Raw genomic sequence first — 115,343 nt, forward strand, 5'->3', positions numbered from 1 at the left:
CATGCGGCTATCGCCTGGCGCGCGCTGCGCGACCAGCTGCAGCCGGGCGAATACGGTCTGTTCCTCGGTACCGCGCACCCGGCGAAGTTCAAGGAGAGCGTAGAAGAGATCCTCCAGCAGACGCTGCCGCTGCCGAAAGAGCTGGCCGATCGCGCCGACCTGCCGCTGCTGTCGCATAATCTGCCGGCGGATTTCGCCGCGCTGCGCCAACTGATGATGGGCAAAGCATAACGGCCTTTTATCGCCGCATGATGTTCTCAGGCCGGGCCTTTGCGCCCGGCTTTTTTATTGGTGAAAATGGAGAAACTATGCAGAAAAAAAGCAGGGAAAATGGATGAATGACCAATAAATGCCGGGGGGCAAAGATTAGGATTGCGGAGAATAACTCACGGTGTCGCTCAGGGGTAATCTTTGATTATCGCCCCCATGCGGGGACTGTTAATGAAGGGGAAACCGATGTCAACGCTGAAGTCTGTGATCCTTGCGCTTTCGATGTCGCTGGTGGCTCCCGCTGTGGTTCACGCATCGGAGATCACGCTGGTGCCGGCAGTCAAACTGCAAATTGGCGATCGCGACAATTACGGTAACTACTGGGACGGCGGCCGCTGGCGCGACCACGAATGGTGGGGTCGTCATTACGACTGGCGCGATAACCACTGGCGCGCGCATGACGAGCATCGCCATGATCATCATAATGACCGCGATCGTGGCCCGGATCGTGACTGGCGCCATCACTAAGTCTTCCGTCCCGGTCGCCGTGAGGGCGGCCGGGAAGGGGATTAGCGTTCGTGGCGTTTAAAGACCATCTCATCTTTCTTGTCGGAGGCTTCGGCGTCGAAGAAATAGCCTTCGCTGTTGAAGCGGGTTAGCTGTTCAGGCCGGGTTAAACGGTTCTCAATGATATAACGGCTCATTAACCCGCGCGCCTTTTTGGCATAGAAACTGATCACTTTAAACTGGCCGTTTTTCTCATCGAGGAACACGGGCTTAATGATTTTACCTTGTAACTGTTTTGTCTTCACCGAGCGGAAGTATTCATCAGAAGCCAGGTTAATCACGATATCGTCTCCCTGAGCCTTCAGCGCCTGGTTCAGTTTATCGGTAATCACCTCGCCCCAGAACTGGTAGAGATCTTTGCCTTTGCTATTCTCCAGCTTAATGCCCATTTCCAGACGATAGGGTTGCATCAGATCCAGCGGACGCAGCACGCCGTAGAGGCCGGAAAGCATACGCAAATGCTGCTGGGCAAAATCGAAATCGTCTTCGCTGAGGGTTTCCGCCTGCAGTCCGGTATAAACGTCGCCTTTAAACGCCAGAATGGCCTGGCGCGCATTTTGCGGCGTGAAGTCCGGGTGCCAGTCATGAAAGCGGGTGGCGTTCAGGTCTGCCAGCTTATCGCTGATGCTCATCAATTTGCCGATCTGCGGCGCTGAGAGCCGACGCGCGACGCCGATCAGCTCCTGGGAATATTCCAGCAGTTCAGGCTGGCTGTAGCGTGCTGTGGCCAGCGGACTTTGGTAGTCGAGTGTTTTGGCAGGTGAAATAAGAATCAGCATATCCGGTCCTTGCAGGGGATTTTCCGTGACTTTAACAAAAAAAGAGCGCGCTGGGATCGATAGCTGCGATTGCCGCGTTATTCACGCGGCAGCTCATCCCAGGCTCCAGGTGCCAGCTGCTGGTTAATTTCCGGGTAGCGCGTGGCGTCAAACGTCGGCCGCACGCCCAGCCGCCGCTGGCTAAGATAATCAGTGGCCAGAATCCGCACCGTAGGCGACAGCAGTAAAATGGCGGTCAGGTTAGTGATGGCCATCAGCGCCATGATGGTATCCGCCAGCTGCCAGACAACCGGCAAACCGATCAGCGCGCCGGTGATGACCATCACCAGGGTGAGGATCCGCAGCGCCCAGATATACCGGGGGCCATTAATACGCAGAAATATCAGGTTATTTTCAGCATAGATGTAGTTTGCGACGATAGAGCTGAAGGCGAAGAGCAGCACGATGATCGCCACGAATCCCGCCCCCCAGCTGCCAACCAGAGAGGTCATGGCATGCTGAATACTCTGGATGCCATTCGCGGCATCTTCCGCATCGTCTTGTGGCGCCAGCATGATAATGACCGCGCTGGCGGTACAGATGACGATGGTATCGATGAGGACGCCAATCATTTGCACGATCCCCTGCGCCGCCGGGTGCGGGGGCCAGGAAGCCGCTGCCGCCGCGGCGTTAGGGGTTGACCCCATTCCCGCTTCATTTGAGAACATGCCGCGCTGAAAACCGCTGGTGATTGCCTGGCTGATGGTATAGCCCACTGCGCCGGCGGCGGCTTCCTGCCAGCCGAACGCACTGCGGAAAATGGCCTCGAAAATGGCCGGCAGTGCCGTAATGTGCCAGAGGCCAATCAGCAGGCTGGTGGCTATCCAAAGCAGAGCCATCAGCGGCACAATCCACTGCATTAACTTCGCCACGCTCCGCAACCCCCGGACGATAACCAGCAGGGTCATCAGCGCCAGCGCGCAGCCGGTCACAATGGCGGGAAGGTTAAAGGCATAGGCCATCGCGTGCGCGATGGAGTTGGCCTGCACGGTGTTGAAAATCACTCCATAGGCCAGCAGGAGCAGGATAGAAAACACGATGCCCATCCAGCGCATGCCCAGACCCCGGGACATGTACCAGGCCGGGCCTCCGCGGAATTGCCCGTGGGCATCGCGCTCTTTGTAGAGCTGGGCAAGAGAACATTCGGCAAAGCTGCTGGCCATGCCGAGCAGCGCGGAAACCCACATCCAGAAGACGGCACCGGGCCCGCCGGCAGAGATAGCCAGCGCGACGCCAACCAGGTTGCCGCTGCCCACGCGCGCCGCGAGGCTGGTGCACAGGGCCTGGAAAGAGGTTAAGCCGCCGGGCTGGGGCTGGAGGCTTTTTTTTAGACTTTTCCCAAACTGGCGAACATAACGAAACTGAATGAATTTTGTTCGCCAGGTAAACCAGATGCCGGCGCCCAGTAACAGATAAATCATGACTGAGCCCCAGAGTATTTCATTGATAAAAGAGAAAAAATCAGGCATTAACCGTCCTCTTGTCCATGCCGGAACGCTAGTGTAAGCGCTACCAATTCAGTGACAATCCCTTAGCATTCAGCGAACTAATTCATCGAGTTTATCACACTCTGCGGTCTTGCATGGTCCACAGTTGCGCTGAACATGCAGCGTGTTATCATCTTGGAAGACCGGTTACATCCCCTTAACTGCTGTTTAAGAGAAACACTATCATGACGGATAAATTGACTTCTCTGCGTCAGTACACCACTGTCGTAGCTGATACCGGAGATATTGCGGCAATGAAGCTGTATCAGCCTCAGGATGCCACGACTAACCCTTCTTTGATTCTCGGCGCGGCTCAGATTCCTGAGTACCGCAAGCTGATTGATGACGCTGTCGAGTGGGCCCGCGGCCAGAGCAGCGATCGCGCTCAGCAGATTATCGATGCTTCCGATAAGCTGGCGGTGAACATTGGTCTCGAAATTCTTAAGCTGATTCCTGGCCGTATTTCGACCGAAGTTGATGCGCGCCTCTCCTACGACACCCAGGCATCTATCGCCAAAGCGAAACGCATCATCAAACTGTATAACGATGCGGGCATCGGCAACGATCGCATTCTGATTAAACTGGCTTCAACCTGGCAGGGTATTTGCGCCGCCGAGCAGCTGGAAAAAGAAGGCATCAACTGTAACCTGACTCTGCTGTTCTCCTTCGCCCAGGCTCGCGCTTGTGCTGAAGCGGGCGTCTTCCTGATCTCTCCGTTCGTTGGCCGCATCCTCGACTGGTACAAAGCGAACACCGACAAGAAAGAGTACGCGCCGGCTGAAGATCCGGGCGTCGTTTCCGTCAGTGAAATCTATGAGTACTACAAGCAGCACGGTTACGAAACTGTCGTGATGGGCGCAAGCTTCCGTAACGTCGGTGAAATCCTTGAACTGGCTGGCTGTGACCGCCTGACTATCGCTCCGACCCTGCTGAAAGAGCTGGCGGAAAGCGAAGGGGCTATCGAACGTAAACTGGTGTTCAGCGGCGAAGTGAAAGCGCGTCCGGAACGCATCACCGAAGCTCAGTTCCTGTGGCAGCACAACCAGGATCCGATGGCGGTAGACAAACTGGCGGAAGGTATCCGTAAGTTTGCGATCGACCAGGAAAAACTGGAAAAAATGATCGGAGACCTGCTGTAATCATTTGGGCGTGGCCGGGTTCCCGGTCACGCTACTTCTCCTGAACCCTGTCTGTATTGCCTTCCAGCGTGTATCATTCCGTCTAATTGTACTGTCTGAACGGAATAACGATGAATACCTTACGAATCGGCTTAGTTTCCATCTCCGATCGCGCCTCCAGCGGCGTTTATCAGGATAAAGGCATCCCGGCACTTGAAGAGTGGCTGGCGCGTGCGCTGACGACTCCCTTTGAGCTCGAGACCCGCCTGATCCCTGACGAACAGGGGATTATCGAACAAACGCTGTGTGAACTGGTTGACGAGATGGCCTGCCATCTGGTGTTAACTACCGGCGGCACCGGTCCTGCCCGACGCGACGTGACGCCGGATGCAACCCTGGCCATCGCCGACCGTGTGATGCCGGGTTTTGGCGAGCAAATGCGTCAGGTCAGCTTACACTTCGTTCCGACGGCTATCCTTTCTCGTCAGGTTGGCGTTATCCGCAAGCAGGCGCTGATTTTGAATCTGCCGGGCCAGCCGAAAGCCATTCAGGAAACCCTTGAAGGCGTTAAAGATGCTGACGGCAAGGTCCTGGTGCACGGGATCTTCGCGAGTGTACCTTATTGTGTACAGTTGCTTGAAGGGCCTTATGTCGAGACTGCGCCGGAAGTGGTAGCGGCTTTTCGTCCAAAAAGCGCGAGACGCGAAACTTTATCCTGAATTTGATACTTTCCTGACATAACCTGCATTGTCGGTGGTGTGCTGTTTTATTTACGATATAGTGTTTTTTACTTTACACATTGCGTGATAGCACTTACACCTCTGGATGAATAGCTCGTTATGTCACAACATACCCGACCTCTGAATCGACAAGATTATAAAACGCTGACGCTGGCCGCCCTTGGCGGCGCGCTGGAGTTTTATGATTTCATTATCTTTGTCTTCTTCGCCGCCGTCGTTGGCGACCTGTTCTTCCCGGCGGACATCCCGGAATGGCTGCGTCAGGTGCAGACCTTCGGCATCTTTGCTGCGGGCTATCTGGCGCGTCCATTGGGCGGCATCATCATGGCCCACTTCGGCGATCTGGTCGGGCGCAAGAAGATGTTCACCCTGAGCATTCTGCTGATGGCCCTGCCGACGCTGGCGATTGGCCTGCTGCCGACCTACGCATCAATAGGTCTTGTCGCGCCGCTGCTGCTGTTGCTGATGCGCATTCTGCAGGGGGCGGCTATCGGAGGAGAAGTTCCCGGCGCCTGGGTTTTTGTCGCCGAACACGTGCCGGAAAAACGCATTGGTATCGCCTGCGGCACTCTCACTGCCGGCCTGACGGTTGGCATTCTGCTGGGCTCGGTGGTCGCGACGCTGATCAATACCAGCCTGACGCCGCAGGGGATCCTCGACGGCGGCTGGCGTATTCCCTTCCTGTTAGGCGGCGTATTTGGCCTGGTAGCCATGTATTTGCGTCGTTGGCTGCAGGAGACGCCGATATTTCTCGAAATGCAGCAGCGTAAGGCGCTAGCGCAGGAGCTGCCGGTCAAATCGGTGGTGCTGAAGCACCAGAAAGCAGTGGTAGTTTCCATGTTGCTGACCTGGCTGTTATCCGCCGGCATAGTGGTGGTTATCCTGATGTCGCCGGTCTGGCTACAAAAACACTACGGTTTTGCCCCGGCAACGACCCTGCAGGCCAACAGCATTGCCACCATTATGCTGTGCATCGGCTGTCTGCTGGCAGGGCTGGCGGCGGATCGTTTTGGCGCCAGCCGCACATTCATCGTCGGCAGCGTGCTGCTGGCGGTCTCCAGCTGGGCGTTCTATCACCTTTCCGGCAGCAGTCCCGGGCAGCTGTTCCTGCTGTATGGTGCGGTGGGGTTGTGCGTCGGGGTCGTGGGCGCCGTGCCTTACGTCATGGTGCGCGCTTTCCCGGCAGAAGTTCGCTTTACCGGTATTTCCTTCTCGTACAACGTCTCTTACGCCATTTTTGGCGGCCTGACGCCGATTGCCGTGACTATGCTCATGGGGGTTTCGCCGATGGCTCCGGCGTGGTACGTGCTGGCGCTTTCATTGCTGGGGCTGGGATTAGGGATCTGGCTGCGCCAGGGGATGAACCGCGAGGTGGCCGCCGCAGAGGGGGAATTGCAGCGCTTGCCGTAACGTTCCGTAAGCAATCCCCTCGTCCGTCAGAACGAGGGGATTGTTGATCAATGCGGTGCGCCGATCGGCAGTACGGTGCGACCAAACTGTTCGTTCAGTACTTCACCCATCGCCAGATAAATAGCGCTACCGCCGCAGACTAAACCAATCCAGCCCGCGATTTTCACCAGACCTTCGTTATCGGCGAGGTGGCCGATTGCCAGCAGCGCAAACAGGACGGTCAAACTGAGGAGCACGAATTGCAACATTCGTGCGGCTTTCAGGGTGCCGAAGAACATAAACAACGTGAAGACTCCCCACAGACCGAGGTACATGCCGAGGAAGTGCGCATCAGGCTTTTCCGCCAGGCCCATTTTCGGCATGAGAAGAATAGCGACCAACGTCAGCCAGAAGGCGCCGTAGGACGTAAAAGCGGTTAAACCAAAGGTATTACCTTTTTTAAATTCCAGCAGGCCTGCGAAAATCTGCGCAATGCCGCCGTAAAAAATGCCCATCGCCAGGATAGCTACATCAAACGCGAACAGGCCGCTATTTGCCAGGTTAAGCAGAATAGTGGTCATGCCGAAGCCCATAAGGCCCAGCGGTGCCGGATTAGCCAACTTAGTGTTGCCCATAATTCCTCAGAATAATGATTAGAAAGGGAAGCATTACCCCACCACTCGTGGACGGGGCGCGGCATCATAATGAGGCGCAGGGTAACTGTCTATGATCTGGCGAGGTATTTTTCGCCAATTTACGCAGGCGAGGAGAGATGGTGTGCGTTCGCTACCGGTAAACGGGGACGCAAGCGCCCGGCGGGACAGGTGTTATCGATAAAAGCCGCTTTATTACCGGTTTATTCAGTCGGCCTTCCTTATTTCTCCCTTTATCCGGCAAGAAAGTGAAAAATTTTTTTGCTTGCCCCCTTGAGGAAGCGATGGGCGACCCCATCTTGTAGTCAACCGCAGTGAATGAACCTGAAAAAAATGATGTCTGGGCAGTTGAAACCATCGGTTTCGCCCTTATTACAGGTTCACAACCACATGTTGATCGAATTTTTAGTGGAGACGTTTAGATGGGTAAAATTATTGGTATCGACCTGGGTACTACCAACTCTTGTGTAGCGATTATGGATGGCACTACTGCACGTGTGCTGGAGAACGCCGAAGGCGATCGCACCACGCCTTCTATCATTGCTTATACCCAGGATGGTGAAACTCTGGTTGGTCAGCCGGCTAAACGTCAGGCAGTGACAAACCCGCAAAACACCCTGTTTGCGATTAAACGCCTGATTGGTCGCCGCTTCCAGGACGAAGAAGTTCAGCGTGACGTATCCATCATGCCGTACAAAATCATCGGCGCCGACAACGGCGACGCATGGCTTGATGTGAAAGGTCAGAAAATGGCACCGCCGCAGATTTCTGCTGAAGTGCTGAAAAAAATGAAGAAAACGGCGGAAGATTACCTGGGTGAGCCGGTAACTGAAGCGGTTATCACCGTACCTGCATACTTCAACGATGCTCAGCGTCAGGCAACGAAAGATGCCGGCCGTATCGCAGGTCTGGAAGTCAAACGTATCATCAACGAACCGACCGCCGCTGCGCTGGCTTACGGTCTGGATAAAGAAGTCGGCAACCGTACTATCGCGGTTTACGACCTCGGTGGTGGTACCTTCGATATCTCGATTATCGAAATCGACGAAGTTGACGGCGAAAAAACCTTCGAAGTTCTGGCAACCAACGGTGATACCCACCTGGGTGGTGAAGACTTCGACAGCCGTATGATCAACTACCTCGTTGATGAGTTTAAGAAAGATCAGGGCATTGACCTGCGTAACGATCCGCTGGCCATGCAGCGCCTGAAAGAAGCGGCTGAAAAAGCGAAAATCGAGCTTTCTTCCGCTCAGCAGACCGACGTGAACCTGCCGTACATCACCGCAGATGCCACCGGTCCGAAACACATGAACATCAAAGTGACGCGTGCGAAACTGGAAAGCCTGGTTGAAGATCTGGTTAACCGTTCTATCGAGCCGCTGAAAGTTGCGCTGCAGGACGCTGGCCTGTCGGTATCTGACATCCAGGACGTTATCCTGGTCGGCGGTCAGACCCGTATGCCAATGGTGCAGAAGAAAGTGGCTGAGTTCTTTGGTAAAGAGCCGCGTAAAGACGTTAACCCGGATGAAGCTGTGGCGATCGGTGCTGCGGTTCAGGGCGGTGTACTGACTGGTGAAGTTAAAGACGTTCTGCTGCTGGACGTTACCCCGCTGTCGCTGGGTATCGAAACCATGGGCGGCGTGATGACGGCGCTGATCAACAAAAACACCACAATCCCGACCAAACACAGCCAGGTGTTCTCTACTGCAGAAGACAACCAGTCTGCGGTGACCATCCACGTGATTCAGGGCGAGCGTAAACGCGCCTCCGATAACAAATCACTGGGTCAGTTCAACCTGGATGGGATTAACCCGGCGCCGCGCGGTATGCCGCAGATCGAAGTCACCTTCGACATCGATGCTGATGGTATCCTGCACGTGTCCGCGAAAGACAAAAACAGCGGTAAAGAGCAGAAAATCACCATTAAAGCGTCTTCCGGTCTGAACGAAGAAGAAATCGCCAAAATGGTCCGCGATGCGGAAGCGAACGCTGAATCTGACCGTAAGTTCGAAGAACTGGTTCAGACCCGCAACCAGGGCGACCATCTGCTGCACAGCACGCGTAAGCAGGTTGAAGAAGCAGGCGACAAACTGCCGGCTGACGACAAGACTGCCATCGAGTCTGCGTTGACCGCACTGGAAACGTCGCTGAAAGGTGAAGACAAAGCGGACATCGAAGCGAAAATGCAGGCGCTGGCCCAGGCTTCCCAGAAGCTGATGGAAATCGCTCAGCAGCAGCATGCTCAGCAACAGGCTGGCGGCGCTGAAGCTTCCGAAAGCAACGCGAAAGACGACGATGTCGTTGACGCCGAGTTTGAAGAAGTGAAAGACAAAAAATAATCGCCCTTTGAACGGGTAAAACACTGGCACGGGCGAAGAGGTTTCCTCTCCGCCCGTGCACGCATGTTAAGGGGCTGAAAAACACCAATGGCAAAGCAAGATTATTACGAGATTTTGGGCGTTTCCAAAACAGCGGAAGAGCGTGAAATCAAAAAGGCTTACAAGCGCCTGGCGATGAAATACCACCCGGACCGTAACCAGGGTGATAAAGAAGCCGAAGCGAAGTTTAAAGAAATTAAAGAAGCGTATGAAATCCTGACTGATGACCAGAAGCGTGCGGCCTACGATCAGTACGGCCACGCTGCCTTTGAACAAGGTGGCATGGGCGGCGGCGGCGGTTTTGGCGGCGGCGCTGATTTCAGCGATATCTTTGGCGACGTGTTTGGCGATATCTTCGGCGGCGGTCGTGGCCGTCAGCGCGCGGCGCGCGGCGCTGACCTGCGCTACAACATGGACCTGACGCTGGAAGAAGCCGTTCGCGGCGTGACCAAAGAGATTCGCATTCCGACGCTGGAAGAGTGTGACGTCTGCCACGGTAGCGGTGCGAAAGCCGGTAGCAAACCGCAAACCTGTCCAACCTGTCACGGTGCCGGTCAGGTGCAGATGCGCCAGGGCTTCTTCGCCGTTCAGCAAACCTGTCCGCATTGCCAGGGACGCGGTACGCTGATTAAAGATCCGTGCAACAAATGCCACGGTCACGGTCGCGTCGAGAAGACCAAAACTCTGTCGGTCAAAATTCCGGCGGGCGTGGATACTGGCGATCGTATTCGTCTGTCAGGCGAAGGCGAAGCGGGCGAGCACGGCGCTCCGGCGGGCGATCTGTACGTTCAGGTCCAGGTTAAGCAGCACGCTATCTTTGAGCGTGAAGGCAACAACCTGTACTGCGAAGTGCCGATCAACTTCACTATGGCTGCCCTCGGCGGCGAGATTGAAGTCCCGACGCTGGATGGCCGCGTCAATCTGAAAGTGCCTGGCGAAACGCAGACCGGTAAGCTGTTCCGCATGCGTGGCAAAGGCGTGAAATCCGTACGCGGCGGCGCGCAGGGCGATCTGCTGTGCCGGGTGGTGGTTGAAACGCCGGTAGGACTTAATGAAAAACAGAAACAGCTGCTGAAGGAGCTTCAGGAAAGTTTTGGCGGCCCGACGGGTGAGAAAAACAGCCCGCGCTCTAAAAGTTTCTTTGATGGCGTGAAGAAATTCTTCGACGACCTGACGCGCTAATCTCCTGCGATTCTGAAAAGCCACTTTATTGTTAAAGTGGCTTTTTTGTTTCCAGCCGCTATCTGTTAATGATGGCTGAATCCCTCCGGTCAGCGTCGCGCTTTACTGTCAGCCTTATATCGTAAAAACCGAGTAATAATGCAATAATAATCTTATTTTTTCGAAGTGTTATGGCGGCTAGAATAGTTTCATCGATGAATTAGCCTTACAGAGAGAGTAACAGTGAAACATCTGCAGCGTTTTTTTAGTAGCGATGCTTCAGGAGGCATTATCCTCATTTTCGCGGCCGCGTTGGCTATGGTATTGGCTAATACTGGCGTGACCAGCGGTCTTTACCATTCCTTTCTGGACACCCCCGTTCAGTTGCGTGTTGGCGCGTTAGAAATCAATAAGAACATGCTGCTGTGGATTAACGATGCGCTGATGGCGGTCTTCTTCTTGCTGATTGGCCTCGAAGTAAAGCGCGAGATGATTCAGGGGGCGCTGGCCAGCCGTCGTCAGGCCGTTTTCCCGGTGCTGGCCGCCTTAGGTGGGATGATTGTCCCGGCGCTGATCTATCTGGCGTTCAATGCTCAGGATCCGATCACCCGCGAGGGGTGGGCGATTCCGGCGGCGACCGATATCGCCTTTGCCCTGGGAGTGCTGGCGCTGCTGGGCAGCCGCGTGCCGCCAGCTCTGAAAATCTTTCTGATGGCGCTGGCGATTATCGACGACCTGGGCGCCATTATCATCATTGCCCTGTTTTATACCAGCGACCTTTCCATATTGTCGCTGGGCGTGGCGGCAGGGGCGATGGCCGTGCTGGTCGCGCTCAATCTTTGCGGCGTCCGACGCACCGGTATCTATATCCTGGTCGGCGCGGTGCTATGGATTGCGGTGTTGAAATCCGGGGTGCATGCGACCTTAGCCGGGGTGATTGTTGGCTTTATTATCCCGCTGAAGGAGCAGGGCGGTAAATCCCCGGCTAAGCAGCTTGAGCATGTCCTGCATCCGTGGGTGGCTTACCTGATTCTGCCGCTTTTCGCCTTCGCTAACGCCGGCGTGTCGCTGCAAGGGGTGACGATTGAAGGGCTGACGTCACTGCTGCCGCTGGGGATTATCGCCGGGCTGTTTGTCGGCAAGCCGCTGGGTATCAGCCTGTTCTGCTGGCTGGCGTTAAAACTGAAATGGGCATCGCTGCCGGAGGGGACGACCAGCAAGCAGATTATGGCGGTCGGCATTCTGTGTGGGATTGGCTTCACGATGTCGATTTTCATCGCCAGTCTGGCCTTCAGCAGCGTTAATCCTGGCTTAATCAACTGGGCTAAGCTTGGCATTCTGACCGGCTCGGTACTGTCAGCCGTCAGCGGATATCTGCTGCTGCGCAAGCGCATAACGGTTCCCGCCCACCTGGCGTAATACTTTCGGAGAGCCGGCAGAGGTTCTCCAGGACATTATCAGGGAGAGAAGCATGTCGCATATTAATTACAACCATCTGTATTACTTCTGGCACGTTTATAAAGAAGGTTCTGTTGTCGGCGCGGCGGAGGCCTTGTTCCTGACGCCGCAGACCATTACCGGGCAGATCAAAGCGCTTGAAGAGCGTTTGCAGGGGAAATTGTTTAAACGCAAGGGGCGGGGGCTGGAGCCGAGCGAACTGGGCGAGCTGGTATTCCGCTACGCGGACCGCATGTTCACGTTGAGCCAGGAGATGCTCGATATTGTGAACTACCGCAAAGAGTCTAACCTGCTGTTCGATGTCGGCGTTGCCGACGCATTGTCGAAAAGACTGGTGAGCGGGGTGCTGGATGCGGCGGTCGTGGATAATGAACAGATTCACCTGCGCTGCTTTGAGTCGACCCACGAAATGCTGCTGGAGCAGCTCAGCCAGCACAAGCTTGATATGATCATCTCTGACTGCCCCATCGATTCCACTCAACAGGAAGGGCTGTTCTCCGTGCGTATCGGCGAGTGCAGCGTGAGTTTCTGGTGCATGAACCCGCCGCCGGAAAAGCCGTTTCCCGCCTGTCTGGAGGAACGTCGTCTGCTGATCCCCGGTCGTCGTTCGATGCTGGGACGCAAACTTCTGAACTGGTTCAATTCGCAGGGGCTGAAGGTGGAGATTCTCGGCGAGTTTGACGATGCGGCGCTGATGAAGGCGTTCGGTGCGGCGCACAATGCGATTTTTGTCGCGCCGACGCTTTACGCGCATGATTTCTATCAGGATGAGACGATTATTGAGATCGGTCGGATGGAGAATGTGATGGAGGAGTATCACGCCATTTTTGCTGAAAGAATGATTCAGCATCCGGCGGTGCAACGGATTTGCAATCGCGACTATTCGTCACTCTTCGCGACGCCGCAGGCGTAACTCGCAGACATAAAAAAACCCGCTTTCGCGGGTTTTTTTACAAAGCGATAACAAGCAGGCGATTAAGCCAGTTTGTTGATCTGAGCGGTCAGGTTTGCTTTATGACGCGCAGCTTTGTTTTTGTGGATCAGACCTTTAGCAGCCTGACGGTCCACGATCGGTTGCATTTCGTTAAATGCTTTCAGTGCAGTAGCTTTGTCGCCAGCTTCGATAGCTGCGTATACTTTCTTGATGAAAGTACGCATCATAGAGCGACGGCTAGCGTTGTGCTTGCGGGCCTTTTCAGACTGAACGGCGCGCTTCTTAGCTGATTTGATATTAGCCAAGGTCCAACTCCCAAATGTGTTCTATATGGACAATTCAAAGGCCGAGGAATATGCCCGTTTAGCCTTCTTTTGTCAATGGATTTGTGCAAATAAGCGCCGCTTAAAACAACGACGCTTTATTACGTAGTGATGGCGCAAGATTCTACCAGCTTGTTGCTGGCGAATACAGCCTTTCCACCATAAAAATCGCTGGGCGAGGGGAGTTTTTGCCGCATTCCCGCGCTGAGTTGATGAATTACCGGGATCTTTCGGTTAAGAGGTGCAATCGCTGGTTAACGTCGTCAGTTGTACAAGGTATACTCGGACGATTTTCACTGTTTTGAGCCAGACATGAAGCTGATACGCGGCATACATAATCTCAGTCAGGCGCCGCACGGGTGCGTGCTGACCATTGGTAATTTTGACGGTGTGCATCGCGGGCATCAGGCGCTGTTGCAGCGTTTGCGCGCCGAGGGCCGCCAGCGTGGTTTACCGGTGGTGGTGATGATTTTCGAACCACAGCCGCTGGAGCTGTTTGCCGCCGATAAGGCGCCAGCCCGTTTGACGCGTCTGCGCGAAAAGCTGAGCTATCTGGCTGAAAGCGGCGTCGACTATGTGCTGTGCGTGCGCTTTGACCGCCGCTTCGCCGCCCTGACCGCCCAGGATTTTATCAGCGAACTGCTGGTGCGCCGTTTAGGCGTGCAGTTTCTCGCGGTGGGGGACGATTTCCGCTTTGGCGCTGGCCGCCAGGGGGATTTCTTGTTATTACAGAAAGCCGGTGCGGAATATGGTTTTGACGTGACCAGCACCCAAACTTTCTGCGAAGGCGGCGTGCGCATCAGCAGTACAGCGGTGCGCCAGGCGCTGGCGGACGACGACCTTGTGCAGGCGGAAAACCTGCTGGGCCATCCCTTTACGATCTCCGGACGCGTGGTCCACGGCGATGAGCTGGGGCGCACGATTGGTTTTCCGACGGCGAATTTACCGCTACGTCGTCAGGTTTCCCCGGTAAAAGGGGTCTATGCGGTGGAAGTGACAGGACTGGGCGACAAACCGTTGGTGGGTGTCGCCAACATTGGCACCCGTCCAACGGTTGCTGGCGTTCGCCAACAGCTGGAAGTGCATCTGCTGGACGTTGTAATGGACCTTTATGGTCGCCATATAGATGTAATACTGCGTAAAAAAATACGTAATGAGCAGCGATTTGCGTCGCTCGATGAGCTAAAAGCGCAAATTGCACGTGATGAGTTAACGGCCCGCGAGTTCTTTGGGCAGGCCAGGCAGGCATAAGTCTGTTGGTGTTTATCAAACCGAAATACGGAACCGAGAATCTGATGAGTGACTATAAATCGACCCTGAATTTGCCGGAAACAGGGTTCCCGATGCGTGGCGATCTCGCCAAGCGCGAACCGGGAATGCTGGCGCGTTGGACCGATGATGACCTGTACGGCATCATCCGGGCAGCGAAAAAAGGCAAAAAAACCTTCATTCTGCATGATGGCCCTCCTTATGCGAATGGCAGCATTCATATTGGTCACTCGGTTAACAAGATTCTGAAAGACATTATTGTGAAGTCCAAAGGACTGACGGGCTATGACTCGCCTTACGTTCCGGGTTGGGACTGCCACGGTCTGCCGATCGAACTGAAAGTGGAGCAGGAATATGGCAAGCCGGGTGAGAAATTCACCGCTGCTGAATTCCGCGCCAAGTGCCGCGAATATGCTGCGACCCAGGTTGACGGTCAGCGTAAAGACTTTATCCGCCTGGGCGTGCTGGGCGACTGGTCGCGTCCGTACCTGACCATGGACTTCAAAACAGAAGCCAACATCATCCGTGCGCTGGGTAAAATCATCGGCAACGGCCACCTGCACAAAGGCGCGAAGCCGGTGCACTGGTGCGTCGACTGCCGTTCTGCGCTGGCTGAAGCGGAAGTCGAGTATTACGACAAAACGTCTCCTTCTATCGACGTGGCTTTCCACGCGGTAGACAAAGCCGCCGTGCTGGCGAAATTCGGCGTTGCCGACGTCGCCGGTCCGCTATCCCTGGTCATCTGGACCACTACCCCGTGGACCCTGCCAGCTAACCGCGCCATCTCCCTGTCGCCGGAATTCGACTATGCGCTGGTGCAGGTTGACGGTCAGGCGCTGATCCTGGCGAAAGATCTGGTTGAAAGCGTAATGAAACGCGCGGGTATTGCTGACTACACTATCCTGGCGGTGGTGAACGGCGCGGAACTGGAGCTGATGCGCTTTAAGCATCCGTTCCTCGACTTCGATGTGCCGGCAATCCTCGGCGATCACGTTACCCTCGATGCGGGTACCGGCGCGGTCCATACCGCCGGCGGTCACGGTCCGGATGACTATACTATCAGCCAGAAATACGGCCTGGAAATTGCCAACCCGGTTGGCCCGGACGGTTCCTACCTGCCAGGCACCTACCCGGCGCTGGACGGCATCAACGTCTTTAAAGCCAACGATATTATCGTTGAGATGCTGCGTGACAGCGGCGCGCTGCTGCACGTTGAAAAGATGCAGCACAGCTATCCGTGCTGCTGGCGCCACAAGTCGCCTATTATCTTCCGTGCCACCCCGCAGTGGTTCGTCAGCATGGATCAGAAAGGCCTGCGCGCGCAGTCGCTGAAAGAGATCAAAGGCGTGCAGTGGATCCCGGACTGGGGCCAGGCGCGTATCGAATCGATGGTTGCCAACCGTCCTGACTGGTGTATCTCCCGCCAGCGTACCTGGGGCGTACCGATGTCTCTGTTTGTGCACAAAGAGACGCAGGAACTGCACCCGAACACCCTGGAGCTGATGGAAGAAGTGGCGAAGCGCGTCGAAGTGGACGGCATTCAGGCGTGGTGGGATCTCGACTCCCGCGACATCCTGGGCGCTGACGCTGACAGCTACGAGAAAGTGCCGGATACCCTGGACGTGTGGTTCGACTCCGGGTCTACCCACTCCTCCGTGGTTGACGTACGCCCGGAATTTTCCGGTCACGCCGCCGATATGTATCTGGAAGGTTCTGATCAGCACCGCGGCTGGTTTATGTCCTCGCTGATGATCTCCACGGCGATGAAGGGCAAAGCGCCGTATCGCCAGGTTCTGACCCACGGTTTCACCGTCGACGGTCAGGGCCGCAAAATGTCCAAGTCTATCGGTAATACCGTTAGCCCGCAGGACGTGATGAACAAGCTGGGCGCCGATATTCTGCGTCTGTGGGTGGCATCTACCGATTACACCGGCGAAATGGCGGTCTCCGACGAGATCCTCAAACGCGCTGCCGACAGCTATCGTCGTATCCGTAACACCGCGCGCTTCCTGCTGGCGAACCTGAATGGTTTCGATCCGGCGAAAGACATGGTCAAACCGGAAGAGATGGTGGTGCTCGATCGCTGGGCGGTGGGCTGCGCGCAGGCGGCGCAGGAAGATATCCTGAAAGCCTACGAATCCTACGACTTCCACGAAGTGGTGCAGCGCCTGATGCGCTTCTGCTCCATCGAAATGGGCTCGTTCTATCTCGATATCATCAAAGACCGCCAGTACACCGCGAAAGCGGAAAGCCGGGCGCGTCGCAGTTGCCAGACCGCGCTGTTCCACATCGTGGAAGCGCTGGTGCGCTGGATGGCGCCGATCATGTCCTTCACCGCAGACGAAATCTGGGGCTACCTGCCGGGTTCCCGCGAGAAATACGTCTTCACCGGGGAGTGGTATGAAGGTCTGTTCGGCCTGGCCGACGACGAAGCGATGAACGACGACTTCTGGGACAAGCTGCTGCAGGTGCGCGGCGAAGTCAACAAGGTCATCGAGCAGGCGCGCGCCGACAAACTGGTAGGCGGCTCTCTGGAAGCGGCGGTCACGCTGTATGCCGATGACGCTCTGGCCGCGAAGCTCAACGCGCTGGGCAGTGAATTACGCTTTGTCCTGTTGACCTCCGGGGCAACGGTTGCCGATCATGCGCAGGCGCCGGCCGATGCCTGGCAGAGTGAACTGCTGAAGGGGCTGAAAGTCGCGTTGAGTAAAGCCGAGGGCGAGAAATGCCCGCGTTGCTGGCACTACACCAGCGATGTCGGCAAGGTGGCGGAACACGCGGAAATCTGCGGTCGCTGTGTCAGCAACGTCGCCGGTGACGGCGAAAAACGTAAGTTTGCCTGATGAGTAAATCTGTCTGTTCAACGGGGCTACGCTGGCTTTGGGTCGTCGTCGCCGTGCTGATTATTGACCTGGGCAGTAAATTCCTGATCCTCCAGAACTTTGCTCTGGGGGAGACGGTAGCGCTGTTCCCGTCGCTTAATCTGCATTATGCGCGTAACTATGGCGCGGCTTTTAGTTTCCTTGCCGATAGCGGCGGCTGGCAGCGCTGGTTCTTTGCCGGCATTGCCATCGGGATCTGCGTGATTCTGGCGGTCTTGATGTATCGCTCAAAAGCCACGCAAAAGCTGAACAACATTGCCTACGCGCTGATTATCGGCGGCGCGCTGGGGAACTTGTTTGATCGGTTATGGCATGGTTTTGTCGTCGATATGATTGATTTCTACGTCGGGGACTGGCATTTCGCCACCTTCAACCTGGCCGATAGCGCAATTTGCATCGGCGCGGCGCTGATTGTGCTGGAAGGCTTCCTGCCAAAACCTGCGGCGAAAGAGCCGGTGTAAATGTCAATGCCGGGTGGCGCTGCGCTTACCCGGCCTACAGAATTTGTGCCCTTCCGTAGGCCCGGTAAGCGTAGCGTCACCGGGCAAACAGGCGGGCCAAAACAAGCGAGCAATTTGCATGTCTAAATCCGTACAGAGCAACAGCGCGATCCTCGTTGACTTCACGCTGAAACTGGATGATGGCTCAACGGCTGAATCCACCCGCAATAACGGCAAGCCTGCCCTGTTTCGCCTTGGCGACACCTCCCTGTCTGAAGGTCTTGAACAACAGCTTCTGGGTCTGAAAGAGGGGGAGAAAAAGGTCTTTTCGCTGGAGCCCGATGCTGCGTTTGGCATCCCAAGCCCGGATCTTATCCAGTACTTTTCACGTCGTGAATTTATCGACGCGGGCGAGCCGGAAATCGGCGCGATTATGCTCTTTACCGCAATGGATGGCAGCGAAATGCCCGGCGTGATTCGTGAAGTGAACGGCGATTCGATCACCGTTGATTTCAACCATCCGCTGGCCGGGCGCACCGTCCATTTTGATATTGAAGTGCTGGAAATCGATCCGGCGCTGGAGGAGTGAAATGCAGATCCTGTTGGCTAACCCGCGCGGCTTTTGCGCTGGCGTTGACCGCGCTATCAGCATTGTTGAAAACGCGCTGACGCTCTACGGCGCGCCGATCTATGTGCGTCATGAAGTGGTGCATAACCGCTATGTGGTCGATAGCCTGCGTAAGCGCGGCGCCATTTTTATCGAACAGATTAGCGAAGTGCCTGACGGCGCGATCCTGATTTTCTCCGCGCACGGCGTGTCCCAGGCGGTGCGTAATGAAGCGAAAAACCGCGATCTGACGGTCTTCGACGCGACCTGTCCGCTGGTGACCAAAGTGCATATGGAAGTCGCCCGCGCCAGCCGTCGTGGCGAAGAGTCGATCTTGATTGGCCATGCCGGTCACCCGGAAGTGGAAGGGACGATGGGCCAGTACAGCAACCCGGAAGGGGGAATGTATCTGGTGGAGTCGCCCGACGATGTCTGGAAGCTGGAGGTGAAAAACGACGCCCGGCTGTCATTTATGACGCAGACAACCCTCTCGGTAGATGACACTTCGGATGTGATCGACGCGCTACGTGAGCGCTTCCCGAAAATCGTCGGGCCGCGTAAAGACGATATCTGTTATGCCACCACTAACCGTCAGGAAGCGGTTCGCGCGCTGGCGGAGCAGGCCGATGTTGTGCTGGTGGTGGGGTCGAAAAACTCCTCTAACTCCAACCGTCTGGCGGAACTCGCTCAGCGGATGGGGAAAGCGGCCTATCTGATTGACGATGCGACGGATATTCAGGAAGCATGGGTCAAAGAGGCCGCGTGCGTTGGCGTGACCGCAGGCGCATCGGCCCCGGATATCCTGGTGCAGAACGTGATCGCGCGTCTGCAGGCGCTGGGCGGCGGAGAAGCCGTTCCGCTGGAGGGGCGTGAAGAAAATATTGTTTTCGAAGTACCGAAAGAGCTGCGGGTTGATGTCCGTGAAGTAGACTAAGTTCTTTCGCCAGCGGATGTGAGAAGATGCCAGACTTAACGTCTGGCATTTTTTTTGGGAGAGACGATGCGCTTACCGATCATTCTTGATACCGATCCCGGCATTGACGACGCAGCGGCGATCGCCGCCGCGCTGTTTGCCCCCGAGCTCGATCTGCAGCTGATGACGACGGTGGCGGGGAACGTGTCGGTGGAAAAAACCACCCGCAACGCCCTGCAACTGCTGCATTTCTGGCAGGCGAAGGTGCCGCTGGCTCAAGGGGCGTCAATGCCACTATTGCGTCCGCTGCGCGATGCGGCCTCCGTGCACGGTGAATCCGGCATGGAAGGGTATGATTTTGTCGAGCATGACTGCCAGCCGTTGCCGAAACCGGCCTTTCAGGCCATTCGCGACGCGCTGATGCATGCTCAGGAGCCGATTACGCTGGTGGCGATTGGTCCGTTGACCAATATTGCGCTGCTCCTGACGCAGTATCCGGAATGCCGCTTTAATATTCGCCGGCTGGTGATCATGGGCGGTTCCGCCGGGCGCGGTAACTTCACGCCCAATGCGGAGTTCAATATTGCTATCGATCCGGAAGCCGCGGCCAGCGTGTTTCGCAGCGGTCTGGAGATCGTGATGTGCGGTCTCGACGTGACCAACCGGGCAATGCTGACGCCGGAGTACCTCGCCACGCTGCCCGCGCTGAACAAAACCGGAAAGATGCTCCACGCGCTGTTCAGCCATTATCGCAGCGGCAGTATGAGCAGCGGGCTGCGTATGCATGACCTGTGCGCCATCGCGTGGCTGGTGCGCCCTGAGCTGTTTACCCTGCAACCGTGCTTTGTAGCGGTGGAAACGCAGGGGACCTGGACCGCCGGCACCACCGTCGTCGATATCGAAGGGCGGCTCGGGCAGCCGGCGAACGCGAGCGTTGCGCTGGAACTGGATGTGGACGGTTTTCAGCGCTGGGTGACGGAAGTATTGTCTCTGGCGCCGTAAGCGGCCTGGCGGCCGTCAATTTTCTCGCTCAGATAATCAATCATGGCCCGCATTCTGGCGGGCATATGTTTATTGCCCGACCACAGCAGCCACAGCTGCCCGCTATAGCTACTGATAAACTCCCATTGCGCCAGGACCTGCACGATATCGCCCTGGGCCAGCGCGTCGCGAGCGGTAAACAGCGGCAGGCTGCCGATACCTAAATGTTGCTGCACCGCATCAAGGCGCACGGCAGTATGGTTGGCGGCGTAGCGTCCGTGAGTCTGGATAGTTTCCGTTTTACCCGCCCGGCGGAATTTCCAGCGTGAGTCGGCCGGTGTTTCGCCCAGGCTGATACAGCTGTGGCCCCGCAGCTCCGCCGGCGTTTGCGGCGTGCCGTGCCGCTGTAAATAGTCCGGTGTGGCGCAGATCACGTGCGTTACCGGCATCAGCGGTTTGCCGTGCAGTCCGGGAGAGGGGCTGTGGGTAATACGCAGCGCCAGATCAATACCATCATCAATCAGATCCAGATAGCGGTCCTCGAGCCGCAGACAGACGTCCACGCCGGGATGACGGGTGAGAAATTCCGCCATTAACGGATGAATCACAAAACGCCCGACGGCTTTTGGCACGCTGAGGGTCAGCTTCCCCTGCGCCACCTCCTGGCTACTGCTGGCGGAATCCATCGCCTGACGAGCCGATTCCAGCATCTCCTGTGCGTGCACATACACCGTTTTTCCGGCATCGCTCAGGCGCAATTTGCGCGTGCTGCGGTGCAGCAGCTTACAGCCCATTTCGTGTTCCAGCCGCGAGACGCTGCGGCTGATCGCCGAAGGCGTTGCCCCGGAAAGGCGGGCGACGGCAGAAAAACTGCCCTGGTCGACAATTTGCACAAACAGGGCAAGGTCGGGGAGTAAATTGAGATTCATTTGTGCCCTTGAGGCAAAAGTGCATTGATGAATGGCGGGATTATCGCCACGGATAATATCAATATACTGTCCTGACTAAGCGGAGGACAACCATGACTGAACGTCTTTATTACACTTGCGATGAGACCGAGGCGCGAGCCCAGGTCGTGCATTGCCTGACTGAGGCCGATGGCCGTTACGCCATTGAGTTGAACCAGACCCTGTTTCATCCACAGGGCGGCGGACAGCCAGCCGATCGCGGCTGGATTGGCGGTATTGCTGTTGAAGGTGTCGTGACGCGAGGTGACCGCGTTATGCACATTATCGCTCAACCGCTGCCGCCTGGAGAGGTGGCAATTCGGGTGGATGAAGCCGCCCGGCGCCTGCATTCGCGGCTGCACTCCGCGGGGCATCTGATAGGCCTGGCGGGCGAACGCGCTGGCTGGCGGCCTGTCAAGGCGCACCACTGGCCTGGAGAAGGGCGGATAACGTTCACCGCTATCGGCTCCGCCATCATGCCGGAGGCCAGCGCGCTTCTGGCGACGATTGCGGGCTGGCAAGCGGAAGATCTGCCGCGGCATCTGACTTTTGAGGATGGGCTGCGTCAGGTCGGATTTGGCTCATTACCGGCCTATCCCTGCGGCGGCACGCATGTTGCCAGCCTGTCTGAAGTGGGGAGCGTGACAATCGCCGAGGTGAAAATCAAAAAAGGACAGCTGATCGTGAATTATACCCTCGCGTGAACCGGGGCGCGATTTGACGTACCTGGTTTCGATGAGAGGCGCGAAGCGGCGCAGGATCCGAGTATCCTGCTCTTTTCGTCGTGGAATGTGTGGGATGGAACCCATGAGAAAGGCCTGATATTGATGCCAGCGTATAGTTTTTACTGATATCGAACGCCGTTTGTCATAAATTTCTAATTATCGGTGTTTTAGAGTAGCGGCTCAGCGATGGGCTGGTTAATCTGGAAACAATTTACGTTAAGTTAACAAAAGAGAATAGCTATGCATGATGCACAAATCCGCGTGGCCATCGCAGGCGCGGGCGGCCGGATGGGACGCCAGTTAATTCAGGCCGTACAGCAGATGGATGGCGTGGCGCTGGGCGCTGCGCTGGAGCGCGAAGGTTCTTCCCTCCTGGGTAGCGATGCCGGTGAGCTCGCCGGTGCCGGTAAAGCCGGTGTCGCGGTGCAAAGCAGTCTTGCGGCAGTCAAAGATGATTTTGATGTGCTGATCGATTTTACCCGCCCGGAAGGTACGTTAAACCACCTTGCTTTCTGCCGCGAACACGGTAAAGGGATGGTGATTGGCACCACCGGTTTTGATGAGGCGGGGAAACAGGCCATTCGCGATGCGGCGCAGGACATTGCCATTGTTTTCGCGGCCAACTTCAGCGTCGGCGTCAACGTGCTGTTAAAGCTGCTGGAAAAAGCGGCGAAGGTGATGGGTGACTACACCGATATTGAGATTATTGAGGCGCACCACCGCCATAAAGTGGACGCGCCGTCGGGCACCGCTCTGGCGATGGGCGAGGCGATTGCCGGTGCGCTGAACAAAGATCTGAAGGATTGTGCGGTCTACAGCCGTGAAGGTCATACCGGCGAACGCGTCCCGGGGACCATTGGCTTTGCTACCGTGCGCGCCGGGGATATCGTTGGCGAACATACCGCAATGTTTGCCGACATCGGCGAGCGTATTGAAATCAGCCACAAGGCTTCCAGCCGGATGACTTTTGCCAATGGCGCCGTTCGTTCTGCATTGTGGTTAAAAGATAAGAAATCAGGCCTTTTCGACATGCGTGACGTGCTTGATCTCAATGCTTTATAAGTTTTATTACCCATCGTGATGTGGTTATTGCATTCAATATGTAATTGATTGCAAAGGGCAATGTTTTATTGCCCTTTTTATTTTTTAGCATTTCATCGGTTTTAATTGATGAAGTGAGCGTAATATTATCTTATCCTTTCTTTTTTTGTTGTGTCTTTGTGAATTTTGACCATATGGTCTACTTTTTTGTTGTTGCACGCGTTGTTTTGCAATCTTCCTGCTCCGCAAGCGTTTTCCCTGCATAGTTTGTTGATCTTTTTGCCTGCTAACGCAGGGCTGAGAGGTCAGTGACGTGAAAAGAGATAAAAAATATCGGCTTTAAGTTGACTTTTACCCGACATCTCTCCAGAATGCCGCCGTTTGCCAGAAATCCATAGGTAAGCAAATTTGCATTGATTCATGTCACGCACATGCATTAATATGCAAATAAAGTGAGTGAATATTCTCTGGAGGGTGTTTTGATTAAGTCAGCGCTATTGGTTCTGGAAGACGGAACCCAGTTTCACGGTCGGGCCATCGGGGCAACGGGCACGGCGGTTGGGGAAGTCGTTTTCAATACTTCAATGACCGGTTATCAAGAAATCCTCACTGATCCTTCCTATTCCCGCCAAATTGTCACTCTTACTTATCCCCATATTGGTAATGTCGGCACCAACGACAGCGATGAAGAATCTTCTCAGGTACATGCGCAGGGCCTGGTCATTCGCGACCTGCCGCTGATTGCCAGCAATTTCCGCAATACCGAAGACCTCTCTTCTTACCTGAAGCGCCATAACATCGTGGCGATTGCCGATATCGATACCCGTAAGCTGACGCGTTTGCTGCGTGAAAAAGGCGCACAGAACGGCTGCATTATCGTAGGTGATAACCTGGATGCGCAGCTGGCGCTGGAAAAAGCCAAAGCATTCCCTGGCCTGAACGGGATGGACCTGGCGAAAGAAGTCACCACTTCAGAAACCTACAGCTGGACGCAAGGGAGCTGGACGCTGGCAGGCGACCTGCCGGAAGCGAAGGCGGAGAGCGAGCTGCCGTTCCACGTTGTGGCCTACGATTTTGGCGCCAAACGCAACATTCTGCGCATGCTGGTTGACCGCGGCTGCCGCCTGACGGTCGTACCGGCGCAAACCTCTGCTGAAGAGGTGCTGAAGATGAATCCGGACGGTATCTTCCTGTCCAACGGCCCTGGCGACCCGGCGCCGTGTGATTACGCCATTACCGCGATTGAGAAATTCCTTGAGACCGATATTCCGGTATTCGGCATCTGCCTCGGCCATCAGCTGCTGGCGCTGGCGAGCGGTGCGAAGACCGTTAAGATGAAGTTCGGCCACCACGGCGGCAACCACCCGGTTAAAGATATCGATAATAATGTGGTGATGATTACCGCCCAGAACCACGGTTTTGCGGTCGACGAAGTCTCCATGCCGGCAAACCTGCGCGTGACCCACAAGTCGCTGTTCGATGGGACGCTGCAGGGTATCCACCGTACTGACAAACCGGCGTTTAGTTTCCAGGGCCACCCGGAAGCGAGCCCAGGCCCGCACGATGCCGCGCCGTTGTTCGACCATTTCATTGAGTTAATTGAGCAGTACCGCCAGTCCGCGAAATAATCAGGAGAAAAAAGCCATGCCAAAACGTACAGATATAAAAAGCATCCTGATTCTTGGCGCTGGCCCGATCGTTATCGGCCAGGCTTGTGAATTTGACTACTCTGGCGCTCAGGCCTGTAAGGCCCTGCGTGAAGAAGGTTACCGCGTCATTCTGGTGAACTCGAACCCGGCCACCATCATGACCGACCCGGAAATGGCCGATGCGACCTATATTGAGCCGATCCACTGGGAAGTGGTACGCAAAATCATCGAAAAAGAGCGTCCGGATGCGGTGCTGCCGACCATGGGCGGCCAGACCGCGCTGAACTGCGCGCTGGAGCTGGAGCGTCAGGGCGTGCTGGCTGAATTCGGCGTCACCATGATCGGCGCTACCGCCGATGCAATTGATAAAGCGGAAGACCGCCGTCGTTTCGATGTGGCGATGAAGAAAATTGGTCTGGATACCGCGCGTTCCGGGATTGCGCACACCATGGAAGAAGCGCTGGCGGTGGCCGCTGACGTGGGCTATCCGTGTATCATTCGTCCCTCCTTCACCATGGGCGGCACCGGCGGCGGTATCGCTTATAACCGCGAAGAGTTCGAAGAAATTTGTACCCGCGGTCTGGATCTCTCGCCGACCAACGAGCTGCTGATTGATGAATCGCTGATCGGCTGGAAAGAGTACGAAATGGAAGTGGTGCGCGATAAGAACGATAACTGCATCATCGTCTGCTCGATTGAAAACTTCGATGCCATGGGCATCCACACCGGTGACTCCATCACCGTGGCGCCGGCGCAAACCCTGACCGATAAAGAATACCAGGTGATGCGTAACGCTTCGATGGCGGTGCTGCGCGAAATTGGCGTGGAAACCGGGGGATCTAACGTTCAGTTCTCGGTTAACCCGAAAGACGGCCGCCTGATTGTTATCGAAATGAACCCGCGCGTATCACGCTCCTCTGCGCTGGCATCGAAAGCGACCGGCTTCCCGATTGCCAAAGTGGCGGCCAAGCTGGCGGTGGGCTATACCCTGGATGAGCTGATGAACGACATCACCGGCGGTCGTACGCCGGCCTCGTTCGAACCGTCTATCGACTACGTCGTCACCAAGATTCCCCGCTTCAACTTTGAAAAATTCGCCGGCAGCAACGACCGCCTGACTACTCAGATGAAATCCGTTGGCGAAGTGATGGCGATTGGCCGCACCCAGCAGGAATCTCTGCAAAAAGCGCTGCGCGGCCTGGAAGTGGGCGCCACCGGCTTCGACCCGAAAGTGAGCCTCGATGACCCGGAAGCGCTGACCAAAATTCGCCGTGAGCTGAAAGATGCTGGTGCCGAGCGTATCTGGTATATCGCCGATGCGTTCCGCGCGGGCCTCTCCGTCGATGGCGTCTTCAACCTGACCAACATCGACCGCTGGTTCCTGGTGCAAATTGAAGAGCTGGTTCGCCTGGAAGAGAAAGTGGCTGACCTCGGCATTACCGGCCTTACTCCGGAGTTCCTGCGTCAGCTGAAGCGTAAAGGCTTTGCCGACGCGCGTCTGGCTAAGCTGGCGGGCGTTCGTGAAGGCGAAATCCGCAAGCTGCGCGACCAGTACAACCTGCACCCGGTCTACAAGCGCGTGGATACCTGCGCGGCGGAGTTCGCGACCGACACCGCCTATATGTACTCCACCTATGACGACGAGTGCGAAGCGAACCCGTCCGTCGACCGCGATAAGATTATGGTTCTCGGCGGCGGTCCAAACCGTATCGGCCAGGGCATCGAATTTGACTACTGCTGCGTACACGCTTCGCTGGCGCTGCGTGAAGACGGTTACGAGACCATTATGGTTAACTGTAACCCGGAAACCGTCTCTACCGATTATGACACCTCCGATCGTCTGTACTTTGAGCCGGTGACCCTCGAAGACGTGCTGGAAATCGTCCGTATCGAGAAGCCGAAAGGCGTTATCGTCCAGTACGGCGGCCAGACGCCGCTGAAACTGGCGCGCGCGCTGGAAGCGGCTGGCGTACCGGTTATCGGCACCAGCCCGGATGCGATTGACCGCGCGGAAGACCGCGAGCGTTTCCAGCAGGCGGTTGACCGTCTGAAGCTGAAACAGCCGGCCAACGCCACCGTTACGGCTATCGAGCAGGCGGTAGAGAAAGCGAAAGAGATTGGCTACCCGCTGGTGGTTCGCCCGTCGTACGTCCTCGGCGGCCGGGCGATGGAAATCGTCTACGACGAAGCCGACCTGCGTCGCTACTTCCAGACCGCGGTCAGTGTCTCTAACGATGCGCCGGTTCTGCTGGACCGTTTCCTTGACGATGCGGTCGAAGTCGACGTTGACGCCATCTGCGACGGCGAAATGGTGCTGATTGGCGGTATCATGGAGCACATCGAGCAGGCGGGCGTGCACTCGGGCGACTCCGCATGTTCTCTGCCGGCTTACACCCTGAGCAAGGAAATTCAGGATGTGATGCGCGAGCAGGTACAGAAGCTGGCCTTCGAACTGCAGGTCCGTGGCCTGATGAACGTCCAGTTCGCGGTGAAGAACAACGAAGTGTATCTGATTGAAGTGAACCCGCGTGCGGCGCGTACCGTTCCGTTCGTCTCGAAAGCCACCGGTATCCCGCTGGCCAAAGTCGCGGCGCGCGTGATGGCTGGTCAGACTCTGGCACAGCAGGGCGTGACCAAAGAGATTATCCCGCCGTACTACTCGGTGAAAGAAGTGGTGCTGCCGTTCAACAAATTCCCGGGCGTTGACCCGCTGTTAGGGCCAGAAATGCGCTCTACCGGGGAAGTGATGGGCGTGGGCCGTACTTTCGCGGAAGCGTTCGCTAAAGCGCAGCTGGGTAGCAGCTCAACGATGAAAAAACAGGGGCGCGCGCTGCTCTCCGTTCGCGAAGGCGACAAAGAGCGTGTCGTCGACCTGGCGGCGAAACTGCTGAAGTTCGGTTTCGAGCTGGATGCGACTCACGGCACCGCGATTGTACTGGGTGAAGCGGGTATCAACCCACGTCTGGTGAACAAGGTGCATGAAGGTCGTCCGCACATTCAGGACCGTATCAAGAATGGCGAATACACCTACATCATCAACACCACCGAAGGTCGTCAGGCGATTGAAGACTCCAAGCTGATTCGCCGCAGCGCCCTGCAGTACAAAGTGCATTACGACACCACCCTGAACGGCGGTTTCGCGACGGCGATGGCACTCAACGCCAACGCCATCGAGAAAGTGACCTCGGTTCAGGAAATGCACGCGCAAATTAAAAAGTAAGCCGCCTCGTTAACATCGGGTCGCGGAACAACAAGGGCTGACGAGAAATCGTCGGCCCTTTTTTTATCCGCGCCATCTTCGGAGAGTTCTGCTTTTCGCTGCCCGTTCAGTGAGGCTAACTATAGTTAGCATCATAACGATATCAATTGACGGCAAGACAGGAGGATACAATGCGGAACAAAATTCTGATGGCATCCGCGCTGGCGGCGACGGCAATGTTGTTTGTGGCGGGCTGTTCATCGAACCAGGCGCTGAAAACGACCGACGGTAGAACGATCGTGACTGATGGCAAGCCCCATGTGGATGATGACACCGGCATGGTGTCGTACAAAAATGCGCAAACCGGTCGGACCGAACAGATCAATCGCGATCAGGTGAAGTCGATGGACGAGCTGGATAACTAAGGTTGTCCGGGGCCCCGCGAAGGATCTCGTGGGCCTCCTTGAACGGCCCTTCTGGCGCGATCGGCAGACCTTTGTTGCCGGCGCCGCTTAAGGTATCGCTAATCATGCCGCGAAATGCCTGAAGCGGGTTGAGATAAAAGCAGGTTGTGATTGTAAGCGCTTCGATTAACTGACTACACTCTTGCTGATTACAACGAGAGTGAACGCAGGCTAATCAATGATTCTGATAATTTATGCCCATCCCTATCCGCAGCACTCGCATGCGAATAAGCGGATGCTTGAGCAGGCAAGGACGCTGGATGGCGTAGAAATACGCTCCCTCTATCAACTTTACCCCGACTTTAATATCGACGTCGCCGCCGAACAGGCGGCGCTGGCGCGAGCCGAGCTGATTATCTGGCAGCATCCGATGCAGTGGTACAGCGTGCCGCCGCTAATGAAACTGTGGATGGATAAGGTGCTGTCGCACGGCTGGGCCTACGGACATAACGGCATCGCCCTGCGCGGCAAATCGCTGATGTGGGCGGTGACCACCGGCGGCGGCGAGAGTCACTTTGATATCGGCGCGTTTCCCGGATTTGATGTGCTTTCCCAGCCGCTACAGGCGACCGGCCTGTACTGTGGTATGAGGTGGCTGCCGCCTTTCGCCATGCACTGCACCTTTATCTGCGACGATGAAACCCTTCAGGCGCAGGCGCGCCGCTACCGACAACGCCTTATCGAATGGCAGGAGACGCATTATGGATAGCCATACGCTTATACAGGCGCTGATTTATCTGGGGTCCGCCGCGCTGATTGTGCCGATCGCCGTGCGTCTCGGTTTGGGCTCGGTGCTTGGCTATCTGATTGCCGGCTGTATCATCGGGCCGTGGGGGCTGAGGCTGGTGACCGACGCCGAGGCGATTTTGCACTTTGCCGAAATCGGCGTGGTGCTGATGCTGTTTGTTATTGGTCTGGAGCTCGACCCGCAGCGCCTGTGGAAGCTGCGCGCGTCGGTGTTTGGCGGCGGCGCTTTACAGATGGTGGTGTGCGGTGTACTGATTGGCCTGTTCTGCATGCTGCTGGGGATGCGCTGGCAGGTAGCGGAGCTGATCGGCATGACGCTGGCGCTGTCGTCGACGGCGATCGCCATGCAGGCGATGAACGAACGTAATCTGACGGTCTCGCAGATGGGGCGGAGCGCATTTGCCGTCCTGCTGTTTCAGGATATCGCGGCGATCCCGCTGGTGGCGATGATCCCGCTGCTGGCCGCCAGCGGTGGTTCCACGACGCTGGCGGCGTTTGCCTTGTCGGCGCTCAAGGTGGCAGGCGCGCTGGCCCTGGTGGTGGCGTTGGGGCGCTATGTGACCCGTCCGGTGCTGCGCTTCGTGGCCCGTTCCGGTCTGCGCGAAGTGTTCAGCGCCGTGGCCCTGTTCCTGGTCTTTGGCTTTGGCCTGTTGCTGGAGGAGGTCGGGCTGTCGATGGCGATGGGGGCCTTCCTCGCCGGCGTGCTGCTGGCGAGCTCGGAATATCGCCACGCGCTGGAAAGCGACATTGAACCGTTTAAGGGGCTGCTGCTGGGGCTGTTCTTCATCGGCGTCGGGATGTCGATTGATTTCGGTACCCTGATGAGCCATCCGCTGCGTATTCTGGTTTTACTGGTCGGTTTCCTGATTATCAAAGGCGCCATGCTGTGGTTGATTGCGAAGCCGCTCGGAGTGCCGCGCGCTCAGCGCCGCTGGTTTGCGGTTCTGCTGGGGCAGGGGAGCGAATTTGCCTTCGTGGTATTTGGCGCGGCGCAGATGGCCGACGTACTGGATAGCGACTGGGCGAAAGCGTTGACCCTGGCGGTGGCGCTGTCAATGGCGGCAACGCCGATCCTGCTGGTGCTGTTGACCCGTCTGGAGAAGTCGTCCAGCGGCGAAGAACGCGAAGCGGATGAGATTGATGAAGAGCAGCCGCGGGTGATTATTGCCGGCTTTGGCCGCTACGGGCAGATCGCCGGTCGTGTGCTGCTCTCCGGCGGGGTGAAGATGGTGATCCTCGATCACGATCCTGACCATGTCGATACGCTGCGTAAATTTGATATGAAAGTGTTTTATGGCGATGCCACGCGTGCGGATCTGCTGGAATCGGCGGGGGCAGCAAAAGCCGAGGTACTGATCAATGCGATTGACGATCCGCAGGTCAGCCTGCAGCTGGTCGAGCTGGCGAAAGAGCATTTCCCGCACCTGCAGATTATCTCCCGCGCCCGCGATGTGGATCACTATATCCAGCTGCGTCAGGCCGGCGTGGAGGCCCCGGAGCGTGAAACCTTCGAGGCGGCGCTGAAATCCGGGCGAATGGCGCTGGAGGCGCTGGGGCTGGGCGCATATGAAGCGCGTGAGCGCGCCGACCTGTTCCGTCGCTTCAACCACAAGATGGTGGAGGAGATGGTGGCGATGGCGGAAAACGACGCGGCTTCCCGCGTGGCGGTGTTCAAACGAACCAGTGACATGTTGACCGGAATTATCAACGAGGATCGTAACCATTTGTCGTTGGTTCAGCGCCACGGCTGGCAGGGAACCGAAGAGGGCAGACATACCGGGAATATCGCCGATGAACCGGAGAATAAGCCTTCTGTCTGAGGCAAAAACTCACTGTTACGTTTTGTTTACAGTTAACATTTTGTTTTCAATTTAGTTCCGCAGCAGGCGGCTCGCGTAGCTTACGTGGGCTCGCCTGCAAATCCGAAAATTTTCTTATTCTTTACTCTCCGCGCAGTCGACGAACTATTACGCTTTACGTATAGTGGCGGCAATTTTTTGCATTCGGGAAATTTTCAATGATCAGTCTGATTGCGGCGTTAGCGGTAGATCGCGTCATTGGTATGGAAAACGCCATGCCATGGGACCTGCCTGCCGATCTCGCCTGGTTTAAACGTAATACCTTAAACAAGCCGGTGGTCATGGGGCGTCTGACCTGGGAGTCTATTGGCCGCCCGTTGCCGGGGCGTAAGAATATCGTTATCAGCAGCCAGCCCGGCACCGACGATCGCGTGCTGTGGGTGAAATCGGTTGATGAAGCGATTGCCGCCTGCGGCGACGTTGAAGAGATGATGGTGATCGGCGGCGGTCGTGTCTATGAGCAGTTCCTGCCGAAGGCCCAGAAGCTTTATCTGACGCATATTGATGCCGAAGTGGAAGGGGATACCCATTTCCCGGACTACGATCCGGACCAGTGGGAGTCGGTATTCAGCGAATTTCACGATGCCGATGCGCAGAACTCGCATAGCTACTGCTTCGAGATCCTCGAACGTCGCTAATGGCATTCCGGGCAGCGCGTAGCGCTGGCCGGGGCAAGATGATGATATCCCGGATACCGCGTACCGCTATCCGGGATTTTTTCAGGAGGCAACCGCCTCGCCTTCGTCCAGTTCTTTCTGGCGGTTCGATGGTTGGGTGAAATACTGCTTATCTTCCCAGCGTAGACAGGTCAGTTCTCCGCCCCAGCAGCATCCTGTATCCAGCGCGTAAATCCCTTCCGGCGTCCCTTTTCCTTCCAGCGAAGCCCAATGACCAAACGCAATGCTGTACTCGTTGCTCACCGGGCCCGGAATGGCGAACCACGGTTTTAACGGCGCAGGGGCATTTTCCGGCGCTTCTTTGGCATACATATCCAACTGCCCGTTCGGGAAGCAGTAGCGCATACGGGTGAAGGCATTGGAGATAAAGCGCAGGCGGGCGAGACCGCTCAGTTCAGTGCTCCAGTTATTCGGCATATCGCCATACATCGCATCGAGGAAGAACGGATAGGAGTCGCTGGCGAGCACGGCTTCAACATCGTGCGCGCACTGTTTTGCCGTTTCCAGATCCCACTGTGGCGTGATGCCCGCATGGGCCATCACCAGCTTTTTCTCTTCATCAATCTGCATCATCGGCTGACGGCGCAGCCAGTTGAGCAGCTCGTCGGCATCCGGGGCTTCGAGCAGCGATTTCAGGCGATCTTTGGGCTTGTTGCGGCTGATACCGGCGAAGACGGCCAGCAGATGCAGATCGTGATTGCCGAGGACCAGGCGCACACTATCGCCAAGGGATTTAACGTAGCGCAAAACCTCCAGCGAACCCGGGCCGCGCGCGACTAAATCGCCCGTCAGCCACAGCGTATCGATCCCTGGGGTAAACTCCACCTGCTTTAATAGGGCGAGCAGTTCATCGTAGCAACCATGAACGTCGCCAATAAGGTATGTAGACATTGTTTTAATGAATGAGCGTTGGTACTGCGAGACGGAAAACAGGGATATCGATCGAGAACGGCGCGCCGTTCACGTCGATCATGTCATAATGTCCCTGCATGGTGCCCAGCGGCGTTTCAATGACCGCCCCGCTGGTATACTGGAATTCACCGCCAGCGGGAATATGCGGCTGTTCGCCGATAACGCCTTCACCCTGCACTTCAGTCTCACGACCGTGGCCGTTGGTGATAAGCCAGTAGCGGCCAAGAAGCTGAACCTGAGTCCGCCCCAGATTGCGAATCGTGACGGTATAAGCGAAAACGTAGCGCTCTTCTTCCGGAGAAGACTGCGATTCGATATAGACGCTTTGCACCTGCACGCAAACTCGAGGCGAATCAATCATGGTTAGCTCTCCTTGGTGGGCGAGTTGTCAGACAGCCAGTTAGCCAGCTGACAGTATTGTGCCACGGAAATATTCTCTGCACGTTTTGCCGGGTCAATGCCCAGCTCGTTCAGTACCTCAACGCTGAACAGGTTGCCGAGGCTGTTACGAATCGTTTTACGACGCTGGTTAAAGGCCTCGGTAGTGATTCGGCTCAGCACGCGAACCTCCTTCACCGGGTGCGGCAGCGTGCGATAAGGCACCAGGCGCACGACGGCGGAATCCACTTTAGGCGGCGGCGTGAAGGCGCCCGGCGGCACTTCGAGTACCGGGATGATCTGGCAGTAATACTGCGCCATGACGCTCAGTCGACCATAAGCCTTACTGTTCGGTCCGGCAACCAGGCGATTGACGACCTCTTTTTGCAGCATAAAGTGCATGTCGGCGATGGCATCAGTATAGCTGAACAGATGGAACATCAGCGGCGTCGAGATGTTGTACGGCAGGTTGCCGAACACGCGCAGCGGCTGACCCATGGTCTGCGACAGCTCGCCGAAGTTCATGGTCATGGCATCCTGCTGATAAATGGTCAGCTTCGGCCCGAGGAACGGATGCGTCTGCAGGCGAGCGGCCAGATCGCGATCCAGCTCGATAACGGTAAGTGCGTCCAGGCGTTCACCGACCGGTTCGGTCAGCGCCGCCAGGCCCGGACCGATCTCGACAATTGCCTGCCCTTTCTGGGGGTTAATGGCCGAGACAATGCTGTCGATCACGAACTGATCGTTGAGGAAGTTTTGCCCGAAGCGTTTACGGGCTAAGTGGCCCTGATGGACTCGATTATTCATTGCGTATTAACAATCATTTTGATGGCGAGATTAAGCGCCGTGATAAAACTGCCGACATCCGCTTTTCCCTGGCCCGCCAGTTCAAGCGCGGTACCGTGGTCAACAGAGGTGCGAATAAAGGGTAAACCGAGCGTAATGTTCACGCCACGGCCAAAGCCCTGGTATTTTAGCACGGGAAGGCCCTGATCGTGGTACATCGCGAGTACCGCATCGGCATTGTCGAGATATTTCGGCTGGAAAAGGGTATCCGCCGGCAGCGGACCGCTCAGATTCATCCCCCGGGCGCGCATCTCTTCCAGCACCGGAATAATGGTATCGATCTCTTCCGTCCCCATATGCCCACCTTCGCCGGCGTGTGGGTTCAGGCCGCAGACCAGCACGTGCGGCTGGGCGATACCGAATTTATGGCGCAGATCGTGGTCCAGAATCGTTATCACTTCACGGAGCAAATCAGGCGTGATCGCGTCGCTGATCGCTTTTAGCGGCAGGTGCGTGGTTGCCAGAGCGACGCGCAGCTCTTCGGTCGCCAGCATCATGACCACTTTACTGGCATGAGCCCGCTCTTCAAAGAATTCGGTATGCCCGGTAAAGGCGATACCCGCGTCGTTGATATTGCCCTTATGTACCGGCCCGGTAATCAATGCCGCAAATTCGCCGCTCAGGCAGCCGTCACATGCGCGAGCCAGCGTCTCAACCACATAGCTGCCGTTGCGCACATTCAGCACGCCGGGTGTCACAGGGGCGTTCAGCGCGACGGGGAGGAGCGTCAGGGTGCCGGCGCGTTGTGCCGCTGCGGGAAGAGAGGGGGTGTAGGGCAGGAGAGATAAAGGAAGACCGAGCTGTTGAGCCCGGTCAGATAACAGAGCGCCGTCGGCGCAAACCACCAGCTCTACCGGCCAGTCGCGTTGCGCAAGCTGTACAACAAGGTCCGGGCCGATTCCGGCGGGCTCACCGGGAGTGATAACAACTCGATTCATACACTTCATCCTTCAGGACGTCTTTCTGTTGGCAACGCCGTCGGCCCGCTCACATCGTGAGTTGTCCGGGCCGACGGCTTGCCGCCTCAATACACCCCGCGTGCTGTTGTGTATGAGGCCGTGATATTAGTTGCTCAGAATTTTGACGTAAGCGCTGGCGCGTTGTTCCTGCATCCAGGTTGCCGCTTCTTCAGAGAACTTACGGTTCATCAGCATCCGGTACGCGCGGTCTTTCTGCGCGGCGTCGGTTCTGTCGACCTGACGGCTGTCCAGCAGTTCAATCAGGTGCCAGCCGAAGGAGGAGTGAACCGGCGCGCTGGTCTGGCCTTTGTTCAGACGCATCAGCGCATCGCGGAACGCCGGATCGAAGATATCTGGCGTTGCCCAGCCTAAATCGCCGCCCTGGTTCGCGGAGCCCGGATCTTCGGAGAACTCTTTCGCCGCTTTAGCGAAGGTGGTTTTCCCGCTCTTAATATCGGCGGCAATCTGCTCCAGTTTAACCCGCGCCTGTTCGTCATTCATGATAGGCGACGGCTTCAGCAAAATGTGACGGGCGTGAACTTCGGTGACGGAGATGTTCTTGCTGCCGCCGCGCATATCGTTCACTTTCAGAATATGGAAGCCGACGCCAGAGCGAATCGGGCCGATAATATCGCCTTTCTTCGCGGTGCTCAGCGCCTGGGCGAAGATCCCCGGCAGTTCCTGAATACGGCCCCAGCCCATCTGGCCGCCTTTCAGCGCCTGCTGGTCGGCAGAGTAGGTGATAGCCAGCTTACCGAAGTCAGCGCCGCTGCGCGCCTGCTCAGCGATAGAGTTAGCCTGTTCCTGCGCTTTCGCTACGTCGTCGGAGGTCGGGTTTTCTGACAGCGGAATCAGGATGTGGCTGAGGTTCAGCTCGGTGCTGGCATCGTTCTGATCGCCAATCTGTTTTGCCAGCGATTCGACTTCCTGCGGCAGCACGGTGATGCGACGACGGACTTCGTTGTTACGCACTTCCGCAATCAGCATCTCTTTACGAATCTGATTACGGTAGGTGCTGTAGTTAAGACCGTCATAGGCCAGACGGCTGCGCATCTGATCCAGGGTCATGTTGTTCTGTTTCGCGATGTTGGCAATCGCCTGATCGACCTGATCGTCAGTGATTTTCATGCCCATCTTCTGGCCCATCTGCAGAACTATCTGGTCCATGATCAGTCTTTCGAGGATCTGATGACGTAAGGTCGCGTCATCGGGCAGCTGTTGACCGGCCTGGCCAGCATTAAGCTTAACCGATTGCAATAAGCCATCGACGTCGCTTTCAAGAACAACGCCATTATTGACGACAGCCGCTACTTTATCGACAACCTGTGGGGCAGCGAAACTGGTATTCGCGATCATGGCGATACCGAGAAGCAGCGTTTTCCAGTTCTTCATACTTTTTCCATTTCAATTAACCGCAAATGCGGATTACGTTTTAAACCAGCCACATCACAGGGAGTTCTGGTACGGTAAAATGTTCGAACGCAGCATCTGCTGGGTGCCGAGACCGTAGTTGGAGCTCAGGCCACGCAACTCGATGTTAAAGCCAAAGGTGTTGTCATATTTGCTCTCGCCGCTGCCATTGCCGTTGTTGGTCCAGCCGTTGATCTTACGTTCGTAGCCAAGGCGAATAGCGTAACAGCACGAGTTATATTGCACCCCTAACATCTGGTTAGCGCTCTTTTTGGTATTGGTGTCAAAGTAGTACGCGCCCACCACCGACCAGCGATCGACGATCGGCCAGCTGGCGGCCATGCCCACCTGAGAAATACCATTTTTGTACTGCTCAGCGGTGGAGTACGACGGCAGCGTGGCCTGAATGTATTCCGGGCTGGCATAACGATAGTTAAGCTGTATTAAGCGGTTTTCATCGCGACGGTATTCCACGGTGCCGTTACCGGTAGCGACGTTAGCCAGACGAGTATCGTACTGAATTCCCCCGCGTAAACCCCAGTTATCGGCGATGCGCCAGTAAGTATCGCCGGCCCATACCAGTGAACCCGTTGTGTTGTTGTTCTCCCAGTTGATGTTGTCATCACCGGTCCGGGACTCGGTGAAATAATAGATTTGACCAACGGAAATATTAAAACGTTCAACGGCGGCGGAATCATATACGCGCGAAGTTACGCCGGTAGTGACCTGGTTCGCGGAAGCAATACGGTCCAGGCCGCTGTAGCTGCGGTCGCGGAACAGGCCGCTGTAGTCTGACTGCAGCAGCGTGGAGTCGTAGGAGCCGATTTGGCTCTGATCGCGATACGGGATATACAGATACTGCATACGCGGTTCCAGCGTCTGGGTGAACCCCTCCTGCATATCGCGCTCGAAGACCATTTTCCCGTCGACTTTAAACTGCGGCATCACGCGGTTAACCGACTCTTTATAGTTGGTGTTATTGGCGGCGTTGTAGTCATCGAGGTTGCTCTGCTGATAGTGCGTTGCCAGCAGCCTGGCTTCGGTATTAATACTGCCCCAGCCGTTAGACAGCGGCAGGTTGATCGTCGGTTCGAAGTGAACACGCGTGGCTTCCGGCATGTTGCCGTTGGTGTTGACGAAATGCACCGCCTGCCCATAGAGATGAGTATCGAACGGACCGACATCATTCTGGTAATAGTTGACATCCAACTGCGGCTGAGCGGCGTAGGAATTACTCGACTCACGGTTGAAGACCTGGAACTGTTTGGTCGACACGGTCGCGTCGAAGTTCTGGTTGACGTAGCCCGCGCTGAATTTCTGCGTGGCGTAGCCGTCGGTACTGGAGCCGTATTTCGAGCTGAAATCGTTAAAGTAGTTCGGATCGCTGACCTTGGTGTAGTCGGCGTTAAGGCGCCATACCTGGTCAATCACGCCAGAGTGGTTCCAGTAGAACAACCAGCGGCGGCTGTTGCTGTCGCTGGAGTGGTCGTCCTGGTAGACTTTATCCGACGGCAGGTAGTCAAACTCGAACAGGCCCATACCGGCTTTGGTCAGATAACGGAATTCGTTTTCCCACATTACGCCGCCGCGCTCGCTCATATAGTGCGGCGTCAGGGTGGCGTCAAAGTTCGGCGCGATATTCCAGTAGTACGGCAGTGAAAACTCGACGCCGTTCTTGGTGCTGTATTTGGCGTTCGGAATCAGGAAGCCAGAACGGCGTTTGTCGCCCACCGGCAGCTGCAGGTAGGGACTATAAAAAACAGGGACCGAACCGAGTTTGAAACGGGCGTTCCAGATTTCCGCCACCTGCTCTTCGCGGTCGTGGATAACTTCGCTACCGACGACGCTCCAGGTGTCAGAACCCGGCAGACAGGAGGTAAAGCTGCCGTTTTCCAGAATGGTGTAGCGGTTTTCGCCGCGCTGTTTCATCAGGTCGGCGGTACCGCGGCCCTGACGACCGACCATCTGGTAATCACCCTGCCAGACGTTGGTGTCTTTAGTGTTGAGGTTTGCCCAGCCTTTCGGACCTTTCAGGATAACCTGATTATCGTCATAGTGAACGTTGCCGAGCGCGTCAACCGTGCGCACGGGCTGAGGCTGGCCAGCAGCCTGCTGCTGATGAAGCTGGACCTCATCCGCCTGGAGACGACTATTACCCTGGTTAATATCAACATTACCGGTAAAGACGGCGTTATCAGGATAATTGCCCTTCGCATGATCGGCATTGATCGTCACCGGCAGCTCGTTAGTCTGGCCTTCAACGAGGGGACGATTATAGCTTGGTACGCCAAGCATACATTGCGTGGCGAGATCGGCGGCGAGGCCTTGTTGGCTATACAAGGCGCTGGCGATCATGGTGGCCAGGAGGCTGGGAATACGTTTTTTCATACGTTGTATTTGTTGTTCCGTCATCTTGTGGCAGCGGCTTGCAAACGGTCAGAGCCTAACGTACTCATCTTCATCGCGCTAGTGTTAATCCTGCCGGTTTGAATCCCGAGCGTTAGGCACCGTGTAGAATGACGAGTATGATAAAGCAAAATATAGGCTATGTCCCACAATTGACCGAAGCGTCAGCGCTTTGTAACGTGCGGTCATATATAGCTTAACTGGCGGCGGAAAGATTGGGGAGTCTATGCAGTATTTGGGAAAAATAATTGGGGTTGCGGTCGCGCTGATGATGGGCGCAGGCTTTTGGGGACTGGTGCTGGGCCTGCTGGTCGGCCATATATTTGACCGGGCGCGAAGCCGCCGTATCAATGTGTTTGCCAACCAGCAGGAGCGGCAGTCGCTGTTTTTCTCCACCACCTTTGAGGTGATGGGTCATTTAACCAAATCCAAAGGTCGCGTCACCGAAGCCGACATTCATGTCGCCAACATCCTGATGGATCGCATGAATTTGCATGGCGAGTCGCGCACGGCGGCACAGCAGGCCTTTCGCGTAGGGAAATCAGATGATTATCCGCTGCGCGAGAAAATGCGCCAGCTGCGCAGCGTCTGTTTCGGACGCTTCGATTTGATTCGGATGTTTCTGGAAATTCAGCTGCAGACGGCCTTCGCCGATGGCGAATTACATCCTAATGAACGTGAAGTTCTGTTTGTGATTGCCGATGAGCTGGGGATTTCCCGCGCGCAGTTCGAGCAGTTCCTGCGCATGATGCAGGGCGGCGCTCAGTTCGGCGACGGTTCTCAACAGGGCTCGTATGGCCAGAGCGGCAGAAATGCCGGCTGGCAGCAGGCGCAGCGCGGGCCAACGCTGGAGGATGCATGCAACGTGCTGGGCGTGAAGCCTACCGATGATGCCGCGACCGTGAAGCGCGCCTATCGCAAGCTGATGAGCGAACACCATCCGGATAAGCTGGTGGCAAAAGGGTTGCCGCCTGAAATGATGGAGATGGCGAAGCAGAAAGCCCAGGATATTCAGAAAGCCTGGGAGCTTATCAAAGAGCAGCGCGGGTTCTGAGCCGCAGGTCTCTCCCCGGCGGGAGAGACCTCATGATGTGCTTTGAGCGCGTCGGTACATCCGGCGCGGGTGACCAATCTTTCCGTACAACATCTCCACTTCGAGATAACCGATTTCCACACAGTGCTCCAGGTAACGGCGGGCGGTGGTTTTACTTAACCCGGCGTCGTTTACCACCTCATCCACGGAAAAACTGTGATTTTCCCGGCCGCTGAACAGATTTTGCACCAGCGCCAGCGTTTTCTCCTCGATCCCCTTACTGCCGCCGCTATCGGCGCGATAGTTCTTCGCCTGCAACTGGTACAGCGAATCAACGTTTTGCTGATCGACGATTTTCCATTCTCGCTGCTGATCGTAAAACTGCACGAAACGCTCCAGCGACTGGCTCAGACGTTTCCAGGAGACGGGTTTAAGAATGTAGTCGAAGGCGCCGTTGCGGATCGCCTGACTACAGGTTTCCATATCGCTGGCGGCGGTAATAAAAATCACCGAGCAGTTGGCCTCTGCCAGAATCGGGTCGGTCATCAATATGACCCCTTTGCCGTCGGGTAAATAGTTATCGAGCAGTATCAGCTGCGGCGGTTGGCTATTGAGCATCTGCCGCGCCTGGGAGAGGGAGGCGGCCATGCCCGTCAGCCGCATACGCGGATGCTTCTGAATCAGCTCGGCATGCAGCCTCGCCAGCTCGCTTTCATCTTCGATGATCAACACATCGACCAGATCATGATGCATAGTTCGCCTCGTGTCGGGGATGAACAGGGCCGTCGGCGGGGATAAACAGCGTAAAGATCGCGCCGCGCGGTGAGTTATCGGCGACTTCAATGGTGCCGCCAGCCTGTGTCACATAATGTTCAATAAGATACAGGCCGATACCGTGATCGCCACGGGTTTTGGTGGTAATACCGCGTTCAAAGATATGATCGCGGATAGCCGGGTCAATACCGATGCCACGGTCGGCAACTTCAATCATCAGCTCGCGGGCATTCAGTTGAATCAGCACTTCCACCGGCTCGTGCGGCAGTTCGGCACGCTGCGTGGCTTCAATGGCGTTATCCAGCAGGTTGCCGATAATCGAAATCAGCTCCGGTTCAATTAAGGCAGACAGCGGCCGGTCGAGCTGACAGGCGGGGTCAAAGCTGAGCGCCACCCCTTTTTCGCGGGCGCGGGCAGCCTTACCCAGCAGCAGGCCGCAGAGCGTCGGCGAGCTGAACCGGGAAGAGATAAAGTCCAGCAGCTCCTGCGCATGTTCCGACTGCGCCTGAATATAGCGAATCGCTTCGTCATAGTGCCCCATATGCAGCAGACCGGAGAGCGTGGTCATTCGGTTCAGCTGTTCATGGCGCATGATGCGCAGGTTATCAACATAGCGTTTAACCTGGCTTAGCTGGGCACTGAGGGAGTTGATTTCATCACGATCGCGGAAAGTAATCACCCAGCCCTGCAGCGACTCCTCCAGCATGATGCGCACCCGGCTGGCGAGGACGGTCAGTTGGTTGAAGCGGCACAGCTCATCGTGAGTGTCGTTTTCCAGCATTTCATCGCTGGCGAAAAAGGGTTGCGGGGCGATGACGCTGTCGATCGACTGGCCGCGTAGCAGCCGCGCGGGCTTGCTCAGTCCCAGCAGGCTGCGCGCGGCGTGATTGATCACCTCGATACGCCGCTGGCGATCGATAACGATAACGCCCTCATAGATCGATTCCATCATCGCCTTTTGTTGGCGTACCAGCAGGCCGATTTCTCGCGGTTCCAGCGAAAAAATTTGTTTTTTTATGCTGCGGGTAAAATACCAGGAGAAAATAAACAGCGCGATCAGCAGTAGCACGGCGGCGGCGAAGATATTGATGACCTTTGTCAGCGTGATGCTATCGAGATAACTGGTCAGGTAACCCACGGAGACGATGCCCACAACCCGGCCGGTGGCGTCGACGATGGGCGCCTTGCTGCGCAGCGACACCCCAAGCCCGCCTTTACGGATGGTGGTGACGCTTTTCCCTTCCAGCACCGCCTGATTATCACCGCCCACCAGCCGGGTACCGACCCACTCCGGGTGGACGGAATGAAACAGATGCACCCCCTGCGCGTCGCCAATAACAATAAAGCTCGCGTCGCTGCGGGCGGCGATTTTTTGCATCAATGACGTTAGCGGCTGCCGGTCTTTCGCAATAACCTGCTGGCGTAAATCCGGCATCAGCGCGATCTCTTCAGCCTGTATTTTGGCGCGGGTACTCATTTCCTGATAAAGCTGATGACTGGCATCGATGTAGTAATAGACGCCCAGCAGCGCGAATAATACGGAGAAAAAGGCGACCAGCGAAATAAACAGCTTAAATTGAAAGGAAACCTTCATAAGTCGTGTGCAACGTCTCTGCGCTACCGGCACGGTAACATTTTCCCGGCGCCGATATGGGTTAGGCGGCAACGGGGTGAACGTTGCCGCAGGCGATGAGAAACCAGAATCATCTACTGGCGATGATTTATCAAGACACCACGGCAGGCCGCTTATTGCGCCTGAGCGTATCGCGGACGGTCGGTCAATCCGCCGGAGCCCGCGGTGGTCAGCGGTGACGAGACCTCGCGAAGAGGCTCGTCGCAGTATTCCCCTCTGGCGTGCAATAAAAACCATAAAAACCACGCTAATAAATCAGAGAGATATCACGTCGTGGAATAGAAACCATAAAAACCATAATGACCATTAAAACTTCATTTCTAATTCGTCACGCTTCACATTAAGTCTGCTTCAGGCTCCCTAATCTCAAAAATGAATAATAACGAAAGGGCCAAACCTATGAGCACCACTGACAATGCATTCTCTGCGACCCTCGATCCCATCAACACCCCGAAAGCCACCCTCAAACAACGCTGGTGGCACGTGATGGATAATATGAAAGTCGGGATTATCCCGCTGCCTTTGTTCCTGCTGGCCGGCGGATTAATCGCCCTCGACTGTCTGGGCGGAAAGTTGCCGAGCGATATCGTGGTCATGGTCGCGACGCTGGCCTTTTTCGGTTTTGCCTGCGGTGAGTTTGGCAAGCGCCTGCCGATCCTCGGTAAGCTGGGCGCGGCGGCTATCTGCGCCACCTTTATCCCTTCCGCGCTGGTGCATTACGGCCTGCTGCCGGAAGTGGTGGTGGAATCCACGACCAAATTCTACAAATCGACCAATATTCTTTATCTCTATATCTGCTGCATTATCGTCGGCAGCATTATGAGCATGAACCGCACGACTCTGATTCAGGGCTTTCTGCGTATCTTCTTCCCGATGCTGTGCGGTGAAATCGTCGGCATGCTGGTGGGCATCGGCGTCGGTACGGCCCTGGGGATGGCGCCGTTTCAGGTGTTCTTCTTTATCGTGCTGCCGATTATGGCCGGTGGCGTAGGAGAGGGGGCGATTCCACTGTCAATCGGCTATGCCGCCCTGATGCATATGGATCAGGGCGTGGCATTAGGCCGCGTGTTGCCGATGGTGATGCTGGGCAGCCTGACGGCAATAGTGATTGCCGGTTGCCTGAACCAACTGGGCAAGCGCTTCCCGCATCTGACCGGTGAAGGTCAACTGATGCCGAACCGCCGCAATGAAACGCATCGGGCGGACGATGCTGAGACCTCCGCTGGCAAGGCCGACGTGACGACGCTGGCATCCGGCGCTCTGCTGGCCGTGCTGCTGTATATGCTGGGGATGCTGGGGCAGAAAATGACCGGTTTACCGGCGCCGGTGGGCATGCTGTTTCTGGCGGTACTGCTCAAACTGGTTAACGGCGTCTCGCCGCGCCTGCAGGAAGGATCGCAGATGGTCTATAAATTCTTCCGCACCGCGGTGACCTACCCGATTCTGTTTGCCGTGGGCGTGGCCATTACCCCGTGGCAGGAGCTGGTGAACGCCTTTACGATAACGAATCTGCTGGTGATCGTCAGCACCGTCTCGGCGTTGGTGGCGACCGGGTTCCTGGTCGGTAAAAAGACAGGCATGCACCCGATTGATGTGGCGATTGTCTCCTGCTGCCAGAGTGGTCAGGGAGGCACCGGCGATGTGGCGATTCTGACCTCCGGCAACCGTATGAGCCTGATGCCGTTCGCCCAAATCGCCACCCGTATTGGCGGCGCGATTAATGTTTCATTGGGTTTGCTGTTCCTCAGTCATTTCCTGGCATGATTTAGCTCTGCGCTAACAGGAAAACCTGCAATTTTCCTCCACGGGACGAAGAAAATTTCTTTGTCCCGTGCCCTAAATTCTGTTCGTTTAGCGATACAATCAGCAGCGTAATCCGCTATCGCGGCGGCGGCTTTGTCGTCGTCATTTTATCAAGTGAAGGAGAGGAATTAATGTCTGTGGATACTCCCGCCCGTGCGGGCGCCAGCGTAGAAACCGAGCTGGCGACGAAAGTGCAGCGTGCAGCGCGCCAGGCCGAGTGGCTTGGCCATTATCAACAACCGGTCATTGCGCTGACGCTGGTGACGCCGGGCGCGGTAAAAGACAGCATCCGCTATCGCAATATGATGGGCGTGGCGCTGCAGGCCTGCGACCAGCTGTTGTGGAAGCGCCGCTGGAAAACGCTGGACCGTCAGGTGCTGTGGTTGCCAACCGGGCCGGAGGCGCTGTGGTGCGTTGAGCATTCTGCCAGCGAGGTCAAGGCGCTATGCACGGAGCTGCTACAGACTCATCCGCTTGGCCGCTTATGGAATATCGAAGTGATTTGTCCGCAACAAGGCCGGCAGGTGCAGGATGAAAGTACGCGCCGTTGCCTGCTGTGCGATGATGCCGCTCAGACCTGCGAGAGCCTGCATCGCCATGATGCCGAAGAGGTTGTCACCCGCGTTGAGCAGATGATCGATGCGTGGTTTGCCCGCGATTAACCGCCGGTAGTCAGAACGTGTAGCCCGGGTAAGGCGTATGCGCCGCCACCCGGGGTAAACGCCCGATCAGAAATCGACGGGCGCGCGAAAGGTCATCGCGTTGCCGTAGGCCGGATGGGTAATGGTCAGCGTTTCGGCGTGCAGCAGCAGCCGTGGGGCCATCGCCAGCGCCTCTGGCGTCGCATAAAAGCGATCGCCAAGAATCGGATGGCCCAGCGCCAGCATATGTACGCGCAGCTGATGTGAACGCCCGGTAATCGGCTTCAGGCGCACGCGGGCGCTGTTATCGTCGGCATACTCCAGCACTTCATACTCAGTTTGCGCCGCTTTACCGGTTTCGTAACACACCTTCTGCTTTGGCCGGTTCGGCCAGTCGCAGATCAGCGGTAAATCCACCAGCCCTTCCGCTTTTTCCGGATGCCCCCACACGCGGGCGACGTACTGCTTCTTCGGCTCACGCTCGCGAAACTGACGCTTCAGCTCGCGCTCCGCCGCTTTGGTCAGCGCCACCACAATCACGCCGCTGGTAGCCATGTCGAGGCGGTGCACCGACTCGGCCTGCGGGAAGTCGCGCTGCACGCGCGTCATCACGCTGTCTTTATGCTCCTCCAGTCTCCCCGGGACGGACAACAAGCCGCTCGGCTTGTTGACCACCATGATGTGCTCATCCTGATAGAGGATAACCAGCCAGGGATCCTGTGGCGGATTGTAGTTTTCCATCGCCATATTCGCGTTCCGTTACTGGTGGGTGACCACGATTAAGCGCAGCGCATCGAGACGCCAGCCAGCCTGCGCCAGCGCGTCCATCACCTGCTGACGGTTGCTCTCGATGGCCGAAAGCTCGTCGTCACGGATGTTCGGGTTAACCGCTTTCAACGCTTCCAGACGAGAGAGTTCCGCCGACAGCTTGTCATTGGCTTCATCGCGGGCCGCGTCGATCAGCGCCTGCGCGGCTTTGGCAACCTGCGCCTCACCGAGCTGGAGGATCGCATGCACGTCCTGCTGTACCGCGTTGACCAGTTTGCTGCCGGTATGACGGTTGACGGCGCTCAGCTGGCGGTTGAAGCTTTCAAACTCCACCTGACCGGCGAGGTTATTGCCGTTTTTATCGAGCAGCATGCGCACCGGCGTCGCCGGCAGGAAGCGCTTAAGCTGCAGTTGTTTCGGCGCTTGCGCTTCGACAACGTAAATCAGCTCCAGCAGCAATGTACCGACCGGCAGCGCCTTGTTCTTCAGCAGGGAGATAGTGCTGCTGCCGGTATCGCCGGAAAGGATCAGATCCAGGCCGTTGATAATCAGCGGGTGCTCCCAGGTGACGAACTGCGCATCTTCGCGAGACAGGGCAATATCTCGTTCGAAGGTGATAGTGCAGCCGTCTTCCGGCAGACCCGGGAAGTCCGGAACCAGCATATGATCGGAAGGGGTGAGCACGATCAGGTTCTCGCCGCGATCGTCCTGGTTGATGCCGACAATATCGAACAGGTTCATGGCAAAGGCGATCAGGCTGGTATCGTCATCCTGCTCTTCAATGCTTTCAGCTAATGCCTGGGCCTGCTCTCCGCCGTTGGAGTGAATCTCCAGCAGGCGGTCGCGACCCTGTTCCAGCTGCGCTTTCAGCGCATCGTGCTGCTGGCGGCAGGTTTTGATCAGCTCATCGAAGCCTTCGCTGGTTTCCGGCGCGGCAAGATAATTAATCAGCTCGTTATGCACGCTGTCGTACACGGTGCGGCCGGTCGGGCAGGTATGTTCAAATGCATCCAGACCTTCGTGGTACCAGCGAACCAGCACGGACTGCGCGGTTCTTTCCAGATACGGAACGTGGATCTGAATATCGTGCGCCTGACCGATACGGTCGAGACGGCCAATACGCTGCTCCAGCAGGTCCGGGTTGAACGGCAGATCGAACATCACCAGGTTGCTGGCAAACTGGAAGTTACGGCCTTCGGAGCCAATTTCAGAACACAGCAGCACCTGGGCGCCGGTATCTTCTTCGGCGAACCATGCGGCGGCGCGGTCGCGCTCAATGATCGACATGCCTTCGTGGAAGACCGCGGCGCGGATCCCTTCGCGTTCGCGCAGCACCTGCTCCAGCTGGAGCGCGGTAGTCGCTTTCGCGCAGATCACCAGCACTTTCTGCGAGCGGTGGCTGGTCAGGTAGCCCATCAGCCACTCAACACGCGGATCGAAGTTCCACCAGGTACCGGTATCGCCTTCAAATTCCTGATAAATCTGCTCCGGGTAGAGCATATCGCGCGCGCGTTCTTCTGCGGTTTTACGCGCCCCCATAATGCCGGAGACTTTAATCGCCGTCTGATATTGGGTGGGCAGCGGCAGACGAATGGTGTGCAGCTCGCGTTTCGGGAAGCCTTTGACGCCGTTACGGGTGTTACGGAACAGCACGCGGCTGGTGCCGTGGCGATCCATCAGCATCGAGACCAGCTCCTGGCGTGCGGCCTGGGCGTCATCGCGATCGCTGTTAGCGGCCTGCAGCAGCGGTTCGATATCCTGCTCGCCGATCAGATCGCCGAGGGTGTTCAGTTCGCTATCGCTCAGCTTGTTACCCGCCAGCAGCAGCGCGACGGCATCGGCCACCGGGCGATAATTCTGTTGTTCTTCAACAAACTGCTCGAAGTCGTGGAAGCGGTTGGGGTCCAGCAGGCGCAGACGGGCGAAGTGGCTTTCCATACCCAGCTGTTCCGGGGTGGCGGTCAGCAGCAGCACGCCCGGCACGCGTTCGGCCAACTGCTCGATTGCCTGATATTCGCGGCTCGGCGCTTCTTCGCTCCACACCAGGTGGTGCGCTTCATCGACGATCATCAGATCCCATTCGGCGTCGCACAGGTGCTCAAGGCGCTGTTTGCTGCGGCGCACGAAATCCAGCGAGCAGATAACCAGCTGTTCGGTCTCGAACGGGTTGTAGGCATCGTGCTGGGCTTCGGCATAACGCTCATCGTCAAACAGCGAGAAACGCAGGTTGAAGCGGCGCAGCATCTCAACCAGCCACTGATGCTGCAGGGTTTCCGGGACGATGATCAGCACGCGTTCCGCCGCGCCGGCAAGCAGCTGCTGATGCAGAATCATCCCGGCTTCGATGGTTTTACCCAGACCGACTTCATCGGCCAGCAGAACGCGCGGCGCGTGGCGGCGGCCGACGTCATGGGCGATATGCAGCTGGTGGGGAATCAGGCTGGTGCGCTGTCCGCGCAGGCCGCTCCACGGCATCCGGTACTGCTCGCTCTGGTATTTGCGGGCACGGTAGCGCAGCGCAAAACGGTCCATCCTGTCTATCTGGCCGGCGAACAGTCGGTCCTGCGGCTTGCTGAACACCAGTTTGCTGTCGAGCAGCACTTCGCGCAGCGTGACGTTGGCCTCTTCGGTATCGAGACGGGTACCGGTGTAGGCCAGCAGGCCATTCTCTTCATTAACTTCGTCAACCTGGAGCTGCCAGCCTTCATGGCTGGTAATGGTATCTCCGGGATTAAACATCACGCGGGTGATCGGGGAATCATTGCGCGCGTACAGACGGTTTTCGCCGATGGCGGGGAAAAGCAGGGTCACCATACGCGCATCCAGCGCAACTACCGTCCCTAATCCCAGTTCGCTCTCTGTGTCGCTAATCCAGCGTTGACCAAGTGTAAAAGGCATATATGTTCAGCTCTTGTGTTCTTAAATTGCAGGCAATAGTTAATCTTCTCCAGGCAAGCCAGAGGGAGATCAAAATTGGGTCCAGGAATGGAAAGGGCGCTATATTACTGGATGGCAGCTCGTTCGTCACGTCCTCGTCGTCCTTCAATTTGCAGATATGTTGGCTGGAAATTGAAAGAGCGAGGAAATTAAAATAGCCCCAGTTGCCCTGTCACTATTGTAGCAAAATCATCGTCGACAAAGGGAAGTATTCCTTCCGCGACCGGCTGGAGTTGCCTGGACAAATAGTGCTCATAATCAAGCGGCGACAGCTGATAATCCACCGGCTCCGGGCCGCTGGTGGTCCAGACATACTGGATGCTACCGCGCTGCTGGTACTGTTGCGGCCTGCCGAGCCTGACGTTTTGCTCATCGGCCAGCCGGGCGGCGCGGACGTGCGGCGGCACGTTGCGCTGGTATTCGGCCAGCGGGCGGCGCAGGCGCTTACGGTAGATCAGGCGATCGTCGAGCTCGCCGCTCATCAGCTTAGCAATGGTTTGCAGAATATAGTCGCGATAGGGCTGGTGGCGGAAAATGCGCAGATACAGCTCCTGCTGAAACTGCTGGGCCAGCGGCGTCCAGTCGGTACGCACCGTCTCCAGTCCTTTGAAGACCATCCGCTGCGCTTCTCCCTCCTGAATCATCCCGGCGTAGCGTTTTTTGCTGCCGGTATCGGCTCCGCGAATGGTCGGCATTAAAAAGCGGCTGAAGTGGGTCTCAAACTCCAGCTCAAGGGTGCTGGTGAGCTGGTCTTTACTCAGCTCTGCGGCCCACCAGTCGTTGACGAAAGCGACCAGCGAGCGCCCGATTTGCGTCGCCTCTTCTTCGCGATGAGGACGTTTAAGCCAGACGAAGGTGGAGTCGGTATCGCCGTAGATAACGTCATAGCCCTGCGACTCAATCAGCGCTTTGGTCTGGCGCATAATCGCATGCCCGCGCATGGTGATAGAAGAGGCCAGACGGGGATCGAAAAAGCGGCAGGCGCTGGTGCCGAGCACGCCGTAGAAGGCGTTCATAATGATCTTCAGCGCCTGAGAAAGAGGGTTGTTCTTGTGCCGTTTGGCATCATCGCGGCCGTGCCAGATTTGCCCGACAATCCCCGGTAGACAATGGTTCTGACGCGAGAAACGGGCGCCGAGAAACCCCTCGGTGCTGTGCGCATTGTCCGGCTGCGCCATCCCTTCGATAAGCCCGACCGGGTCTATCAAAAAGGTGCGGATAATCGAAGGGTAGAGGCTTTTATAATCCAGTACCAGCACCGAATCGTAGAGACCGGGGCGCGAGTCCATGACGTAACCGCCGGGGCTGGCCTGCGGCGGCACTTCGCCCAGGTTAGGCGCGACGTAACCCAACCGGTGCATGCGTGGAAAATAGAGATGGCTGAAGGCGGCGACGGAACCCCCGTGGCGGTCGGCGGGCAAACCGTTGACCGTGGCTCGTTCGAGCAGAAACGGCATGATCTCCGTTTTATGGAAGATACGCGTGACCAGCTCGCAGTCCTGCAGATTATAGGTCGCCAGCGCCGGTTTATCTTCGTGGAAGCGGCGGTCGATTTCGTCCATCCGATCCCAGGGATTATCAATCGCTTTCCCCTCGCCGAGCAGCTCACGCGCCACCGCTTCAAGGGAAAAAGAGGAGAAGTTCCAGAAGGCGGATTTCAGCGCCTCAATACCGTCGATAATCAGGCGGCCGTTGGCCTGGGCAAAGAAGACGCCCTGCTTAAACCCATGTTCGCGCCACTCCAGTTCCGTATTCCCACGGCCGAGCATCAGCGGAATGCGATAGCGTTCGGCATGCTTTTGCAGGATCCTAAGGTCGAACTGGATAACGTTCCAGCCGATCAGCACATCCGGGTCGTGTTCGGCAAACCAGGCATTGAGTTTTTCCAGCAGCTGCGGGCGGCTGGCGACGTACTCCAGCTGGAAATCGACGGCGGGGGCGTCGGGCGCGGCGGGGCCGAGCATGTAGACCACCCGTTGCCCGCAGCCTTCCAGCCCGATGCAGTACAGCTCGCCGTGGCGGCTGGTTTCAATATCCAGCGACACCCACTTCAGCGGCGGCCGGTAGTGCGGGTTGGGTTTCATGCGGGCGTTGATCAGCCGCGCGCCGCGCGCGTCGCCTTCGACCCAAACCGGCGCGGTGATGAAGCGCTCCATCAGATAGCGCTCCGGTGGGCGGATATCGGCTTCGTAAACGGTGATGCCGTTTTCACGCAGCTTTTTTTCCAGGCGCATCAGCTGGCGATGAGCGCGACAATAGAGGCCGAAAACCGGCTGACGATGAAAGTCTTTTAAGGCGAGCGGGGCGAGACGCAGGCCGTTTTCGCCCTGCAACAGACGTTCGACCTGGGCGCGTTGCGCTTCGGGAATGAAGGCGACCGACTCCTGCGGCGGCAGGGTGACCTCAAGCGGGCCGCCGTCGGTGGCAAGCCAGAAGGACAGCTCGGTGCCTTGCGGGGTATCCCGCCAGTGACGGGTCAGTAAGAAACCTTCTCGTGGCTGGGTCACGCCGTGCTCTCATCAATTAAAACCAGGCCTGATTATAGCCTGGTTCAATCGATGATGCTGGGGTTTTATACAGGTATGGCGCGTGCTATTTCCCGGAGGCGGCGCTTGCGCGCCTGTCCGGGCTACCCGCCCGCAGCTCGCTGTGCGTCAGTAGCCCGGCTAAGCGGAGCGCGAGCCGGGGACACCGTGGGTTTATTGCCCGTAATAGCGCCAGTAGCCCGGCTAAGCGGAGCGCGAGCCGGGGATACCGCGGGTTTATTGCCCGTAATAGGCTTTCGCGCCGTGCTTGCGCAGATAGTGTTTATCCAGCAGCGTTTGCTGCATCGCGGGGAGCTGCGGCGCCAGCTGGCGGCAAAAGATGCCCATATAGGCGATCTCTTCCAGCACGATAGCGTTGTGTACCGCGTCTTCGGCGTTTTTCCCCCAGGCGAACGGGCCGTGCGAATGCACCAGCACGCCGGGCATCTGTGCTGGATCGATACCCTGGTCGCGGAACGTTTCAACGATAACGCGTCCGGTTTCCCACTCATATTCGCCGTTGATCTCCTCATCTGTCATCAGACGGGTACAAGGGACCGGGCCGTAGAAGTAATCAGCATGAGTGGTGCCGGTCGCCGGAATGGCTTGTCCGGCCTGCGCCCAGATGGTGGCATGGCGCGAATGGGTATGGACAATTCCGCCCAATGACGGGAAAGCCTGGTAGAGCAGGCGGTGGGTCGGCGTATCTGAAGAGGGTTTCTTGTTCCCTTCGACCACTTCGCCGCTTTCAAGACTCACCACCACCATATCGTCGGTACCCATCGCGCTGTAGTCGACGCCCGATGGTTTGATGACCAGCACGCCGCGTTCGCGATCGACGGCGCTGACGTTGCCCCAGGTGAGAGTAACGAGATTGTGTTTCGGCAGGGCCAGGTTGGCTTCAAGCACCTGCTGCTTTAAGGCTTCGAGCATTGCGTTCTCCTTGCCGGGTGGCGTTTCGCTGACCCGGCCTACAAAACCGCAGTTTGTAGGCCCGGCAAACGAGGTGCCGCCGGGCAATTGGCTGCCGTGGTTAACGTTTTGAAGCGTAATAAACTTCGTTCCAGCGCAGCGCGTCTTTAAAGGACGGCAGACGGGTTTCGTTATCGATAACCGCCAGTTCGATATCCTGCAGCTCGGCAAACTGACGCATATCGTCGAGCGTCAGCGCGTGGCTGAAGACGGTGTGGTGCGCGCCGCCGGCGATGATCCAGGCTTCAGACGCGGTGCGCAGATCCGGCTGGGCTTTCCACAGCGCGTTGGCAACCGGCAGCTTCGGCAGATCGTGCGGCGTCGATACCGTTTCAATGGTGTTAACCAGCAGGCGGAAACGATCGCCAAGATCGATCAGGCTGGCGACGAGCGCCGGGCCGGTTTGCGTGTTGAAGATCAGGCGCGCCGGATCGGCTTTACCGCCGATGCCCAGCGGCTGAACGTCGAGGATCGGTTTGTCTGCCGTGGCGATAGTTGGGCAGACTTCCAGCATATGTGAACCCAGAACCAGATCGTTGCCGTTATCGAAGTGGTAGGTGTAGTCCTCCATAAAGGAGGTGCCGCCCTGCAGACCGGTTGACATCACCTTCATGATGCGAAGCAGGGCGGCGGTTTTCCAGTCGCCTTCGCCGGCAAAGCCATAGCCCTGCTGCATCAGACGTTGTACGGCAAGGCCCGGGAGCTGCTTCAGGCCGTGTAAATCTTCAAAGGTGGTGGTGAAGGCATGGAAACCGCCCTGTTCAAGGAAGCGTTTCATCCCCAGCTCAATGCGCGCGGCGTCGAGAAGATTCTGGCGCTTATCGCCGTGGATCTGCGCCGCCGGGGTCAGGCGATAGCTGCTTTCATACTCATCCACCAGCGCGTTGATATCCCCCTCGCTGATGCTGTTGACCACCTGAACCAGATCGCCCACCGCCCAGGTATTGACCGAGAAGCCGAATTTGATCTGGGCGGCAACTTTATCGCCATCGGTAACCGCGACTTCCCGCATGTTGTCGCCGAAGCGGCAGACTTTCAGATGACGGGTATCCTGCTTAGAAACCGCCTGACGCATCCAGGCGCCAATACGCTGATGGGCGACCTGATCCTGCCAGTGGCCGGTGACCACGCTGTGCTGTTGGCGCATGCGCGCGCCGATGAAGCCGAACTCGCGGCCGCCGTGCGCGGTCTGGTTCAGGTTCATAAAGTCCATATCGATGCTGTCCCACGGCAGCGCCGCGTTGTATTGCGTGTGGAACTGCAGCAGCGGCTTATTGAGGATAGTCAGGCCGTTAATCCACATTTTGGCCGGAGAAAAGGTGTGCAGCCATACCACCAGACCCGCGCATTTATCATCATAGTTAGCGTCGCGGCAGATATGGGTGATTTCATCCGGCGTGGTGCCCAGCGGCTTTAACACCAGCTTACATGGCAGCTTTGCTTGCGCATTCAGGCTGTTCACCACATGTTCGGCATGCTTCGTGACCTGACGCAGCGCTTCCGGGCCATACAGATGCTGGCTGCCAATCACGAACCATACTTCGTAGTTATCAAAAATCGTCATTTTCGTGTCCTTAATGGGTGAGAGCTGCCTGAGAATGCGGGGCTTTTTCCGCCTTCGCAGCCGAAGGGAGATACTGTTGTTCTGCGCTGACCGACCACTGCTGGTAGCGCTGGTAAAGTTGTTCAAAGCGTTGAGCCTGAGCAGGACGCGGCTGCAGGGTGCTTTCGACCTCACTTGCCATGCTGTGCTGAGCCGTTGGGATATCCTGATGCACGCCTGCGGCGACGGCGGCGAAGATAGCCGCGCCGAGCGCGCAGCACTGATCGGAGGCGACGATTTGCAGCGGACGGTTCAGCACGTCACAGCAGGCCTGCATGATGATCGGGTTTTTGCGGGCAATGCCGCCCAGCGCCATCACGTTGTTGACCGGGATACCCTGTTCGGTGAAGCACTCCATAATGGCGCGCGCGCCGAAGGCGGTGGCCGCGACCAGGCCGCCAAAGAGCGCTGGCGCATCGGTGGCGAGATTGAGATCGGTAATCACCCCCTTCAGGCGCTGGTTGGCATTAGGGGTACGACGACCGTTAAACCAGTCCAGAACCACCGGCAAATGTTCCAGCGACGGGTTTTTGGCCCAGGCCGCGGTAAGCGATGGCAGCAGCTGTTTTTGCTGGGCAGCGATCTGTGTTTTCAGTTCCGGATGCTGTTGCGCCAGCTGTTCCAGCGGCCAGCCGAGAATACGGCCAAACCAGGCGTAAATATCGCCGAAGGCGGATTGTCCGGCTTCCATACCAATAAAGTCAGGAACCACGCTGCCATCGACCTGGCCGCAGATCCCCTTGACCGTGCGATTGCCCACGCTCTGTTTGTCGGCGATCAGAATGTCGCAGGTGGAGGTGCCGATGACTTTGACCAGGGCATTGGGCTGCGCGCCGGCGCCGACGGCGCCCATATGGCAGTCGAAGGCGCCGCCGGACAGGATGACGGTTTCCGGCAGGCCCAGGCGCTGCGCCCATTCGGCGCAGAGGGTGCCGACCGGGACATCGGCGGTCCAGGTGTCGCTAAACAGCGGCCAGCTCAGGTGCTGGTTGATAAGCGGATCGAGTTCATCGAAGAAGCTGGCCGGCGGCAGCCCGCCCCAGCTTTCATGCCACAGTGATTTATGCCCGGCGCTACAGCGGCCGCGACGAATATCCTGCGGGCGGGTGGTGCCGGAAAGCAGGGCGGGAACCCAGTCACACAGCTCAATCCACGAAACGGCTGCCTCGGCGACGGCGCTGTCCTGACGGGTGACGTGGAGTATTTTGGCCCAGAACCATTCGCTGGAGTAGATACCGCCGATGTAGCGGGAGTAGTCCTCTTTGCCCGGCTGATGGCACAGGCGAGTAATGGCTTCCGCCTCTTCGACCGCGGTGTGGTCTTTCCACAGCACGAACATGGCGTTGGGGTTATCGGCAAACTCTTCGCGCAGCGCCAGTACGTTGCCGTCCGCATCGATAGGCGCCGGCGTTGAGCCGGTACTATCGACGCCGATACCCACCACCTCATCACGCTGTCCGGCGCTTAACAATGCCAACACACTTTTCAGCGCGGCTTCCATCGATTCAATATAGTCGCGCGGATGGTGGCGAAACCGGTTGTTCGGGCCATCGCAAAACAGCCCCTCCTGCCAGCGCGGATACCACTCTACGCTGGTGGCCAGCTCCTCACCGGTGGCGCATTCCACTGCCAGCGCGCGTACGGAATCACTACCAAAATCGAGGCCAATCGCAATTGCCATGCTGTTACTCCATGCAGAAAACCATTCATGGTGAAACAGTAGATATTCACGACAAAAACCGTCAGGCTGTATTCGCTAATCTTATGGATTATTTTGCTATAACATCGCAAAGTGTGACGCTGTGCAAATATTCAATGTGGACTTTCCTGCCGTATTTATAGACACTTCTGTTATGCGACAAAAGTGCTTTAATTGTGCGTCACCATCGATTTTTGCTGTGACGAGGCGGGTTTTAATCGAAATTTTAACCGACGTCCCAGTACGGCGAGCTGCGTTGGCAGTACAATGTTGAATATGGACAATTGGTTTCCATAATATCTCCAGGAGAGCTGAGCCTATGGCTGAAACACAAAACGATCCGCTGCTGCCGGGCTACTCGTTTAATGCCCATCTGGTGACGGGGCTGACGCCGATTGATGCCGATGGCTATCTGGATTTCTTTATTGACCGTCCGCTTGGAATGAAGGGGTATATTCTGAACCTGACGGTGCGTGGTGAAGGGGTGATTAACAATCACGATGAGCAGTTTATTTGCCGACCGGGTGATATTCTGCTCTTTCCGCCGGGAGAAATTCATCACTATGGCCGCCATCCCGACGCCCGCGAATGGTATCACCAGTGGGTCTACTTCCGGCCGCGCGCGTACTGGCATGAATGGCTGAACTGGCCGACTATCTTCGCTCAGACCGGTTTTTTCCGTCCTGATGAGCCGTGGCAGGCGCGTTTTTGTGAGCTGTTTGGGCAGATCGTTGAAGCCGGCCAGGGAGCCGGACGTTATTCGGAGCTGCTGGCGATCAATTTGCTGGAACAACTGCTGCTGCGGCGCATGGAGGCGATCAATGAGTCGCTGCATCCGCCGCTGGATAATCGCGTGCGCGATGCCTGCCAGTACATCAGCGATCACCTGGCGGACAGCCATTTCGATATCGCCAGCGTCGCCCAGCATGTCTGCCTGTCGCCTTCGCGCCTGTCCCATCTGTTCCGTCAGCAGCTGGGCATCAGCGTGCTGGGGTGGCGGGAGGACCAGCGCATCAGCCAGGCGAAGCTGCTGCTCAGCACCACGCGTATGCCTATCGCCACGGTAGGGCGCAACGTCGGGTTCGAAGACCAGCTCTACTTTTCGCGGGTATTTAAGAAATGCACCGGGGCCAGTCCCAGTGAATTTCGTGCAGGGTGTGAATAAAACGTAAAGAAAACGAAATGTTGCGCCGGGAAATTGTCACAACCAGTAAACTAAACCCTAACTAATTCGAGTTGCAGGACAAGAGGCAAAGCCGAATTGAACAGCGCTTGCGCTGGCCCCGAAGGGGTGAGGCCATAGGCCGAATCACGCGGCAACGCAGAGAATCCCAGGCGCTTACTCAAGTCAGTGACTGGGGTGAGCGAGTGCAGCCAATGCTCATGCAACTTGAAGTATGACGGGTCTATTCGGACAATTGATGGCTTGACGAAAGCGCGACGGCTCCGGAGAATCCGTGCTTCGTTTTGAAACCGGGCACATTATGCAAGCATTGCTGGAACATTTTATCACCCAGTCCACGGCCTATTCCCTGATAGCCGTGATGCTGGTCGCCTTCCTTGAATCGCTGGCGCTGGTGGGGCTGATATTGCCGGGAACGGTGATGATGGCCGGGCTGGGGGCGTTGATTGGCAGCGGAGACGTCAATTTCTGGCAGGCGTGGCTGGCGGGGATTATCGGCTGTTTACTCGGCGACTGGATCTCTTTCTGGCTCGGCTGGCGGTTTAAAAAACCGCTGCATCGCTGGTCTTTTTTGAAGAAAAACAAAGCCCTGCTGGATAAAACCGAGCATGCGCTGCATCAGCACAGCATGATCACGATTCTTATTGGCCGCTTTGTCGGTCCGACGCGGCCGCTGGTGCCGATGGTCGCCGGCATGCTCGACCTTCCGCTGGCGAAGTTTATTCTGCCCAATATTATCGGTTGCCTGCTGTGGCCGCCGCTGTACTTCTTACCCGGTATTCTGGCTGGCGCGGCGATTGATATCCCCACGGATGAGAATAGCGCCAGCTTTAAGTGGCTGCTGCTGGCCGCCGCGCTGCTGGTTTGGCTGGCCGGCTGGCTGTGCTGGCGCTTGTGGCGCAGCGCGAAAATGCGCGATCGCCTGACGCGACTCTTACCCCGCTCGCGTCTGCTGTGGCTGACGCCGGTGATGGTAGTGCTGGCTGGTGCAGCGCTAACGCTGGTGATTCGCCATCCGCTGATGCCCGTCTATCTCGATATTTTGCACAAGGTTATCGCGCGCTAATGCCTAACAGGTGAGAGGCGCTGCTGTTGCCGCTGAGCAACGTTTCGGTCGCGCCGTCCCAGGCTATCCGCCCGTCGGCCACCACCAGCGAGCGTGGGGCGATGCGGGCGGCATCTTCCACGCTATGTGACACCATCAGCAGCGTTAGATTTTGACGCTGACAGACATCGCTCACCAGCGTCAGCATCTCCTGGCGCAGCGCGGGGTCGAGTGCGGAAAACGGCTCGTCCAGCAGCAGGACCGGCTGTTCCCGGACCAGGCAGCGCGCCAGCGCCGCGCGTTGACGCTGGCCGCCGGAAAGCTCGCCCGGCAATCTGTCCAGCAGTGAATTGATCCCCATTTGCCCGGCAATCTCCTGCAGGCTGGCGACCTGCGCCGGGTTAAGCTTCAGCCCCGGATGCATCCCGAGACCGATGTTCTGGCGCACGGTAAGATGATGAAAGAGATTGTTTTCCTGAAACAGCATCGACACCGGTCGGCGGGCCGGCGGCGTCGTGGTATGCGGCTGGCCGTTAATCAGAATTGTGCCGCTTACCGGCGGTAGAAAGCCGGCGATCAGATTGAGCAGCGTGCTTTTGCCCGCGCCGCTTGGGCCGAGCACGGCGAGGCGTTCACCCTGCTGGACGGAGAGCGTGAAGCGCATCGGCAGATGCTGGTAAAGCCAGGTCACATCATTCAGTTTTAACATCACGTCCCGGAAGTTTCTCAATCACCGTAAAGAGTAAAAAGCACAGCAGCAGCAGCAGCAGGGCGGTGACGGCACCGTCCTGGCTACGATAAGAGCCAATTTGCTGGTACAGATAGAACGGCAGCGTGCGGAATTGTTCGTTACCGAACAGCGCCACGGCGCCAAAATCGCCGATGGACAGGACGCAGGCAAACGCCAGCGCCTGGGCCAGCGGACGCTTTAATGCGCGCAGCTCCACCACCCGCAGGCGGGTAAAACCGCTCATGCCCAAAGAGTGACAGAGCATAGCGTAGCGTACGGCAATATCGCGCATCGGGTTTTCCAGCACCTTCAGCGCATAGGGAATGGCCATCAGCGCATTGGTGAAGATCACGATACCGTCGGCGGAAGCCGGAAGTCCAATGCTGTTATTGAGCAGTAAAAAGAAGCCGGTCGCCAGCACGATTCCCGGCATCGCCAGGATCAGCATGCCGCTGAGCTCCAGCGTCTGACCCGCCAGCGGGCGGTTGCGAAGACGCAGTTCGCGGCTGCTCCACAGCAGCATCATGGTTAACATGACGCTGAGCAGACCGGCGGAAATCGCGATGCGTAACGAGGTGCCGAATGCCTGCCACAGCGCGGGCTGCGCCAGCACGCTGAGCAGGTTGTGATTCAGACCATCGGCGACGACCGCCAGCAGCGGGGGCAGCAGCAACAGCAGCATGAGAGCAATCAGCACGGTATCGGCCAGACGACTGTGCAGGCGATCGTCCGGATCGCGCCAGCCGTGAACCTGGGTGGTACCGATAGCGACGGCCTTGCTCAGGCGCTGGGCGAGAAGCACCAGCCCGAGACAGCAGACCATCTGGATCAGCGCCAGCATCGCCGCACGCGCCGGGTCATAATCAAAGTTCAGCGCCTGGTAGATAGCCAGCTCAATCGTGGTGGCCCGCGGGCCGCCGCCGAGCGACAGCACGGTCGCGAAGCTGGCGAAGCAGAGCATAAAGATCAGTGCCGCGACGGGGGGAATTTGCCGCCGTAGCCAGGGCCACTCCACCAGACGGAAAAAGGGGTAGCCGCGCATGCCCAACTGGGCGGCTATCTGGCGCTGCTCTCCGGGGATATTCTCCAGCGCCTGCAGCAGCATCCGGGTGGCCATCGGCATATTGAAAAAAACGTGCGCCAGCAGGATGCCTTGCAGGCCATACGGCGAGAAATCCCACTGCCAGCCGACGGCGTTAAACAGTGTCGCCAGCCAGCCCTGACGGCCATAGACGCTGAGAATGCCAAAGACCGCCACCAGTACCGGCAGAATCAGCGTCATGGCGCACAGGCGCAGCAGAAGCGTGCGCCCCGGGAAGCGGCGACGATACAGGGCGCGGGCGAGAAAAATCGCCGGTACGACGGAGAAGAGCGCGGAGAGAAACGCCTGCCAGAAAGAGAAACGGATAACGTGCCACAGATAGCTGTCGCTGAAAATCGAGCGCCACGCCGCCTCCGGCGCACTACCCCAGAGCGCCAGAAACGCGGCCAGTGCGACGGCGACCAGCAGCGCGGCGGCCGTCAGACCCGGCGCCAGCCAGCCGATATTTAGCGGCTGACGGCGCGTTGCCATGCATTAATCCAGTTCTGACGTTCTGCGGCGACCTGCTGCGGAGTATATTCCAGCGTGGTCTGCGGTTTCGGCAATGCGGCAAAACCCGCGGGTAGCGCAACCTGGGTGACCGGATACATCCAGTTGCCGGTCGGGATGGCATTCTGGAAGGCCGGAGACAGCATAAACGTGAGGAATTTCTCCGCCAGCTCCGGTTGTTTGCTGGCGGCGGTACGCGCGGCGACTTCTACCTGCAGATAGTGGCCTTCGGCGAAATTAGCGGCCGCGTACTGGTCTTTTTTCTCTTCAATGATGTGGTAGGCCGGCGAGGTGGTGTAGCTAAGAACCAGATCGCTTTCCCCTTTCAGGAACAGACCGTAGGCCTCGCTCCAGCCTTTGGTGACGGTGACGGTTTTCGCCGCCAGTTTTTGCCACGCTTCCGGCGACTTCTCGCCATACACTTTTTGCATCCACAGCAGCAGCCCCAGGCCCGGGGTACTGGTGCGGGGATCTTCGTAGATCACGCGCCATTTTTGAGTGCTTTCCACTAGTTCTTTCAGGCTTTTCGGCGGGTTTTTCAGCTTGTTTTTGTCGTAGACAAAGGCGAAATAGCCGTAATCAAACGGCACAAACGTGTCGTTATCCCAGCCGCCCGGTACCGTGACAGCGCTGGCCGGTACCTGGCTTTTAGCGAACAGTTTGCTCTGCGTAGCCGCTTCCAGCAGGTTGTTGTCCAGCCCGAGCACCACATCGGCTTTGCTATTCTTGCCTTCCATCCGCAGACGATTAAGCAACGAAACGCCATCTTCCAGCGCCACGAACTTCAGTTCACAGTTGCAGTCGGCTTCAAAGGCTTTTTTCACGACCGGTCCAGGGCCCCAGTCTGCCGCAAAGGAGTCATAGGTGTAGACGGTGAGTACAGGTTTAGCAAACGCGGGAACGGCGACCAGCGCCAACAGCGGGAGTAATTTTTTCAACACTTTGCACCTCATAACCAAGGGGGGGCAAAGGATTTTGAGTGGGCCTCAAATCCCTTCGCCGGCGTTATCCGGATCAGGTTCGACGGGTATTTTCTCAGCTTATACACTTCATCCTTCGCGCTGCCTCTGCGTTAGCATCGCGTGTCCACCCGCTTGCTGCTTTGATGCAACCCGAATGAGATGGTGTACGTATATCAGCACCCCGTTGAGAACGGCGTTAGTGTAATGATTTTGTGAACTGACGGAAAGCGCTTCAGCGCCTGCCGGACTGCTATCAGGGATCCGGCGGCGCAAACCACGCCGATTTGAAATCAAACCAGCCCAACGTATTCATTCTCACGCCACGCATACTGCGCTGCCCCTGGATAATCAGCCAGTGGTGGATCAGCGGCACGATAGTTTGATTGGCCAACAGCTGCTGGCTCCAGGTGGCCGGGTTTAGCTCGCCTGCGTGCCAGCGACGGGCATCCTGTTCCCAGTCGACGGGAATACAATGTCGTATCAGCGGGACTTCATACAACCAGGCAAACAGAGAAAAATCAATCGGTAGGGTAAAGTTAGCGCTGTTCAACCAGATATCGCTGACCACCTCGCCACGGTGCCACTCTTCGTACTCCAGCTCCTGAATCTGCAGTTTGACCTGATGCTCCGCCAGCAGCGTCGCCATGATCCCGCCCATCACGCGGTGTTCGACGTGATCCCGATAATAGGTGAGGGTGACGGACTCCAGCCCCGGGGGTTTTTCACAGGCATGACTGCGGGCGTGGTGCCAGCGGGGCAACAGACCATAGGCCGGGAACCAGTTGCCCTGGTACTGTTCACCGGCGTGATAAAGCAGATTGGCGGGCTGTAACAGATAGCTGAGCCACTGGCGAACCGCGAGGTTGCTGCCCAGAGGACTGCGGGCATCAAACAGCAGATAGTAGCACCCTTCCTCCAGCCGACTCTCAATCGCTTTCTCACTTTGCGTGGTTCCCTGTAGCGTCAGGCCGCCGTTGGGCTCTTCGCTAATCTCAGGCAGGACCCAGACGTTAACTTCATCAATTAACGCCCGGTAGCCGAAATAATCGTCAAAAGCGTGGATCTTCAGCTGATTTTGATTGTTGCGAACCACCGCGTAAGGCCCGGTACCTACCGGCATCGCGGAGAAATTCTCCATCGACTGCCATTCGCGCGGCAAGATGACAGCCGACACCTGACCGAGCAGCCACGGTAGCCAGCGATCGGGCTGCGTCAGATGAATATCCAGCGTCCAGGCGGTGGGGGAGACAATACGTTCAATGTGTGAGTACAGCGGCAGGGCGTTGCTGCGCTGCAACGAGGCAATCACATCCTCCATATCCAGCTCTCTGCCGTGGTGAAAATGAATACCGGGGCGGAGGAAAAAGCGCCAGTGGGTGGGGGAGAGCTGCTGCCAGTGGTGCGCAATATCGGCTTCCAGTTCCCCGTTTTCCTCATTTACCCGCGTTAAGGCGCTGAAAATTTGCCTGGCGATATGATTTTCCGAGCGGCGCAGCGCGCTGCCGGGGAGCAGGTTTTTCATCGGCCGGTAGTAGAGTACGCGCAGAATATGCCGCCCCTGGCGAAAGCTACGGCCCAGATGCGAGACCAGCATCTGACGAACGGCGGCTTTGTCGCCCACCAGCTGGACCAGTTGATCGATTCGATCCTGTTCCAGCAGATCCTCGGCCCGCTGCTGCTGCAGCGCCAGGCCGGTATACAGGAAAGCCAGCGTTGAGCGCTTGCCGCGCCCGGCTTCCGCTTCCCAGGTTAACCAGCCGCGCTCTTCCATCATATTCAGCAGCGTGCGCATGTGGCGGCGGGAACAGCAGAGCATCTCCGCCAGCTCGTTGAGGGTTGTCTCCTGCGATTTACCTTCGCAGCACTGCCATAAACGGATGAACTGTTGTTGCAGACGAGCAGAAGACATAAAAGGGGAACTCCTGATGAAAACTCAGCAATTTATTAATCCCTATATTAGGCCAATAATGCATTCCGATGAAGCAAGGAGGTGAATATGCTGAGGTCTACAGCGAAACAGTTCGACCAACGTGACTTTTCTGCGACGCAGGACGCGTCATGGCTGGCCCGCCTGATGACAGGGAGACAGCAGAAGATTCCTGGCGAACTGATGCACTGGGGAGTGACATCAGACCTCTGATCATTGACTTGCCCACATCATGTGTGACTGAGTATTGGTGTGTACCGATCGTCTTTCAGACCCCAGGCCAGTTGGCTGAGCTATAACGTTGCGGTCGCCAGCCTGTCGCCTGAAATCGATAGAGTATAAAATCACCCGCCAGCAGATGACTTCTGCTGGCTTTTTTCGTTTTCTTAGCGTGCTTTTAAGGACATGACATGCTCTGGTTGATGACGATGGGACGGCGGCTTAACGGGGTTTACGCGGCGTTTATGCTGGTCGCTTTTATGATGGGGATTGCGGGCACGCTGCAGGCGCCAACCCTCAGCCTGTTCCTCAGCCGCGAGGTGGGCGCACAGCCCTTCTGGGTTGGCCTGTTTTATACCGTTAACGCGATCGCCGGTATTCTGGTTAGCCTGGCGCTGGCGAAACGATCCGATAGCCAGGGGGATCGCCGCCGGCTGATCATGTTCTGCTGCCTGATGGCGGTGGGCAATGCGCTGCTGTTTGCTTTTAACCGTCACTACTTAACGTTGATCACCTGCGGCGTGATGCTGGCGTCGATTGCCAATGCCGCGATGCCGCAGCTGTTCGCCCTCGCGCGGGAATATGCCGATAGCTCGGCGCGAGAAGTGGTGATGTTCAGCTCGGTGATGCGTGCGCAGCTGTCGCTGGCGTGGGTGATCGGCCCGCCGCTGGCCTTTATGCTGGCGCTGAACTATGGCTTCACCACCATGTTCTCGATTGCGGCCGGTATTTTCGTCATTAGCCTGGCGTTAATTGCCGTTAAGCTGCCGTCGGTTGCCCGGGTAGAGCAGCCTGTGGAAGCGGAGGGCGTGGTGCAGACCGGCGGCTGGCAAGATAAAAACGTGCGTATGCTGTTTATCGCGTCGACGCTGATGTGGACCTGTAACACCATGTATATCATCGATATGCCGCTGTGGATCAGTAGCGATCTGGGTTTGCCGGATAGTCTGGCCGGGATCCTGATGGGGACGGCGGCCGGGCTGGAAATCCCGGCGATGATCCTGGCGGGGTATTACGTCAGGCGCTGGGGCAAACGCAAAATGATGGTCGCCGCGGTGGCTGCCGGCGTGCTGTTCTATCTGGGGCTGATCGTATTTCACGATCGCAGCGCGCTGCTGGCGCTGCAGCTGTTTAACGCCATTTTTATCGGTATTGTCGCCGGGATTGGCATGCTGTGGTTCCAGGATTTGATGCCTGGACGAGCCGGGGCGGCCACCACGCTGTTTACCAACAGTATTTCCACCGGGGTGATTCTCGCCGGCGTGCTGCAGGGGGCGCTGTCGCAAAACTACGGCCACGCCAGCGTGTATTGGGTCATTGCTGCCATCTCGCTGCTGACGCTGTTTTTGACCAGCAAAGTCAAAGATATTTAGCCAGGCGCCGCACCGCAGATTACTGCGATGCGGCGGGCTTTCAGGACAGAATATTCATCATTTCCCGCAGCTGACGCACGGCAATTTGTCCGGGTGCCGATGCCTGACCCACGCTGCCAAACGTCATCGCTGAGCCGAACAGGCGTCCGGTGACCCGGCTGATGCCGCCCGGTTTGCCCATCGACATCGTGATTAACGGGCGGGTGGCGTACTGTTCTTTCATCACCAGAGTGGCAGACAGTAACGTCAGCACGTCGTGCGGCGACTGAGGCATGACCGCGATTTTCGGCAGATCGGCACCCAGATCCTGCATCCGACGTAGCCGGGCGATGATCTCTTCCTGCGCCGGCGTTTTGTGGAAATCATGATTGCTCATAATCACCTTCACCCCGGCGGCATGAGCTTCATCGATCAACGCCCGGATCGACGCTTCGTCATTGAAGAGCTCAATATCAATGATGTCCACCAGCCCGCTGGTGACGGCCAGGCGGTTGAGGGCGAAGTACGCGTCATCGGCAAGTTCCGTTTCACCCCCCTCTTTGTAGCTGCGAAAGGTGAACAGCAGCGGCATATCGGCGAGCAGCCGGCGAATCTCCGTCAGCGCCAGCAGGACCTGTTGTTGTTCATGGACGCGGATAAAGTGGTCGACGCGCCATTCGATAAGATCGGCTCCGGCCTCCGCCAGGGTATGGGCATGGGTTTGCAGCTCATCGAGCGTCTGGCCGATCAGCGGCACGCAAATTAACGTGGCGCCTTCCTGAAAGGTGATGTTTTTAATGGTGACAGCTGTCGTCATGTGAGGGTCCATCGGTCAGGGCCGGGTGGGGGTATTTGTGGTCATCACCCGCGCGAAAAAGCTAAAAAAATGCCCGGTCACAGGACCGGGCTCGGGTATCAACGGCGTGCTTAGTTCATAAAGGCCGGCAGTTGGTTTTCGTAGGCTGAAATCGCCTCTTCGTGCTGCAACGTCAGGCCGATGCTATCAAGTCCGTTGAGCATACAGTGGCGGCGGAAGGCATCGATTTTAAAGCTGTAGGTTTTGTCGCCCGCTTTCACCACTTCGGATTCCAGATCCACTTCGAACGTTATGCCCGGATTCGCCTGAACCAGACTGAACATCTCGTCGACCTGTTCATCGCTCAGCGTCACCGGCAGCAGCTGGTTGTTAAAGCTGTTGCCGTAAAAGATATCGGCGAAGCTGGGGGCGATGACCACTTTAAAACCGTAATCGGTCAATGCCCACGGCGCATGCTCACGGGAGGAGCCGCAGCCGAAGTTTTCCCGCGCCAGCAGGATCGATGCGCCTTTATACTCCGGGAAGTTCAGCACGAATTCCGGATTCGGCTGCTGTCCCTGATCATCAAGAAAACGCCAGTCGTTGAACAGATGCGCGCCAAAACCGGTGCGCGTGACTTTCTGCAGGAACTGCTTAGGAATGATCGCATCGGTATCGACGTTTGCGGCATCCAGCGGAACCACCAGGCCCGTATGTTGGGTAAATTTCTCTGCCATGATGGTCTCCTTATTTGATGTCGCGGATATCGGCGAAATGGCCGGTCACGGCTGCCGCAGCGGCCATAGCCGGGCTGACTAAGTGAGTACGTCCGCCGCGGCCCTGACGGCCTTCAAAGTTACGGTTGCTGGTTGATGCGCAGCGTTCGCCAGGATTCAGGCGATCGTTGTTCATGGCCAGGCACATAGAGCAGCCCGGCAGTCGCCATTCAAAACCAGCTTCGATAAAGATCTTATCCAGCCCTTCAGCTTCCGCCTGAGCTTTCACCGGGCCAGAACCCGGGACCACTAATGCCTGCACGCCCGGTGCGACTTTGCGGCCTTTCGCGACTTTGGCCGCGGCGCGCAAATCTTCAATACGCGAGTTGGTACAGGAGCCGATGAACACCTTATCGATAGCTACGTCGGTTAACGGGATACCTGGCTTCAGGCCCATATAGGCCAGCGCTTTTTCTGCGCTCGCTCGCTCGACCGGATCGGCGAAAGAGGCCGGGTCGGGGATCCTCTCGTTAACGGAGATGACCTGGCCCGGGTTTGTGCCCCAGGTCACCTGCGGGGCAATCTCTTCAGCCTGCAGGGTTACGACGGTATCGAAGGCCGCGTCAGCGTCGGTTTTCAGGGTTTTCCAGTAGGCAACGGCAGCGTCGAAGTCCTGGCCTTTTGGCGCATGCAAACGGCCCTGCACATAGTTAAACGTGGTTTCATCCGGCGCAACCAGGCCTGCTTTCGCGCCCATTTCGATGGCCATATTGCACAGCGTCATACGACCTTCCATGCTCAGATCGCGAATGGCTTCACCGCAGAACTCCACTACGTGGCCGGTGCCGCCGGCGCTACCGGTTTTGCCAATGATGGCCAGCACGATATCTTTGGCGGTGATGCCCGGCGCCGCTTTGCCCTTCACTTCAATCTTCATGGTTTTGGCACGGCCCTGCTTCAGGGTCTGAGTCGCCAGGACGTGCTCAACTTCGGAGGTGCCGATGCCAAAAGCCAGTGCGCCAAAGGCGCCGTGAGTCGCGGTGTGAGAATCGCCGCAGACGATGGTCATTCCCGGCAGAGTGACGCCCTGTTCCGGCCCCATCACGTGGACGATCCCCTGATACGGGTGATTCAGATCGTACAGCTCAACGCCGAACTCTTTGCAGTTTTTGATCAGTTCCTGCATCTGAATGCGCGCCATTTCGCCGGACGCGTTGATATCTTTCGTCTGGGTGGAAACGTTATGGTCCATGGTGGCGAAGGTTTTACCCGGCTGACGAACCTGACGGTTGTGCGCGCGCAGGCCGTCAAAGGCCTGCGGGGAGGTCACTTCATGCACCAGATGACGGTCGATGTACAGCAGCGGGGTTTCATTTTGCGCTTCATAAACAACATGCGCATCAAACAACTTCTCGTATAAGGTCTTCGCCATGATTACACCCCTTCAGCGACATAGCGGGCAATGATATCGCCCATTTCATCGGTACTGACCGCCGCCGTACCACGCGCTAAATCGCCGGTACGTACGCCTTCTTCTAATGCACGGTTGATAGCATTCTCAATCGCTGTTGCCGCGTCATCGGCATTCAGGCTGTAGCGCAGCAGCAGCGCCAGAGAGAGGATCTGCGCGATAGGGTTGGCGATATTCTTGCCCGCGATATCCGGGGCTGAGCCGCCTGCCGGTTCATACAGACCAAAACCTTGTTCATTGAGGCTGGCCGACGGCAGCATGCCCATTGAACCGGTGATCATGGCGCATTCGTCAGACAGGATGTCGCCGAACAGGTTGGAGCACAGCAGAACGTCGAACTGGGACGGGTCTTTAATCAACTGCATCGTGGCGTTGTCGATGTACATGTGCGCCAGCTCAACGTCCGGGTATTCTTTGGCAATCTCGTTGACCACTTCGCGCCACAGAATAGACGACTGCAGAACGTTCGCTTTATCAATAGAAGTCACTTTATTACGTCGTTTGCGTGCGGACTGGAACGCAATATGCGCGATGCGCTCGATTTCAAAGCGATGATAGACCTCGGTATCAAACGCTTTCTCGTGTTGACCGCTGCCTTCGCGGCCTTTCGGCTGGCCGAAGTAGATGCCGCCGGTTAATTCGCGGACGCACAGAATGTCGAAGCCGTTGGCGGCGATATCCGCGCGCAGCGGGCAAAACTCTTCCAGCCCCTGGTACAGCTTCGCCGGACGCAGGTTGCTGAACAGTTTGAAATGTTTACGCAGCGGCAGCAGCGCGCCGCGCTCCGGCTGACCAGCCGGCGGCAGATGTTCCCATTTCGGGCCGCCTACGGAGCCGAACAGGATCGCATCGGCCTGCTCGCAACCTTCTACGGTCGCCTGCGGCAGCGGGGTGCCCTGACGGTCGATAGCGATGCCGCCGACGTCATACTGACTGGTGGTAATGCGCATATCAAAACGGTGACGAACGGCTTCCAGTACTTTCATCGCCTGGTTCATGACTTCCGGGCCTATGCCATCACCTGGCAAAACAGCAATATGGTAATTCTTCGACATTACACGGTTTCCTTCTTGTTCTCGTTATTTTGAGCTTTGCGTTGCAATTCTTTTTCGACTTCTGCTGCGCGCCAGATATTGTTCAGCACGTGAACCATGGCTTTCGCGGAGGATTCAACGATATCCGTCGCCAGACCGACGCCGTGGAAGCGACGACCATTGTAGGTCACGACGATATCTACCTGACCCAGCGCGTCTTTGCCCTGACCTTTGGCGTTCAGGTCATATTTGACCAGCTCAACGTCATAGCCGGTGATGCGGTTGATTGCCTGGTAAATAGCGTCGACCGGGCCGTTGCCGTTTGCGGCTTCCGCTTTGGTCTCTTCACCGCAGACCAGTTTTACGGAGGCGGTGGCGATATCGCTGGAGCCTGACTGGACGCTGAAGTAATCCAGACGGAAATGTTCCGGCTCTTCCTGCTGCTTGTTGATGAACGCCAGCGCTTCCAGATCGTAATCAAAGACCTGGCCTTTTTTGTCTGCCAGCTTCAGGAATGCGTCGTAGAGGTGATCCATGTTGTAGTCGGTATCTTTGTAGCCCATCTCTTCCATGCGGTGTTTCACTGCCGCACGGCCGGAGCGGGAGGTCAGGTTCAACTGCACCTGATTCAGACCGATGGATTCCGGCGTCATAATTTCGTAGTTTTCGCGATTCTTCAGCACGCCGTCCTGATGGATACCGGAAGAGTGGGCGAAGGCGCCGGTGCCGACGATGGCTTTGTTAGCCGGAATAGGCATATTGCAAATCTGGCTGACGGTCTGGCTGGTACGCCAGATTTCATTGTGATTAATGCCGGTACGGACATTCATAATGTCTTTGCGCACCTTGATGGCCATAATCACCTCTTCCAGCGAACAGTTGCCCGCACGCTCGCCAATACCGTTCATGGCGCCTTCAACCTGGCGCGCGCCGGCGTGGACCGCGGCGATCGCATTACCCACGGCCAGACCTAAATCGTCATGGGTGTGCACAGAGATGATAGCTTTGTCGATATTCGGGACACGATCGTACAGGCCGGTAATGATACTGGAGAACTCGAACGGCATGGTGTAGCCGACGGTGTCCGGGATATTAATCGTCGTGGCGCCGGCGCTGATAGCGGCTTCGACGACGCGCGCCAGATCGGCGATCGGCGTACGGCCCGCATCTTCACAGGAGAATTCGACGTCGTCGGTATAGTTGCGTGCGCGTTTGATCATATAGATGGCGCGCTCAATGACCTCATCCAGGGTGCTACGCAGCTTGGTGGCGATGTGCATCGGCGAGGTGGCGATAAAGGTGTGAATACGGAATGCTTCGGCGACTTTTAAGGATTCTGCCGCCACATCAATGTCTTTTTCGACGCAACGAGCCAGGGCGCAGACGCGGCTGTTTTTGATGGTACGCGCGATGGTTTGTACGGACTCAAAGTCGCCAGGAGATGAGACCGGGAAACCGACTTCCATCACATCAACGCCCATCCGTTCGAGGGCCATCGCAATCTGCAGCTTCTCTTTCACGCTCAGGCTGGCCTGTAACGCTTGCTCTCCGTCACGTAAGGTCGTATCGAAAATAATGACTTGCTGGCTCATGGTATAGATCCTTAATCGGTGTCCTGGGCGCCTTGCTGACGAGCATAAAAAAACCCGCGCAATGGCGCGGGTTTACTAGTCTTGCTGGAAGATGACTTAACGCTGAACGTCGCCCAACAGCCTACCGCGCATAGTGGATGCGTTTAGTAGTAGTAGGCCGGTGAAACGAGTGGTGCGAATCATTAGGTCATGCTCCAGATGAAATCGATATGCTTTTAGAGTTACTGGATACGCGTTTTGATGTCAACCCCTGGCAAGGAAAAACCCTCTGTTTGCTACCGGAAGGCATTAGCTAATTATGCTGGTTAACGCGCATTTTTGCCGACGATAGTATCAGGGGGTAGGTTGTCAGGAAAAAATTTTAAACGGATCGCAGCGAGGTTGTTTCAGGCCGGAGTGAAGAAACGTGGATAGAGGGAAGCGCGTATTGTAATGAAACCGGTAAATTTATGGGTTCTGTGAATGTTTTGGTGTGGAAGCCAGGGAGTCATCAATGATAGCCCGATGTCAGTCTAAGGCAGAGAGTAAATTCATATTTTAATCCTGCTTAAATTAACATTCATCATGAGGATGTTGTTTGTTTTTTCTAATTATGAGTACACTTAACATTATCAAGTAATCGATATGATTTAAGTGAATTAGGAATTTTCCCGATAATTTGACCGGGTTGGCGTTACTTATAATTTTGATAAATTCCTAAAATGCGTCCCTGCCCTTTTGTAAATGACATATGTATGGTAAATGATATTTCCTGTATTGATTACCGCATTTTTAAAAGGGAATTAAACGCGATGGTGGAGCCGGGTATGATAATTGAAAATGCTGAGATGACACTCCCCTCCGGCGAGGATGTCAGCAAACCTCAGCTCAGAACGGTCGATCTTAATCTGCTTACCGTTTTTGATGCGGTAATGCAGGAGCAAAATATAACGCGGGCGGCGCATTCTCTGGGGATGTCTCAGCCTGCGGTGAGTAATGCCGTAGCGCGGCTGAAAGTGATGTTTAATGATGAGCTGTTTGTCCGTTATGGCCGGGGTATTCAGCCGACGGCTCGCGCATTTCAGCTATTTGGCTCAGTACGCCAGGCATTGCAACTGGTGCAAAATGAGCTACCGGGAGCCGGTTTTGAACCGATACACAGCGAGCGCATATTTAATCTCTGCATCTGTAGCCCGTTAGATAACTATCTTACTTCGATTATATTTAACAAAGTTAACGAAGTGGCGCCGAATATTCATTTAATTTTTAAAGCATCGCTTAATCAAAACACCGAACATCAATTACGTTATCAGGAAATAGAGTTTGTGGTTGGTTATGAGGAGTTTCGCCGCCCCGAGTTTGCCTGTGTGCCCTTGTTTAAAGATGAAATGATATTAGTGGCCAGCAGTAGACACCCGCGTATTTCCGGGCCAGTGATGGAAGCGGATATTTATCGTGAAGAACATGCGGTTGTGGCTTTGGATCGCTATGCTTCGTTCAGCCTGCCCTGGTATAGCTCTGTCAATAAGCAGACGCAAATTGCGTATCAAGGGAATGCCATGGTCAGCGTACTCAATGTGGTATCGCAAACTCACATGGTCGCCATTGCCCCGCGCTGGCTGGCGAGCGAGTATGCAGAAAGGCTGAACCTGCAATTATTGCCGTTACCGCTCAAAGTAAATAGCCGTACCTGCTATCTTTCCTGGCATGAGGCTGCCGGAAAAGACCGCGGTCATCAGTGGATGGAAGAGCTGCTGGTACGTATTTGCCAGCGCTAAATATAGCGCTATCCGGGCGGGAGCGGTCGCTCTCGCTTTATGTGATCAAAACCACAAAATATAGGATTTTATCCTGTTTGCCGCCCCCGGCCAGCGCGTGCGGCAAGTGAAAAATGGATGAATTCCTGTCATCAGACAGTTTATCCGAGTAATTTCAGCACTCGCTTCTTATTTATGAAGCTTTCAACCACGTTTCATAGAAAATTCTTATCTTTTATTCTTTTAGCGGCTCGCATACGCCTGAGGTCGCTAATTGCCTGCCCGTTGGCGAGCAGTTATGGTAAGAGCACGCAGTCCATTCACCTCAATGCCAGGCGTCGATTTCTGGCATTGTGCGAACGCGCGGAAATTGAATTCTGCTGCCGTTAGAAACAGTAAGCCTGGAGGCAAACCATGGAGATGTTGTCAGGAGCCGAGATGGTCGTCCAATCGCTTGTCGATCAGGGCGTCAAGCAAGTATTCGGCTATCCCGGAGGCGCGGTCCTCGATATCTATGATGCGTTGCATACCCTGGGGGGTATCGACCATATTCTGGTGCGCCATGAGCAGGCGGCGGTGCATATGGCGGACGGCCTTGCCCGCGCGACCGGCGAAGTGGGGGTTGTGCTGGTGACTTCGGGGCCGGGCGCGACGAATGCCATTACCGGTATCGCAACGGCATACATGGATTCTGTTCCGCTGGTGATTCTCTCCGGGCAGGTCGCGACTTCCCTGATCGGTTATGACGCCTTCCAGGAGTGCGATATGGTCGGTATCTCCCGGCCGGTGGTGAAACACAGTTTCCTGGTCAAGCAGACGGAAGATATTCCCGGCGTGCTGAAAAAAGCGTTCTGGCTGGCCGCCAGCGGGCGTCCAGGTCCGGTGGTCGTTGATTTACCAAAGGATATCCTCAATCCGGCGAACAAACTGCCGTACGCGTGGCCGGATACCGTCAGTATGCGTTCTTACAACCCGACAACCAGTGGTCATAAAGGACAAATTAAACGCGCTCTGCAGACGCTGGTGGCGGCAAAACATCCGGTTGTCTACGTCGGCGGCGGGGCGATTAATGCCGGATGTGAACAACAGCTGCGTACCCTGGTGGAAAAACTGAATCTGCCGGTGGCTTCGTCGCTGATGGGGCTCGGCGCGTTTCCGGCCACCCATTCCCAGGCTTTAGGGATGCTGGGGATGCATGGAACGTATGAAGCCAACATGACGATGCATCACTCCGATGTCATCTTTGCCGTCGGCGTGCGTTTTGACGATCGCACAACCAATAATCTGGCGAAGTACTGCCCGAATGCGACGGTGCTGCATATCGATATCGATCCGACCTCCATTTCGAAGACGGTCCCGGCTGATGTGCCGATCGTCGGCGACGCCCGTCTGGTGCTGGATCAGATGCTCGATCTCCTGGAGCAGGAAGAGGTGCAGCAGCCGCACGATGAGATCCGCGACTGGTGGCAGCAGATCGAGCAATGGCGCGCGCGCCACTGCCTGCAATACGATACGCAAAGCGGCAAGATCAAACCCCAGGCCGTCATCGAGACCATCTGGCGGCTGACCAACGGCGACGCTTACGTGACCTCCGATGTCGGTCAGCACCAGATGTTTGCCGCCCTTTACTATCCTTTCGACAAGCCAAGGCGGTGGATTAACTCAGGCGGCCTCGGCACGATGGGCTTCGGTTTGCCCGCCGCTCTCGGCGTGAAGATGGCGCTGCCGGAAGAGATGGTCGTTTGTGTGACCGGCGATGGCAGTATCCAGATGAATATTCAGGAGCTTTCCACTGCTTTACAGTATGAGCTGCCGGTGCTGGTGTTGAACCTGAACAACCGCTACCTCGGGATGGTGAAGCAGTGGCAGGATATGATCTATTCTGGTCGCCATTCACAATCTTATATGGAGTCCTTACCGGATTTCGTCCGGCTTGCGGAAGCTTACGGGCACGTAGGGATTCGCATCAGCGAACCGCAGGAGCTGGAGTCTAAGCTGGCCGAAGCGCTGGAGCAGGTGCGTAATCATCGTCTGGTCTTCGTTGATGTGACGGTGGACGGCAGCGAGCATGTGTATCCCATGCAGATCCGCGGCGGCGGCATGGATGAGATGTGGTTGAGCAAAACGGAGAGAACCTGATTATGCGCCGGATATTATCTGTCTTACTGGAAAACGAATCAGGCGCCTTATCACGCGTCATCGGTCTTTTCGCGCAGCGCGGCTATAACATTGAAAGCCTGACGGTCGCCCCCACCGACGATCCGACGCTTTCAAGAATGACTATCCAGACCGTGGGCGATGAAAAAGCCATCGAGCAAATTGAAAAACAGCTGCATAAGCTGGTGGATGTTCTGCGCGTCAGCGAACTGGGGCAGAATTCACACGTTGAGCGTGAAATTATGCTGGTGAAAGTCCAGGCGAGCGGTTTTGGCCGTGAAGAGGTGAAGCGCAACACGGAGATTTTCCGCGGGCAAATCATCGATGTCACGCCGTCGCTGTATACCGTCCAGCTGGTAGGGACCAGCGATAAACTGGACGCTTTTCTGGCTTCCTTGCGCGATGTTGCGCGCATTGTCGAAGTGGCGCGCTCCGGTGTGGTCGGACTGTCGCGCGGCGACAAAATCATGCGCTGAGTTGCTGAAACTGACGTAAAAATAGCCCGACACAATCTGTCGGGTTATTTTTTTGCGAAATCGGTGGGAACTGGAGACAAAACCGGTTGCTGCGCTAACTATTCTGCGTTTAGATGTTATGAAAATGAATCCATAGCTGAAGAAAGGTTATGTTCTGTACTCATTACCCAAGGGGCAATTGTGAAACTGGATGAAATCGCCCGGCTGGCCGGTGTCTCGCGTACCACCGCTAGCTATGTGATTAACGGTAAAGCGAAACAGTACCGCGTCAGCGACAAAACGGTCGAAAAGGTGATGGCCGTCGTTCGTGAGCACAACTACCATCCGAATGCGGTCGCTGCCGGCTTGCGTGCAGGACGCACGCGTTCTATTGGTCTGGTGATTCCCGATCTGGAAAATACCAGCTATACCCGTATTGCTAACTATCTTGAGCGTCAGGCGCGCCAGCGCGGCTATCAGCTGCTGATTGCCTGTTCGGAAGATCAGCCTGATAACGAAATGCGCTGTATTGAGCATCTGTTACAGCGCCAGGTGGATGCGATTATCGTCTCGACGTCACTTCCGCCAGAGCATCCGTTCTATCAGCGCTGGGCCAACGATCCTTTCCCGATTGTCGCCCTTGACCGTGCGCTCGATCGCGAGCACTTCACCAGCGTTGTTGGCGCCGATCAGGATGATGCCGAAATGCTGGCCGCTGAACTGCGCAAATTCCCGGGGGAAAACGTTCTGTATCTTGGCGCGTTACCGGAGCTGTCGGTCAGTTTCCTGCGTGAACAGGGCTTCCGTACCGCGTGGAATGACGATCCGCGGGAAGTGCAGTATCTGTACGCCAACAGCTTTGAACGCGAAGCGGCAGGACAGCTGTTTGAGAAATGGCTGGAAACACATCCCATGCCGCAGGCGCTGTTCACAACGTCATTTCCGCTGTTGCAGGGGGTGATGGACGTGACGCTGCGCCGGGAAGGGAAGCTGCCGTCCGAGCTGGCTATTGCGACCTTCGGCGACAATGAACTGCTCGATTTCCTGCAGTGCCCGGTACTGGCCGTGGCCCAGCGTCACCGCGATGTGGCTGAACGCGTGCTGGAAATTGTGCTCGCCAGCCTCGACGAACCGCGTAAGCCAAAACCGGGCTTAAGCCGTATCCGTCGTAATTTGTATCGCCGGGGAAGTTTGAATCGTCGCTGAGACGCCAGGCTATCGAGCGCCTGCATCGGTGTGTGCTAAAAACCTGGAAATGGATGGCGTTACTCGCCAGACGAAAGTTGTCTGGCGATAATCCGTACTAATTACCATAAAAAAGTAAATTTGGATCGCTTTCAGACAAATCCCTAAACTTCTTTACGCATTATTTTGTTTTATTCTGGCGTTGCCGCTTTTCGGCACCCGTTAGCGATAAAAAAAGTGAAATCAGTCTTTATTTGTATTATTTTGTTACATTCGTTAAGTTAATCGCTGAATTAACACTCATTTTACAGCCCATCACACGGTCATCTCCCCGCACCCCGCGGCAAGAGTGCTTCTCTGACGATAACAGGCACTGTTAACGGGCACCATAATCGCCTAAAATGCCGCTCGCGTCGCAAACTGACACTTTATATTTTCCCGCCGAAGATATTTTGTTGCTTTTAACTGTTACGAATTTGTTGGTTGTTTTCTTACACGTATTCATAGCGTTAATTTGCCTCGTTTGTTGATGATTATTTCATCAGGCCGGATATCGGCTGCAAATAATGGGTTTTTGAGCTTCGTTGGTATTCGTGCTGGCTTGACAAGCTTTTCCTCCGCTCCGTAAACTCCTTCTGGTGGGAATTTGTGGGTTAAAGTGGCGAAAAGGGGTGAGGCTGGCATGTTCCGTGGGGCAACGTTAGTCAATCTCGACAGCAAAGGCCGTCTGGCCGTACCGACGCGTTACCGCGACGGGCTGATCGAGGACGCTTCCGGTCAACTGGTTTGTACCATTGACATTCATCACCCGTGCCTGCTGCTTTACCCCTTGCCTGAATGGGAAATCATCGAGCAAAAATTGTCGCGTTTATCGAGCATGAATCCCGTTGAGCGGCGCGTGCAGCGTCTGCTTTTGGGTCATGCCAGCGAATGTCAGATGGATAATGCCGGGCGTCTGCTGATCGCGCCGGTGTTACGGCAGCATGCCGGGCTGACAAAAGAAGTGATGCTGGTCGGACAGTTCAATAAGTTTGAACTGTGGGATGAAACGACCTGGTATCAACGGGTCAAGGAAGATATCGACGCTGAACAGTCGTCTACCGACGCGTTGTCGGAGCGTCTGCAGGATTTGTCTCTATAACAACATGATGGAAAATTTTAAACATACTACGGTACTTCTGGATGAAGCGGTTAACGGCCTGAATATTCGTCCGGATGGTATCTACATTGATGGGACCTTTGGTCGCGGCGGTCACTCGCGCCTGATCCTTTCCCAACTGGGAGCGGAAGGACGCCTGCTGGCTATCGATCGCGATCCGCAGGCTATCGCCGTGGCGAAAACCATTGATGACCCTCGCTTTTCCATCGTACATGGACCTTTCTCAGCGCTGGCTGATTATGTCAGTGAGCGCGGACTAACTGGCCAGATCGACGGTATTCTTCTCGATCTTGGCGTCTCTTCACCTCAGCTTGACGACGCAGAGCGTGGCTTCTCATTTATGCGCGATGGCCCGCTGGATATGCGTATGGACCCCACGCGCGGCCAGTCTGCCGCCGAGTGGCTGCAGACGGCGGACGAAGCGGATATCGCCTGGGTGATTAAAACCTTCGGCGAAGAGCGCTTTGGCAAGCGCATCGCGCGCGCCATCGTCGAGCGTAACCGTATCGAGCCGATGACCCGCACGAAAGAGCTGGCGGAGGTGGTGACGGCGGCGACGCCGGTGAAGGATAAATTCAAACATCCCGCGACCCGTACCTTCCAGGCGGTGCGCATCTGGGTGAACAGTGAACTGGAGGAGATAGAGCAGGCGCTAAAAAGCTCGCTCAGCGTGCTGGCCCCGGGCGGGCGGCTTTCTGTTATCAGTTTCCACTCGCTGGAAGACCGTATTGTGAAGCGCTTTATGCGTGAGCAAAGCCGCGGTCCGCAGGTTCCGGCCGGGTTACCGATGACCGAGGCGCAGCTCAAAAAACTGGGCGGCCGCGAGTTGCGGGCACTAGGCAAGTTGATGCCGGGCGAAGAAGAGGTGGCAGAGAATCCACGGGCCCGTAGTTCAGTTCTGCGCATTGCAGAGAGGACGAACGCATGATCGGCAGAGTGACAGAAGCCTTAAGCAAAGTTAAAGGATCGTTAGGAAGCAACGAGCGCCATGCCTTGCCTGGCGTCATCGGGGACGATCTTCTGCGGTTTGGGAAACTGCCACTCTGTCTGTTCATTTGCATCATCATTACGGCGATTACCGTGGTGACGACGGCACACCATACCCGTCTGTTAACCGCGCAGCGTGAGCAACTGGTTCTGGAACGTGACGCGCTGGATATTGAATGGCGAAACCTGATCCTCGAAGAGAACGCGCTCGGCGATCATAGTCGGGTTGAGCGGATCGCGACCGAGAAGTTGCAGATGCAACACGTCGATCCATCACAAGAAAATATCGTTGTACAAAAATAAGGATTATTGCGACGCATGAAAGCAGCGCCGAAAACGCTAAAACCAAAACGTCAGGAAGAACAGGCCAGCTTTATTAGCTGGCGTTTTGCGTTGCTGTGCGGGTGCATTTTAATCGCGCTGGGTTTCCTGCTGGGCCGCGTGGCCTGGCTACAGGTGATCAGCCCGGACATGCTGGTCCGTCAGGGTGATATGCGTTCTTTACGCGTGCAGGAGGTCTCTACCGCCCGCGGAATGATTACTGACCGCTCCGGCCGCCCGCTGGCGGTGAGTGTGCCGGTGAAGGCTATCTGGGCAGACCCGAAAGAGCTGCACGATGCTGGCGGAGTCACCCTTGATAAGCGCTGGAAGGCGTTGGCCGATGCGTTAAACATGCCGCTGGATCAGCTGGCATCGCGCATCAACACCAACCCGAGAATGCGTTTTATCTATCTGGCGCGTCAGGTTAATCCTGATATGGCGGATTACATCAAGAAGCTGAAGCTGCCAGGGATTCACATGCGCGAAGAGTCGCGCCGTTACTACCCGTCAGGTGAAGTTACCGCTCACCTTATTGGTTTCACCAACGTCGATAGCCAGGGTATTGAAGGCGTCGAGAAGAGCTTTGATAAATGGCTGACCGGTCAACCCGGCGAACGTATTGTGCGTAAAGACCGCTACGGCCGCGTTATTGAAGATATCTCCTCCACCGACAGCCAGGCCGCGCACAATCTGGCGTTGAGTATCGATGAACGTCTGCAGGCGTTGGTTTATCGCGAACTGAATAATGCCGTGGCGTTTAACAAAGCGGAGTCGGGAAGTGCGGTTCTGGTCGATGTCAGCACTGGCGAAGTGCTGGCGATGGCGAACAGTCCCTCTTATAACCCGAATAATTTCTCCGGTACGGCGAAAGATATCATGCGTAACCGTGCCATCACCGACGTGTTTGAACCGGGTTCGACGGTCAAGCCGATGGTGGTGATGACGGCGCTGCAGCGCGGCATTGTGAACGAAAATACCGTACTGAATACCATTCCTTACCGAATTAACGGCCACGAGATCAAAGACGTGGCGCGCTATAGCGAATTGACCCTGACCGGGGTGCTACAGAAGTCGAGTAACGTCGGTGTTTCCAAACTGGCGTTAGCGATGCCGTCCTCAGCGTTAGTAGATACTTACTCACGTTTTGGACTCGGAAAAGCGACCAATTTGGGGTTGGTCGGAGAACGCAGTGGCTTATATCCTCAAAAACAACGGTGGTCTGACATAGAGAGGGCCACCTTTTCTTTCGGCTACGGGCTAATGGTAACGCCGTTACAGTTAGCGCGAGTCTATGCAACGATCGGCAGCTATGGCATCTATCGCCCGCTGTCGATTACCAAAGTTGATCCACCGGTTCCCGGCGAGCGTGTATTCCCGGAACCTCTCGTTCGTACCGTGGTGCATATGATGGAAAGCGTGGCGCTGCCCGGCGGCGGCGGCGTGAAGGCGGCGATTAAAGGCTACCGCATTGCGATTAAAACCGGTACGGCGAAGAAAGTGGGGCCAGATGGCCGCTACATCAACAAATATATTGCTTACACCGCAGGCGTTGCGCCCGCCAGCCACCCGCGTTTTGCGCTGGTGGTGGTGATCAACGACCCGCAGGCGGGTAAATACTACGGCGGCGCCGTTTCCGCGCCGGTCTTCGGTGCCATCATGGGCGGCGTACTGCGTACCATGAACATCGAGCCGGATGCGTTGGCAACGGGCGAAAAAAGTGAATTTGTGATTAATCAAGGCGAGGGAACAGGTGGCAGATCGTAATTTGCGCGACCTTCTCGCTCCGTGGGTGCCAAATGCGCCGGAGCGAATTCTGCGAGAGATGACGCTGGACAGCCGGGTGGCTGCTTCCGGCGATCTCTTTGTCGCGGTATTAGGTCATCAGGCGGACGGGCGTCGTTATATCCCGCAGGCGATAGCGCAAGGTGTTGCTGCCATTATAGCTGAGGCCAAAGATGAGGCTGCTGACGGCGAAATCCGTGAAATGCACGGCGTTCCGGTCATCTATCTCAGCCAGCTCAACGAGCGCTTATCCGCGCTGGCCGGGCGTTTTTACCATCAGCCTTCAGAACAACTGCGCCTGATTGGCGTCACCGGCACCAACGGTAAAACCACCACCACCCAGCTACTGGCGCAGTGGGCCAACCTGCTCGGCGAAACCAGTGCGGTGATGGGCACGGTCGGCAACGGTCTGCTGGACAAAGTTATTCCGACGGAAAACACCACCGGTTCTGCGGTCGATGTTCAGCACGTGCTTTCAGGCCTCGCAGGGCAGGGCGCTACCTTCGCGGCCATGGAAGTCTCTTCCCACGGTCTGGTTCAGCACCGCGTGGCGGCGCTGCAGTTTGCCGCCTCGGTCTTTACTAACCTGAGCCGCGATCACCTGGATTATCACGGTGATATGGAACATTACGAAGCGGCAAAATGGCTGCTTTATTCCACTCATCATTGCGGACAGGCTATCGTCAACGCCGATGATGAAGTGGGTCGCCGCTGGCTGGCGAAGCTGCCGGACGCGGTTGCCGTATCGATGGAAGACCGCATCAACCCGAACTGTCACGGCCGCTGGCTGAAGGCTACGGCGGTGAACTACCACGATAGCGGCGCCACCATCCAGTTTGATTCCAGCTGGGGCAAGGGCGAAGTTGAAAGCCGCCTGATGGGCGCCTTTAACGTCAGCAACCTGCTGCTGGCGCTGGCCACGCTGCTGGCGCTGGGCTATCCGCTGGCTGAGCTGCTGAAAACCGCGGCTCGTCTGCAGCCGGTCTGCGGCCGAATGGAAGTGTTCAGCGCGCCGGGCAAACCGACCGTGGTGGTGGATTATGCCCATACTCCGGATGCGCTGGAAAAAGCGCTGCAGGCGGCGCGTCTGCACTGTAACGGCAAGCTGTGGTGCGTCTTCGGCTGCGGCGGCGATCGCGATAAAGGCAAACGTCCGCTGATGGGCGCTATCGCCGAAGAGTTCGCCGATATTGTGGTGGTGACCGATGACAACCCGCGTACCGAAGAGCCGCGCGCCATTATCAACGACATCCTCGCGGGCATGCTTGACGCCGGACACGCGAAGGTGAAAGAAGGCCGGGCTGAAGCGGTGACCAACGCCGTGATGCAGGCCGCGGAAGGCGATGTCGTGCTGGTCGCTGGCAAAGGTCATGAGGATTACCAGATTGTTGGCAATCGTCGTCTTGACTACTCCGATCGCGTGACCGTAGCCCGTCTGCTGGGAGCGGTAGCATGATTCGCTTGATGCTAAGCCAGCTCGCCGACGTGACGCGCGGCGAACTGCACGGTCGCGATCTGGCCATTGATGAGGTCACGTCGGACACCCGTAAGATCACGGCAGGCTGCCTGTTCGTTGCTTTAAAGGGCGAACGTTTTGATGCGCACGATTTCGCGCAGCAGGCGAAACAAGCCGGCGCCGGTGCGCTGCTGGTCAGCCGTCAGCTGGCGTGTGATTTACCGCAGGTGGTGGTGAAAGATACCCGCCTGGCCTTTGGCGAACTGGCGGCGTGGGTTCGCCAGCAGGTGCCAGCCCGCGTGGTGGCGCTGACTGGATCTTCCGGAAAAACGTCGGTGAAAGAGATGACGGCGGCGATCCTGAGCCAGTGCGGAAATACGCTGTATACCGCCGGTAACCTGAATAACGATATTGGCGTACCGATGACGCTGCTGCGTCTGACCAAAGAGCATCGCTATGCCGTCATTGAGTTAGGGGCCAATCATCAGGGCGAAATCGCCTGGACCGTCAGCCTGACGCGCCCGGAAGCCGCCCTGGTCAACAATCTGGCCGCCGCTCACCTTGAAGGTTTTGGTTCGCTGGCGGGCGTGGCGAAAGCAAAGGGCGAAATCTTTACCGGTCTGCCGGAAAACGGCATTGCCATCCTGAATGCTGACAATAACGACTGGCTGAACTGGCAAAGCGTCATCGGCGCGCGCAAGGTATGGCGTTTCTCGCCGAATGCGGCCAACAGCGATTTTACGGCTACCCAGATTCATATCACCAGCCACGGGACAGAATTTACGCTGCAAACCCCGCAGGGGAGCGTGGATGTGCTGCTGCCGCTGCCGGGGCGCCACAATATCGCCAATGCGCTGGCAGCCGCCTCGTTAGCGATGGCGGTGGGCGCCGACTTAAATGCGGTGAAGGCCGGTCTGGCGCAGTTGCAAGCGGTACCGGGACGTCTGTTCCCTATCACGCTCGCGGAAAATCAGCTGCTGCTTGATGATTCATACAATGCCAACGTCGGTTCAATGACCGCCGCGGTGCAGGTGCTGTCCGAGATGCCGGGCTACCGGGTGCTGGTCGTCGGCGATATGGCCGAGCTGGGTACCGAAAGCGAAGCGTGCCATCGCCAGGTGGGCGAGGCGGCAAAAGCGGCAGGGCTTGACCGCGTACTCAGCACCGGCGTGCTGAGCGCAGAGATTAGCCGCGCCAGCGGCGTGGGCGAGCATCTCAGCGATAAAGCGTCGCTGGTGGCTCGGCTGCGTGAGCTGACGGCGGAACATAAGATCATCACCATTTTAGTGAAGGGTTCACGTAGTGCCGCCATGGAAGAGGTAGTACGCGCATTACAGGAGAATGGAACATGTTAGTATGGCTGGCCGAACATCTGGTCAAATATTATTCCGGCTTTAACGTCTTTTCTTATCTGACGTTTCGCGCCATCGTCAGCCTGCTGACCGCGCTGTTCATCTCTTTGTGGATGGGCCCGCGCATGATCGCCCGTCTGCAAAAACTCTCTTTCGGCCAGGTCGTACGTAACGATGGTCCGGAATCACACTTCAGCAAACGCGGTACGCCGACCATGGGCGGGATCATGATCCTGACCGCTATTGTGGTCTCAGTCCTGCTGTGGGCTTACCCGTCCAACCCGTACGTATGGTGTGTTCTGACCGTACTGATCGGCTACGGCATCATCGGTTTCGTCGATGACTACCGCAAGGTGGTGCGTAAAGACACCAAAGGGTTGATCGCCCGCTGGAAGTACTTCTGGATGTCGGTGATTGCGCTGGGCGTGGCGTTCGCGCTGTATATGGCCGGTAAAGATACGCCAGCAACCGAGCTGGTTGTGCCGTTCTTTAAAGACATCATGCCGCAACTGGGGCTGTTGTACATTTTGCTGGCTTACTTCGTGATTGTCGGGACCGGCAATGCGGTCAACCTGACCGATGGCCTTGATGGCCTGGCGATTATGCCGACCGTGTTTGTGGCGGCGGGCTTCGCGCTGGTGGCATGGGCAACGGGCAACATGAACTTTGCCAACTATCTGCATATCCCTTATCTGCGCCACGCCGGGGAACTGGTTATCGTCTGTACGGCGATCGTCGGCGCGGGTCTTGGCTTTTTGTGGTTCAACACCTATCCGGCGCAGGTCTTTATGGGCGATGTCGGCTCCCTGGCCCTCGGCGGCGCGCTGGGCATCATTGCCGTGCTGCTGCGTCAGGAGTTCCTGCTGGTGATTATGGGTGGCGTATTCGTGGTGGAGACTCTGTCGGTTATTTTGCAGGTCGGTTCCTTCAAGCTGCGCGGTCAGCGCATCTTCCGTATGGCGCCGATTCACCACCACTATGAACTGAAGGGCTGGCCGGAGCCGCGCGTTATCGTGCGCTTCTGGATTATTTCGCTGATGCTGGTGCTGATTGGCCTGGCGACGCTGAAGGTACGTTAATCATGGCAGATTATCAGGGTAAAAAAGTCGTCATTATTGGCCTGGGGATGACCGGGCTGTCTTGCGTGGACTTTTTCATGGCGCGCGGCGTGACGCCGCGGGTGATGGATACCCGCGTCGCGCCTTCCGGGCTGGATAAGCTGCCGGAAGAGGTAGAACGCTACGTGGGGGGCCTGAATGAAGACTGGCTGCTGGCAGCGGATCTGATTGTGGCAAGCCCTGGTATCGCGCTGGCGCATCCTGCGCTGAGCGCGGCAGCGGATGCGGGCGTCGAAATCGTCGGTGACATTGAGCTGTTCTGTCGCGAAGTGCAGGCGCCGATTATCGCGATTACCGGCTCAAACGGGAAAAGCACCGTGACGACGCTGGTGGGCGAGATGGCGAAAGCGGCCGGCATGAATGTTGGCGTCGGCGGCAATATCGGCCTGCCGGCCCTGATGCTGCTCGATGCCGACCGCGAACTGTACGTTCTGGAACTCTCCAGCTTCCAGCTGGAAACCACCTCCAGTCTGCGGGCGGTGGCCGCGACTATCCTCAACGTCACCGAGGATCATATGGACCGCTACCCGCTGGGCCTGCAACAGTATCGTGCGGCCAAACTGCGGGTGTATGAAAATGCGAAAACCTGCATCGTGAATGCCGATGATGGGCTGACGATGCCGGTACGCGGCGCCGATGAGCGCTGCATCAGCTTCGGCGTTGATGTCGGCGACTATCATCTTAACCGCCAGCAGGGAGAAACCTGGCTGCGGGTGAAAGGTGAGAAGATCCTGAACGTCAAAGAGATGCACATCACCGGGCAACACAACTACAGCAATGCGCTGGCTGCATTGGCGCTGGCTGATGCTGCCGGCCTGCCGCGGGCCAGCAGTCTCAAGGCGCTGACCACCTTTACCGGTCTGACGCATCGCTTCCAGCTGGTGCTGGATCATAACGGCGTGCGCTGGATCAACGATTCCAAAGCCACCAACGTCGGCAGTACTGAGGCGGCGCTGAACGGACTGCATCTGGACGGCACTCTGTACCTGCTGCTGGGCGGCGATGGCAAATCCGCTGATTTCACGCCGCTGAAACGTTATCTGGCGGGCGACAATATTCGCCTGTACTGCTTCGGTCGCGATGGCGATCAGCTGGCGGCACTGCGCCCGGAAGTGGCGACGCAAACCGGGACGATGGAAGAGGCGATGCGTCAGATTGCCCCGCTGCTGAAGTCGGGCGATATGGTGCTGTTATCGCCAGCTTGCGCCAGTCTCGATCAGTTTAAGAGTTTCGAACAACGGGGCGATGTCTTTGCCCGCCTGGCGAAGGAGTTAGGTTGATGCGTTTATCCCTCCCGCGCCTGAAAATGCCTCAGTGGAGACTGCCGCGCCTGCCGGGGATGTTTATCTTCGCCTGGCTGTTTGCGGCGCTGAAAGGCTGGGTGATGGGCTCGCGGCAGAAAGATAACGATAGCCTGGTCATGTATGACCGGATGCTGCTGTGGCTGACGTTTGGTCTGGCCGCCGTGGGTTTCATTATGGTGACCTCGGCTTCCATGCCGGTAGGGCAGCGGCTGGCCAACGATCCTTTTCTGTTCGCTAAGCGCGACGGGTTATACATTCTTCTGGCGCTGGGTCTGGCTCTGGTGACGCTGCGCCTGCCGATGGAGTTCTGGCAGCGGCACAGTACGGCGATGTTGATTGCTTCGATAGTCATGTTGCTGATCGTTCTGGTCGTCGGTAGCTCGGTAAACGGGGCATCGCGCTGGATTGCATTGGGTCCGCTGCGTATTCAGCCTGCGGAATTTACCAAGCTGTCGCTGTTCTGCTACATCGCCAACTATCTGGTGCGTAAAGGCGATGAGGTGCGCAATAACCTGCGCGGCTTCTTAAAGCCGATGGGCGTGATTTTCGTGCTGGCGATTCTGCTGCTGGCGCAGCCGGACCTCGGTACGGTCGTGGTGCTGTTCGTTACCACTCTGGCGATGCTGTTTCTCGGCGGCGCTAAGCTGTGGCAGTTCATCGCCATTATCGGCATGGGGATCTCGGCGGTGGTGCTGCTGATCCTTGCCGAACCGTATCGTATTCGCCGCGTCACTTCTTTCTGGAACCCGTGGGAAGACCCGTTTGGCAGCGGTTACCAGCTGACTCAGTCGCTGATGGCTTTCGGCCGTGGCGAAATGTGGGGGCAGGGCTTAGGCAACTCGGTACAGAAGCTGGAGTATTTACCGGAAGCGCATACCGATTTCATCTTCGCCATTATCGGCGAAGAACTCGGTTATATCGGTGTGGTACTGGCCCTATTAATGGTATTCTTCGTCGCCTTTCGCGCCATGTCGATTGGGCGTAAGGCGCTGGAGATTGATCATCGCTTTTCCGGCTTCCTGGCCTGCGCCATTGGAATCTGGTTTAGCTTCCAGGCGCTGGTTAACGTCGGGGCCGCGGCAGGCATGCTGCCGACGAAAGGCCTGACGCTGCCGCTTATCAGTTACGGCGGTTCCAGTTTGCTGATTATGTCGACGGCCATCATGTTGCTGTTGCGAATTGATTATGAAACGCGTCTGGAAAAAGCCCAGGCGTTTACACGGGGTGTTCGATGAGCGGTCAGGAAAAGCGGTTAATGGTGATGGCGGGCGGTACCGGTGGGCATGTGTTCCCTGGGCTGGCGGTCGCGCACCATTTAATGGACCAGGGCTGGCAGGTTCGCTGGCTCGGCACCGCCGATCGTATGGAAGCGGATTTAGTGCCGAAACACGGCATTGAGATTGATTTTATCCGTATATCCGGCCTGCGCGGCAAAGGGCTGAAAGCGCTGCTGTTCGCGCCGGTACGTATCTTCAACGCCTGGCGTCAGGCGCGGGAGGTCATGAAGCGTTTCCAGCCGGACGTGGTGCTGGGGATGGGCGGTTACGTTTCCGGCCCTGGCGGCCTGGCGGCCTGGTCGCTGGGTATCCCGGTGGTGCTGCATGAGCAAAACGGCATTGCTGGCCTGACAAACAAATGGCTGGCAAAGATCGCGAAGAGGGTGTTGCAGGCGTTCCCAGGTGCGTTTCCGCATGCTGATGTGGTGGGCAACCCGGTGCGTACCGATGTGCTGGCGCTGCCGTTACCGGAACAGCGCCTGGTCGGGCGCCAGGGGGCGATCCGCGTGCTGGTAGTGGGCGGCTCGCAGGGGGCCCGCGTCCTGAACCAGACGATGCCGCAGGTGGCGGGGAAACTGGGTTCGGCGGTCACTATCTGGCATCAAAGCGGGAAAGGCGGCCAGCAGACGGTGCAGCAGGCCTATGCGGATGCCGGGCAGCCGCAGCATAAAGTGACTGAGTTTATTGATGACATGGCGGCGGCGTATGCCTGGGCCGATGTTGTTGTGTGTCGTTCCGGCGCGCTGACGGTGAGTGAAATTGCCGCAGCAGGTTTACCGGCGTTATTTGTGCCGTTTCAGCACAAGGATCGTCAGCAGTACTGGAATGCCCTGCCGCTGGAGAAAGCGGGCGCGGCGAAAATTCTCGAACAGCCTCAGTTCACCGTCGATGCCGTTGTGCAGACGCTGGCTGGCTGGGATCGGGAAACGCTGCTGGATATGGCGGAACGAGCGCGTAGAGCCTCGATTCCGGATGCTACCGAACGGGTAGCGGAAGAAGTGAGCGCTGTAGCACTGGCGCGCTAATCGCGGTGAATCCCACCGCCCGTATAAAGAAGTTGATGGCGTAAAGAATGAATACACAAGATCTGGCGAAACTGCGTTCCATAGTGCCCGAGATGCGTCGCGTCCGGCATATTCACTTTGTTGGCATCGGTGGTGCCGGTATGGGCGGTATTGCCGAAGTTCTGGCTAATGAAGGCTACCAGATTAGCGGTTCCGACCTGGCGCCGAATCCGGTTACGCAACAACTGTCGCAACTTGGCGCCACGATCTATTTCAATCATCGCCCGGAAAACGTTCGCGATGCGAGCGTGGTTGTCGTTTCCAGCGCAATCTCTGCGGAAAACCCGGAGATTGTTGCCGCGCATGAAGCGCGTATTCCGGTCATTCGCCGCGCGGAAATGCTGGCGGAGCTGATGCGTTTTCGTCATGGCATTGCGATTGCCGGTACCCACGGCAAAACCACGACCACGGCGATGGTCTCCAGTATTTATGCGGAAGCCGGTCTTGATCCCACTTTCGTCAACGGTGGGCTGGTTAAAGCGGCAGGCGTTCACGCCCGCCTCGGCCATAGCCGCTATCTGATTGCGGAAGCCGATGAGAGCGATGCGTCGTTCCTGCATCTGCAGCCGATGGTCGCGATTGTGACCAATATTGAAGCCGATCACATGGATACCTATCATGGCGACTTCGAAAACCTGAAGCAGACGTTTATTAACTTCCTGCACAACCTGCCGTTCTACGGACGCGCGGTGATGTGCGTGGATGACCCGGTGATTCGTGAACTGCTGCCGCGCGTGGGCCGTCAGATAACCACCTACGGTTTTAGCGAAGATGCCGACGTGCGCGTTGAGGATTATCGTCAGGTCGGCGCCCAGGGCCACTTCCGTCTGATTCGTCAGGATAAAGAGGTGCTGCAGGTGACCCTGAATGCGCCCGGTCGTCATAATGCGCTGAACGCGGCGGCGGCGGTTGCGGTGGCGACGGAAGAGGGAATTGAGGACAGCGCGATCCTGCGGGCGCTGGAAAGTTTTCAGGGAACCGGCCGTCGCTTTGATTTTCTCGGTGAATATCCGCTGGCTGAGGTCAATGGCAAAAGCGGCAGCGCGATGCTGATCGATGACTATGGCCATCATCCGACAGAAGTCGATGCCACGATCAAAGCGGCACGCGCCGGCTGGCCGGATAAAAATCTGGTGATGTTGTTCCAGCCGCACCGTTTTACGCGTACGCGTGATCTGTATGACGATTTCGCTAACGTACTGACTCAGGTTGATGCGCTGCTGATGCTGGACGTCTATTCCGCTGGTGAAGCGCCGATTCCTGGCGCCGACAGCCGTTCGCTGTGCCGTACGATTCGTGGTCGTGGCAAGGTGGATCCGATTCTGCTTTCCGATCCGGCGCAGGCCGCTCAGATGCTGGCATCGGTGCTGACCGGCAATGACCTGATTCTGGTGCAGGGCGCGGGAAACATCGGAAAAATCGCCCGTCACCTGGCTGAAATCAAGCTCGTGCCGCAAAAAGCGGAGGGGGAGCGCCATGGCTGATAAAATCGCGGTTCTTTTCGGTGGTACCTCTGCTGAGCGCGAAGTGTCGCTCAATTCAGGGGCTGCGGTACTGGCAGGCCTGCGTGAAGCTGGTGTGGATGCGCACCCTGTCGATCCGCGCGACGTGGATGTTACCCGGCTGAAAGCGCTGGGCTTTAAGAAAGCGTTTATTGCGTTGCATGGTCGCGGTGGGGAAGATGGAACGTTGCAGGGGCTGCTGGAGCTGATTCAGTTGCCCTACACCGGCAGCGGCGTGATGGCGTCGGCGATTTCCATGGACAAAGTTCGCAGCAAATTGTTGTGGCAGGGCGCGGGTTTACCGGTCGCGCCATGGGTGGCGCTGACGCGGGCGCAGTTCAATGCTGGCCTGTCTGTTGAGGTTGAACAGCAGATTGCCGCACTGGGTCTGCCATTAATTGTTAAACCGGCTTGCGAAGGTTCGAGCGTCGGGATGTCGAAAGTCAGCGAAAGTTGTGCATTACATGATGCATTGACGCTGGCTTTTCAGCATGATGAAGATGTTCTGATTGAGAAATGGCTTAGTGGGCCTGAATTCACCGTCGCTATCGTCGGTGAAGAAATTTTACCGTCAATTCGTATCCAGGTGGCTGGAACCTTCTATGATTATGAGGCGAAGTATCTCTCTGATGAGACGCAATATTTCTGCCCTGGTTGTGAAGATCCCGCCCGTGAGTCAGAAATTCAGGCCCTGGTAGTTAAAGCCTGGAATGTTCTCGGCTGTAAAGGCTGGGGACGTATTGACGTGATGCTGGACAGCGATGGCCAGTTTTATTTGCTGGAAGCCAATACTTCCCCTGGCATGACCAGCCACAGCCTGGTGCCGATGGCGGCGCGTCAGGCGGGGATGAGCTTCTCGCAGCTTGTTGTTCGAATTCTGGACCTGGCGGGGTGATATGTCGCAGGCTGCGCTGAATACGCGGAACCACGAAGAAGAGGAAGCCTCTTCTTCGCGTCGCAGTAATGGAACTCGTCTGGCCGGGATTGTCTTCCTGCTGACGGTGCTATGTACCGTGTTGGTCAGCGGGTGGATGGTTCTGGGCTGGATGGAGGATGCACAGCGCTTACCTCTGTCCAGGATGGTGGTAACCGGCGAGCGTCACTACACGCGCAACGATGATATCCGCCAGGCGATTCTGGCGCTGGGTTCGCCGGGGACCTTTATGACTCAGGATGTCAACATCATCCAGAGTCAGATTGAGCGTCTGCCGTGGATTAAGCAGGCGAGCGTCAGAAAGCAGTGGCCGGACGAATTGAAGATTCATCTGGTTGAATATGTGCCGATTGCGCGTTGGAATGATCAACATATGGTCGATGTAGAAGGTAATTCCTTCAGCGTCCCGGCGGATCGCACCAATAAGCAGAATTTACCGATGTTGTATGGCCCGGAAGGCAGTGAGAACGAAGTGTTGCAGGGGTATCGTGACATGGGGCAGGTGCTGGCAAAGGATAAGTTCACGTTGAAAGTGGCGGCGATGACCGCACGTCGCTCCTGGCAGTTGACGCTGAATAACGATATTAAGCTCAACCTTGGCCGAGGCGATACCATGAAACGGCTTCAGCGCTTTATGGAACTCTACCCGGTTCTACAGCAGCAAGCGCAGACCGACGGCAAACGGATAAGCTACGTTGATTTGCGTTATGACTCGGGCGCGGCGGTAGGCTGGGTACCAGCTCCCGCAGAGGAAACTAATCAACAACAGAATCAGGCACAGGCAGAACAACAATGATCAAGGCGACGGACAGAAAACTGGTAGTTGGACTGGAGATTGGCACCGCGAAGGTTGCCGCTTTAGTAGGGGAAGTTCTGCCCGACGGCGTGGTCAATATCATTGGCGTGGGCAGTTGCCCATCGCGTGGTATGGATAAAGGCGGGGTTAACGACCTGGAATCCGTGGTGAAATGCGTTCAGCGCGCCATTGATCAGGCCGAACTGATGGCGGATTGCCAGATTTCGTCAGTGTATCTGGCGCTTTCAGGTAAACATATTAGCTGTCAAAATGAAATTGGTATGGTGCCGATTTCAGAAGAAGAAGTCACGCTGGACGACGTTGAGAACGTGGTGCATACCGCGAAATCGGTCCGCGTGCGCGATGAGCATCGTGTCCTGCACGTTATCCCGCAGGAATATGCGATCGACTACCAGGAAGGGATCAAAAACCCGGTGGGCCTGTCCGGCGTACGTATGCAGGCAAAAGTCCATCTGATTACCTGCCATAACGATATGGCGAAAAATATTGTTAAAGCGGTGGAACGTTGCGGTCTGAAAGTGGACCAACTCATTTTTGCCGGTTTAGCGGCCAGTTATTCCGTGTTGACGGAAGATGAACGTGAGCTGGGTGTCTGCGTTGTGGACATCGGCGGTGGTACAATGGATATCGCCGTCTATACCGGCGGTGCGCTGCGTCATACCAAAGTGATCCCCTATGCGGGCAACGTGGTCACCAGCGACATCGCCTACGCTTTCGGAACGCCGCCGAGCGATGCCGAAGCGATTAAAGTTCGCCATGGTTGCGCGCTGGGTTCCATTGTCGGTAAAGACGAGAATGTCGAAGTACCGAGCGTCGGCGGGCGTCCGCCGCGTAGTCTGCAGCGCCAGACGCTGGCAGAGGTGATTGAGCCGCGTTATACCGAGCTGCTCAACCTGGTGAATGAAGAGATCCTGCAACTGCAAGAGCAGCTGCGCCAGCAAGGGGTGAAGCACCATCTGGCTGCAGGGATTGTTTTAACGGGCGGCGCCGCGCAAATTGAAGGTCTTGCCGCCTGTGCTCAGCGCGTGTTCCATACGCAGGTTCGTATTGGCGCGCCGCTGAATATTACCGGTTTAACGGATTATGCCCAGGAGCCGTATTATTCGACGGCGGTTGGGTTGCTGCACTACGGGAAGGAATCTCATCTCAGTGGTGAAGCAGAAGTGGAAAAACGCGTAACTGCATCAGTTGGCTCGTGGATTAAGCGACTTAATAGCTGGCTGCGAAAAGAGTTTTAATTTTTTAAGTGAACGCAGAAAATTAGCGTTCTCAGGCGACAGGCACAAAACGGAGAGAAACTATGTTTGAACCTATGGAACTGACCAACGACGCGGTGATTAAAGTCATCGGCGTCGGTGGCGGCGGTGGCAATGCCGTCGAACACATGGTACGCGAGCGTATCGAAGGTGTGGAATTCTTTGCGGTGAACACCGACGCGCAGGCGCTGCGTAAAACGGCTGTTGGCCAGACAATTCAGATCGGTAGCGGGATTACCAAAGGTCTGGGTGCCGGTGCAAACCCGGAAGTCGGTCGCAATGCGGCTGATGAAGACCGTGAAGCGCTGCGTGCTGCTCTTGATGGCGCAGACATGGTGTTTATTGCCGCAGGTATGGGTGGCGGTACCGGCACCGGCGCCGCGCCAGTCGTCGCTGAAGTAGCGAAAGATCTGGGCATCCTGACCGTGGCGGTGGTCACTAAGCCGTTTAATTTTGAAGGCAAGAAGCGCATGGCGTTCGCCGAGCAGGGGATCACTGAGCTGTCCAAGCACGTGGACTCGCTGATCACTATTCCGAACGATAAGCTGCTGAAAGTTCTCGGCCGCGGCATCTCTCTGCTGGATGCTTTCGGAGCAGCAAACGATGTGCTGAAAGGCGCAGTACAGGGTATCGCCGAACTGATTACCCGTCCGGGTCTGATGAACGTCGACTTTGCGGATGTGCGTACCGTGATGTCCGAAATGGGCTATGCGATGATGGGCTCCGGCGTAGCGAGCGGTGAAGACCGTGCGGAAGAAGCGGCTGAAATGGCCATCTCTTCTCCGCTGCTGGAAGATATCGATCTGTCCGGCGCGCGCGGCGTTCTGGTCAACATTACGGCTGGCTTCGATCTGCGTCTGGATGAGTTCGAAACCGTCGGTAACACTATCCGTGCTTTCGCTTCGGATAATGCGACCGTGGTTATCGGTACGTCCCTTGACCCGGATATGAACGACGAACTGCGTGTGACCGTTGTGGCCACCGGTATCGGTATGGACAAGCGTCCGGAAATTACCCTGGTGACCAACAAACAGGTTCAGCAGCCGGTTATGGATCGCTACCAGCAGCACGGTATGGCTCCGTTAACGCAAGAGCAGAAACCGGTTGCGAAAGTGGTGAACGACAACACGCCGCAAACTGCGAAAGAGCCGGATTATCTGGATATCCCAGCGTTCCTGCGTAAGCAAGCCGATTAAGAATTGGCTGGAAGTTGGGCATCAGCGCTCTTTGTGCTAAACTGCCCTCCCGAATGTATTGTACACTTCGGTTGGATAGGTAACTTGGCGAGATTATACGATGATCAAACAAAGGACTCTTAAACGTATCGTTCAGGCGACTGGCGTCGGTTTGCATACCGGCAAGAAAGTCACCCTGACGTTACGCCCTGCGCCGGCAAATACCGGGGTCATCTATCGTCGCACCGACTTGAATCCACCGGTTGATTTTCCGGCTGATGCCAAATCTGTGCGTGATACCATGCTCTGTACTTGCCTGGTGAACGAGCATGACGTGCGGATTTCAACGGTCGAGCACCTGAATGCCGCACTGGCGGGCCTTGGCATTGACAACATCGTTGTTGAAGTCGATGCGCCGGAAATTCCAATTATGGATGGTAGCGCTGCGCCGTTCGTTTATCTGCTGCTGGACGCCGGCATCGATGAGCTGAACTGTGCCAAGAAATTTGTCCGTATCAAAGAGACCGTTCGGGTCGAAGATGGCGACAAATGGGCTGAATTCAAGCCGTTCAATGGTTTTTCGTTGGATTTTACCATCGATTTTAACCACCCGGCGATTGATGCAAGCAGCCAGCGCTATGCGATGAACTTCTCTGCCGATGCATTCATGCGCCAGATTAGTCGCGCTCGTACTTTTGGTTTTATGCGTGATATCGAATATCTGCAGTCCCGCGGCCTGTGCCTGGGCGGCAGCTTCGATTGTGCCATCGTTGTTGACGATTATCGCGTATTGAACGAAGACGGTCTGCGCTTTGAAGATGAGTTTGTCCGTCACAAAATGCTGGATGCGATTGGTGACCTGTTTATGTGTGGTCACAATATCATCGGTGCATTCACGGCGTTCAAGTCAGGTCACGCGTTGAATAACAAACTGCTGCAGGCTGTTCTGGCAAAACAGGAAGCCTGGGAGTATGTGACTTTCGAAGACGAAGCAGAAATGCCGCTGGCATTCCGCGCACCGTCAATGGTTATGGCATAAGCCTGACCATTCAGTAAAACAGACTGGTAACCTGGTACTCTCTCCGACCAGGGGGCCAGTCTTTTTTCTTTTTTTGCCTCCCTCTGCCGTTTCTGCCCTGATTCTGCGGCGCTGTTCATTGTTCGTTCGCTGATTTATTGAACGTTTTTGCCTTGCCGCAACCGTCATTCCTGCTGCTGTCGTGCAGTATTAATGGTAGTATTTGGGCGCAAAAAATATTTCCTCGGGTTGCTTCAACTAAAGGTAACGTACGTGAGTGGATTGCTGACGCGCTGGCGACAGTTTGGCAGACGGTATTTCTGGCCGCATCTCCTGTTGGGGATGGTCGCGGCTGGCTTTGGCCTGCCCGCGCTAAGCAACAGCCACGAAACGGCTTCGCCGACCAAAACCACGGCCAGCAACCACAGCCCGAATAAAGTCAATTTCTCCCAGCTGGCGCTGCTGGACGCCAGCCGTCGACCTAACTTTACCGTCGATTACTGGCATCAGCATGCTATCCGCACGGTCATCCGCCATCTCTCATTTGCGATGGCACCGCAAGCGTTGCCGGTTGCCGAAGCGTCTTCGCCATTCCAGGCGCAGCATCTGGCTTTACTTGACACGCTCAGCGCCCTGCTGACGCAGGAGAGCAAACCGCCGGTGATTGTTCGCCAGGCGGCTTACACCCCGTCCCATTCTGCATTTTCTGTCTCGGCCTGGATTAGCCAGGTGGCAGGGATTCGCGCAGGACCTCAACGCCTCAGCTGAACTAAAAACGGATGATTCTTTTTTGTGACTCCGCATCGCGGGGCGTTTGAGATTTTATTATGCTAATCAAATTATTAACTAAAGTTTTCGGTAGTCGTAACGATCGTACTCTGCGCCGCATGCGCAAAACCGTTGGCCTCATCAATGCCATGGAACCGGAGATGGAAAAGCTCTCGGATGACGAGCTGAAAGGCAAGACCGCCGAGTTTCGCGCTCGTCTGGAAAAGGGCGAAAGCCTGGAGAGCCTGATCCCGGAAGCCTTTGCCGTGGTACGTGAAGCCAGTAAACGCGTATTCGGTATGCGTCACTTCGACGTCCAGCTGCTGGGCGGCATGGTGCTTAACCAGCGTTGCATCGCGGAAATGCGTACCGGTGAAGGTAAAACGTTGACCGCAACGCTGCCTGCGTACCTGAATGCGTTGTCCGGTAAAGGCGTTCACGTGGTCACCGTCAACGACTATCTGGCGCAGCGTGATGCTGAAAACAACCGTCCGCTGTTTGAGTTCCTCGGTATGACCGTCGGGATCAACATGTCCGGTTTACCGGCGCCTGCCAAACGTGAAGCGTATGGCGCGGATATTACCTACGGTACCAATAACGAATACGGCTTTGACTACCTGCGCGACAATATGGCGTTCAGCCCGGAAGAGCGCGTTCAGCGTAAACTGCACTATGCGCTGGTCGATGAGGTGGACTCCATCCTGATCGATGAAGCGCGTACTCCGCTGATCATTTCCGGTCCGGCGGAAGACAGCTCGGAAATGTACAAGCGCGTTAACAAGATAATCCCGCACCTGGTTCGTCAGGATAAAGAAGATTCCGACACCTTTACCGGTGAAGGCCACTTCTCCGTTGATGAAAAGGCGCGCCAGGTTAACCTGACCGAACGTGGTCTGGTGCTGATCGAAGAGCTGCTGGTGCAGGAAGGGATCATGGACGAAGGCGAATCGCTGTATTCGCCGTCGAATATTATGCTGATGCACCACGTGACGGCGGCGCTGCGCGCGCACGTGCTGTTCACCCGCGACGTTGACTATATCGTCAAAGATGGCGAAGTGATTATCGTTGATGAGCATACCGGTCGTACGATGCAAGGGCGTCGCTGGTCTGATGGTCTCCACCAGGCGGTTGAAGCGAAAGAGGGCGTGGATATCCAGAATGAAAACCAGACGCTGGCTTCCATCACCTTCCAGAACTATTTCCGTCTGTATGAGAAACTGGCGGGGATGACCGGTACGGCGGATACCGAAGCCTTTGAATTTAGCTCTATCTACAAGCTGGATACCGTCGTGGTACCAACTAACCGCCCGATGATCCGTAAAGATATGGCGGATCTGGTCTATATGACCGAAGCGGAGAAAATTCAGGCGATCATTGAAGATATCAAAGAGCGCACCGCCGCAGGCCAGCCGGTTCTGGTTGGTACCATTTCGATTGAAAAATCAGAAGTGGTTTCCCATGAGCTGGCCAAAGCCGGTATCAAGCACAACGTGCTGAACGCGAAGTTCCACGCCAGCGAAGCGGATATCGTTGCCCAGGCGGGTTACCCGTCAGCGGTAACCATCGCCACCAACATGGCCGGTCGTGGTACGGATATTATGCTCGGCGGGAGCTGGCAGGCCGAAGTCACCGCGCTGGAAGATCCGACGCCAGAGCAAATCGCACAAATTAAAGCCGACTGGCAGGTGCGTCACGATGCCGTTCTGGCGGCAGGCGGCCTGCATATTATCGGTACCGAGCGTCATGAATCCCGTCGTATCGACAACCAGCTGCGCGGCCGTTCCGGTCGTCAGGGGGATGCCGGTTCTTCCCGCTTCTACCTGTCGATGGAAGATGCTCTGATGCGTATCTTTGCCTCCGACCGTGTCTCCGGCATGATGCGCAAGCTGGGGATGAAACCAGGCGAAGCGATTGAGCACCCGTGGGTCACCAAGGCCATCGCTAACGCACAGCGTAAAGTCGAAAGCCGCAACTTTGATATTCGTAAGCAGCTGCTGGAATATGATGATGTTGCTAACGATCAGCGCCGGGCAATCTACAGTCAGCGTAACGAATTGCTGGACGTTTCTGATGTTAGCGAAACCATTAACAGCATCCGCGAAGATGTGTTCAAAGCGACCATCGATGCCCATATCCCGCCGCAGTCTCTGGAAGAGATGTGGGATGTTGAAGGTCTGCAGGAACGTCTGAAAAATGACTTCGACCTTGAGCTGCCGCTGAAAGAGTGGCTGGATAAAGAGCCGGAGCTGCATGAAGAGACGCTGCGTGAGCGTATTCTGCAGAGCGCTATTGAGACCTATCAGCGTAAAGAAGAAGTTGTGGGCGCCGAAATGATGCGTCATTTCGAGAAAGGCGTCATGCTGCAGACTCTGGACTCGCTGTGGAAAGAGCACCTCGCGGCGATGGACTACCTGCGTCAGGGCATTCACCTGCGCGGCTATGCGCAGAAAGATCCGAAGCAGGAGTACAAGCGTGAGTCCTTCTCCATGTTTGCCGCGATGCTGGAATCACTGAAGTATGAAGTGATCAGCACCCTGAGCAAGGTTCAGGTCCGCATGCCGGAAGAAGTTGAGGCAATGGAGCAGCAGCGCCGTGAGGAAGCTGAACGTCTGGCGCAGATGCAACAGCTTAGCCATCAGGATGACGACACTGCCGCCGCGGCTGCGCTGGCTGAGGAGACCGGCGAGCGTAAAGTGGGTCGTAACGATCCTTGCCCGTGTGGTTCCGGTAAAAAATATAAGCAGTGCCACGGCCGTCTGAGCTAAGCTCAGAGTATGAAAAATGAAGGCGCAGATATCTGCGCCTTTTTTATGGAATAATCACGATGAAACAACTGCAAATCTCCGTGGGTATTATCCGCAATCCGCAAGGGGAGATCTTTATCACCCAGCGGGCCGCCGATGCCCATATGGCCAATAAACTTGAGTTTCCCGGCGGTAAAATTGAAGCCGGAGAATCTGCGGAGCAGGCGCTGGTGCGTGAACTGCAGGAAGAGGTGGGGATTACGGTACGCTCATCCCGTCTGTTTGATACGCTGGAGTATCAGTTCCCGGACCGCCACATTACCCTGTGGTTCTGGCTGGTGGAAGAGTGGTCCGGCGAGCCGTGGGGGAAAGAAGGGCAGCCGGGTCAGTGGATTGCGCAACGAGCGTTAGATTCTGAGGCGTTTCCGCCGGCCAATGAACCCATTATTACGAAACTCGTACAGGCGGCTTCCTGAATCAGCGTTCCCCGGACAATGCGCGAAATTGCTTTGCCCGGGAACCGGTCACGGTTGTTGTTCCTCGCTCCAGCCATCGCTATCGGACAGATCGCTTGCGCTGGGAATACGTTTTTCTTCTGCAGCCCATTCACCCAGATCTATCAGCTGACAGCGTTTAGAGCAAAAGGGGCGAAACAGGCTCTGTGCATTCCAGACCACGGATTTACCGCAGGTGGGGCAATTGACGATCGTCTCTTCTGACATTTTTTCTCCTTAACAACAAGCCAGTTCGAAATCAAAACGCTCAGGTACCACCCCGAACTCGCTGTCCAGCGGCATGAAGCGGATAGCAAAACGACTCTTATGGCCGGAGATTTGTGGGTAGAGCTGGCTGGCAATGTCCAGTCGCAGACGAAGCAGGTCAGCATCTTCGCCATTGTCCTGATAAAAGCCGTTGAGGCTGGTCTGCTTACGGAAAGGGGCGGCATTACGAATCAGATCGAGGATAAGCACCAGAGATTGAGTCAGCGGCTCAAGGCTGGCTATCCAGACTCCGACCTGTTCATCGCGGTATGCCTGCGGCATGTGCAGCCAGATATGCAGCGTCGGCAAATCAAAACTGCAGCAGCCGCCGGGAATGCTCAGACGCTGGCGTACCAGCGCAATCAAACGGTCTTCGCGCAAGAACTGGCCGATGCGCGGCGCGGACATCAGCGTGCTGCCGCATTGCTTGAGCTGCTGGCGTAATACGTCAATACGCTCCCGATCGACGCCGGGAATATCTGCCCATGACTGCAGTTTACGCTGCTGGCGTTCCAGCTCTTTCAGCAGGTCCGTCCTGACCTCTCCACGTTCCAGTACATCTAAAAGATCGCCCGCGTTGCGGAAAAAATGGAGTGCATCGGCGTAGCTGGCGATTGTCGGATGAACGGACAATTGTTGAGTCAAAAATTCAATACGCAGCCAGGTGCGCATTTTCTCGTTGAGTGGATGTTCAAACAGAACGGGGGTGTGCATTACGATTTTTCCTGTGAGGCTGCCTGCGATGCCAGCATTAGATACTTTTCGTGCAGGCGGGCAACATCCGATGCGATAGCATCCGGAGGGCCCATGTTTTCAATGATATCATCCGCAACGGCAAGGCGCTGTTCGCGCGTCGCCTGGGCGGCAAGAATATGTTCTGCATGTTCGCGGCTGACCCGATCGCGAAGCACCGTACGCGCGATCTGCGTCTCTTTTGGAACATCAACGACCAGTACGCGATCGGCATTCGCGGCCAGACGGTTTTCGACCAGTAAGGGAACGACCCAGAGAAGATAAGGGGAGCTCGCGGCCAGCATCTGCCGGCGTGTTTCCTGCTGAATGAGCGGATGCAGTAGCGCGTTAAGCCAGGCTTTATCCTCGGGGTGAGCAAAGATTTTTTCACGCAGAGCGCGGCGGTTCAGCGTGCCGTCATCGTTGAGCATCTGCGAGCCAAAGTGAGTGGCGATGGCCTGAAGCGCGGTGGTGCCGGGTTCTACAACCTGGCGGGCGATAATGTCAGCGTCAATAACGTTAATCCCGAGCCGGGAAAATGCATCGGCCACGGTACTTTTGCCACTGCCAATGCCGCCTGTTAACGCTACCGTATACCTCATACGCTCCGATCCTGAACTGACCATATACACATTACTCTTCACAGGCGCCCGTTTTGCTGAGCACCACGACCGGGTGAACGCTATCCCATCAAGGTGACTGCCGGCCAGTAAACGGCCATCACAATATATACTGGATTGTTTTGTATATAAATCAAATGGTTAAAAATGATGCGCTGGACGTCGATTATCGTCAGCGCGCCATCTACTGTTCACCAGGTAAATTTATACGATTGTAGCGTAAAAAAAGTGAAAATCGCAGTCTTGCGCGGCCATGATTCGTGCGTATGATAACGTCACTGGAGTTGTGCTCTCACAATAATGCCATTAACCCCAGGAATTCGTTCATGCGTATCGAAGAAGATCTGAAGCTTGGTTTTAAAGACGTTCTTATCCGCCCAAAACGCTCTACTCTCAAAAGCCGTTCTGATGTTCAGCTGGAACGTGAATTCACTTTTAAACATTCTGGCCTGTCCTGGTCTGGCGTGCCGATCATTGCCGCTAACATGGATACTGTCGGGACGTTTGACATGGCGAAAGCGCTGGCCTCTTTCGGTATTCTGACCGCGGTTCACAAGCACTATACCGTTGAACAATGGCAGGGGTTTGTCCAGTCGGTGTCTGCAGATGTGCTGAAATACGTCATGGTGTCCACCGGGACCTCGGATGTTGATTTTGAAAAAACCCAGCAGATCCTTTCTCACAATCCGCAGCTTAGCTTCGTCTGCATCGATGTGGCGAATGGTTATTCTGAACACTTTGTTCAGTTCGTCGCTAAAGCGCGCGCAGCCTGGCCGCAGAAAACCATTATTGCCGGTAACGTCGTGACGGGTGAAATGTGCGAAGAGCTGATTCTGTCCGGCGCTGATATTGTGAAAGTGGGGATCGGTCCGGGCTCCGTATGTACTACTCGCGTGAAGACCGGCGTCGGTTATCCGCAGCTGTCTGCCGTTATCGAGTGTGCCGATGCGGCGCATGGCCTGGGTGGTCAGATCGTCAGCGACGGCGGTTGCACGATGCCTGGTGATGTGGCGAAAGCCTTCGGCGGCGGCGCAGATTTTGTCATGCTGGGGGGAATGCTGGCCGGCCATGAAGAGAGCGGCGGTACCGTCGTTGAAGAAAACGGCGAGAAATTCATGCTGTTCTACGGCATGAGCTCCGAATCCGCCATGACGCGCCACGTTGGCGGCGTTGCGCAGTATCGCGCCGCGGAAGGCAAAACCGTGAAGTTGCCTCTGCGCGGACCGGTGGAGAATACGGCTCGCGATATCCTCGGCGGCCTGCGTTCTGCCTGTACCTATGTGGGCGCTTCTCGCCTGAAAGAGCTGACCAAGCGTACGACCTTCATTCGCGTGCAGGAACAAGAGAACCGCGTGTTCAACAGCCTGTAATGCCAGATGCTGGCGCGTTGCGCGCCAGCGCTTATCCTCCCATTCCGCTAATGGCGTCACCCAGATGAAAGATGGGTAAATACATCGCCACCACCAGCACGCCGACAATCGTTCCTGTGACCAACAGCAGGGCTGGCTCCAGTAACGTTGCCAGGTTTTCTGCCTGATTATGCGTCTGCTCGCTATGATGACGGGCGAGATTTTCCAGCATCGTATCCAGCGATCCGGATGCTTCACCGGTACGGATGAGCTGCAGGCATAGCGTGGTAAAACCACCGCTTCGCTCAAGCGCCTGCCAGATGGGCGCTCCGTGGCTAATGTGCCGATGTACCTGCTGGATCCGCTGGCGCCATAGTGGGCAGTTCAGTGTTTCCTCGACGCTTTCCAGACCTTGCAGAAAGCTAATACCTGCACTTTGGGTGAGTGCGAGTACGGTAAAGATCTGGCTAAGCCGCTGTCCGCGTATCAGTTTTCCCACGACCGGAAGCGCGTGCAGCATTTTTTGCCGCCGTAGCAGCCACGGCGGACGGCGGGCGGCTATCAGGTTAAGGAGCGCGGGCAGCATAATCGGCAGAATCAGCATTGGCCAGCCATGGCTAAGGCTTTCGCTGGCGTGAATAATCAGGCGCGTCAGCAGCGGTAGCGGTGTGTTGAAGGTTTGGTAAATCGCCGCAAATTCCGGCAGGACGAAGCACAGCATCGCTACCACCACCGCCAGAGCGAGGCTCAGAATCACGACCGGGTAGCGCACCGCTTTCTTCACTTTATCCGCCAGCTGCTGCTGTTCCTGCTGCTGACGCGCCAGCTGAAGACAACAAAAATCCAGTTTACCGGTGAGTTCACCGGTACGGATCATTGCCAGACAGAGCGGGGCAAAGGCCTGAGGCCACTTTTCCAGCGCGGCAGAAAGCGAGACGCCTTGCGCCAGATCCTGAGCCAATGCGCGCAATAACGCCTGCCATTGCGCGCTTGGCTGCTGCTGCGCCAGTAGTTCGAGCCCTTCAGCTAAAGAAAGCCCGGCCTGAAGGAGCACGGCCAACTGGCGAACAACCTGACTGCCATAGCGCGGATGCCAGAGCGTGTTTTTGACCGCACAGCGGCGAATGGCCAGTGGCATAATGCGTTCATGCTGAAGCGCCTGGAATACTTCCAGTCGACCAGGGTTCCACTGTGTCCCCTGACAAATCTGGCCCTGCATATCCACGCCTTGCCAGCGCCAGAGACGGTTAGCGGTCATGAGGGATCCCCAGTACGCGGATGATTTCTTCAAGGTTAGTCAGCCCCTGCTCGACCGCCAGACAGCCGCTTTCAAACAGCGTCATCATGCCCGCTTCGCGTGCCAGAGATTCGATTTCCAGCGCGCTCAGGCCGCGGGCAATCGCTTGACGTAGCGGGGCATTCACCGGCAATAGCTCAAATAATGCCTGGCGACCATAGTAGCCGTGATAGCAGTGCTGGCAACCTACGGCCTGCCAGCGTGGGAGGGGCCGGGGCCACAAACGGTGCGGTATATCCGTCGCCTTTCCGGTTTCACGACGGCAGTGTACGCACAGTTTACGCACCAGGCGTTGAGCGATGACCAGCGACAGCGCAGAAGAGAGCATCCAACCGGCAACCCCCATTTGCTGTAGGCGAGTGAGAGTTTCACTGGTGGAGTTGGTGTGCAGTGTCGAGAGGACCAGATGTCCGGTTTGCGCCGCTTTAATCGCAATCTCTGCGGTTTCCGCATCGCGAATTTCCCCGACCATGACGATGTCAGGATCCTGGCGTAACAGCGCGCGCAGAACGTTTTGAAAAGTCAGCCCGGCACGGGGGTTGATTTGTGTCTGGTTCAGGCCGGCTATCGGCATCTCCAGCGGATCTTCCACGCTACAGATATTGACCGCATCGTGGTTCCTGGTTTGCAGCGCGCTATATAGCGTAACGGTTTTACCGCTACCGGTTGGGCCGGTAACCAGCAGCAGTCCCTGCGGCTGATCGAGGGCCGAGCGCAGCGCGATAAGCTGGTCTGACGACAGTCCCAGCGCCCCCAGATCCAGCGCCTGATCGACCTGATGCAGTAAACGCAGCACGATTTTCTCCCCGTGGCGACAGGGAAGGGTGGCAATACGGAAAGAGACCGGGCGACCGGCAAGGGGCAGGGTGAACTGACCATCCTGCGGCAGCCGATGCTCAGCGATGTCCAGGTTGCCGAGCACTTTAAGTCGTGCGGCAATCGGGGCTGCGCGTTCAGCGGGAAGGGGCGACAGCGCATGGAGTACGCCATCGACCCGCAGGCGAATGCGCAGGTGATTTTCTGCGGGTTCAAAATGAATATCGGAGGCCCGCTGGCGTAGCGCTTGCTCAAGGATCTGCTGAACCTGCCCGATAACATCGGCCGCGGTATCGCTGTGAGCAGGGAGCGGGGCGTGGGCCGCTCCCTGCTGCCGCTGATGCATCTGCTCCTGGCTCCAGCATTCGATATCGATCCGTTTCTGAGTGGCGAAACGCAGCGCCTCCATCAGTTCAGGCGCCGGAGCGTCGACAACTGCGATGGCGATGGTTTGCTCATCGCTGTTCAACAGCAGCGCCTGATAGCGCTGGCAAAGGGAGATTAACCGATCGGTTTTCATCGCGGCGGCCTCAGTTTATGCGGAACACATCTTCACAGGCCTGCTGGAGTGCGCTGTTGCTGGCTATGCTGCAGACGCGCTGCCAGCCGGTGATACCGTTGGCGTTGTCCCAGGACGGCGTCATGGCGACGCTCAGCCCGTTCAGGCTTTCTTGTCCGTTAAGCGTGACAACACCTTGCGCGACGGTCATTGTGGCGACATAGCGCGTGGTCGCTGAGGAAGGGATCCCGTTGGCGCCGGCGTCGCAGCTTGCCAGCCCTCCGTGTTCGAGTGCGCACAGTTCAATGGCCGTACGGTACGGGACAAAGGTTTGCAGCATGTCGGTCAGGGCCGCTTTGCGCAGGTAGTTCTGATAAGCCGGAATGCCGATAGCGCTCAGAATGGCGATAATGCCAATGACCACCATCAGCTCGATCAGGGTAAATCCGCGTTGTCTGTCCATATATGCTCCTTGTGATTAAGGACGCACTGTGACGCGCTTGAGGCGCAGCGGCGAATGGCAAATGATGAGGCGGGAAACGATCTTCCAGATTTTCTGCTGTTCTTGCAGGTGTGAGCGTCAGCGATGCTCGCTGTCTCGCAAAAGAGCGCCCCGGCGCGTTGTCGATCCGGGGCGGGGCGATTAACGAAAACGCATGGAGAGATCCAGGGCGTGTACGTGCTTGGTCAGAGCGCCGACGGAGATGTAGTCAACGCCGGTTTCGGCAAATTCGCGGATGGTTTTAAAGGTGACGTTGCCGGACACTTCCAGCGCGGCCTTGCCGTCGGTCCGCTTCACCGCCTCGCGCATCAGCTCGGTGGTGAAATTATCGAGCATAATGATATCCGCGCCGGCTTTAAGCGCTTCATCCAGTTCATCAAGCGATTCCACTTCCACTTCCACCGGAACGTCCGGGTGCAGCCAGAAAGCTTTTTCTACCGCCTGGCGCACTGAGCCGGAGGCAATAATGTGGTTTTCTTTAATCAGGAAGGCGTCGAATAAACCCAGGCGGTGGTTGGCGCCGCCGCCGCACAGTACGGCATATTTCAGGGCGGTGCGCAGGCCAGGCAGCGTTTTACGCGTATCGAGCAGCTGGGTTTTGGTTCCTGCCAGGAGCGCCACGTAGCGATGTACTTCGCTGGCGACCCCGGACAGGGTCTGCACGAAATTCAGCGCGGTGCGCTCACCGGTCAGCAGCAGCCGGGAAGGCCCCTCCAGCTCAAACAGCGTCTGGTCCGCTTTGATGAGATCGCCATCTTTGACGTGCCAGGTGATGCTGACATCGTCGCCAGCCAGTTGAATGAAGACCTCTTCCACCCAGCGTTTACCGCAAAATACGCCCTCTTCGCGCGTAATAATGACCGCATGCGAGCGCGCGTCTTCCGGCAATAATTGGGCGCTAATATCGTTGTTGGCATTGACCTCTCCACCCAGATCTTCCCGCAGGGATTGGGCGACGGCATCGGTGATATCCAGGTTAATGCGTTCCAGCAGCGCGTCACGGCGGCGGTCGGGATTGTAGCGACGAAGCGACATGATAAAGCTCCAGATAGATAAGATTCAGCAGTGGGAAACATGCTAACCTGAACAGCGTTTCTACACCATACAGACTTCGCCCTTCGGGGCGCCTGTGTATCGGCTATGTCTCTGCTTTTTAGCGATGATTTATGGGGCGCCGGGCCGCAGGCCGAACGATTTTGTGTATGATAATCAGCATCCTTTGGGCCACGGGCGGCCCGGGAGCATGAGTTAGCGAAAGGAGATTCCGCATGCAGTTGAATGGGGGATGGTTGGTGGATGCGCGTCGGGTTCCTTCGCCGCACCATGATTGCCGCCCGGATGATGAAGCCCCTTCCTTACTGGTGGTGCATAATATTAGTCTGCCGCCGGGGGAATTTGGCGGCCCGTGGATCGATGCTTTATTCACCGGAACGCTTGATCCCAACGCTCATCCTTTCTTTGCGGAAATCGCGCATCTGCGCGTTTCAGCGCATTGTCTGATTCGTCGCGATGGCGAAATTGTGCAGTATGTTCCCTTTGATAAGCGAGCGTGGCACGCGGGCGTCTCCAGCTATCATGGACGTGAACGTTGCAATGACTTCTCTATCGGCATTGAGCTGGAAGGAACCGACACGCTGGCCTATACCGATGCCCAGTACCAGCAGCTGGTGGCCGTAACGCGGCAGCTGATCGCGTTGTACCCTGCCATCGCCAACCATATGACTGGCCACAGCGATATTGCGCCAGTGCGAAAAACGGATCCCGGTCCGGCTTTTGACTGGGCAAAATTCCGCGGCCTGCTGGCCGCTTCGTCAGAAAAGGAGATGCCATGACGTTGTTTACTACGCTGCTGGTTCTCATCGCCGAGCGGCTGTTTAAGTTGGGTGAGCACTGGCAGCTCGATCACCGTCTGGAAGTGCTGTTTCGCCGGGTAAAACACTTTTCACTCCCTGCGACGCTGCTGATGACGGCGCTGGCAATGGCGGTGGTCTATCTTATTCAGCGCGTGCTGCACGGGGTGCTGTTTAACGTCCCGCTGCTGGTGTTCTGGATCTTGCTCGGTCTGCTGTGTATTGGCGCGGGCAGGGTACGACTGCACTATCATGCGTACCTGAAAGCGGCATCGCGCAACGATCGTCATGCCTGCGATGCGATGGCCAGCGAGCTGACGCTGATTCACGGCGTGCCACCCGGCTGTGACGATCGCGAGTTTCTGAGCGAATTGCAAAATGCGCTGCTGTGGATTAACTACCGCTACTATCTGGCTCCGCTGTTCTGGTTTGTGGTTGGCGGGTCATGGGGACCCATTACGTTGATCGGTTACTGTGTGCTGCGCGCCTGGCAGACGTGGCTGGCGCGTTATCAAACGCCGCGCCATCGCTTACAGTCGGGGATTGATGCCATTCTGCACGTGGTGGACTGGCTGCCGGTGCGTCTGGTCGGCGTGGTGTATGCGCTGGTCGGGCACGGTGAAAAAGCGCTGCCGGCCTGGTTTGCTTCGTTGGGCGATCGCCACTCGTCGCAGTATCAGGTTCTGACCCGACTGGCGCAGTTTTCGCTGGCGCGCGAACCGCATGTGGATAAGGTCGAGACGCCTAAAGCGGCGGTCTCAATGGCCAAAAAAACATCGCTGGTGGTGGTCGTTATCATGGCGCTACTCACCATTTACGGTACCCTGGTTTAAGCTCCACCCGCTGTCGGGCAGGGGGAATCAAGAGGTATCGGCGGGCGGGATGCCGGAGTCAGGCATCCCGTTTTCTTGCCTGCGAACCCGTTTGAACCGCATGTGGCGATGAGATAGTACCGCAGACCCCCCCCCTCAATCCCGGTATCGTTCCGGGCACGATAGACCCATACCTCTTCCCCTACCGGCGTTTGCGTAACCCGCTGTGGCCGGGACCCTACTGACGGTTCTCATCGCCGGTGTGAAATACGGGCTCTGCTGATTTAGACCCGTTCCGGGGTGAACGGAATCAGCAATAAAGGCGTCGCCGTATCAGAATGACAAAATGGCTAAAACTACCGGGAAGGGAAGGCGTGAACCCGATAACAATGCGCTGTGCCCGCCATCACGGGACGGGCACAGCGTGTAGAGAGGGATTATTGCGCTTTTAGTGCGCCAGCGCTTTTCTGTTTAAACAGATAGCCAATGCCGAGAACCGCAATCCAGACCGGGATCAGGTACACGGAAATCGCCATGCCCGGCGTCATCAGCATAATCACCAGTACCGCCACCATGAACAGCAGGCAGACCCAGTTGCCGACCGGGTAGAACAGCGCCGGGAAACGCGAAACCACGCCCTGCTGCTGTTTTGCGCGACGGAACTTCATATGCGCGAGGCTAATCATCGCCCAGTTAATCACCAGCGCGGAGACCACCAGCGCCATCAGCAGGCCAAACGCCGACTCCGGTGCAAAGTAGTTAATCAGGACGCACAGCGCGGTGACCACGGCGGAGACCATAATGGTGTTGACCGGCACGCCGCGCTTATCGACGCTCATCAGCGCTTTCGGGGCGTTCCCCTGCTGGGCCAGACCGAACAACATGCGGCTGTTGCAGTAGACGCAGCTGTTATACACGGACAGTGCAGCGGTCAGCACCACCACGTTCAGGGCGTTGGCCACAAAGGTATCACCCAGCTCGTGGAAGATCAGCACGAACGGGCTGGTATCCGCGGTAACGCGCGTCCACGGCAGCAGTGAAAGCAGGACGGCGAGCGAGCCTACATAGAAAATCAGGATACGGTAGATAACCTGGTTGGTGGCTTTCGGGATGCTCTGTTCCGGGTTATCCGCTTCAGCGGCAGTGATCCCGACCAGCTCCAGACCGCCAAACGAGAACATGATAATCGCCATCATCATCACCAGTCCGGTGAAGCCATGCGGCAGGAATCCCCCCTGGTCCCACAGGTTGCGAACGGTTGCCTGTGGGCCGCCGTTGCCGCTGAACAGCAGCCAGCCGCCAAAGAGAATCATCGCCACAACGGCCACCACTTTGATAATGGCGAACCAGAACTCCATTTCACCAAACACTTTCACGTTGCTCAGGTTGATGGCATTGATGGCAATAAAGAACACCGCAGCGGACACCCAGGTTGGGATCTCGGGCCACCAGAACTGAATATATTTCCCGACGGCGGTCAGCTCGGCCATGGCCACCAGAACGTACAGTACCCAGTAGTTCCAACCGGAAGCAAAGCCGGCAAAACCGCCCCAGTATTTATACGCAAAATGACTGAATGAACCAGCCACCGGCTCTTCTACGACCATCTCACCCAGCTGACGCATGATCAGGAAGGCGATAAAACCGGCGATCGCATAGCCCAGAATAATCCCGGGGCCGGCGGACTGGATAACGGATGCACTGCCCAGGAACAGGCCGGTGCCGATAGCGCCGCCCAGAGCAATAAGCTGAATATGGCGGTTTTTCAGGCCGCGCTTGAGCCGATCGCCATGCTGTTGACCTTCCATCATGAAACCTCGTGTGTGGTTATTATGTTTATACGCGTCGTCCTTCAGGCTACTGCTTCGTTGTCTGTCCCTGCCAGATAGCATAGCTATCTAAATTCAGGGGCGTTCTGGTCAGCTCTGCCCTGATTGATTCAGCTTACATATTGTTGTGTGGTGTCATTGCGAAATTCCGTTTTCGTATTGATTTCTTTACGCAAGGCGAAACATAAAAATACCAAAAGGCCTTTCGTCTCATCGAGAATAGTGATAAGCGCGATTGAATGCACCTGCTTTATGAAGGGGTGATGACGAAGCGAGCAAAAAGAAACCATTTGTAAATAATGCTCTGAAGAGGGAGGTAGTAATTCCTTTTGATTAACTAATCATATTTTGTGAATTAAAAATCGAATTTGTCGCAGTTGAATCGGTTCAGATGGTTTAGTTTTTCGTTTCATAAACGTTAACGCTACCTCTTATGGGGTAAACACATCATTTGTGGGAAGTTACAATTCTGAAATGTTATTTCTGTAAGGTTGTTAAAATGTGCGTGGTTTCCTGATTTCAATCAAAACCTGTATGGACAGAAGGTGAATACTTTGTTACTTTAGCGCTACGAACTGCGAATTGGTAAGACCAATTGACTACGGGCTAATGGCAGAGACAGGGAATATGGCCTACAGCAAAATCCGCCAACCAAAACTATCTGATGTGATAGAGCAGCAGCTTGAGTTTTTAATCCTTGAGGGGACCTTACGCCCCGGTGAAAAACTCCCGCCTGAACGCGAACTGGCCAAACAGTTCGACGTTTCCCGTCCCTCGCTGCGTGAGGCGATTCAACGCCTCGAAGCCAAGGGCCTGTTGCTCCGTCGCCAGGGCGGTGGAACTTTTGTGCAAAGCAGCCTGTGGCAGAGCTTCAGCGATCCGCTGGTCGAGCTACTGTCCGATCACCCTGAATCCCAATTTGATCTGCTGGAAACCCGTCACGCGCTGGAAGGCATCGCGGCTTATTACGCGGCGCTGCGCAGCAATGATGCTGACCGCGAACGTATTCGCGAGCTGCATCAGGCTATCGAACGGGCCCAGCAGTCCGGCGACCTTGACGCCGAATCTGACGCCGTCGTCCAGTATCAAATTGCCGTCACCGAAGCGGCGCACAATGTCGTGCTGCTCCATCTGCTACGCTGCATGGAGCCGATGCTCGCGCAAAACGTTCGTCAGAACTTCGAATTGTTGTACGCCCGTCGGGAGATGCTCCCGCAGGTCAGCAATCATCGTACTCGTATTTTCGAGGCGATAATCGCCGGAGAGCCGGAGCAGGCGCGCGAAGCGTCGCATCGACACCTGGCGTTCATTGAGGAAATTTTGCTGGATCGTAGCCGTGAGGAGAGTCGTCGAGAACGCTCACTGCGTCGTTTACAGCAACGGAAAGATGAGAACTCCGGTTCTTAAGCGCCATTTTTAGAGCGCGGCAACTAAACGCAGAACCTGTCTTATTGTGCTTTTGGTTGTTCAAATAGTTCGGGTTATATCGCGGCGGCAAGCGCGTGAATCCCCGGGAGCATAGCTAACTATGTGACCGGGGGGAGGAAGCGCAGCCAACAAAGAGATAACCTGAAATATGAAGAACAAAGAGTGCAATGGGACAGGTTCCAGATTAATCAACGATTAGATAGATAAGGAATACCCCCCATGTCAGAACGTTTACCAAATGACGTGGATCCGATCGAAACTCGCGACTGGCTACAGGCGATCGAATCGGTCATCCGTGAAGAAGGTGTTGAGCGTGCTCAGTATCTGATTGACCAACTCCTTTCTGAAGCCCGCAAAGGCGGGGTGAAGGTTGCTGCTGGCACATCTACAGGCAGTTACGTCAACACTATTGCCGTTGAAGACGAACCGGAATATCCGGGGAATCTGGATCTGGAACGTCGAATTCGTTCTGCGATTCGTTGGAACGCCATCATGACCGTTCTGCGCGCATCGAAAAAAGATCTGGAGCTGGGCGGCCACATGGCTTCTTTCCAGTCCTCCGCAACGTTCTATGAAGTGTGCTTTAACCACTTCTTCCGTGCGCGCAACGAGCAGGATGGCGGCGACCTGGTTTACTTCCAGGGCCACATCTCTCCGGGCGTATACGCACGTGCGTTCCTGGAAGGTCGTCTGACTGAAGAGCAGATGAACAACTTCCGTCAGGAAGTTCACGGTAACGGTCTGTCCTCTTACCCGCACCCGAAACTGATGCCGGAATTCTGGCAGTTCCCGACCGTTTCCATGGGTCTGGGCCCAATCGGTGCTATCTACCAGGCTAAGTTCCTCAAGTATCTGGAACACCGTGGTCTGAAAGACACCTCTAAACAAACCGTTTACGCCTTCCTGGGCGACGGCGAGATGGACGAGCCGGAATCTAAAGGCGCTATCACCATCGCGACCCGTGAAAAACTGGATAACCTGGTCTTCGTCATCAACTGCAACCTGCAGCGTCTGGACGGCCCGGTCACCGGTAACGGCAAAATCATTAACGAGCTGGAAGGTATCTTCGCTGGTGCTGGCTGGAACGTTATCAAGGTTATCTGGGGCGGTCGTTGGGATGAGCTGCTGCGTAAAGACACCAGCGGCAAGCTGATTCAGCTGATGAACGAAACCGTTGACGGCGACTACCAGACCTTCAAATCCAAAGATGGCGCGTACGTTCGCGAGCACTTCTTCGGTAAATATCCGGAAACCGCCGCGCTGGTCGCTGACTGGACTGACGAGCAGATCTGGGCGCTGAACCGCGGTGGCCACGATCCGAAGAAAGTCTTTGCGGCACTGAAAAAAGCGCAGGACACCAAAGGTAAAGCGACCGTTATCCTGGCACATACCATTAAAGGGTATGGCATGGGCGATACCGCTGAAGGTAAAAACATCGCTCACCAGGTGAAGAAAATGAACATGGACGGCGTGCGTCATATCCGCGACCGCTTCAATGTTCCGGTAACCGATGAGCAGGTTGAAAACCTGTCTTACCTGACCTTCCCGGAAGGTTCCGAAGAGTACACCTATCTGCACGCCCAGCGTGAAAAACTGCACGGCTATCTGCCGAGCCGTCAGCCGCACTTCGATGAGAAGCTGGAGCTGCCGACCCTCGAAGATTTCGCTCCGCTGCTGGAAGAGCAGAACAAAGAAATCTCTACCACTATCGCGTTCGTTCGTGCCCTGAACGTGATGCTGAAGAACAAGTCCATCAAAGACCGCCTCGTGCCGATCATCGCCGATGAAGCGCGTACCTTTGGTATGGAAGGCCTGTTCCGTCAGATTGGTATTTACAGCCCGAACGGCCAGCAGTACACCCCGCAGGACCGTGAGCAGGTTGCTTACTACAAAGAAGACGAAAAAGGTCAGATCCTGCAGGAAGGGATCAACGAACTGGGTGCCGGCGCATCCTGGCTGGCTGCTGCGACCTCTTACAGCACCAACAACCTGCCGATGATCCCGTTCTACATCTACTACTCCATGTTCGGGTTCCAGCGTATCGGCGACCTGTGCTGGCAGGCTGGCGACCAACAGGCTCGCGGCTTCCTGGTCGGCGGGACTTCCGGTCGTACCACTCTGAACGGCGAAGGTCTGCAGCACGAAGATGGTCACAGCCATATTCAGTCTCTGACTATTCCGAACTGTATCTCTTACGATCCGTCTTACGCGTATGAAGTTGCGGTCATCATGCACGATGGTCTGGAGCGCATGTACGGTGAGAAACAAGAGAACGTTTACTACTACATCACCACGCTGAACGAAAACTACCACATGCCGGCCATGCCAGCAGGTGCCGAGGAAGGTATCCGTAAAGGTATCTATAAACTCGAAACCGTTGCAGGTAGCAAAGGTAAAGTTCAGCTGCTGGGCTCCGGTTCTATCCTGCGTCACGTTCGTGAAGCAGCGCAGATCCTGGCGAACGACTACGGCGTGGGCTCTGACGTGTACTCCGTCACCTCCTTCACCGAACTGGCCCGTGACGGTCAGGACTGTGAGCGCTGGAACATGCTGCACCCGCTGGAAACTCCGCGCGTTCCGTACATCGCTCAGGTGATGAACGACGCTCCGGCTGTAGCATCAACCGACTATATGAAACTGTTCGCCGAGCAGGTCCGTACTTATGTACCGGCTGACGACTACCGCGTGCTGGGTACTGATGGCTTCGGTCGTTCCGACAGCCGTGAAAACCTGCGTCACCACTTCGAAGTCGATGCTTCTTATGTGGTGGTAGCAGCACTGGGCGAACTGGCTAAACGTGGCGAAATCGATAAGAAAGTGGTGGCGGATGCCATCATCAAATTCAACATCGATGCAGAAAAAGTTAACCCGCGTCTGGCGTAAGAGGTAAAAGAATAATGGCTATCGAAATCAAAGTACCGGACATCGGGGCTGATGAAGTTGAAATCACCGAGATCCTGGTCAAAGTGGGCGACAAGGTTGAAGCTGAACAGTCGCTGATCACCGTAGAAGGCGACAAAGCCTCTATGGAAGTGCCGTCTCCTCAGGCAGGTATCGTTAAAGAGATCAAAGTCTCTGTTGGCGATAAAACCGAGACCGGCAAACTGATCATGATTTTCGATTCCGCCGACGGTGCAGCAGCTGCTGCACCTGCTAAGGCAGAAGAGAAGAAAGAAGCCGCTCCGGCAGCAGCACCTGCTGCAGCGGCGGCAAAAGACGTTCACGTACCGGACATCGGCGGCGACGAAGTTGAAGTCACCGAGATCATGGTCAAAGTGGGCGACACCGTTGCCGCTGAACAGTCCCTGATCACCGTAGAAGGCGATAAAGCTTCTATGGAAGTTCCGGCGCCGTTCGCGGGCACCGTGAAAGAGATCAAAATCAACACCGGCGACAAAGTTTCTACCGGGTCGCTGATCATGGTCTTCGAAGTGGCGGGCGCAGCACCAGCTGCGGCTCCGGCCCAGGCTGCGGCTCCGGCCGCCGCTGCGGCACCAGCCGCTGCTGCTGGCGCGAAAGACGTTCATGTTCCTGACATCGGTGGTGATGAAGTCGAAGTCACCGAAGTGATGGTGAAAGTGGGCGATAAAGTTGCCGCTGAACAGTCACTGATCACCGTTGAAGGCGACAAGGCTTCCATGGAAGTCCCGGCGCCGTTCGCGGGTACGGTAAAAGAAATCAAAATCAGCACCGGCGATAAAGTCTCTACCGGTTCTCTGATTATGGTCTTCGAAGTGGAAGGCGCTGCGCCTGCCGCCGCTCCGGCTGCTGCACCGGCACCTGCTGCTGCACCGGCGGAGAAGGCTAAACCGGCTGCTGCCCCTGCGGCGAAAGCGGAAGGCAAATCTGAGTTCACAGAAAACGACGCTTACGTTCATGCAACGCCGCTGATTCGTCGTCTGGCGCGCGAATTCGGCGTTAACCTGGCGAAAGTGAAAGGTTCCGGTCGTAAAGGCCGCATCCTGCGCGAAGACGTTCAGGCTTACGTGAAAGAGGCGGTGAAACGCGCCGAAGCAGCGCCTGCCGCTGCCGCCGGTGGTGGTCTGCCGGGCATGCTGCCGTGGCCGAAAGTGGACTTCAGCAAGTTTGGTGAAGTGGAAGAAGTTGAGCTGGGCCGTATCCAGAAAATCTCTGGTGCGAACCTGAGCCGTAACTGGGTGATGATCCCGCACGTTACGCACTTCGATAAAACTGATATCACCGATCTGGAAGCCTTCCGTAAGCAGCAGAATGCTGAAGCTGAGAAGCGCAAACTGGACGTGAAATTCACCCCGGTGGTCTTCATCATGAAAGCCGTTGCCGCTGCGCTTGAGCAGATGCCGCGCTTCAACAGCTCGCTGTCCGAAGATGCACAGCGTCTGACGCTGAAGAAATACATCAACATCGGTGTGGCGGTTGATACGCCGAATGGTCTGGTTGTTCCGGTCTTTAAAGATGTGAACAAGAAGAGCATTACCGAGCTGTCTCGCGAACTGACGGTTATCTCTAAGAAAGCGCGTGATGGTAAGCTGACGGCTGGCGAAATGCAGGGCGGTTGCTTCACCATCTCCAGCATCGGCGGCCTGGGGACAACCCACTTCGCGCCGATTGTCAACGCGCCGGAAGTAGCCATCCTCGGGGTGTCTAAATCCGCGATGGAACCGGTGTGGAATGGTAAAGAGTTTGTACCGCGTCTGATGATGCCTATCTCTCTGTCCTTCGACCACCGCGTGATCGATGGTGCTGATGGTGCGCGCTTTATCACCATCATCAACAACATGCTGAGCGATATTCGCCGCCTGGTGATGTAAGCGAAAAGCCGGCCTGACGGCCGGCTTTTTTCTGGTAATCTTGTTTTCGTTTCGGGGTTATCAGCAACAAAGGACAAAATCGTTTGCCGTTTGTTGTTTCAAAATTGTTAACAATTTTGTAAAATGCAGGCGGATAGAACGTCCCGGTGGACATGGGCGTAATTTACACAAAATAATTCGAGTTGCGTCAAGGCGGCAAGGGAGTGAATCCCAGGAGCGTACAAGCGGTACGTGACCGGGGTGAGCGAGCGCAGCCAACGCAGAGGCGGCTTGAAGGATGAAGTGTATAACAATAGCGTCAGACCCGCCGGATACAAACTACAGAGGTCATGATGAGTACTGAAATTAAAACTCAGGTCGTGGTACTTGGGGCAGGTCCTGCAGGCTATTCTGCTGCCTTCCGTTGCGCTGATTTAGGTCTGGAGACCGTCATCGTAGAACGTTACAGCACCCTCGGCGGTGTTTGCCTGAACGTCGGCTGTATCCCTTCTAAAGCGCTGCTGCACGTTGCTAAAGTTATCGAAGAAGCGAAAGCGCTGGCCGAGCACGGCATCGTTTTCGGCGAACCGAAAACCGACATTGACAAGATCCGCACCTGGAAAGAAAAAGTCATCACTCAGCTGACCGGTGGTCTGGCTGGCATGGCCAAAGGTCGTAAAGTGAAGGTGGTTAACGGCCTGGGTAAATTCACCGGCGCTAACACCCTGGAAGTGGAAGGCGAAAACGGTAAAACCGTGATTAACTTCGACAATGCGATCATCGCGGCGGGTTCCCGTCCGATTCAGCTGCCGTTCATTCCGCACGAAGATCCGCGCGTATGGGATTCTACCGATGCGCTGGAGCTGAAATCCGTACCGAAGCGTATGCTGGTTATGGGTGGCGGTATCATCGGTCTGGAAATGGGTACCGTGTACCATGCGCTGGGTTCAGAGATCGAT

96 protein-coding genes, 2 pseudogenes and 1 riboswitch (2 of these 99 only partly in view) are annotated in these 115,343 nt (G+C 56.4%); of the genes and pseudogenes, 60 read left to right on the forward strand and 38 right to left on the reverse strand.

What is annotated here, in order from left to right:
- A protein-coding gene (gene thrC, locus FNY10_RS17900) for a threonine synthase (RefSeq protein ID WP_160702325.1) crosses the window boundary here: on the forward strand, positions 1-231 show its final stretch. Its footprint begins 1,056 nt before the window's first position; only the last 231 of its 1,287 coding nucleotides appear in the window; the start codon falls outside the window, past its left edge; it ends in the stop codon at positions 229-231.
- A gap of 225 nt (positions 232-456) precedes the next feature.
- Complete coding sequence (locus FNY10_RS17905) at positions 457-738, forward strand: DUF2502 domain-containing protein (protein WP_160702324.1); 282 nt, start codon at positions 457-459, stop codon at positions 736-738.
- Positions 739-779: 41 nt separating this feature from the next.
- On the opposite strand, the gene yaaA is transcribed toward FNY10_RS17905, so the two are convergent.
- Together yaaA and FNY10_RS17915 are read right to left on the reverse strand one after the other, a co-directional pair.
- Entirely contained in the window at positions 780-1,556 is a 777-nt protein-coding gene (gene yaaA, locus FNY10_RS17910) for a peroxide stress protein YaaA (RefSeq protein ID WP_141965346.1), read from the reverse strand.
- Positions 1,557-1,633: 77 nt separating this feature from the next.
- The gene (locus FNY10_RS17915) at positions 1,634-3,064 is read right to left on the reverse strand and encodes an alanine/glycine:cation symporter family protein (protein WP_131049533.1); all 1,431 of its coding nucleotides are present in this window, start codon (positions 3,062-3,064) and stop codon (positions 1,634-1,636) included.
- Between the two features lie 203 nt (positions 3,065-3,267).
- Between FNY10_RS17915 and tal the strand changes: the two genes are divergently transcribed.
- The 3 genes from tal (at position 3,268) to FNY10_RS17930 (ending at position 6,350) form a co-directional block, all read left to right on the forward strand.
- A complete protein-coding gene (gene tal / locus FNY10_RS17920; RefSeq protein ID WP_100682624.1) occupies positions 3,268-4,221 on the forward strand; it encodes a transaldolase in 954 nt (317 codons plus the stop codon).
- Positions 4,222-4,331: 110 nt separating this feature from the next.
- Positions 4,332-4,919: a molybdopterin adenylyltransferase gene (gene mog, locus FNY10_RS17925; protein ID WP_100682623.1), complete on the forward strand. Its 588-nt coding sequence runs from the start codon at positions 4,332-4,334 to the stop codon at positions 4,917-4,919.
- Positions 4,920-5,039: 120 nt separating this feature from the next.
- The gene (locus tag FNY10_RS17930) at positions 5,040-6,350 is read left to right on the forward strand and encodes an MFS transporter (RefSeq protein ID WP_100682622.1); all 1,311 of its coding nucleotides are present in this window, start codon (positions 5,040-5,042) and stop codon (positions 6,348-6,350) included.
- A gap of 47 nt (positions 6,351-6,397) precedes the next feature.
- Here FNY10_RS17930 and satP read toward each other — a convergent pair whose 3' ends face one another.
- Positions 6,398-6,964, reverse strand: a complete 567-nt coding sequence (gene satP, locus FNY10_RS17935; protein WP_160702323.1) for an acetate uptake transporter — start codon at positions 6,962-6,964, stop codon at positions 6,398-6,400.
- 440 nt (positions 6,965-7,404) lie between these two features.
- On the opposite strand from satP, the gene dnaK reads away from it, so the two are divergent.
- The 4 genes from dnaK (at position 7,405) to nhaR (ending at position 12,892) form a co-directional block, all read left to right on the forward strand.
- Complete coding sequence (gene dnaK, locus FNY10_RS17940) at positions 7,405-9,321, forward strand: molecular chaperone DnaK (RefSeq protein ID WP_004857708.1); 1,917 nt, start codon at positions 7,405-7,407, stop codon at positions 9,319-9,321.
- An 87-nt stretch (positions 9,322-9,408) separates the two neighbouring features.
- The gene (gene dnaJ / locus FNY10_RS17945; RefSeq protein ID WP_100682620.1) at positions 9,409-10,542 is read left to right on the forward strand and encodes a molecular chaperone DnaJ; all 1,134 of its coding nucleotides are present in this window, start codon (positions 9,409-9,411) and stop codon (positions 10,540-10,542) included.
- Positions 10,543-10,764: 222 nt separating this feature from the next.
- Positions 10,765-11,940: a Na+/H+ antiporter NhaA gene (gene nhaA, locus FNY10_RS17950; RefSeq protein WP_131049534.1), complete on the forward strand. Its 1,176-nt coding sequence runs from the start codon at positions 10,765-10,767 to the stop codon at positions 11,938-11,940.
- A 52-nt stretch (positions 11,941-11,992) separates the two neighbouring features.
- Positions 11,993-12,892, forward strand: coding sequence for a transcriptional activator NhaR (nhaR, locus tag FNY10_RS17955; RefSeq protein ID WP_100682618.1), 900 nt, complete (start codon positions 11,993-11,995; stop codon positions 12,890-12,892).
- A gap of 62 nt (positions 12,893-12,954) precedes the next feature.
- On the opposite strand, the gene rpsT is transcribed toward nhaR, so the two are convergent.
- Complete coding sequence (gene rpsT / locus FNY10_RS17960) at positions 12,955-13,218, reverse strand: 30S ribosomal protein S20 (RefSeq protein ID WP_003018940.1); 264 nt, start codon at positions 13,216-13,218, stop codon at positions 12,955-12,957.
- Between the two features lie 330 nt (positions 13,219-13,548).
- On the opposite strand from rpsT, the gene ribF reads away from it, so the two are divergent.
- The 6 genes from ribF (at position 13,549) to rihC (ending at position 20,349) form a co-directional block, all read left to right on the forward strand.
- Entirely contained in the window at positions 13,549-14,487 is a 939-nt protein-coding gene (gene ribF / locus FNY10_RS17970) for a bifunctional riboflavin kinase/FAD synthetase (protein WP_100682617.1), read from the forward strand.
- Positions 14,488-14,531: 44 nt separating this feature from the next.
- A complete protein-coding gene (gene ileS, locus FNY10_RS17975) occupies positions 14,532-17,348 on the forward strand; it encodes an isoleucine--tRNA ligase (protein ID WP_160702322.1) in 2,817 nt (938 codons plus the stop codon).
- Complete coding sequence (gene lspA, locus FNY10_RS17980; protein WP_100682616.1) at positions 17,348-17,848, forward strand: signal peptidase II; 501 nt, start codon at positions 17,348-17,350, stop codon at positions 17,846-17,848. Before ileS ends, lspA begins: the two co-directional genes overlap by 1 nt.
- A gap of 118 nt (positions 17,849-17,966) precedes the next feature.
- Positions 17,967-18,416: an FKBP-type peptidyl-prolyl cis-trans isomerase gene (fkpB, locus tag FNY10_RS17985; RefSeq protein ID WP_100682663.1), complete on the forward strand. Its 450-nt coding sequence runs from the start codon at positions 17,967-17,969 to the stop codon at positions 18,414-18,416.
- Position 18,417: 1 nt separating this feature from the next.
- Positions 18,418-19,368 carry a 4-hydroxy-3-methylbut-2-enyl diphosphate reductase gene (ispH, locus tag FNY10_RS17990; protein ID WP_032689538.1) on the forward strand — a complete coding sequence of 317 codons (951 nt, stop codon included), beginning with the start codon at positions 18,418-18,420 and terminating at the stop codon, positions 19,366-19,368.
- 66 nt (positions 19,369-19,434) lie between these two features.
- Complete coding sequence (gene rihC, locus FNY10_RS17995) at positions 19,435-20,349, forward strand: ribonucleoside hydrolase RihC (RefSeq protein WP_131049536.1); 915 nt, start codon at positions 19,435-19,437, stop codon at positions 20,347-20,349.
- Here rihC and FNY10_RS18000 read toward each other — a convergent pair.
- A complete protein-coding gene (locus FNY10_RS18000; protein WP_160702321.1) occupies positions 20,310-21,257 on the reverse strand; it encodes a LysR family transcriptional regulator in 948 nt (315 codons plus the stop codon). The two genes, rihC and FNY10_RS18000, sit on opposite strands and share 40 nt — an antisense overlap.
- A gap of 92 nt (positions 21,258-21,349) precedes the next feature.
- Here FNY10_RS18000 and FNY10_RS18005 point away from each other — a divergent pair, with 92 nt between their 5' ends.
- The 8 genes from FNY10_RS18005 to folA all read left to right on the forward strand — a co-directional run bounded on the left by FNY10_RS18005 (position 21,350) and on the right by folA (position 31,597).
- Positions 21,350-21,979: an alanyl-tRNA editing protein gene (locus FNY10_RS18005; RefSeq protein ID WP_141965341.1), complete on the forward strand. Its 630-nt coding sequence runs from the start codon at positions 21,350-21,352 to the stop codon at positions 21,977-21,979.
- A gap of 261 nt (positions 21,980-22,240) precedes the next feature.
- Positions 22,241-23,062 (forward strand): 4-hydroxy-tetrahydrodipicolinate reductase, encoded by an 822-nt coding sequence (dapB, locus tag FNY10_RS18010; RefSeq protein ID WP_004857752.1) that lies wholly within the window; start codon positions 22,241-22,243, stop codon positions 23,060-23,062.
- A 458-nt stretch (positions 23,063-23,520) separates the two neighbouring features.
- On the forward strand, positions 23,521-24,669 hold the full coding sequence (carA, locus tag FNY10_RS18015; RefSeq protein ID WP_100682611.1) for a glutamine-hydrolyzing carbamoyl-phosphate synthase small subunit: 1,149 nt from the start codon (positions 23,521-23,523) through the stop codon (positions 24,667-24,669).
- Between the two features lie 16 nt (positions 24,670-24,685).
- A complete protein-coding gene (gene carB, locus FNY10_RS18020) occupies positions 24,686-27,910 on the forward strand; it encodes a carbamoyl-phosphate synthase large subunit (RefSeq protein WP_131049209.1) in 3,225 nt (1,074 codons plus the stop codon).
- A gap of 170 nt (positions 27,911-28,080) precedes the next feature.
- A complete protein-coding gene (locus FNY10_RS18025; RefSeq protein ID WP_100682609.1) occupies positions 28,081-28,314 on the forward strand; it encodes a YgdI/YgdR family lipoprotein in 234 nt (77 codons plus the stop codon).
- 217 nt (positions 28,315-28,531) lie between these two features.
- Positions 28,532-29,062, forward strand: coding sequence for a glutathione-regulated potassium-efflux system oxidoreductase KefF (gene kefF / locus FNY10_RS18030; RefSeq protein ID WP_131049210.1), 531 nt, complete (start codon positions 28,532-28,534; stop codon positions 29,060-29,062).
- Entirely contained in the window at positions 29,055-30,920 is a 1,866-nt protein-coding gene (gene kefC / locus FNY10_RS18035) for a glutathione-regulated potassium-efflux system protein KefC (RefSeq protein WP_141965340.1), read from the forward strand. Before kefF ends, kefC begins: the two co-directional genes overlap by 8 nt.
- 197 nt (positions 30,921-31,117) lie before the next feature.
- Positions 31,118-31,597: a type 3 dihydrofolate reductase gene (folA, locus tag FNY10_RS18040; protein WP_100682600.1), complete on the forward strand. Its 480-nt coding sequence runs from the start codon at positions 31,118-31,120 to the stop codon at positions 31,595-31,597.
- Between the two features lie 81 nt (positions 31,598-31,678).
- Here folA and apaH read toward each other — a convergent pair whose 3' ends face one another.
- The 6 genes from apaH to lptD all read right to left on the reverse strand — a co-directional run bounded on the left by apaH (position 31,679) and on the right by lptD (position 38,529).
- The gene (gene apaH, locus FNY10_RS18045; protein ID WP_100682599.1) at positions 31,679-32,527 is read right to left on the reverse strand and encodes a bis(5'-nucleosyl)-tetraphosphatase (symmetrical) ApaH; all 849 of its coding nucleotides are present in this window, start codon (positions 32,525-32,527) and stop codon (positions 31,679-31,681) included.
- Positions 32,528-32,531: 4 nt separating this feature from the next.
- On the reverse strand, positions 32,532-32,909 hold the full coding sequence (apaG, locus tag FNY10_RS18050; RefSeq protein WP_100682598.1) for a Co2+/Mg2+ efflux protein ApaG: 378 nt from the start codon (positions 32,907-32,909) through the stop codon (positions 32,532-32,534).
- A 2-nt stretch (positions 32,910-32,911) separates the two neighbouring features.
- Positions 32,912-33,733: a 16S rRNA (adenine(1518)-N(6)/adenine(1519)-N(6))-dimethyltransferase RsmA gene (rsmA, locus tag FNY10_RS18055; protein WP_100682597.1), complete on the reverse strand. Its 822-nt coding sequence runs from the start codon at positions 33,731-33,733 to the stop codon at positions 32,912-32,914.
- The gene (pdxA, locus tag FNY10_RS18060) at positions 33,730-34,719 is read right to left on the reverse strand and encodes a 4-hydroxythreonine-4-phosphate dehydrogenase PdxA (protein WP_160702320.1); all 990 of its coding nucleotides are present in this window, start codon (positions 34,717-34,719) and stop codon (positions 33,730-33,732) included. The genes rsmA and pdxA overlap by 4 nt, the downstream gene beginning before the upstream one ends.
- 117 nt (positions 34,720-34,836) lie before the next feature.
- Positions 34,837-36,123 (reverse strand): peptidylprolyl isomerase SurA, encoded by a 1,287-nt coding sequence (surA, locus tag FNY10_RS18065; RefSeq protein WP_160702319.1) that lies wholly within the window; start codon positions 36,121-36,123, stop codon positions 34,837-34,839.
- 54 nt (positions 36,124-36,177) lie between these two features.
- Entirely contained in the window at positions 36,178-38,529 is a 2,352-nt protein-coding gene (gene lptD, locus FNY10_RS18070) for an LPS assembly protein LptD (RefSeq protein WP_100682594.1), read from the reverse strand.
- A gap of 244 nt (positions 38,530-38,773) precedes the next feature.
- Between lptD and djlA the strand changes: the two genes are divergently transcribed.
- Positions 38,774-39,601, forward strand: coding sequence for a co-chaperone DjlA (gene djlA / locus FNY10_RS18075; protein WP_160702318.1), 828 nt, complete (start codon positions 38,774-38,776; stop codon positions 39,599-39,601).
- 30 nt (positions 39,602-39,631) lie between these two features.
- Here djlA and FNY10_RS18080 read toward each other — a convergent pair whose 3' ends face one another.
- Positions 39,632-40,333 (reverse strand): response regulator, encoded by a 702-nt coding sequence (locus tag FNY10_RS18080; protein WP_160702317.1) that lies wholly within the window; start codon positions 40,331-40,333, stop codon positions 39,632-39,634.
- A complete protein-coding gene (locus FNY10_RS18085) occupies positions 40,323-41,948 on the reverse strand; it encodes an ATP-binding protein (RefSeq protein WP_131049215.1) in 1,626 nt (541 codons plus the stop codon). Before FNY10_RS18085 ends, FNY10_RS18080 begins: the two co-directional genes overlap by 11 nt.
- A gap of 438 nt (positions 41,949-42,386) precedes the next feature.
- Between FNY10_RS18085 and FNY10_RS18090 the strand changes: the two genes are divergently transcribed.
- Positions 42,387-43,751 (forward strand): 2-hydroxycarboxylate transporter family protein, encoded by a 1,365-nt coding sequence (locus FNY10_RS18090; protein WP_100682590.1) that lies wholly within the window; start codon positions 42,387-42,389, stop codon positions 43,749-43,751.
- 170 nt (positions 43,752-43,921) lie between these two features.
- Complete coding sequence (citX, locus tag FNY10_RS18095; protein WP_160702316.1) at positions 43,922-44,452, forward strand: citrate lyase holo-[acyl-carrier protein] synthase; 531 nt, start codon at positions 43,922-43,924, stop codon at positions 44,450-44,452.
- Between the two features lie 66 nt (positions 44,453-44,518).
- On the opposite strand, the gene rluA is transcribed toward citX, so the two are convergent.
- The 6 genes from rluA to araB all read right to left on the reverse strand — a co-directional run bounded on the left by rluA (position 44,519) and on the right by araB (position 54,917).
- Positions 44,519-45,178 (reverse strand): bifunctional tRNA pseudouridine(32) synthase/23S rRNA pseudouridine(746) synthase RluA, encoded by a 660-nt coding sequence (gene rluA, locus FNY10_RS18100; protein ID WP_100682588.1) that lies wholly within the window; start codon positions 45,176-45,178, stop codon positions 44,519-44,521.
- Positions 45,179-45,190: 12 nt separating this feature from the next.
- Positions 45,191-48,097, reverse strand: coding sequence for an RNA polymerase-associated protein RapA (rapA, locus tag FNY10_RS18105; RefSeq protein WP_131049217.1), 2,907 nt, complete (start codon positions 48,095-48,097; stop codon positions 45,191-45,193).
- Between the two features lie 188 nt (positions 48,098-48,285).
- On the reverse strand, positions 48,286-50,643 hold the full coding sequence (gene polB, locus FNY10_RS18110) for a DNA polymerase II (RefSeq protein WP_100682586.1): 2,358 nt from the start codon (positions 50,641-50,643) through the stop codon (positions 48,286-48,288).
- Positions 50,644-50,898: 255 nt separating this feature from the next.
- Positions 50,899-51,594 carry an L-ribulose-5-phosphate 4-epimerase gene (gene araD / locus FNY10_RS18115; RefSeq protein WP_160702315.1) on the reverse strand — a complete coding sequence of 232 codons (696 nt, stop codon included), beginning with the start codon at positions 51,592-51,594 and terminating at the stop codon, positions 50,899-50,901.
- Between the two features lie 100 nt (positions 51,595-51,694).
- Positions 51,695-53,197 (reverse strand): L-arabinose isomerase, encoded by a 1,503-nt coding sequence (gene araA, locus FNY10_RS18120; protein ID WP_100682584.1) that lies wholly within the window; start codon positions 53,195-53,197, stop codon positions 51,695-51,697.
- 10 nt (positions 53,198-53,207) lie between these two features.
- The gene (araB, locus tag FNY10_RS18125) at positions 53,208-54,917 is read right to left on the reverse strand and encodes a ribulokinase (protein ID WP_141965333.1); all 1,710 of its coding nucleotides are present in this window, start codon (positions 54,915-54,917) and stop codon (positions 53,208-53,210) included.
- 337 nt (positions 54,918-55,254) lie between these two features.
- On the opposite strand from araB, the gene araC reads away from it, so the two are divergent.
- Together araC and FNY10_RS18135 are read left to right on the forward strand one after the other, a co-directional pair.
- Positions 55,255-56,100, forward strand: coding sequence for an arabinose operon transcriptional regulator AraC (gene araC, locus FNY10_RS18130; RefSeq protein WP_100682582.1), 846 nt, complete (start codon positions 55,255-55,257; stop codon positions 56,098-56,100).
- Positions 56,101-56,419: 319 nt separating this feature from the next.
- Positions 56,420-57,184, forward strand: a complete 765-nt coding sequence (locus FNY10_RS18135; RefSeq protein ID WP_100682662.1) for a DedA family protein — start codon at positions 56,420-56,422, stop codon at positions 57,182-57,184.
- On the opposite strand, the gene thiQ is transcribed toward FNY10_RS18135, so the two are convergent.
- The 4 genes from thiQ to sgrR all read right to left on the reverse strand — a co-directional run bounded on the left by thiQ (position 57,171) and on the right by sgrR (position 62,355).
- Complete coding sequence (gene thiQ / locus FNY10_RS18140; RefSeq protein WP_141965332.1) at positions 57,171-57,872, reverse strand: thiamine ABC transporter ATP-binding protein ThiQ; 702 nt, start codon at positions 57,870-57,872, stop codon at positions 57,171-57,173. The genes FNY10_RS18135 and thiQ overlap by 14 nt on opposite strands.
- Positions 57,856-59,466, reverse strand: coding sequence for a thiamine/thiamine pyrophosphate ABC transporter permease ThiP (thiP, locus tag FNY10_RS18145; protein ID WP_141965331.1), 1,611 nt, complete (start codon positions 59,464-59,466; stop codon positions 57,856-57,858). Before thiP ends, thiQ begins: the two co-directional genes overlap by 17 nt.
- Positions 59,442-60,425, reverse strand: coding sequence for a thiamine ABC transporter substrate binding subunit (thiB, locus tag FNY10_RS18150; RefSeq protein ID WP_141965330.1), 984 nt, complete (start codon positions 60,423-60,425; stop codon positions 59,442-59,444). Before thiB ends, thiP begins: the two co-directional genes overlap by 25 nt.
- Before the next feature lie 32 nt (positions 60,426-60,457).
- Positions 60,458-60,640, reverse strand: a riboswitch (TPP riboswitch).
- Between the two features lie 59 nt (positions 60,641-60,699).
- On the reverse strand, positions 60,700-62,355 hold the full coding sequence (gene sgrR, locus FNY10_RS18155) for an HTH-type transcriptional regulator SgrR (RefSeq protein WP_141965329.1): 1,656 nt from the start codon (positions 62,353-62,355) through the stop codon (positions 60,700-60,702).
- A gap of 87 nt (positions 62,356-62,442) precedes the next feature.
- Here sgrR and FNY10_RS18160 point away from each other — a divergent pair.
- Together FNY10_RS18160 and FNY10_RS18165 are read left to right on the forward strand one after the other, a co-directional pair.
- Positions 62,443-62,593, forward strand: a pseudogene (locus FNY10_RS18160) (glucose uptake inhibitor SgrT).
- A 190-nt stretch (positions 62,594-62,783) separates the two neighbouring features.
- Entirely contained in the window at positions 62,784-63,965 is a 1,182-nt protein-coding gene (locus FNY10_RS18165) for a sugar efflux transporter (protein ID WP_160702314.1), read from the forward strand.
- A gap of 40 nt (positions 63,966-64,005) precedes the next feature.
- Here the strand turns inward: FNY10_RS18165 and aroD are convergent, their stop codons facing one another.
- From aroD to leuL, 6 genes are all read right to left on the reverse strand, one after another.
- Positions 64,006-64,761 carry a type I 3-dehydroquinate dehydratase gene (gene aroD / locus FNY10_RS18170; RefSeq protein ID WP_141965327.1) on the reverse strand — a complete coding sequence of 252 codons (756 nt, stop codon included), beginning with the start codon at positions 64,759-64,761 and terminating at the stop codon, positions 64,006-64,008.
- A gap of 110 nt (positions 64,762-64,871) precedes the next feature.
- Positions 64,872-65,477, reverse strand: a complete 606-nt coding sequence (gene leuD, locus FNY10_RS18175; protein WP_131049227.1) for a 3-isopropylmalate dehydratase small subunit — start codon at positions 65,475-65,477, stop codon at positions 64,872-64,874.
- Between the two features lie 10 nt (positions 65,478-65,487).
- Positions 65,488-66,888, reverse strand: a complete 1,401-nt coding sequence (gene leuC / locus FNY10_RS18180; RefSeq protein WP_131049228.1) for a 3-isopropylmalate dehydratase large subunit — start codon at positions 66,886-66,888, stop codon at positions 65,488-65,490.
- Between the two features lie 2 nt (positions 66,889-66,890).
- Complete coding sequence (gene leuB, locus FNY10_RS18185; protein ID WP_141965326.1) at positions 66,891-67,982, reverse strand: 3-isopropylmalate dehydrogenase; 1,092 nt, start codon at positions 67,980-67,982, stop codon at positions 66,891-66,893.
- Positions 67,982-69,553 carry a 2-isopropylmalate synthase gene (gene leuA, locus FNY10_RS18190; RefSeq protein WP_131049230.1) on the reverse strand — a complete coding sequence of 524 codons (1,572 nt, stop codon included), beginning with the start codon at positions 69,551-69,553 and terminating at the stop codon, positions 67,982-67,984. Before leuA ends, leuB begins: the two co-directional genes overlap by 1 nt.
- A 96-nt stretch (positions 69,554-69,649) precedes the next feature.
- Positions 69,650-69,736, reverse strand: a complete 87-nt coding sequence (gene leuL / locus FNY10_RS18195; protein ID WP_049267590.1) for a leu operon leader peptide — start codon at positions 69,734-69,736, stop codon at positions 69,650-69,652.
- Between the two features lie 608 nt (positions 69,737-70,344).
- Here leuL and leuO point away from each other — a divergent pair.
- From leuO to mutT, 23 genes are all read left to right on the forward strand, one after another.
- Positions 70,345-71,310 carry a transcriptional regulator LeuO gene (gene leuO, locus FNY10_RS18200; RefSeq protein WP_407081266.1) on the forward strand — a complete coding sequence of 322 codons (966 nt, stop codon included), beginning with the start codon at positions 70,345-70,347 and terminating at the stop codon, positions 71,308-71,310.
- A gap of 393 nt (positions 71,311-71,703) precedes the next feature.
- Complete coding sequence (gene ilvI / locus FNY10_RS18205) at positions 71,704-73,428, forward strand: acetolactate synthase 3 large subunit (protein WP_100682571.1); 1,725 nt, start codon at positions 71,704-71,706, stop codon at positions 73,426-73,428.
- A gap of 2 nt (positions 73,429-73,430) precedes the next feature.
- Positions 73,431-73,922 (forward strand): acetolactate synthase small subunit, encoded by a 492-nt coding sequence (ilvN, locus tag FNY10_RS18210; RefSeq protein WP_100682570.1) that lies wholly within the window; start codon positions 73,431-73,433, stop codon positions 73,920-73,922.
- Between the two features lie 180 nt (positions 73,923-74,102).
- Positions 74,103-75,107 (forward strand): catabolite repressor/activator, encoded by a 1,005-nt coding sequence (gene cra, locus FNY10_RS18215; RefSeq protein ID WP_004857845.1) that lies wholly within the window; start codon positions 74,103-74,105, stop codon positions 75,105-75,107.
- A gap of 661 nt (positions 75,108-75,768) precedes the next feature.
- Positions 75,769-76,227 (forward strand): division/cell wall cluster transcriptional repressor MraZ, encoded by a 459-nt coding sequence (gene mraZ / locus FNY10_RS18220; RefSeq protein ID WP_004857850.1) that lies wholly within the window; start codon positions 75,769-75,771, stop codon positions 76,225-76,227.
- Between the two features lie 4 nt (positions 76,228-76,231).
- Positions 76,232-77,173, forward strand: a complete 942-nt coding sequence (gene rsmH / locus FNY10_RS18225) for a 16S rRNA (cytosine(1402)-N(4))-methyltransferase RsmH (protein ID WP_100682569.1) — start codon at positions 76,232-76,234, stop codon at positions 77,171-77,173.
- A complete protein-coding gene (ftsL, locus tag FNY10_RS18230) occupies positions 77,170-77,535 on the forward strand; it encodes a cell division protein FtsL (RefSeq protein WP_004857854.1) in 366 nt (121 codons plus the stop codon). The genes rsmH and ftsL overlap by 4 nt, the downstream gene beginning before the upstream one ends.
- A gap of 15 nt (positions 77,536-77,550) precedes the next feature.
- Complete coding sequence (locus FNY10_RS18235) at positions 77,551-79,317, forward strand: peptidoglycan glycosyltransferase FtsI (RefSeq protein WP_100682568.1); 1,767 nt, start codon at positions 77,551-77,553, stop codon at positions 79,315-79,317.
- A complete protein-coding gene (gene murE, locus FNY10_RS18240) occupies positions 79,304-80,791 on the forward strand; it encodes a UDP-N-acetylmuramoyl-L-alanyl-D-glutamate--2,6-diaminopimelate ligase (protein WP_131049232.1) in 1,488 nt (495 codons plus the stop codon). The genes FNY10_RS18235 and murE overlap by 14 nt, the downstream gene beginning before the upstream one ends.
- Positions 80,788-82,146 (forward strand): UDP-N-acetylmuramoyl-tripeptide--D-alanyl-D-alanine ligase, encoded by a 1,359-nt coding sequence (murF, locus tag FNY10_RS18245; RefSeq protein WP_100682566.1) that lies wholly within the window; start codon positions 80,788-80,790, stop codon positions 82,144-82,146. Before murE ends, murF begins: the two co-directional genes overlap by 4 nt.
- The gene (gene mraY, locus FNY10_RS18250) at positions 82,140-83,222 is read left to right on the forward strand and encodes a phospho-N-acetylmuramoyl-pentapeptide-transferase (RefSeq protein ID WP_100682565.1); all 1,083 of its coding nucleotides are present in this window, start codon (positions 82,140-82,142) and stop codon (positions 83,220-83,222) included. The genes murF and mraY overlap by 7 nt, the downstream gene beginning before the upstream one ends.
- Before the next feature lie 2 nt (positions 83,223-83,224).
- Entirely contained in the window at positions 83,225-84,541 is a 1,317-nt protein-coding gene (gene murD / locus FNY10_RS18255; protein WP_141965325.1) for a UDP-N-acetylmuramoyl-L-alanine--D-glutamate ligase, read from the forward strand.
- Positions 84,541-85,800 carry a cell division protein FtsW gene (ftsW, locus tag FNY10_RS18260; protein ID WP_100682563.1) on the forward strand — a complete coding sequence of 420 codons (1,260 nt, stop codon included), beginning with the start codon at positions 84,541-84,543 and terminating at the stop codon, positions 85,798-85,800. The genes murD and ftsW overlap by 1 nt, the downstream gene beginning before the upstream one ends.
- On the forward strand, positions 85,797-86,867 hold the full coding sequence (murG, locus tag FNY10_RS18265; protein ID WP_100682562.1) for an undecaprenyldiphospho-muramoylpentapeptide beta-N-acetylglucosaminyltransferase: 1,071 nt from the start codon (positions 85,797-85,799) through the stop codon (positions 86,865-86,867). The genes ftsW and murG overlap by 4 nt, the downstream gene beginning before the upstream one ends.
- A gap of 47 nt (positions 86,868-86,914) precedes the next feature.
- Positions 86,915-88,390 (forward strand): UDP-N-acetylmuramate--L-alanine ligase, encoded by a 1,476-nt coding sequence (gene murC, locus FNY10_RS18270; protein ID WP_100682561.1) that lies wholly within the window; start codon positions 86,915-86,917, stop codon positions 88,388-88,390.
- The gene (locus tag FNY10_RS18275) at positions 88,383-89,303 is read left to right on the forward strand and encodes a D-alanine--D-alanine ligase (RefSeq protein ID WP_141965324.1); all 921 of its coding nucleotides are present in this window, start codon (positions 88,383-88,385) and stop codon (positions 89,301-89,303) included. Before murC ends, FNY10_RS18275 begins: the two co-directional genes overlap by 8 nt.
- Position 89,304: 1 nt before the next feature.
- A complete protein-coding gene (gene ftsQ / locus FNY10_RS18280; RefSeq protein WP_004857878.1) occupies positions 89,305-90,138 on the forward strand; it encodes a cell division protein FtsQ in 834 nt (277 codons plus the stop codon).
- Positions 90,135-91,397: a cell division protein FtsA gene (ftsA, locus tag FNY10_RS18285; protein WP_004857881.1), complete on the forward strand. Its 1,263-nt coding sequence runs from the start codon at positions 90,135-90,137 to the stop codon at positions 91,395-91,397. The genes ftsQ and ftsA overlap by 4 nt, the downstream gene beginning before the upstream one ends.
- A gap of 62 nt (positions 91,398-91,459) precedes the next feature.
- A complete protein-coding gene (gene ftsZ, locus FNY10_RS18290; protein WP_004857884.1) occupies positions 91,460-92,611 on the forward strand; it encodes a cell division protein FtsZ in 1,152 nt (383 codons plus the stop codon).
- Positions 92,612-92,711: 100 nt separating this feature from the next.
- Positions 92,712-93,629, forward strand: a complete 918-nt coding sequence (gene lpxC / locus FNY10_RS18295; protein ID WP_100682559.1) for a UDP-3-O-acyl-N-acetylglucosamine deacetylase — start codon at positions 92,712-92,714, stop codon at positions 93,627-93,629.
- 252 nt (positions 93,630-93,881) lie between these two features.
- Positions 93,882-94,376 (forward strand): secA translation cis-regulator SecM, encoded by a 495-nt coding sequence (gene secM, locus FNY10_RS18300; RefSeq protein ID WP_100682558.1) that lies wholly within the window; start codon positions 93,882-93,884, stop codon positions 94,374-94,376.
- Between the two features lie 59 nt (positions 94,377-94,435).
- Complete coding sequence (gene secA / locus FNY10_RS18305) at positions 94,436-97,141, forward strand: preprotein translocase subunit SecA (protein WP_100682557.1); 2,706 nt, start codon at positions 94,436-94,438, stop codon at positions 97,139-97,141.
- 59 nt (positions 97,142-97,200) lie between these two features.
- Complete coding sequence (gene mutT, locus FNY10_RS18310) at positions 97,201-97,596, forward strand: 8-oxo-dGTP diphosphatase MutT (protein ID WP_131049237.1); 396 nt, start codon at positions 97,201-97,203, stop codon at positions 97,594-97,596.
- 48 nt (positions 97,597-97,644) lie between these two features.
- Here the strand turns inward: mutT and yacG are convergent, their stop codons facing one another.
- Genes yacG through coaE form a run of 3 tightly spaced genes read right to left on the reverse strand, consistent with a single transcriptional unit; the run spans position 97,645 to position 99,215 of the window.
- Entirely contained in the window at positions 97,645-97,842 is a 198-nt protein-coding gene (gene yacG / locus FNY10_RS18315) for a DNA gyrase inhibitor YacG (protein ID WP_100682555.1), read from the reverse strand.
- A gap of 9 nt (positions 97,843-97,851) precedes the next feature.
- A complete protein-coding gene (zapD, locus tag FNY10_RS18320; RefSeq protein WP_100682554.1) occupies positions 97,852-98,595 on the reverse strand; it encodes a cell division protein ZapD in 744 nt (247 codons plus the stop codon).
- On the reverse strand, positions 98,595-99,215 hold the full coding sequence (coaE, locus tag FNY10_RS18325; protein WP_131049238.1) for a dephospho-CoA kinase: 621 nt from the start codon (positions 99,213-99,215) through the stop codon (positions 98,595-98,597). The genes zapD and coaE overlap by 1 nt, the downstream gene beginning before the upstream one ends.
- Before the next feature lie 344 nt (positions 99,216-99,559).
- Here coaE and FNY10_RS18330 point away from each other — a divergent pair, with 344 nt between their 5' ends.
- Entirely contained in the window at positions 99,560-100,603 is a 1,044-nt protein-coding gene (locus FNY10_RS18330; protein ID WP_100682552.1) for a GMP reductase, read from the forward strand.
- A 31-nt stretch (positions 100,604-100,634) separates the two neighbouring features.
- On the opposite strand, the gene hofC is transcribed toward FNY10_RS18330, so the two are convergent.
- From hofC to nadC, 4 genes are all read right to left on the reverse strand, one after another.
- On the reverse strand, positions 100,635-101,840 hold the full coding sequence (hofC, locus tag FNY10_RS18335; RefSeq protein ID WP_131049240.1) for a protein transport protein HofC: 1,206 nt from the start codon (positions 101,838-101,840) through the stop codon (positions 100,635-100,637).
- On the reverse strand, positions 101,830-103,215 hold the full coding sequence (gspE, locus tag FNY10_RS18340) for a type II secretion system protein GspE (protein ID WP_131049241.1): 1,386 nt from the start codon (positions 103,213-103,215) through the stop codon (positions 101,830-101,832). The genes hofC and gspE overlap by 11 nt, the downstream gene beginning before the upstream one ends.
- Positions 103,216-103,225: 10 nt before the next feature.
- Positions 103,226-103,657, reverse strand: coding sequence for a prepilin peptidase-dependent pilin (ppdD, locus tag FNY10_RS18345; RefSeq protein WP_131049242.1), 432 nt, complete (start codon positions 103,655-103,657; stop codon positions 103,226-103,228).
- 180 nt (positions 103,658-103,837) lie between these two features.
- Positions 103,838-104,731 carry a carboxylating nicotinate-nucleotide diphosphorylase gene (gene nadC / locus FNY10_RS18350; RefSeq protein ID WP_160702313.1) on the reverse strand — a complete coding sequence of 298 codons (894 nt, stop codon included), beginning with the start codon at positions 104,729-104,731 and terminating at the stop codon, positions 103,838-103,840.
- Between the two features lie 233 nt (positions 104,732-104,964).
- Between nadC and ampD the strand changes: the two genes are divergently transcribed.
- Entirely contained in the window at positions 104,965-105,528 is a 564-nt protein-coding gene (ampD, locus tag FNY10_RS18355) for a 1,6-anhydro-N-acetylmuramyl-L-alanine amidase AmpD (protein ID WP_100682547.1), read from the forward strand.
- Positions 105,525-106,379, forward strand: coding sequence for a beta-lactamase regulator AmpE (ampE, locus tag FNY10_RS18360; RefSeq protein ID WP_100682546.1), 855 nt, complete (start codon positions 105,525-105,527; stop codon positions 106,377-106,379). The genes ampD and ampE overlap by 4 nt, the downstream gene beginning before the upstream one ends.
- Positions 106,380-106,406: 27 nt before the next feature.
- Here ampE and FNY10_RS27065 read toward each other — a convergent pair.
- Positions 106,407-106,662, reverse strand: a pseudogene (locus FNY10_RS27065) (alpha-N-arabinofuranosidase); the annotation flags it as partial.
- 133 nt (positions 106,663-106,795) lie between these two features.
- On the reverse strand, positions 106,796-108,169 hold the full coding sequence (gene aroP / locus FNY10_RS18365) for an aromatic amino acid transporter AroP (protein WP_160702312.1): 1,374 nt from the start codon (positions 108,167-108,169) through the stop codon (positions 106,796-106,798).
- Between the two features lie 645 nt (positions 108,170-108,814).
- Between aroP and pdhR the strand changes: the two genes are divergently transcribed.
- The 4 genes from pdhR to lpdA all read left to right on the forward strand — a co-directional run.
- Positions 108,815-109,594, forward strand: coding sequence for a pyruvate dehydrogenase complex transcriptional repressor PdhR (gene pdhR, locus FNY10_RS18370; protein ID WP_004857919.1), 780 nt, complete (start codon positions 108,815-108,817; stop codon positions 109,592-109,594).
- 240 nt (positions 109,595-109,834) lie between these two features.
- Positions 109,835-112,498 (forward strand): pyruvate dehydrogenase (acetyl-transferring), homodimeric type, encoded by a 2,664-nt coding sequence (aceE, locus tag FNY10_RS18375; protein WP_131049244.1) that lies wholly within the window; start codon positions 109,835-109,837, stop codon positions 112,496-112,498.
- 14 nt (positions 112,499-112,512) lie between these two features.
- On the forward strand, positions 112,513-114,405 hold the full coding sequence (gene aceF, locus FNY10_RS18380) for a pyruvate dehydrogenase complex dihydrolipoyllysine-residue acetyltransferase (RefSeq protein WP_160702310.1): 1,893 nt from the start codon (positions 112,513-112,515) through the stop codon (positions 114,403-114,405).
- 332 nt (positions 114,406-114,737) lie between these two features.
- Positions 114,738-115,343 carry the 5' end (the start) of a dihydrolipoyl dehydrogenase gene (gene lpdA, locus FNY10_RS18385; RefSeq protein WP_100682540.1) on the forward strand. The gene runs 819 nt beyond the window's last position, so only the first 606 of its 1,425 coding nucleotides appear in the window; the start codon lies at positions 114,738-114,740; its stop codon lies beyond the right edge, outside the window.

The sequence above is a fragment of the Klebsiella sp. Lac1 genome (assembly GCF_009825425.1).
Lineage (GTDB): Bacteria > Pseudomonadota > Gammaproteobacteria > Enterobacterales > Enterobacteriaceae > Klebsiella > Klebsiella electrica.

What these genes read in the sequence shown, in the direction of transcription:
- ispH (WP_032689538.1), top strand. Translation starts at nt 18,418, where the DNA reads ATGCAGATCCTGTTGGCTAACCCGCGCGGCTTTTGCGCTGGCGTTGAC.
- lspA (WP_100682616.1), top strand. Translation starts at nt 17,348, where the DNA reads ATGAGTAAATCTGTCTGTTCAACGGGGCTACGCTGGCTTTGGGTCGTC.
- thiQ (WP_141965332.1), bottom strand. Translation starts at nt 57,872, where the DNA reads ATGTTAAAACTGAATGATGTGACCTGGCTTTACCAGCATCTGCCGATG.
- dapB (WP_004857752.1), top strand. Translation starts at nt 22,241, where the DNA reads ATGCATGATGCACAAATCCGCGTGGCCATCGCAGGCGCGGGCGGCCGG.
- ftsL (WP_004857854.1), top strand. Translation starts at nt 77,170, where the DNA reads ATGATCGGCAGAGTGACAGAAGCCTTAAGCAAAGTTAAAGGATCGTTA.
- ilvI (WP_100682571.1), top strand. Translation starts at nt 71,704, where the DNA reads ATGGAGATGTTGTCAGGAGCCGAGATGGTCGTCCAATCGCTTGTCGAT.
- kefC (WP_141965340.1), top strand. Translation starts at nt 29,055, where the DNA reads ATGGATAGCCATACGCTTATACAGGCGCTGATTTATCTGGGGTCCGCC.
- zapD (WP_100682554.1), bottom strand. Translation starts at nt 98,595, where the DNA reads ATGCACACCCCCGTTCTGTTTGAACATCCACTCAACGAGAAAATGCGC.
- mog (WP_100682623.1), top strand. Translation starts at nt 4,332, where the DNA reads ATGAATACCTTACGAATCGGCTTAGTTTCCATCTCCGATCGCGCCTCC.
- ftsQ (WP_004857878.1), top strand. Translation starts at nt 89,305, where the DNA reads ATGTCGCAGGCTGCGCTGAATACGCGGAACCACGAAGAAGAGGAAGCC.
- FNY10_RS17915 (WP_131049533.1), bottom strand. Translation starts at nt 3,064, where the DNA reads ATGCCTGATTTTTTCTCTTTTATCAATGAAATACTCTGGGGCTCAGTC.
- djlA (WP_160702318.1), top strand. Translation starts at nt 38,774, where the DNA reads ATGCAGTATTTGGGAAAAATAATTGGGGTTGCGGTCGCGCTGATGATG.
- ileS (WP_160702322.1), top strand. Translation starts at nt 14,532, where the DNA reads ATGAGTGACTATAAATCGACCCTGAATTTGCCGGAAACAGGGTTCCCG.
- coaE (WP_131049238.1), bottom strand. Translation starts at nt 99,215, where the DNA reads ATGAGGTATACGGTAGCGTTAACAGGCGGCATTGGCAGTGGCAAAAGT.
- citX (WP_160702316.1), top strand. Translation starts at nt 43,922, where the DNA reads ATGTCTGTGGATACTCCCGCCCGTGCGGGCGCCAGCGTAGAAACCGAG.
- araC (WP_100682582.1), top strand. Translation starts at nt 55,255, where the DNA reads ATGGCTGAAACACAAAACGATCCGCTGCTGCCGGGCTACTCGTTTAAT.
- leuD (WP_131049227.1), bottom strand. Translation starts at nt 65,477, where the DNA reads ATGGCAGAGAAATTTACCCAACATACGGGCCTGGTGGTTCCGCTGGAT.
- mraZ (WP_004857850.1), top strand. Translation starts at nt 75,769, where the DNA reads ATGTTCCGTGGGGCAACGTTAGTCAATCTCGACAGCAAAGGCCGTCTG.
- ampE (WP_100682546.1), top strand. Translation starts at nt 105,525, where the DNA reads ATGACGTTGTTTACTACGCTGCTGGTTCTCATCGCCGAGCGGCTGTTT.
- FNY10_RS18330 (WP_100682552.1), top strand. Translation starts at nt 99,560, where the DNA reads ATGCGTATCGAAGAAGATCTGAAGCTTGGTTTTAAAGACGTTCTTATC.
- FNY10_RS18135 (WP_100682662.1), top strand. Translation starts at nt 56,420, where the DNA reads ATGCAAGCATTGCTGGAACATTTTATCACCCAGTCCACGGCCTATTCC.
- FNY10_RS18005 (WP_141965341.1), top strand. Translation starts at nt 21,350, where the DNA reads ATGACTGAACGTCTTTATTACACTTGCGATGAGACCGAGGCGCGAGCC.
- hofC (WP_131049240.1), bottom strand. Translation starts at nt 101,840, where the DNA reads ATGACCGCTAACCGTCTCTGGCGCTGGCAAGGCGTGGATATGCAGGGC.
- murC (WP_100682561.1), top strand. Translation starts at nt 86,915, where the DNA reads ATGAATACACAAGATCTGGCGAAACTGCGTTCCATAGTGCCCGAGATG.
- surA (WP_160702319.1), bottom strand. Translation starts at nt 36,123, where the DNA reads ATGAAGAACTGGAAAACGCTGCTTCTCGGTATCGCCATGATCGCGAAT.
- kefF (WP_131049210.1), top strand. Translation starts at nt 28,532, where the DNA reads ATGATTCTGATAATTTATGCCCATCCCTATCCGCAGCACTCGCATGCG.
- satP (WP_160702323.1), bottom strand. Translation starts at nt 6,964, where the DNA reads ATGGGCAACACTAAGTTGGCTAATCCGGCACCGCTGGGCCTTATGGGC.
- fkpB (WP_100682663.1), top strand. Translation starts at nt 17,967, where the DNA reads ATGTCTAAATCCGTACAGAGCAACAGCGCGATCCTCGTTGACTTCACG.
- carB (WP_131049209.1), top strand. Translation starts at nt 24,686, where the DNA reads ATGCCAAAACGTACAGATATAAAAAGCATCCTGATTCTTGGCGCTGGC.
- yaaA (WP_141965346.1), bottom strand. Translation starts at nt 1,556, where the DNA reads ATGCTGATTCTTATTTCACCTGCCAAAACACTCGACTACCAAAGTCCG.
- araB (WP_141965333.1), bottom strand. Translation starts at nt 54,917, where the DNA reads ATGGCAATTGCGATTGGCCTCGATTTTGGTAGTGATTCCGTACGCGCG.
- aroP (WP_160702312.1), bottom strand. Translation starts at nt 108,169, where the DNA reads ATGATGGAAGGTCAACAGCATGGCGATCGGCTCAAGCGCGGCCTGAAA.
- aroD (WP_141965327.1), bottom strand. Translation starts at nt 64,761, where the DNA reads ATGACGACAGCTGTCACCATTAAAAACATCACCTTTCAGGAAGGCGCC.
- dnaJ (WP_100682620.1), top strand. Translation starts at nt 9,409, where the DNA reads ATGGCAAAGCAAGATTATTACGAGATTTTGGGCGTTTCCAAAACAGCG.
- aceF (WP_160702310.1), top strand. Translation starts at nt 112,513, where the DNA reads ATGGCTATCGAAATCAAAGTACCGGACATCGGGGCTGATGAAGTTGAA.
- leuL (WP_049267590.1), bottom strand. Translation starts at nt 69,736, where the DNA reads ATGATTCGCACCACTCGTTTCACCGGCCTACTACTACTAAACGCATCC.
- pdxA (WP_160702320.1), bottom strand. Translation starts at nt 34,719, where the DNA reads ATGAAGTGTATGAATCGAGTTGTTATCACTCCCGGTGAGCCCGCCGGA.
- leuA (WP_131049230.1), bottom strand. Translation starts at nt 69,553, where the DNA reads ATGAGCCAGCAAGTCATTATTTTCGATACGACCTTACGTGACGGAGAG.
- FNY10_RS18235 (WP_100682568.1), top strand. Translation starts at nt 77,551, where the DNA reads ATGAAAGCAGCGCCGAAAACGCTAAAACCAAAACGTCAGGAAGAACAG.
- ppdD (WP_131049242.1), bottom strand. Translation starts at nt 103,657, where the DNA reads ATGGACAGACAACGCGGATTTACCCTGATCGAGCTGATGGTGGTCATT.
- leuC (WP_131049228.1), bottom strand. Translation starts at nt 66,888, where the DNA reads ATGGCGAAGACCTTATACGAGAAGTTGTTTGATGCGCATGTTGTTTAT.
- FNY10_RS18165 (WP_160702314.1), top strand. Translation starts at nt 62,784, where the DNA reads ATGCTCTGGTTGATGACGATGGGACGGCGGCTTAACGGGGTTTACGCG.
- ribF (WP_100682617.1), top strand. Translation starts at nt 13,549, where the DNA reads ATGAAGCTGATACGCGGCATACATAATCTCAGTCAGGCGCCGCACGGG.
- FNY10_RS18090 (WP_100682590.1), top strand. Translation starts at nt 42,387, where the DNA reads ATGAGCACCACTGACAATGCATTCTCTGCGACCCTCGATCCCATCAAC.
- rluA (WP_100682588.1), bottom strand. Translation starts at nt 45,178, where the DNA reads ATGGCGATGGAAAACTACAATCCGCCACAGGATCCCTGGCTGGTTATC.
- FNY10_RS18000 (WP_160702321.1), bottom strand. Translation starts at nt 21,257, where the DNA reads ATGAATCTCAATTTACTCCCCGACCTTGCCCTGTTTGTGCAAATTGTC.
- nadC (WP_160702313.1), bottom strand. Translation starts at nt 104,731, where the DNA reads ATGTCGCTTCGTCGCTACAATCCCGACCGCCGCCGTGACGCGCTGCTG.
- thiP (WP_141965331.1), bottom strand. Translation starts at nt 59,466, where the DNA reads ATGGCAACGCGCCGTCAGCCGCTAAATATCGGCTGGCTGGCGCCGGGT.
- murG (WP_100682562.1), top strand. Translation starts at nt 85,797, where the DNA reads ATGAGCGGTCAGGAAAAGCGGTTAATGGTGATGGCGGGCGGTACCGGT.
- murF (WP_100682566.1), top strand. Translation starts at nt 80,788, where the DNA reads ATGATTCGCTTGATGCTAAGCCAGCTCGCCGACGTGACGCGCGGCGAA.
- FNY10_RS18080 (WP_160702317.1), bottom strand. Translation starts at nt 40,333, where the DNA reads ATGCATCATGATCTGGTCGATGTGTTGATCATCGAAGATGAAAGCGAG.
- secA (WP_100682557.1), top strand. Translation starts at nt 94,436, where the DNA reads ATGCTAATCAAATTATTAACTAAAGTTTTCGGTAGTCGTAACGATCGT.
- rsmH (WP_100682569.1), top strand. Translation starts at nt 76,232, where the DNA reads ATGATGGAAAATTTTAAACATACTACGGTACTTCTGGATGAAGCGGTT.
- ftsA (WP_004857881.1), top strand. Translation starts at nt 90,135, where the DNA reads ATGATCAAGGCGACGGACAGAAAACTGGTAGTTGGACTGGAGATTGGC.
- gspE (WP_131049241.1), bottom strand. Translation starts at nt 103,215, where the DNA reads ATGAAAACCGATCGGTTAATCTCCCTTTGCCAGCGCTATCAGGCGCTG.
- apaH (WP_100682599.1), bottom strand. Translation starts at nt 32,527, where the DNA reads ATGTCTACATACCTTATTGGCGACGTTCATGGTTGCTACGATGAACTG.
- FNY10_RS18085 (WP_131049215.1), bottom strand. Translation starts at nt 41,948, where the DNA reads ATGAAGGTTTCCTTTCAATTTAAGCTGTTTATTTCGCTGGTCGCCTTT.
- rapA (WP_131049217.1), bottom strand. Translation starts at nt 48,097, where the DNA reads ATGCCTTTTACACTTGGTCAACGCTGGATTAGCGACACAGAGAGCGAA.
- FNY10_RS18275 (WP_141965324.1), top strand. Translation starts at nt 88,383, where the DNA reads ATGGCTGATAAAATCGCGGTTCTTTTCGGTGGTACCTCTGCTGAGCGC.
- ftsZ (WP_004857884.1), top strand. Translation starts at nt 91,460, where the DNA reads ATGTTTGAACCTATGGAACTGACCAACGACGCGGTGATTAAAGTCATC.
- mutT (WP_131049237.1), top strand. Translation starts at nt 97,201, where the DNA reads ATGAAACAACTGCAAATCTCCGTGGGTATTATCCGCAATCCGCAAGGG.
- rihC (WP_131049536.1), top strand. Translation starts at nt 19,435, where the DNA reads ATGCGCTTACCGATCATTCTTGATACCGATCCCGGCATTGACGACGCA.
- rsmA (WP_100682597.1), bottom strand. Translation starts at nt 33,733, where the DNA reads ATGAATAATCGAGTCCATCAGGGCCACTTAGCCCGTAAACGCTTCGGG.
- aceE (WP_131049244.1), top strand. Translation starts at nt 109,835, where the DNA reads ATGTCAGAACGTTTACCAAATGACGTGGATCCGATCGAAACTCGCGAC.
- leuO (WP_407081266.1), top strand. Translation starts at nt 70,345, where the DNA reads ATGGTGGAGCCGGGTATGATAATTGAAAATGCTGAGATGACACTCCCC.
- sgrR (WP_141965329.1), bottom strand. Translation starts at nt 62,355, where the DNA reads ATGTCTTCTGCTCGTCTGCAACAACAGTTCATCCGTTTATGGCAGTGC.
- araA (WP_100682584.1), bottom strand. Translation starts at nt 53,197, where the DNA reads ATGACGATTTTTGATAACTACGAAGTATGGTTCGTGATTGGCAGCCAG.
- dnaK (WP_004857708.1), top strand. Translation starts at nt 7,405, where the DNA reads ATGGGTAAAATTATTGGTATCGACCTGGGTACTACCAACTCTTGTGTA.
- pdhR (WP_004857919.1), top strand. Translation starts at nt 108,815, where the DNA reads ATGGCCTACAGCAAAATCCGCCAACCAAAACTATCTGATGTGATAGAG.
- tal (WP_100682624.1), top strand. Translation starts at nt 3,268, where the DNA reads ATGACGGATAAATTGACTTCTCTGCGTCAGTACACCACTGTCGTAGCT.
- ftsW (WP_100682563.1), top strand. Translation starts at nt 84,541, where the DNA reads ATGCGTTTATCCCTCCCGCGCCTGAAAATGCCTCAGTGGAGACTGCCG.
- ilvN (WP_100682570.1), top strand. Translation starts at nt 73,431, where the DNA reads ATGCGCCGGATATTATCTGTCTTACTGGAAAACGAATCAGGCGCCTTA.
- murD (WP_141965325.1), top strand. Translation starts at nt 83,225, where the DNA reads ATGGCAGATTATCAGGGTAAAAAAGTCGTCATTATTGGCCTGGGGATG.
- folA (WP_100682600.1), top strand. Translation starts at nt 31,118, where the DNA reads ATGATCAGTCTGATTGCGGCGTTAGCGGTAGATCGCGTCATTGGTATG.
- yacG (WP_100682555.1), bottom strand. Translation starts at nt 97,842, where the DNA reads ATGTCAGAAGAGACGATCGTCAATTGCCCCACCTGCGGTAAATCCGTG.
- FNY10_RS18025 (WP_100682609.1), top strand. Translation starts at nt 28,081, where the DNA reads ATGCGGAACAAAATTCTGATGGCATCCGCGCTGGCGGCGACGGCAATG.
- nhaR (WP_100682618.1), top strand. Translation starts at nt 11,993, where the DNA reads ATGTCGCATATTAATTACAACCATCTGTATTACTTCTGGCACGTTTAT.
- FNY10_RS17905 (WP_160702324.1), top strand. Translation starts at nt 457, where the DNA reads ATGTCAACGCTGAAGTCTGTGATCCTTGCGCTTTCGATGTCGCTGGTG.
- leuB (WP_141965326.1), bottom strand. Translation starts at nt 67,982, where the DNA reads ATGTCGAAGAATTACCATATTGCTGTTTTGCCAGGTGATGGCATAGGC.
- FNY10_RS17930 (WP_100682622.1), top strand. Translation starts at nt 5,040, where the DNA reads ATGTCACAACATACCCGACCTCTGAATCGACAAGATTATAAAACGCTG.
- lptD (WP_100682594.1), bottom strand. Translation starts at nt 38,529, where the DNA reads ATGAAAAAACGTATTCCCAGCCTCCTGGCCACCATGATCGCCAGCGCC.
- mraY (WP_100682565.1), top strand. Translation starts at nt 82,140, where the DNA reads ATGTTAGTATGGCTGGCCGAACATCTGGTCAAATATTATTCCGGCTTT.
- araD (WP_160702315.1), bottom strand. Translation starts at nt 51,594, where the DNA reads ATGCTCGAAGCCTTAAAGCAGCAGGTGCTTGAAGCCAACCTGGCCCTG.
- lpxC (WP_100682559.1), top strand. Translation starts at nt 92,712, where the DNA reads ATGATCAAACAAAGGACTCTTAAACGTATCGTTCAGGCGACTGGCGTC.
- apaG (WP_100682598.1), bottom strand. Translation starts at nt 32,909, where the DNA reads ATGATTGATTCGCCTCGAGTTTGCGTGCAGGTGCAAAGCGTCTATATC.
- ampD (WP_100682547.1), top strand. Translation starts at nt 104,965, where the DNA reads ATGCAGTTGAATGGGGGATGGTTGGTGGATGCGCGTCGGGTTCCTTCG.